The organism is Pseudomonas sp. FW305-3-2-15-E-TSA4 (assembly GCF_058787295.1).
Genome location: NZ_JBYSZP010000011.1, coordinates 113,292 through 225,847 on the forward strand (window position 1 = coordinate 113,292; position 112,556 = coordinate 225,847).

107 protein-coding genes and 1 pseudogene (2 of these 108 cut by a window edge) are annotated in these 112,556 nt (G+C 61.4%); 55 read left to right on the plus strand and 53 right to left on the minus strand.

The genetic code is table 11. The features are described 5' to 3' along the window. Positions 1 to 136: the 5' portion of a hybrid sensor histidine kinase/response regulator gene (locus tag AC3WMV_RS16720; RefSeq protein WP_103367252.1), read on the minus strand. It extends 2,219 nt beyond the left edge of the window; the window shows 136 of its 2,355 coding nt (coding positions 1-136); its start codon is at positions 134 to 136; its stop codon lies beyond the left edge, outside the window. 303 nt (positions 137 to 439) lie between these two features. On the opposite strand from AC3WMV_RS16720, the gene AC3WMV_RS16725 reads away from it, so the two are divergent. The 4 genes from AC3WMV_RS16725 to AC3WMV_RS16740 all read left to right on the plus strand — a co-directional run bounded on the left by AC3WMV_RS16725 (position 440) and on the right by AC3WMV_RS16740 (position 3,958). Further along, positions 440 to 1,237 carry a hydroxymethylpyrimidine/phosphomethylpyrimidine kinase gene (locus tag AC3WMV_RS16725; RefSeq protein WP_007960553.1) on the plus strand — a complete coding sequence of 266 codons (798 nt, stop codon included), beginning with the start codon at positions 440 to 442 and terminating at the stop codon, positions 1,235 to 1,237. A gap of 18 nt (positions 1,238 to 1,255) precedes the next feature. After that, positions 1,256 to 1,879, plus strand: a complete 624-nt coding sequence (thiE, locus tag AC3WMV_RS16730) for a thiamine phosphate synthase (RefSeq protein WP_007960555.1) — start codon at positions 1,256 to 1,258, stop codon at positions 1,877 to 1,879. Between the two features lie 15 nt (positions 1,880 to 1,894). Beyond that, positions 1,895 to 3,178: a glutamate-1-semialdehyde 2,1-aminomutase gene (hemL, locus tag AC3WMV_RS16735; RefSeq protein WP_103367251.1), complete on the plus strand. Its 1,284-nt coding sequence runs from the start codon at positions 1,895 to 1,897 to the stop codon at positions 3,176 to 3,178. Positions 3,179 to 3,403: 225 nt separating this feature from the next. Next, positions 3,404 to 3,958 carry a tetratricopeptide repeat protein gene (locus tag AC3WMV_RS16740; RefSeq protein ID WP_003228518.1) on the plus strand — a complete coding sequence of 185 codons (555 nt, stop codon included), beginning with the start codon at positions 3,404 to 3,406 and terminating at the stop codon, positions 3,956 to 3,958. Between the two features lie 123 nt (positions 3,959 to 4,081). Here the strand turns inward: AC3WMV_RS16740 and AC3WMV_RS16745 are convergent, their stop codons facing one another. Beyond that, positions 4,082 to 4,411 carry a DUF1820 family protein gene (locus AC3WMV_RS16745; protein WP_003185742.1) on the minus strand — a complete coding sequence of 110 codons (330 nt, stop codon included), beginning with the start codon at positions 4,409 to 4,411 and terminating at the stop codon, positions 4,082 to 4,084. 133 nt (positions 4,412 to 4,544) lie between these two features. On the opposite strand from AC3WMV_RS16745, the gene miaB reads away from it, so the two are divergent. The 5 genes from miaB (at position 4,545) to lnt (ending at position 9,960) form a co-directional block, all read left to right on the plus strand. After that, on the plus strand, positions 4,545 to 5,873 hold the full coding sequence (gene miaB, locus AC3WMV_RS16750) for a tRNA (N6-isopentenyl adenosine(37)-C2)-methylthiotransferase MiaB (protein ID WP_007960557.1): 1,329 nt from the start codon (positions 4,545 to 4,547) through the stop codon (positions 5,871 to 5,873). Positions 5,874 to 6,088: 215 nt separating this feature from the next. Next, positions 6,089 to 7,087 carry a PhoH family protein gene (locus AC3WMV_RS16755; protein ID WP_097089326.1) on the plus strand — a complete coding sequence of 333 codons (999 nt, stop codon included), beginning with the start codon at positions 6,089 to 6,091 and terminating at the stop codon, positions 7,085 to 7,087. Continuing rightward, on the plus strand, positions 7,080 to 7,574 hold the full coding sequence (gene ybeY, locus AC3WMV_RS16760; RefSeq protein WP_096795275.1) for an rRNA maturation RNase YbeY: 495 nt from the start codon (positions 7,080 to 7,082) through the stop codon (positions 7,572 to 7,574). The genes AC3WMV_RS16755 and ybeY overlap by 8 nt, the downstream gene beginning before the upstream one ends. 5 nt (positions 7,575 to 7,579) lie before the next feature. Next, positions 7,580 to 8,419: a CorC family transporter gene (locus AC3WMV_RS16765; protein ID WP_027612886.1), complete on the plus strand. Its 840-nt coding sequence runs from the start codon at positions 7,580 to 7,582 to the stop codon at positions 8,417 to 8,419. 17 nt (positions 8,420 to 8,436) lie between these two features. Next, on the plus strand, positions 8,437 to 9,960 hold the full coding sequence (gene lnt, locus AC3WMV_RS16770; RefSeq protein ID WP_096795276.1) for an apolipoprotein N-acyltransferase: 1,524 nt from the start codon (positions 8,437 to 8,439) through the stop codon (positions 9,958 to 9,960). A gap of 91 nt (positions 9,961 to 10,051) precedes the next feature. Here the strand turns inward: lnt and AC3WMV_RS16775 are convergent, their stop codons facing one another. Beyond that, positions 10,052 to 10,831 carry a YdcF family protein gene (locus tag AC3WMV_RS16775; protein WP_097089329.1) on the minus strand — a complete coding sequence of 260 codons (780 nt, stop codon included), beginning with the start codon at positions 10,829 to 10,831 and terminating at the stop codon, positions 10,052 to 10,054. 105 nt (positions 10,832 to 10,936) lie between these two features. Beyond that, complete coding sequence (locus AC3WMV_RS16780) at positions 10,937 to 11,260, minus strand: hypothetical protein (protein ID WP_103367250.1); 324 nt, start codon at positions 11,258 to 11,260, stop codon at positions 10,937 to 10,939. Between the two features lie 256 nt (positions 11,261 to 11,516). On the opposite strand from AC3WMV_RS16780, the gene leuS reads away from it, so the two are divergent. The 5 genes from leuS to AC3WMV_RS16805 all read left to right on the plus strand — a co-directional run bounded on the left by leuS (position 11,517) and on the right by AC3WMV_RS16805 (position 17,625). Beyond that, positions 11,517 to 14,123 (plus strand): leucine--tRNA ligase, encoded by a 2,607-nt coding sequence (gene leuS / locus AC3WMV_RS16785; RefSeq protein WP_103367249.1) that lies wholly within the window; start codon positions 11,517 to 11,519, stop codon positions 14,121 to 14,123. 88 nt (positions 14,124 to 14,211) lie between these two features. Next, positions 14,212 to 14,817 carry an LPS-assembly lipoprotein LptE gene (locus AC3WMV_RS16790; protein WP_007960576.1) on the plus strand — a complete coding sequence of 202 codons (606 nt, stop codon included), beginning with the start codon at positions 14,212 to 14,214 and terminating at the stop codon, positions 14,815 to 14,817. 39 nt (positions 14,818 to 14,856) lie between these two features. After that, on the plus strand, positions 14,857 to 15,894 hold the full coding sequence (gene holA / locus AC3WMV_RS16795; RefSeq protein WP_103367248.1) for a DNA polymerase III subunit delta: 1,038 nt from the start codon (positions 14,857 to 14,859) through the stop codon (positions 15,892 to 15,894). Between the two features lie 182 nt (positions 15,895 to 16,076). Next, complete coding sequence (gene arfA / locus AC3WMV_RS16800; RefSeq protein ID WP_027612891.1) at positions 16,077 to 16,241, plus strand: alternative ribosome rescue factor ArfA; 165 nt, start codon at positions 16,077 to 16,079, stop codon at positions 16,239 to 16,241. 61 nt (positions 16,242 to 16,302) lie between these two features. Beyond that, positions 16,303 to 17,625: a lytic murein transglycosylase gene (locus AC3WMV_RS16805; RefSeq protein ID WP_103367247.1), complete on the plus strand. Its 1,323-nt coding sequence runs from the start codon at positions 16,303 to 16,305 to the stop codon at positions 17,623 to 17,625. Between the two features lie 100 nt (positions 17,626 to 17,725). On the opposite strand, the gene AC3WMV_RS16810 is transcribed toward AC3WMV_RS16805, so the two are convergent. The 13 genes from AC3WMV_RS16810 to AC3WMV_RS16870 form a co-directional block, all read right to left on the minus strand. Continuing rightward, on the minus strand, positions 17,726 to 18,691 hold the full coding sequence (locus AC3WMV_RS16810; RefSeq protein ID WP_096796300.1) for a S66 peptidase family protein: 966 nt from the start codon (positions 18,689 to 18,691) through the stop codon (positions 17,726 to 17,728). A 129-nt stretch (positions 18,692 to 18,820) separates the two neighbouring features. Beyond that, positions 18,821 to 19,819 (minus strand): lipoyl synthase, encoded by a 999-nt coding sequence (lipA, locus tag AC3WMV_RS16815; protein ID WP_160768663.1) that lies wholly within the window; start codon positions 19,817 to 19,819, stop codon positions 18,821 to 18,823. Positions 19,820 to 19,844: 25 nt separating this feature from the next. Next, positions 19,845 to 20,492, minus strand: coding sequence for a lipoyl(octanoyl) transferase LipB (gene lipB, locus AC3WMV_RS16820; RefSeq protein ID WP_027612894.1), 648 nt, complete (start codon positions 20,490 to 20,492; stop codon positions 19,845 to 19,847). Then, a complete protein-coding gene (locus AC3WMV_RS16825) occupies positions 20,492 to 20,767 on the minus strand; it encodes a DUF493 domain-containing protein (protein WP_027612895.1) in 276 nt (91 codons plus the stop codon). Before AC3WMV_RS16825 ends, lipB begins: the two co-directional genes overlap by 1 nt. An 85-nt stretch (positions 20,768 to 20,852) precedes the next feature. Next, a complete protein-coding gene (locus tag AC3WMV_RS16830; protein WP_003228546.1) occupies positions 20,853 to 22,010 on the minus strand; it encodes a D-alanyl-D-alanine carboxypeptidase family protein in 1,158 nt (385 codons plus the stop codon). A gap of 187 nt (positions 22,011 to 22,197) precedes the next feature. Then, positions 22,198 to 23,208, minus strand: coding sequence for a septal ring lytic transglycosylase RlpA family protein (locus AC3WMV_RS16835; protein ID WP_103367246.1), 1,011 nt, complete (start codon positions 23,206 to 23,208; stop codon positions 22,198 to 22,200). Beyond that, a complete protein-coding gene (gene mltB / locus AC3WMV_RS16840; RefSeq protein WP_007960589.1) occupies positions 23,208 to 24,218 on the minus strand; it encodes a lytic murein transglycosylase B in 1,011 nt (336 codons plus the stop codon). The genes AC3WMV_RS16835 and mltB overlap by 1 nt, the downstream gene beginning before the upstream one ends. A 17-nt stretch (positions 24,219 to 24,235) precedes the next feature. After that, on the minus strand, positions 24,236 to 25,339 hold the full coding sequence (gene rodA, locus AC3WMV_RS16845; RefSeq protein ID WP_166497270.1) for a rod shape-determining protein RodA: 1,104 nt from the start codon (positions 25,337 to 25,339) through the stop codon (positions 24,236 to 24,238). 31 nt (positions 25,340 to 25,370) lie between these two features. Continuing rightward, complete coding sequence (gene mrdA / locus AC3WMV_RS16850; protein ID WP_027612897.1) at positions 25,371 to 27,266, minus strand: penicillin-binding protein 2; 1,896 nt, start codon at positions 27,264 to 27,266, stop codon at positions 25,371 to 25,373. Positions 27,267 to 27,276: 10 nt separating this feature from the next. Further along, positions 27,277 to 27,744 (minus strand): 23S rRNA (pseudouridine(1915)-N(3))-methyltransferase RlmH, encoded by a 468-nt coding sequence (gene rlmH, locus AC3WMV_RS16855; protein WP_003185785.1) that lies wholly within the window; start codon positions 27,742 to 27,744, stop codon positions 27,277 to 27,279. Positions 27,745 to 27,753: 9 nt separating this feature from the next. Then, entirely contained in the window at positions 27,754 to 28,248 is a 495-nt protein-coding gene (gene rsfS / locus AC3WMV_RS16860; RefSeq protein ID WP_007960601.1) for a ribosome silencing factor, read from the minus strand. A gap of 72 nt (positions 28,249 to 28,320) precedes the next feature. Then, entirely contained in the window at positions 28,321 to 29,043 is a 723-nt protein-coding gene (nadD, locus tag AC3WMV_RS16865) for a nicotinate-nucleotide adenylyltransferase (RefSeq protein WP_049827899.1), read from the minus strand. Continuing rightward, a complete protein-coding gene (locus AC3WMV_RS16870) occupies positions 29,012 to 30,283 on the minus strand; it encodes a glutamate-5-semialdehyde dehydrogenase (protein ID WP_103367245.1) in 1,272 nt (423 codons plus the stop codon). Before AC3WMV_RS16870 ends, nadD begins: the two co-directional genes overlap by 32 nt. Before the next feature lie 177 nt (positions 30,284 to 30,460). Between AC3WMV_RS16870 and AC3WMV_RS16875 the strand changes: the two genes are divergently transcribed. Both AC3WMV_RS16875 and AC3WMV_RS16880 read left to right on the plus strand, forming a co-directional pair. Beyond that, on the plus strand, positions 30,461 to 31,159 hold the full coding sequence (locus tag AC3WMV_RS16875) for a DNA-3-methyladenine glycosylase (RefSeq protein WP_103367244.1): 699 nt from the start codon (positions 30,461 to 30,463) through the stop codon (positions 31,157 to 31,159). Positions 31,160 to 31,349: 190 nt separating this feature from the next. Continuing rightward, the gene (locus AC3WMV_RS16880) at positions 31,350 to 32,666 is read left to right on the plus strand and encodes a bifunctional DedA family/phosphatase PAP2 family protein (RefSeq protein ID WP_103367243.1); all 1,317 of its coding nucleotides are present in this window, start codon (positions 31,350 to 31,352) and stop codon (positions 32,664 to 32,666) included. A gap of 3 nt (positions 32,667 to 32,669) precedes the next feature. On the opposite strand, the gene AC3WMV_RS16885 is transcribed toward AC3WMV_RS16880, so the two are convergent. From AC3WMV_RS16885 to AC3WMV_RS16895, 3 genes are read right to left on the minus strand one after another with little or no spacing between them, the layout of a single operon-like run. Then, on the minus strand, positions 32,670 to 33,260 hold the full coding sequence (locus AC3WMV_RS16885) for an LON peptidase substrate-binding domain-containing protein (RefSeq protein ID WP_096796306.1): 591 nt from the start codon (positions 33,258 to 33,260) through the stop codon (positions 32,670 to 32,672). Between the two features lie 10 nt (positions 33,261 to 33,270). Next, positions 33,271 to 33,987: an LrgB family protein gene (locus AC3WMV_RS16890; RefSeq protein ID WP_007960614.1), complete on the minus strand. Its 717-nt coding sequence runs from the start codon at positions 33,985 to 33,987 to the stop codon at positions 33,271 to 33,273. Next, positions 33,987 to 34,349 (minus strand): CidA/LrgA family protein, encoded by a 363-nt coding sequence (locus AC3WMV_RS16895; protein WP_095139173.1) that lies wholly within the window; start codon positions 34,347 to 34,349, stop codon positions 33,987 to 33,989. The genes AC3WMV_RS16890 and AC3WMV_RS16895 overlap by 1 nt, the downstream gene beginning before the upstream one ends. A 180-nt stretch (positions 34,350 to 34,529) precedes the next feature. On the opposite strand from AC3WMV_RS16895, the gene AC3WMV_RS16900 reads away from it, so the two are divergent. The 3 genes from AC3WMV_RS16900 to AC3WMV_RS16910 all read left to right on the plus strand — a co-directional run bounded on the left by AC3WMV_RS16900 (position 34,530) and on the right by AC3WMV_RS16910 (position 37,492). Then, positions 34,530 to 34,985 (plus strand): MaoC family dehydratase, encoded by a 456-nt coding sequence (locus AC3WMV_RS16900; protein WP_003228575.1) that lies wholly within the window; start codon positions 34,530 to 34,532, stop codon positions 34,983 to 34,985. Positions 34,986 to 35,095: 110 nt separating this feature from the next. Further along, positions 35,096 to 36,823, plus strand: coding sequence for a C13 family peptidase (locus AC3WMV_RS16905; RefSeq protein ID WP_096796308.1), 1,728 nt, complete (start codon positions 35,096 to 35,098; stop codon positions 36,821 to 36,823). Between the two features lie 27 nt (positions 36,824 to 36,850). Next, complete coding sequence (locus AC3WMV_RS16910) at positions 36,851 to 37,492, plus strand: oxidoreductase (protein ID WP_007968134.1); 642 nt, start codon at positions 36,851 to 36,853, stop codon at positions 37,490 to 37,492. Positions 37,493 to 37,610: 118 nt separating this feature from the next. Here the strand turns inward: AC3WMV_RS16910 and AC3WMV_RS16915 are convergent, their stop codons facing one another. The 4 genes from AC3WMV_RS16915 to AC3WMV_RS16930 all read right to left on the minus strand — a co-directional run bounded on the left by AC3WMV_RS16915 (position 37,611) and on the right by AC3WMV_RS16930 (position 41,946). Further along, the gene (locus AC3WMV_RS16915; protein ID WP_096796309.1) at positions 37,611 to 37,895 is read right to left on the minus strand and encodes a YceK/YidQ family lipoprotein; all 285 of its coding nucleotides are present in this window, start codon (positions 37,893 to 37,895) and stop codon (positions 37,611 to 37,613) included. Further along, positions 37,888 to 38,535 (minus strand): flavin prenyltransferase UbiX, encoded by a 648-nt coding sequence (gene ubiX, locus AC3WMV_RS16920; protein WP_007968137.1) that lies wholly within the window; start codon positions 38,533 to 38,535, stop codon positions 37,888 to 37,890. The genes AC3WMV_RS16915 and ubiX overlap by 8 nt, the downstream gene beginning before the upstream one ends. Further along, positions 38,532 to 39,881: a UDP-N-acetylmuramate:L-alanyl-gamma-D-glutamyl-meso-diaminopimelate ligase gene (gene mpl / locus AC3WMV_RS16925; protein WP_027612907.1), complete on the minus strand. Its 1,350-nt coding sequence runs from the start codon at positions 39,879 to 39,881 to the stop codon at positions 38,532 to 38,534. Before mpl ends, ubiX begins: the two co-directional genes overlap by 4 nt. A gap of 157 nt (positions 39,882 to 40,038) precedes the next feature. Next, positions 40,039 to 41,946 carry a sigma-54-dependent Fis family transcriptional regulator gene (locus AC3WMV_RS16930; protein WP_103367242.1) on the minus strand — a complete coding sequence of 636 codons (1,908 nt, stop codon included), beginning with the start codon at positions 41,944 to 41,946 and terminating at the stop codon, positions 40,039 to 40,041. Positions 41,947 to 42,411: 465 nt separating this feature from the next. Between AC3WMV_RS16930 and exaC the strand changes: the two genes are divergently transcribed. From exaC to AC3WMV_RS16985, 11 genes are all read left to right on the plus strand, one after another. Next, positions 42,412 to 43,932 carry an acetaldehyde dehydrogenase ExaC gene (gene exaC / locus AC3WMV_RS16935; protein ID WP_025108675.1) on the plus strand — a complete coding sequence of 507 codons (1,521 nt, stop codon included), beginning with the start codon at positions 42,412 to 42,414 and terminating at the stop codon, positions 43,930 to 43,932. Positions 43,933 to 44,238: 306 nt separating this feature from the next. Next, complete coding sequence (gene eat / locus AC3WMV_RS16940) at positions 44,239 to 45,609, plus strand: ethanolamine permease (RefSeq protein WP_103367241.1); 1,371 nt, start codon at positions 44,239 to 44,241, stop codon at positions 45,607 to 45,609. 191 nt (positions 45,610 to 45,800) lie between these two features. Then, a complete protein-coding gene (locus tag AC3WMV_RS16945) occupies positions 45,801 to 47,195 on the plus strand; it encodes an ethanolamine ammonia-lyase subunit EutB (protein ID WP_103367240.1) in 1,395 nt (464 codons plus the stop codon). Between the two features lie 5 nt (positions 47,196 to 47,200). After that, entirely contained in the window at positions 47,201 to 48,025 is an 825-nt protein-coding gene (gene eutC, locus AC3WMV_RS16950; protein ID WP_103367325.1) for an ethanolamine ammonia-lyase subunit EutC, read from the plus strand. A gap of 114 nt (positions 48,026 to 48,139) precedes the next feature. Further along, positions 48,140 to 48,601: a GNAT family N-acetyltransferase gene (locus AC3WMV_RS16955; protein WP_003228592.1), complete on the plus strand. Its 462-nt coding sequence runs from the start codon at positions 48,140 to 48,142 to the stop codon at positions 48,599 to 48,601. A 346-nt stretch (positions 48,602 to 48,947) separates the two neighbouring features. Continuing rightward, positions 48,948 to 49,598, plus strand: a complete 651-nt coding sequence (locus AC3WMV_RS16960) for a DedA family protein (protein ID WP_047602527.1) — start codon at positions 48,948 to 48,950, stop codon at positions 49,596 to 49,598. A gap of 4 nt (positions 49,599 to 49,602) precedes the next feature. Then, entirely contained in the window at positions 49,603 to 50,415 is an 813-nt protein-coding gene (locus AC3WMV_RS16965) for a M90 family metallopeptidase (RefSeq protein WP_103367239.1), read from the plus strand. A 112-nt stretch (positions 50,416 to 50,527) separates the two neighbouring features. After that, positions 50,528 to 51,055, plus strand: a complete 528-nt coding sequence (ppa, locus tag AC3WMV_RS16970; protein ID WP_008052339.1) for an inorganic diphosphatase — start codon at positions 50,528 to 50,530, stop codon at positions 51,053 to 51,055. A gap of 223 nt (positions 51,056 to 51,278) precedes the next feature. Next, positions 51,279 to 52,025, plus strand: a complete 747-nt coding sequence (locus AC3WMV_RS16975) for a S24 family peptidase (RefSeq protein WP_027612915.1) — start codon at positions 51,279 to 51,281, stop codon at positions 52,023 to 52,025. 518 nt (positions 52,026 to 52,543) lie between these two features. Further along, positions 52,544 to 53,104, plus strand: a complete 561-nt coding sequence (locus AC3WMV_RS16980; protein ID WP_103367238.1) for a hypothetical protein — start codon at positions 52,544 to 52,546, stop codon at positions 53,102 to 53,104. 15 nt (positions 53,105 to 53,119) lie between these two features. Then, entirely contained in the window at positions 53,120 to 53,554 is a 435-nt protein-coding gene (locus AC3WMV_RS16985; RefSeq protein ID WP_027612917.1) for a hypothetical protein, read from the plus strand. A gap of 23 nt (positions 53,555 to 53,577) precedes the next feature. Here the strand turns inward: AC3WMV_RS16985 and AC3WMV_RS16990 are convergent, their stop codons facing one another. Genes AC3WMV_RS16990 through AC3WMV_RS17015 form a run of 6 tightly spaced genes read right to left on the minus strand, consistent with a single transcriptional unit; the run spans position 53,578 to position 63,763 of the window. Beyond that, positions 53,578 to 54,390 (minus strand): YfaP family protein, encoded by an 813-nt coding sequence (locus tag AC3WMV_RS16990; protein ID WP_103367237.1) that lies wholly within the window; start codon positions 54,388 to 54,390, stop codon positions 53,578 to 53,580. Between the two features lie 3 nt (positions 54,391 to 54,393). After that, positions 54,394 to 56,013 carry a DUF2300 domain-containing protein gene (locus AC3WMV_RS16995; protein WP_103367236.1) on the minus strand — a complete coding sequence of 540 codons (1,620 nt, stop codon included), beginning with the start codon at positions 56,011 to 56,013 and terminating at the stop codon, positions 54,394 to 54,396. A gap of 1 nt (position 56,014) precedes the next feature. Further along, positions 56,015 to 60,589 carry an alpha-2-macroglobulin family protein gene (locus AC3WMV_RS17000; RefSeq protein WP_103367235.1) on the minus strand — a complete coding sequence of 1,525 codons (4,575 nt, stop codon included), beginning with the start codon at positions 60,587 to 60,589 and terminating at the stop codon, positions 56,015 to 56,017. After that, positions 60,586 to 61,251, minus strand: a complete 666-nt coding sequence (locus tag AC3WMV_RS17005) for a DUF1175 domain-containing protein (protein ID WP_178085217.1) — start codon at positions 61,249 to 61,251, stop codon at positions 60,586 to 60,588. Before AC3WMV_RS17005 ends, AC3WMV_RS17000 begins: the two co-directional genes overlap by 4 nt. Next, positions 61,221 to 62,933 carry a DUF2138 domain-containing protein gene (locus AC3WMV_RS17010; RefSeq protein WP_103367233.1) on the minus strand — a complete coding sequence of 571 codons (1,713 nt, stop codon included), beginning with the start codon at positions 62,931 to 62,933 and terminating at the stop codon, positions 61,221 to 61,223. The genes AC3WMV_RS17005 and AC3WMV_RS17010 overlap by 31 nt, the downstream gene beginning before the upstream one ends. Before the next feature lie 38 nt (positions 62,934 to 62,971). Further along, a complete protein-coding gene (locus AC3WMV_RS17015) occupies positions 62,972 to 63,763 on the minus strand; it encodes a YfaP family protein (RefSeq protein WP_103367232.1) in 792 nt (263 codons plus the stop codon). 277 nt (positions 63,764 to 64,040) lie between these two features. On the opposite strand from AC3WMV_RS17015, the gene AC3WMV_RS17020 reads away from it, so the two are divergent. From AC3WMV_RS17020 to AC3WMV_RS17040, 5 genes and pseudogenes are all read left to right on the plus strand, one after another. Next, on the plus strand, positions 64,041 to 65,186 hold the full coding sequence (locus AC3WMV_RS17020; RefSeq protein WP_027612924.1) for a Fic family protein: 1,146 nt from the start codon (positions 64,041 to 64,043) through the stop codon (positions 65,184 to 65,186). 88 nt (positions 65,187 to 65,274) lie between these two features. After that, complete coding sequence (locus tag AC3WMV_RS17025) at positions 65,275 to 65,517, plus strand: exodeoxyribonuclease VII small subunit (RefSeq protein WP_003228627.1); 243 nt, start codon at positions 65,275 to 65,277, stop codon at positions 65,515 to 65,517. After that, complete coding sequence (gene ispA / locus AC3WMV_RS17030) at positions 65,514 to 66,401, plus strand: (2E,6E)-farnesyl diphosphate synthase (RefSeq protein WP_007968168.1); 888 nt, start codon at positions 65,514 to 65,516, stop codon at positions 66,399 to 66,401. The genes AC3WMV_RS17025 and ispA overlap by 4 nt, the downstream gene beginning before the upstream one ends. A gap of 91 nt (positions 66,402 to 66,492) precedes the next feature. Next, positions 66,493 to 68,391 carry a 1-deoxy-D-xylulose-5-phosphate synthase gene (gene dxs, locus AC3WMV_RS17035; protein WP_103367231.1) on the plus strand — a complete coding sequence of 633 codons (1,899 nt, stop codon included), beginning with the start codon at positions 66,493 to 66,495 and terminating at the stop codon, positions 68,389 to 68,391. A gap of 139 nt (positions 68,392 to 68,530) precedes the next feature. Continuing rightward, positions 68,531 to 70,413 (plus strand): annotated as a pseudogene (locus tag AC3WMV_RS17040) (TonB-dependent receptor domain-containing protein). A 110-nt stretch (positions 70,414 to 70,523) separates the two neighbouring features. Here the strand turns inward: AC3WMV_RS17040 and AC3WMV_RS17045 are convergent. The 12 genes from AC3WMV_RS17045 to nrdR form a co-directional block, all read right to left on the minus strand. Further along, positions 70,524 to 71,324 (minus strand): cobalamin-binding protein, encoded by an 801-nt coding sequence (locus AC3WMV_RS17045; protein WP_103367230.1) that lies wholly within the window; start codon positions 71,322 to 71,324, stop codon positions 70,524 to 70,526. After that, positions 71,324 to 71,743 (minus strand): MFS transporter, encoded by a 420-nt coding sequence (locus AC3WMV_RS17050; protein ID WP_103367229.1) that lies wholly within the window; start codon positions 71,741 to 71,743, stop codon positions 71,324 to 71,326. The genes AC3WMV_RS17045 and AC3WMV_RS17050 overlap by 1 nt, the downstream gene beginning before the upstream one ends. Next, positions 71,740 to 72,357 (minus strand): GTP cyclohydrolase II, encoded by a 618-nt coding sequence (ribA, locus tag AC3WMV_RS17055; RefSeq protein WP_027612931.1) that lies wholly within the window; start codon positions 72,355 to 72,357, stop codon positions 71,740 to 71,742. The genes AC3WMV_RS17050 and ribA overlap by 4 nt, the downstream gene beginning before the upstream one ends. Before the next feature lie 150 nt (positions 72,358 to 72,507). Further along, entirely contained in the window at positions 72,508 to 73,245 is a 738-nt protein-coding gene (locus AC3WMV_RS17060; protein WP_103367228.1) for a substrate-binding periplasmic protein, read from the minus strand. 34 nt (positions 73,246 to 73,279) lie between these two features. Beyond that, entirely contained in the window at positions 73,280 to 73,783 is a 504-nt protein-coding gene (locus tag AC3WMV_RS17065; RefSeq protein ID WP_007910933.1) for a phosphatidylglycerophosphatase A family protein, read from the minus strand. Beyond that, positions 73,780 to 74,745, minus strand: a complete 966-nt coding sequence (gene thiL / locus AC3WMV_RS17070; protein WP_103367227.1) for a thiamine-phosphate kinase — start codon at positions 74,743 to 74,745, stop codon at positions 73,780 to 73,782. The genes AC3WMV_RS17065 and thiL overlap by 4 nt, the downstream gene beginning before the upstream one ends. 17 nt (positions 74,746 to 74,762) lie before the next feature. Next, a complete protein-coding gene (gene nusB, locus AC3WMV_RS17075; RefSeq protein ID WP_003228643.1) occupies positions 74,763 to 75,263 on the minus strand; it encodes a transcription antitermination factor NusB in 501 nt (166 codons plus the stop codon). Then, the gene (ribH, locus tag AC3WMV_RS17080) at positions 75,260 to 75,736 is read right to left on the minus strand and encodes a 6,7-dimethyl-8-ribityllumazine synthase (protein WP_003228649.1); all 477 of its coding nucleotides are present in this window, start codon (positions 75,734 to 75,736) and stop codon (positions 75,260 to 75,262) included. Before ribH ends, nusB begins: the two co-directional genes overlap by 4 nt. A gap of 236 nt (positions 75,737 to 75,972) precedes the next feature. After that, positions 75,973 to 77,064, minus strand: coding sequence for a bifunctional 3,4-dihydroxy-2-butanone-4-phosphate synthase/GTP cyclohydrolase II (gene ribBA, locus AC3WMV_RS17085; protein ID WP_103367226.1), 1,092 nt, complete (start codon positions 77,062 to 77,064; stop codon positions 75,973 to 75,975). Between the two features lie 16 nt (positions 77,065 to 77,080). Next, complete coding sequence (locus tag AC3WMV_RS17090) at positions 77,081 to 77,743, minus strand: riboflavin synthase (RefSeq protein ID WP_103367225.1); 663 nt, start codon at positions 77,741 to 77,743, stop codon at positions 77,081 to 77,083. Between the two features lie 47 nt (positions 77,744 to 77,790). Further along, a complete protein-coding gene (ribD, locus tag AC3WMV_RS17095) occupies positions 77,791 to 78,924 on the minus strand; it encodes a bifunctional diaminohydroxyphosphoribosylaminopyrimidine deaminase/5-amino-6-(5-phosphoribosylamino)uracil reductase RibD (RefSeq protein ID WP_103367224.1) in 1,134 nt (377 codons plus the stop codon). Then, positions 78,921 to 79,385: a transcriptional regulator NrdR gene (gene nrdR / locus AC3WMV_RS17100; protein WP_003228656.1), complete on the minus strand. Its 465-nt coding sequence runs from the start codon at positions 79,383 to 79,385 to the stop codon at positions 78,921 to 78,923. Before nrdR ends, ribD begins: the two co-directional genes overlap by 4 nt. A gap of 127 nt (positions 79,386 to 79,512) precedes the next feature. On the opposite strand from nrdR, the gene AC3WMV_RS17105 reads away from it, so the two are divergent. The 3 genes from AC3WMV_RS17105 to trxA all read left to right on the plus strand — a co-directional run bounded on the left by AC3WMV_RS17105 (position 79,513) and on the right by trxA (position 81,673). After that, on the plus strand, positions 79,513 to 79,977 hold the full coding sequence (locus AC3WMV_RS17105) for a YbaY family lipoprotein (protein WP_027612936.1): 465 nt from the start codon (positions 79,513 to 79,515) through the stop codon (positions 79,975 to 79,977). Continuing rightward, complete coding sequence (locus AC3WMV_RS17110) at positions 79,974 to 80,630, plus strand: class I SAM-dependent methyltransferase (protein ID WP_103367223.1); 657 nt, start codon at positions 79,974 to 79,976, stop codon at positions 80,628 to 80,630. Before AC3WMV_RS17105 ends, AC3WMV_RS17110 begins: the two co-directional genes overlap by 4 nt. A 170-nt stretch (positions 80,631 to 80,800) precedes the next feature. Then, complete coding sequence (gene trxA, locus AC3WMV_RS17115) at positions 80,801 to 81,673, plus strand: thioredoxin (protein ID WP_103367222.1); 873 nt, start codon at positions 80,801 to 80,803, stop codon at positions 81,671 to 81,673. Positions 81,674 to 81,677: 4 nt separating this feature from the next. Here trxA and AC3WMV_RS17120 read toward each other — a convergent pair whose 3' ends face one another. Continuing rightward, positions 81,678 to 82,037, minus strand: a complete 360-nt coding sequence (locus AC3WMV_RS17120; protein ID WP_096796333.1) for a hypothetical protein — start codon at positions 82,035 to 82,037, stop codon at positions 81,678 to 81,680. Positions 82,038 to 82,172: 135 nt separating this feature from the next. Between AC3WMV_RS17120 and AC3WMV_RS17125 the strand changes: the two genes are divergently transcribed. The 5 genes from AC3WMV_RS17125 (at position 82,173) to AC3WMV_RS17145 (ending at position 86,344) form a co-directional block, all read left to right on the plus strand. After that, on the plus strand, positions 82,173 to 82,775 hold the full coding sequence (locus AC3WMV_RS17125; RefSeq protein ID WP_027612940.1) for a DUF2796 domain-containing protein: 603 nt from the start codon (positions 82,173 to 82,175) through the stop codon (positions 82,773 to 82,775). A 138-nt stretch (positions 82,776 to 82,913) separates the two neighbouring features. Continuing rightward, positions 82,914 to 83,624, plus strand: coding sequence for an ABC transporter ATP-binding protein (locus tag AC3WMV_RS17130; RefSeq protein WP_003228669.1), 711 nt, complete (start codon positions 82,914 to 82,916; stop codon positions 83,622 to 83,624). Between the two features lies 1 nt (position 83,625). After that, positions 83,626 to 84,891: an ABC transporter permease gene (locus AC3WMV_RS17135; RefSeq protein WP_027612941.1), complete on the plus strand. Its 1,266-nt coding sequence runs from the start codon at positions 83,626 to 83,628 to the stop codon at positions 84,889 to 84,891. Positions 84,892 to 84,902: 11 nt separating this feature from the next. Then, positions 84,903 to 85,421, plus strand: a complete 519-nt coding sequence (locus tag AC3WMV_RS17140; protein WP_027612942.1) for a DUF3299 domain-containing protein — start codon at positions 84,903 to 84,905, stop codon at positions 85,419 to 85,421. A gap of 224 nt (positions 85,422 to 85,645) precedes the next feature. Further along, on the plus strand, positions 85,646 to 86,344 hold the full coding sequence (locus AC3WMV_RS17145) for an OmpW/AlkL family protein (protein WP_027612943.1): 699 nt from the start codon (positions 85,646 to 85,648) through the stop codon (positions 86,342 to 86,344). A gap of 183 nt (positions 86,345 to 86,527) precedes the next feature. Here the strand turns inward: AC3WMV_RS17145 and AC3WMV_RS17150 are convergent, their stop codons facing one another. After that, entirely contained in the window at positions 86,528 to 87,457 is a 930-nt protein-coding gene (locus AC3WMV_RS17150) for an NAD-dependent epimerase/dehydratase family protein (protein ID WP_097089387.1), read from the minus strand. Continuing rightward, on the minus strand, positions 87,450 to 88,334 hold the full coding sequence (locus AC3WMV_RS17155; RefSeq protein WP_027612945.1) for a sugar nucleotide-binding protein: 885 nt from the start codon (positions 88,332 to 88,334) through the stop codon (positions 87,450 to 87,452). The genes AC3WMV_RS17150 and AC3WMV_RS17155 overlap by 8 nt, the downstream gene beginning before the upstream one ends. 297 nt (positions 88,335 to 88,631) lie before the next feature. On the opposite strand from AC3WMV_RS17155, the gene AC3WMV_RS17160 reads away from it, so the two are divergent. Continuing rightward, positions 88,632 to 93,065 (plus strand): DEAD/DEAH box helicase, encoded by a 4,434-nt coding sequence (locus tag AC3WMV_RS17160; protein WP_103367221.1) that lies wholly within the window; start codon positions 88,632 to 88,634, stop codon positions 93,063 to 93,065. A gap of 126 nt (positions 93,066 to 93,191) precedes the next feature. On the opposite strand, the gene AC3WMV_RS17165 is transcribed toward AC3WMV_RS17160, so the two are convergent. Next, complete coding sequence (locus AC3WMV_RS17165) at positions 93,192 to 95,285, minus strand: mechanosensitive ion channel family protein (protein ID WP_103367220.1); 2,094 nt, start codon at positions 95,283 to 95,285, stop codon at positions 93,192 to 93,194. Between the two features lie 328 nt (positions 95,286 to 95,613). Between AC3WMV_RS17165 and AC3WMV_RS17170 the strand changes: the two genes are divergently transcribed. From AC3WMV_RS17170 to AC3WMV_RS17190, 5 genes are all read left to right on the plus strand, one after another. Continuing rightward, entirely contained in the window at positions 95,614 to 96,819 is a 1,206-nt protein-coding gene (locus AC3WMV_RS17170) for an MFS transporter (RefSeq protein ID WP_103367219.1), read from the plus strand. A 213-nt stretch (positions 96,820 to 97,032) separates the two neighbouring features. Next, positions 97,033 to 97,959: a DUF72 domain-containing protein gene (locus tag AC3WMV_RS17175; protein WP_103367218.1), complete on the plus strand. Its 927-nt coding sequence runs from the start codon at positions 97,033 to 97,035 to the stop codon at positions 97,957 to 97,959. Then, positions 97,956 to 98,753 carry an endonuclease/exonuclease/phosphatase family protein gene (locus AC3WMV_RS17180; protein ID WP_103367217.1) on the plus strand — a complete coding sequence of 266 codons (798 nt, stop codon included), beginning with the start codon at positions 97,956 to 97,958 and terminating at the stop codon, positions 98,751 to 98,753. Before AC3WMV_RS17175 ends, AC3WMV_RS17180 begins: the two co-directional genes overlap by 4 nt. Continuing rightward, positions 98,750 to 100,024 (plus strand): cardiolipin synthase ClsB, encoded by a 1,275-nt coding sequence (gene clsB / locus AC3WMV_RS17185; protein WP_103367216.1) that lies wholly within the window; start codon positions 98,750 to 98,752, stop codon positions 100,022 to 100,024. The genes AC3WMV_RS17180 and clsB overlap by 4 nt, the downstream gene beginning before the upstream one ends. Next, positions 100,021 to 100,995 carry a lysylphosphatidylglycerol synthase domain-containing protein gene (locus AC3WMV_RS17190; protein WP_027612952.1) on the plus strand — a complete coding sequence of 325 codons (975 nt, stop codon included), beginning with the start codon at positions 100,021 to 100,023 and terminating at the stop codon, positions 100,993 to 100,995. Before clsB ends, AC3WMV_RS17190 begins: the two co-directional genes overlap by 4 nt. Before the next feature lie 114 nt (positions 100,996 to 101,109). Here the strand turns inward: AC3WMV_RS17190 and AC3WMV_RS17195 are convergent, their stop codons facing one another. The 5 genes from AC3WMV_RS17195 to AC3WMV_RS17215 form a co-directional block, all read right to left on the minus strand. Then, positions 101,110 to 101,868, minus strand: coding sequence for an alpha/beta hydrolase family protein (locus AC3WMV_RS17195; RefSeq protein ID WP_027614239.1), 759 nt, complete (start codon positions 101,866 to 101,868; stop codon positions 101,110 to 101,112). Next, a complete protein-coding gene (locus AC3WMV_RS17200; protein ID WP_103367215.1) occupies positions 101,858 to 102,967 on the minus strand; it encodes a DUF3182 family protein in 1,110 nt (369 codons plus the stop codon). Before AC3WMV_RS17200 ends, AC3WMV_RS17195 begins: the two co-directional genes overlap by 11 nt. 181 nt (positions 102,968 to 103,148) lie before the next feature. Further along, the gene (locus AC3WMV_RS17205; protein WP_097089401.1) at positions 103,149 to 103,883 is read right to left on the minus strand and encodes an iron-containing redox enzyme family protein; all 735 of its coding nucleotides are present in this window, start codon (positions 103,881 to 103,883) and stop codon (positions 103,149 to 103,151) included. Between the two features lie 90 nt (positions 103,884 to 103,973). Further along, a complete protein-coding gene (locus AC3WMV_RS17210; protein ID WP_097089403.1) occupies positions 103,974 to 105,167 on the minus strand; it encodes an MFS transporter in 1,194 nt (397 codons plus the stop codon). Continuing rightward, positions 105,168 to 106,298, minus strand: a complete 1,131-nt coding sequence (locus AC3WMV_RS17215) for a HesA/MoeB/ThiF family protein (RefSeq protein WP_097089405.1) — start codon at positions 106,296 to 106,298, stop codon at positions 105,168 to 105,170. It lies immediately after the preceding gene. Between the two features lie 568 nt (positions 106,299 to 106,866). Between AC3WMV_RS17215 and AC3WMV_RS17220 the strand changes: the two genes are divergently transcribed. The 6 genes from AC3WMV_RS17220 (at position 106,867) to AC3WMV_RS17245 (ending at position 111,395) form a co-directional block, all read left to right on the plus strand. After that, positions 106,867 to 107,535 (plus strand): YjfI family protein, encoded by a 669-nt coding sequence (locus AC3WMV_RS17220; RefSeq protein ID WP_041074461.1) that lies wholly within the window; start codon positions 106,867 to 106,869, stop codon positions 107,533 to 107,535. Positions 107,536 to 107,552: 17 nt separating this feature from the next. After that, positions 107,553 to 108,251: a PspA/IM30 family protein gene (locus AC3WMV_RS17225; RefSeq protein WP_097089407.1), complete on the plus strand. Its 699-nt coding sequence runs from the start codon at positions 107,553 to 107,555 to the stop codon at positions 108,249 to 108,251. Positions 108,252 to 108,448: 197 nt separating this feature from the next. Beyond that, on the plus strand, positions 108,449 to 109,099 hold the full coding sequence (locus AC3WMV_RS17230) for a DUF2491 family protein (protein WP_103367214.1): 651 nt from the start codon (positions 108,449 to 108,451) through the stop codon (positions 109,097 to 109,099). A gap of 15 nt (positions 109,100 to 109,114) precedes the next feature. Further along, positions 109,115 to 109,540 carry a DUF350 domain-containing protein gene (locus tag AC3WMV_RS17235; protein WP_095139066.1) on the plus strand — a complete coding sequence of 142 codons (426 nt, stop codon included), beginning with the start codon at positions 109,115 to 109,117 and terminating at the stop codon, positions 109,538 to 109,540. A 17-nt stretch (positions 109,541 to 109,557) separates the two neighbouring features. Further along, a complete protein-coding gene (locus AC3WMV_RS17240) occupies positions 109,558 to 110,235 on the plus strand; it encodes a DUF1190 domain-containing protein (RefSeq protein ID WP_027614248.1) in 678 nt (225 codons plus the stop codon). A gap of 2 nt (positions 110,236 to 110,237) precedes the next feature. Then, complete coding sequence (locus AC3WMV_RS17245) at positions 110,238 to 111,395, plus strand: glutathionylspermidine synthase family protein (protein ID WP_096796347.1); 1,158 nt, start codon at positions 110,238 to 110,240, stop codon at positions 111,393 to 111,395. A 200-nt stretch (positions 111,396 to 111,595) separates the two neighbouring features. On the opposite strand, the gene AC3WMV_RS17250 is transcribed toward AC3WMV_RS17245, so the two are convergent. Together AC3WMV_RS17250 and AC3WMV_RS17255 are read right to left on the minus strand one after the other, a co-directional pair. Next, positions 111,596 to 112,114, minus strand: coding sequence for a single-stranded DNA-binding protein (locus AC3WMV_RS17250; protein ID WP_007966163.1), 519 nt, complete (start codon positions 112,112 to 112,114; stop codon positions 111,596 to 111,598). A gap of 9 nt (positions 112,115 to 112,123) precedes the next feature. After that, positions 112,124 to 112,556, minus strand: partial view of an MFS transporter gene (locus tag AC3WMV_RS17255; protein ID WP_103367213.1) — the 3' end only. 965 nt of this gene lie beyond the right edge of the window; 433 of the gene's 1,398 nt are visible here — the last part of the coding sequence; its start codon lies off the right edge, out of view; the stop codon is at positions 112,124 to 112,126.

The following is a 112,556-nucleotide window of genomic DNA, read 5'->3' on the forward strand; positions in this document are numbered from 1 at the left end:
CGATGTTCGCCTGACCGCTCGGGTCTTCGAACACTTGCAAGGAGCGGCCCAGGGGAAGGCTCTGGGTATTTTCGTCGAACTCGACGGCGCTTGCGAGGAGGGGCAAGCAGAACAGCAACATCAGCAAATAGCGCATTGAAGCCCCAGCGTGGCTCGTCCGGTTGTGTCAGGAAGCCCCCCATTCCCTTTGAGTAGACGTAAAACCGGTATTACCTGTTATTGGTTTGGATCCAGACTAGCATAGCCGTTGATGGCCATTGAGCACCATCGAAATTTTTCCTACAAAGGCTCTAGAACGGGCGTTTCAGAGCAAAGCAGCGAGCTAGAGCTGTTGAGTTGGTCAACTCGGTAAAGCAGCAGACATTGTGAATGCTTTTGTGATGACAAGCTCGATCGGGACTGAACCCCAAATTCAGCTTTGGTGGTAAGCTCGCGCACCATGAATATCTACAGCTCCCGCCCCGTTGTCCTCTGTCTCTCCGGCCACGACCCCAGTGGTGGCGCCGGCTTGCAGGCAGATATCGAAGCCCTGCTCGCGCAGGGTTGCCATGCGGCTCCGGCCGTCACCGCCCTGACCGTGCAAGACACCGTCAACGTCACAGACTTCCGCGTCCTCGACCGAGAGTGGGTACTGGCCCAGGCCAATGCCGTGCTCAACGACTCCGAAGTCGCTGCGGTCAAACTGGGCATGCTCGGCTCGCTGGAAATGGTCGACACCGTGGTCGAACTGCTCTCTGCGCACCCGCACTTGCCAGTGGTTTGCGACCCGGTGCTGCGTGCCGGCGGCGGCGGACGCCTGGGCAAGGACGAAGTCGGTTATGCGATGCGCGAGCGTCTGCTGCCGCTGTCGATCATTGCCACCCCCAACCTGCCCGAAGCGCGGATTCTCGCCGAACTGCCCGAAGGCACCGCGGATGAGTGCGCGGAAAAACTCCTGCCGTTCGTCAAAAACCTGCTGATCACCGGCGGCCATGGCGACGAAACTGAAATCCACAATCGCCTGTACAGCCGTGACGGCCTGCGTGAAACCTTCTATTGCCAGCGTTTGCCGGGCAGTTATCACGGTTCCGGCTGCACATTGGCCAGCGCCCTCGCCGGTCGGCTGGCCCAAGGTGAAAACCTCGCCAGCGCCGTGCGTACTGCACTGGATTACACCTGGCGCACCCTGCGCGATGCCGAACAACTGGGCAAAGGCCAGTTCGTGCCGCGTCGCCTGCCGCTGGATTTTTGCTCGTAACGTCGTGAGGTCTGCCTGATGAAACTACGTGGCCTGTACGCCATCACCGACAGCCAATTACTGGCGGGCAAGTTTCTGTCGTATGTGGAGGCGGCGCTGGAAGGCGGCGTCACCCTGCTGCAATACCGCGACAAAAGCAGCGACGAGGCCCGCCGTCTGCGCGAGGCCGAAGCGCTACGCGATCTGTGCGAACGTTACAAGACGCAGTTGATCATCAACGATGACGCCGAATTGGCCGCACGCCTCAACGTCGGCGTGCACCTGGGGCAGACCGACGGCCCGCTGTCGCCGACCCGCGCCCTGCTCGGCTCCAAAGCCATCATCGGTTCGACCTGCCACGCGCAGCTTGAATTGGCTGAACAGGCCGCCAAGGAAGGCGCGAGCTATGTCGCCTTCGGTCGCTTCTTCAATTCCAACACCAAACCCGGCGCGCCAAGCTGCAGCCTCGATCTGCTCGACGAGGCCAAACGCAAGCTGCATCTGCCGGTCTGCGCGATTGGCGGCATCACCCTCGACAACGCCGCGCCGCTGGTGGCCCACGGGGTCGACCTGCTGGCGGTGGTCCACGGCTTGTTCGGTGCCGAAAGCACCGCCGAAGTGACCCGCCGCGCCCGCGCCTTCAACGAACTTCTGAAAATCTGATTTGAGAGCCCGAACATGTCTCGTTCCGAAACCCTGTTTGCCAATGCCCAGAAACACATTCCCGGTGGCGTGAACTCGCCGGTTCGCGCCTTCAAGAGCGTGGGTGGCACGCCGCTGTTCTTCAAGCACGCCGAAGGCGCCTACGTCACTGACGAAGACGACAAGCGTTATGTGGATTACGTCGGTTCGTGGGGGCCGATGATCCTCGGCCACAGCCACCCGGACGTGCTCGACGCAGTGCGCAATCAACTGCAACACGGCCTGTCCTACGGCGCGCCGACCGCGATGGAAACCGAGATGGCCGACCTGGTCTGCTCGCTGGTACCGTCGATGGACATGGTGCGCATGGTCAGCTCCGGCACCGAAGCGACCATGAGCGCGATTCGTCTGGCCCGTGGTTACACCGGTCGTGACAGCATCATCAAGTTCGAAGGTTGCTACCACGGTCACTCCGACAGCCTGCTGGTCAAGGCCGGTTCCGGCGCGCTGACCCAGGGCGTGCCAAGCTCCGCCGGTGTGCCGGCCGCGTTCGCCAAACACACCCTGACCCTGCCGTTCAACGACATCGACGCCGTGGAAAAGATGCTCGCCGAAGTCGGTCAGGACGTCGCCTGCATCATCGTCGAGCCAGTCGCTGGCAACATGAACTGCGTGCCGCCGGCACCGGGTTTCCTCGAAGGCCTGCGTGCGCTGTGCGACAAGCATGGCGTGGTGCTGATTTTCGACGAAGTGATGACCGGTTTCCGCGTTGCCCTCGGCGGCGCCCAGGCGCACTACGACGTGACCCCGGATCTGACAACCTTCGGCAAGATCATCGGCGGCGGCATGCCGGTCGGCTGCTTCGGCGGCAAACGTGAAATCATGGAACGCATCGCGCCGCTGGGCCCGGTGTACCAGGCCGGCACCCTGTCGGGTAACCCGCTGGCGATGGCCGCCGGTCTGACCACCCTGCGCCTGATCAGCCGTCCGGGGTTCCACGCCGAACTGACCGACTACACCACGCGCCTGCTCGACGGCCTGCAACAACGCGCCGATGCCGCGGGCATTCCGTTCGTGACCACGCAAGCGGGTGGCATGTTCGGCCTGTACTTCAGCGGCGCCGACGACATCGTCACCTTTGAAGACGTGATGGCCAGCGACGCAGCACTGTTCGGTCGCTTCTTCCACCTGATGCTCGAAGGTGGCGTGTACCTGGCACCGAGTGCATTCGAAGCCGGTTTCACCTCGATCGCCCACGGCGAAGCCGAGCTGAAAATCACCCTGGACGCTGCCGAACGCGCCTTCGCTGCATTGAAGTAATCGCCGTACCGCTGACGTTGGCCATGGCCAGCGTCAGCTTTCACCTACACTCACGCCGTTTTTCCCACGCCTCTGCTAAAAATCCATCAGAAAGTGGCCGATATATTCCCCGCGCAGCAGAAAAACGAGTAAAGACTTTGTAAGGTTGGCCCTGCTTATTTCATAATGCGCGCTTATTGGATCCCTCGATGGGTCCGCGTGCCCTTCAGAGGTAAGTCGATTCCCATGAACCGCACCGGCCGCACCCTTGCCTTGGGCTGCCTGTTGCTCCTTCAGCCCCTGCTCGCGCATGCACAAGCAGGCGGCAACTCGTTGTTGATCCCGGCGATGGGTCGTTGCACCCTCAACACTCAGCCGCAAGACGTCACGCAGGCACTGGCCGCCTGCCAGAAAGCGGCGGACGAAGGGGATGCGCAAGCGCAATACGAGTTGGGTGAGTTCTACTACGACGGCAAGAATGCGCCACGCGATCTCAATCAAGCCCTGAGCTATTTCGAAAAGGCCTCGCTGCAAGGCCACGCTCAGGCGCAGTTCAAGCTTGGCACCATGTTCTTCCACGGCGAAGGCGTGCAGGCCAACAACATTCAGGCGTACATCGTGCTGAAGATGGCCGCGGTCAACGGCGCCGAAGATGCGCTGGACACCGCCGACGAAGTCTCCGAAAAAATGTCCCGCGAAGACCTCGAAACCGCGACTCAGGTGCTCGGGCAAATTTTCCGTAAATACCTGATGGAACTGCAGAGCGCAGATGGGCGTACGCCGTTTTCGCCACTTCCCTGATTTTTGCGCCGACCTTTCCGGCCCCTTCGCGAGCAAGCTCGCTCCCACATTTGATCTCCAGCGCTGCGAAGATCTTTTGTGGGAGCGAGCCTGCTCGCGAAGGGGGCGACGCGGTTCTGAGCCCTACTTCTCAGGCATCGGCATCGGAAACGGCATCACATTGCCGACCGCGCCACGGGCTTCGCTGATTTTCGGGGTGCCCAGACGTTCCACCTCGTCGATGCGCACGATCGAATGCATCGGCACAAAGCTGCGCACCACACCTTCGAACTGCGCCTTGAGCTTCTCTTCGCTCGGATCGACCACCACTTGCGTGCGCTCGCCAAAGACGAACTCTTCCACTTCCAGAAAACCCCACAGATCACTTTGATAGATCTGCTTGGCGTACATTTCGAACACCTGGCCCTGGTTGAGGAAAATCACCTTATAGATTGGAGCTTCGCGTTTGGTCATGGCGGGGGGATAACATCGGGGATAAAAATGAGGGCGCAAACTATAGCATAGCCGCCGGACGCACAGCGGTAGGAACCTGAGGGCTTGTTCCCTATAATGCGCGGTTCTTTGAATCAGGTGACGACCTTACTCCATGGCCAAGAAGCTTTACATCGAAACCCACGGTTGCCAGATGAACGAGTACGACAGCTCGCGCATGGTTGATCTGCTGGGCGAACATCAGGCCCTGGAAGTCACCGCCCGCGCCGAAGACGCCGACGTGATTCTGCTCAACACCTGCTCGATCCGCGAGCGTGCTCAGGATCGGGTGTACTCGCAGCTCGGCCGCTGGCGCGAACTGAAACTGGCCAACCCGGACATGGTGATCGCCGTCGGCGGTTGCGTGGCCAGCCAGGAAGGCGCGGCGATCCGTGATCGCGCCCCGTACGTCGACGTGGTCTTTGGCCCGCAGACTCTTCACCGCCTGCCGGAAATGATCGACGCCGCACGCAGCAGCAAGCTGCCGCAGGTCGACGTCTCGTTCCCGGAAATCGAAAAATTCGACCACCTGCCCGAGCCGCGCATCGACGGCCCGAGCGCCTACGTGTCGGTGATGGAAGGTTGCAGCAAGTACTGCACGTTCTGCGTGGTGCCCTACACCCGTGGCGAAGAAGTCAGCCGGCCGTTCGATGACGTGATTGCCGAGATCATTCACCTCGCCGAAAACGGCGTGCGTGAAGTCACCTTGCTCGGGCAGAACGTCAACGGCTATCGCGGCCTGACCCACGATGGGCGTCTGGCCGATCTGGCCGAGCTGATCCGCGTGGTCGCCGCTGTCGACGGCATCGACCGCATCCGCTACACCACTTCGCACCCGCTGGAGTTCTCCGACAGCCTGATCCAGGCCCACGCCGAAGTGCCGGAGCTGGTCAAACACCTGCACTTGCCGGTGCAGTCGGGTTCCGACCGGATCCTCGCGGCGATGAAGCGCAACCACACCGCGCTGGAGTACAAATCCAAGCTGCGTAAACTGCGCGCTGCCGTGCCGGGCATCTGCATCAGTTCGGACTTCATCGTCGGCTTCCCTGGCGAGACCGAGAAAGACTTCGAACAGACCATGAAGCTGATTGCCGACGTCGGTTTCGACTTCTCCTACTCGTTCGTCTATAGCCAGCGCCCGGGCACCCCGGCGGCCGATCTGGCCGACGACACCCCGGAAGAGCTGAAGAAAGAACGCCTGAACGCCTTGCAGCATCGTTTGAATCAGCAAGGGTTCGAGATCAGCCGACAAATGGTCGGTTCGATCCAGCGCATTCTGGTCACCGACTACTCGAAGAAAGACCCGGGCGAGCTGCAAGGGCGTACCGAGAATAATCGTATCGTCAACTTCCGCTGCGATAATCCGACCCTGATCGGCCAGTTCGCCGATGTGCACATCGATGCGGCGCAACCGCACTCGCTGCGCGGCTCGCTGATTCAATAACACCGCATATCCCTGTGGGAGCGAGCCTGCTCGCGAAAGCGGTCTGTCAGACACCTCAATGTTGAATGTGTCGCCGCCTTCGCGAGCAGGCTCGCTCCCACAGGTACAGCGCCAGGGGCATGAATCGGGCGAGTTCATATAAGAGCTTTCGCACCCACGCCACTGGCGTTATCCTTGATTTCATCTTAATTGCCCCAGGGCGGCTAAATACGACCTTGAACGCACCCATAGAACCACATCGTTTTATCCTCGAGCCCTTTGAGGCTCGCCGCTTCGCCAATCTGTGCGGGCAATTCGACGAGCATCTGCGCTTGATCGAACAGCGCCTGGCCATCGAGATCCGCAATCGCGGAAACCAGTTCGAGCTGATCGGCGACCCCAAGCACACCACGTCTGCGGAAAACCTGCTGCGCCGCCTGTACCGCGAAACCAAGGGTACCGAGCTGTCGCCAGACATGGTGCACCTGTTCCTCCAGGAATCGGCCGTGGTCGAACTGGACAACCACGCCCCCGCCGAAGCCTCCGTCGCCCTGCGCACCAAGAAAGGCATGATTCGCCCACGCGGCCTGAATCAGCTGCGCTATGTGAAGGAAATCCTCGGCAACGACATCAACTTCGGCATCGGTCCGGCCGGTACCGGCAAGACCTATCTGGCCGTGGCTTGCGCCGTTGATGCCCTGGAGCGCGAGCAGATCCGCCGCATCCTGCTGGTACGTCCGGCGGTTGAAGCCGGTGAAAAACTCGGTTTCCTGCCGGGTGATCTCGCCCAGAAGATCGACCCGTACCTGCGCCCGCTGTACGACGCCCTCTACGAAATGCTCGGCTTCGAATACGTGGCCAAGCTGATCGAGCGCCAGGTGATCGAAGTCGCGCCGCTGGCCTACATGCGCGGTCGTACGCTGAATAACAGCTTCATCATTCTCGACGAAAGCCAGAACACCACCGTCGAGCAGATGAAGATGTTTCTGACCCGGATCGGCTTTGGCTCCACCGCGGTCATCACCGGCGACATCACCCAGGTCGACCTGCCGCGCGGCACCAAGTCCGGGCTGCATCATGTGATCGAAGTACTCAAGGATGTCCCGGGCATCAGTTTCACCCACTTCCAGCCTAAAGACGTCGTGCGCCATCCATTGGTGCAGCGGATCGTCGAGGCCTACGAGCGCTTCGAGACCCGTGCCGAAGCCGCCAGGGAAACCTCGCGCGATGCTTGAGCTGGATCTGCAAATCGCTACCGAAGCGAACGCCCCGAGTGAAGCCGACTTCCGCAAATGGTGCGAACTGGCCCTGCGCCAGCGCAGCGCCGACTCGGAAATGACCATTCGTCTGGTTGACGAGGAAGAAGGTCGTGAGCTGAATCACACCTGGCGCCATAAGGATTACGCGACCAACGTCCTGTCGTTCCCGGCCGAAGTCCCGGACGAGTTTCTCGACATCCCGCTGCTCGGCGATCTGGTGATCTGCGTGGCCGTGGTCGAGCGCGAAGCTGCCGAACAAGGCAAGGAACTCCAGGCCCATTGGGCACATCTAGTCATTCACGGCTGCTTGCATCTGCTCGGTTACGACCATATAGATGACGACGAAGCCGAAGAAATGGAAGCACTGGAACGCGAGTTGCTTGCCGAACTGGGCTATCCCGATCCGTACGCGGACGACGAAGCCGAAACATCCCCTATCGTTACAACAAAGGATTCAGAGTAATCGCTATGAGCGAAGATCGATCGAGCAACGGGCAGAAGTCATGGCTGGGTAAACTGACCCAGGCTTTTGCCCACGAGCCGAAGAACCGTCAGGAGCTGCTTGAGCTGCTGCGTGATGCACATCAGAACAAACTGCTGGACAGCGAAGCGCTGGCCATCGTCGAAGGCGCCATTCAAGTGGCTGACCTGCAAGTACGCGACATCATGGTGCCGCGCTCGCAGATGATCAGCATCAAGGCGAACCAGACACCCCGTGAATTCCTCCCGGCCGTGGTCGACTCGGCCCACTCGCGCTATCCGGTCATCGGCGAAAGCCACGACGACGTGATGGGCGTGCTGCTGGCCAAGGATCTGCTGCCGCTGATCCTCAAGGAGAACGGTGACAGCTTCAACATCAAGGACCTGCTGCGCCCGGCCACCTTCGTGCCCGAGTCCAAGCGTCTGAACGTGTTGCTGCGTGAATTCCGCGCCAACCACAACCACATGGCCATCGTCATCGACGAATACGGCGGCGTCGCCGGCCTGGTGACGATTGAAGACGTGCTGGAACAGATCGTCGGCGACATCGAAGACGAGCACGACGTCGAAGAAGACAGCTACATCAAGCCGCTGCCCAGCGGTGACTTCCTGATCAAGGCCCTGACACCGATCGAGAACTTCAACGAGTTCTTCGACAGCGAATTCTCCGACGACGAGTTCGACACCGTCGGCGGTCTGGTGATGAGCGCGTTCGGGCACTTGCCAAAACGCAACGAAATCACTGAAATCGGCGCCTATCGTTTCCGCATCCTGAACGCCGACAGCCGTCGGATTCATTTGCTGCGACTGACCCCTATCGCCCGGTAAGAAATCTAAGGATTGAAATGCGCTGGACAACCCGCCCCGGCTGGCCCGGTAACCTGCTGGCCGTGGCGGCCGGTGCAATCACCACCTTCGCCCTCGCCCCGTTCAACATCTGGCCGCTGGCTTTGCTCGCGGTCGGCCTGTTCTACGCCGGCCTGCGCGAGCTGAAACCGCGTCAGGCACTGGGCCGTGGCTGGTGCTTCGGTTTCGGCCTGTTCGGCGCCGGTACCAGCTGGATTTACTACAGCATCCACCATTTCGGTGGCGCGTCGGTGCTGCTGGCCGGGTTCCTGATGCTGCTGTTCACCGCAGCGATCGCGTTTTTCTTCGCCCTGCCCGCCTGGGTCTGGGCGCGCTGGTTGCGCCGCAACGAGGCACCGTTGGCCGATGCGCTGGCGTTTGCCGCGCTGTGGGTCGGGCAGGAAGCGTTTCGTGGCTGGTTCCTCACTGGTTTTCCGTGGCTCTACTCCGGCTACAGCCAGCTCGACGGCCCATTGGCCGGGCTCGCGCCAGTGGGTGGCATGTGGCTGGTGTCGTTCGTTCTGGCGCTGACTGCGGCGCTGATCTATAACGCGCCGCGCTTGCTGCAAACCGGTCGTAAAGGCTTTATCGCGGCCGGTTTGCTGTTGCTGGTCGGGCCATGGGTGGCGGGTATTGCGCTCAAGGGCCACGCCTGGACCAGTCCGTCCGGCCCGGCACTGAGCGTCGCTGCGATTCAGGGCAACGTCGAACAAAGCATGAAATGGGATCCGGCGCAGCTCAACGCGCAACTGGCGCTGTATCGCGACCTGAGTTTTCGCTCGAAGCCGGTGGACCTGCTGATCTGGCCGGAAACCGCGGTACCGGTGCTCAAGGAGTCCGCCGAGGGCTACTTGAACATGATGGGCAACTTCGCCGCCGAGCGTAAATCGGCGCTGATCACCGGCGTGCCGATCCGCGAGACGGTCCGCCACGAAAAACGCTTCTTCAACGGCATCACCGTGGTCGGCGAGGGCGATGGCACCTACCTCAAGCAGAAACTGGTGCCGTTCGGTGAGTACGTACCGTTGCAGGATCTGCTGCGCGGGTTGATCGCGTTCTTTGACTTGCCGATGTCCGACTTCGCTCGCGGTCCGGCGGATCAGCCGCTGCTGCAGGCCAAGGGTTATCAAATCGCGCCATTCATCTGCTACGAAGTGGTGTACCCGGAATTCGCCGCTGGGCTGTCGGCACGCAGCGATCTGCTGCTGACGATCAGCAACGACACCTGGTTCGGCACCTCGATCGGCCCGCTGCAACACCTGCAAATGGCGCAAATGCGCGCACTTGAGGCAGGCCGCTGGATGATCCGTGCTACGAACAATGGCGTGACTGGGCTGATCAACCCGTTCGGGCAGATCACCGAGCAGATCCCGCAGTTCGAACAGGGCATTCTGTATGGCGAAGTGGTGCCGATGCACAACCTGACGCCGTACCTGCAATGGCGTTCGTGGCCGCTGATCATCGTCTGTGTGCTGCTGTTTGGCTGGGCGCTGATGGCGAGCCGGATGTCGAAAACCCTTTAAAAAGCTTCGCGAGCAAGCCCGCTCCCACATTTGGAATGCAATTCAAATGTGGGAGCGGGCTTGCTCGCGAATGGACATCAGCAGCACCCAATCAATCAGGGTTGGCATCACCCCGGTAAAACAACGAATACCCCACCTGCCCCACCGCCTCATTCAGCAACTGCCCGCTTTGCCAGATCGACTTGAACTCCGGCAGCCAGCCACCAAACGGGCGCGCATTATCGGTCCCGAGAAACCCGACGGGCGCCGGCACCACTTCGAATCCTGCCTGCTGGAAACACCACACGGCGCGCGGCATGTGCCAGGCCTGCGTGACCACCACGACGCGCTTGATGCCTTGTGGCAACAAGATGTCGGCGCTGAATTTGGCGTTTTCCCAGGTGGTACGGCTCTCGCCTTCCTGCCAGCGCGTGGTCACGCCGAAATCATCGCGCAACGAATCGGCCATCAGCTTCGCCTCGGTCGGCGGCGTGCCGTAATGCAAGCCACCGCTGGTCAGAATCGGCAGCCCGGAGGCCTTGGCCAGTCGCGCCGCATAGCGCTGACGCTCCAGCCCCACGCCGGTTGGCTGGTCCTCGCCCCAGGCCAGATCGCCGCGCTCGCGCCCGGAACCCAGCACCACGATGGCATCGGCGCGCTGCGCCAATATCGACCACGCGTCACGGGGCAGCGGCGGCTCACGCTCCAGCGCCTTGGCGCCCCACTGCACCACCACCGGCAGGCTCATCAGCCAGAAACCACCCAGGCCAAGGGCAAAACACAGGCCGGCCAGCCGTGGCCGGGAGCGGCGCAGCCACCAGGCGACCAGCAACAGCAGCAAAAGAATGCCAGGCGGCAATAGAAGTTGTTTGATGAAGTAACGCAAAGGCATCGGGGCATCTCCAGAGATGCCCGAAGCCTAAGAGTGTTAATGACACGTTACAACCGATAGGTAGGATCCTGTTGGAAAAGATCCGTTACTTGACCTGCCATGCGATTACTTGGCCTGCACAGAACGAACCTTGATGGTGTCTCTGCCGGGCGCCTTGTCCTTGAGCCAGATGACCTTGGCTGAATGTGCTGCATCGAGCTGTTTCACTGCCTGCGACAGGTATCCATGCGATTCACGCTCACTGCGATCCAGATAGGCCTTGACCAGTTTGAACTCGGCGGGGCTCAAGCCACGCAATTCCAGTTCCACGGGGCGCTCGTCGCGCAGCCGGCCAGCGGTTTTTGCAGCGTCGAGCGCCATGCCCAGACGATCCATCAACCGTTCGTACAACTCGGGTTTCGTCACGTTTTTTTGCCGTTGCTCCACCATCCCTCACCTCATTGAAGATAAGACTCACTCCCCAATAAGAGCTTAGCTTCGCTGCACAAACCGGCTGAACGCCGCGACCAACGGCCCTCGCCACGGTTTTCCGGGGCCAGACAGCTGTAATCAGGGTTTCCCTAGGCCAAGCGCGGTCATGTATGCTACGGCGCTTCCTGTCATTCCACTTCCAGCCTGTCCGGAGCATCCCCCGGAGGGCGCGTTGAAGAGGATTAGGCCACCCCTATCCAGTACAAAAGTAGCCATGCACGAACAATATCAGCCCCGTGAAATCGAAGCCGCCGCCCAGTCGTTCTGGGACGAGCAAAAGTCCTTTGAAGTCAGTGAACAGCCAGGCAAGGAAACCTACTACTGCCTGTCGATGTTCCCTTACCCCAGCGGCAAGCTACACATGGGGCACGTGCGCAACTACACCATCGGCGACGTGATCTCCCGCTACCAGCGCATGCAAGGCAAGAACGTTCTGCAACCGATGGGTTGGGACGCCTTCGGCATGCCGGCGGAAAACGCCGCGATGAAGAACAATGTGGCGCCCGCCAAGTGGACCTACGAAAACATCGCCTACATGAAGTCCCAGCTGCGCAGCCTGGGCCTGGCGGTGGACTGGTCCCGTGAAGTGACCACCTGCAAGCCGGATTACTACCGCTGGGAACAATGGCTGTTCACCCGCCTGTTCGAAAAAGGCGTGATCTACCGCAAGAACGGCACCGTGAACTGGGACCCGGTCGACCAGACCGTGCTGGCCAACGAACAGGTGATCGATGGTCGCGGCTGGCGCTCCGGCGCGCTGATCGAAAAGCGCGAAATCCCGATGTACTACTTCAAGATCACCGCTTACGCGGATGAGCTGCTGGAGAGCCTCGACGAACTGACTGGCTGGCCGGAACAGGTCAAGACCATGCAGCGCAACTGGATCGGCAAATCCCGCGGCATGGAAGTACAGTTCCCTTACAACGTCGACTCGATCGGCGAAGCAGGCACCCTCAAGGTCTTCACCACCCGTCCGGACACCCTGATGGGCGCGACCTACGTTGCCGTGGCAGCCGAGCACCCGCTGGCCACCCAGGCAGCGCAGAACAACCCAGAGCTGCAAGCCTTCATCGCCGAATGCAAGGGCGGCAGCGTGGCTGAAGCCGACGTCGCCACTCAAGAGAAAAAAGGCCTGCCGACCGGCCTGTTCGTCGAGCACCCGCTGACCGGTGAAAAACTTCCGGTCTGGGTCGCCAACTACGTGCTGATGCACTACGGCGACGGCGCCGTGATGGCAGTTCCGGCGCACGACGAGCGCGATTTCGAATTCGCCCACAAGTACAACCTGCCGGTCAAATCGGTGGTGCGCACCAGCTCCGGCGACACCAACCCGGCTCCGTGGCAAGACGCCTACGGCGAGCACGGCACGCTGATCAACTCCGGCGAGTTCGACGGCCTGGACTTCACCGGCGCGTTCGACGCCATGGAAGTCGCCCTGATCAAGAAAAACCTCGGTGCCTCGCGCACTCAGTTCCGCCTGCGCGACTGGGGCATCAGCCGTCAGCGCTACTGGGGTTGCCCGATCCCGATCATCCACTGCGCCACCTGCGGTGACGTGCCGGTGCCGGAAGACCAGTTGCCGGTGGTGCTGCCGGAAGACGTGGTGCCGGACGGCGCCGGTTCGCCGCTGGCGCGCATGCCGGAATTCTACGAGTGCAACTGCCCGAAATGCGGCCAGCCTGCCAAGCGTGAAACCGACACCATGGACACCTTCGTCGAGTCCTCCTGGTACTACGCCCGTTACGCCTCGCCGCACTTCGAAGGTGGCCTGGTGGAAAAATCCGCGGCCGACCACTGGTTGCCGGTGGATCAGTACATCGGCGGTATCGAACACGCCATTCTTCACCTGCTGTACGCGCGTTTCTTCCACAAGCTGATGCGTGACGAAGGTCTGGTCAGCTCCAACGAGCCGTTCAAGAACCTGCTGACCCAAGGTATGGTGATCGCCGAGACTTACTATCGCCGCGAAGCCAATGGTGCCTACACCTGGTTCAACCCGGCGGACGTGGAACTCGAGCGTGACAGCAAGGCCAAGGTCATCAGCGCCAAACTGAAATCCGACGGCCTGCCGGTGGAAATCGGTGGCACCGAGAAAATGGCCAAATCGAAGAACAACGGCGTCGACCCACAGTCGATGATCGATCAGTTCGGCGCCGACACCTGCCGCCTGTTCATGATGTTCGCTTCGCCGCCGGACATGAGCGCCGAATGGTCGGACTCCGGCGTTGAAGGCTCGCACCGTTTCCTCAAGCGCGTCTGGCGCCTGGCGCAGGCCCATGTGACCCAGGGCCTGCCGGGCAAGCTGGACATCGCCGGCCTGAACGACGAGCAGAAAGTTGTGCGCCGCGCCATCCACCTGGCCATCAAACAGGCCAGCCATGACGTCGGCCAGAACCACAAATTCAACACCGCCATCGCTCAGGTGATGACGCTGATGAACGTGCTGGAAAAAGCTGCGCAAGGCACCGAACAGGACCGCGCGCTGATTCACGAAGGTCTGGAAGCCGTGACGTTGCTGCTGGCTCCAATCACGCCGCACATCAGCCATGAGCTGTGGAATCAACTGGGCCACGCTGACCCGGTGATCGATGCCGGCTGGCCTACGGTCGATGAAAGCGCACTGGTGCAGGACAGCCTGCAACTGGTCATTCAAGTGAACGGCAAGCTGCGTGGCCAGATCGAAATGCCGGCCAGCGCCACCCGCGAAGAAGTTGAAGCGGCTGCGCGCGCAAACGAAAACGTGCTGCGTTTCGTCGACGGTCTGACCATTCGCAAAGTGATCGTTGTACCGGGGAAACTGGTCAACATCGTCGCCAGCTAAATTGGATTGGGCGTCAGGTTCGCCTGACGCACTGTAAAACCTTTCGGGCCGCAGGGTCGGCCCACATGGTTTCAAGGGGAGCAACACAATGATCAAACGCAATCTGCTGGTGATGGGCCTCGCCGTTCTGCTGAGCGCCTGCGGTTTCCAGCTGCGTGGCACCGGCACCAACGAACTGTCGATCAAGGAGCTCGATCTGAGCGCCCGTAACGCGTATGGCGAGACCGTCACCCAGCTGCGTCAGGTGCTCGAGTCCAGCGGCGTCAAGGTCTACAGCGGTGCACCGTACAAGCTGTATCTGGCTGACGAACAGGAAAACCAGCGCATCCTCAGCTACGCCGGCGCCGGTCGTACGGGTGAGTACCAAGTGACCACCGTGCTGAACTACGACATCGTAGGCGAACACAATCTGAACCTGCTGAGCGACAAGCTTGAAGTGCAGAAAGTGTTCATCCACGACGGCAACAACCTCGTCGGCTCCGATCAGGAAGCCAACGACGCCCGTCGCGAAACCCGTCGCGAACTGGTTCAGCGCATGATGCTGCGCCTGCAACAGCTGACGCCGGGTCAACTGCAGCAATTGCAGCAAGCGGCCAACGACCGTGCCCGGGCTGAAGCCGACGCGCTGAAGGCGGCACAGAAAGCTGAAGCGGAAACCCCGCGTCAGTCGCCGCTCGAACTGCCGCAGCAGTAAGACGTACGGGGCGCTCAGGCGCCCCGTTCGCCCTCTCTTATGAAGCTCGCTCCCGCTCAACTCGGCAAACACCTGCAAGGCGCGCTCGCGCCCGTCTATATCATCAGCGGCGATGACCCGCTGTTGTGCCAGGAAGCCGCCGACGCCATTCGCAGTGCTGCCCGCCAGCAAGGTTTCGACGAACGCCAGGTGTTCGCCGCCGACGCCAATTTCGATTGGGGGACCTTGTTGCAGGCCGGCGCCAGCATGTCGCTGTTCGCCGAAAAACGCCTACTGGAACTGCGCCTGCCTTCGGGCAAGCCCGGTGACAAGGGCGCTGCCGCGCTGATCGAATACTGCTCGCGCCCCGCTGAAGACACGGTGCTGCTGATCAGCTTGCCCAAGCTCGATGGCAGTGCGCAGAAGACCAAGTGGGGTAAGGCGCTGGTCGAAGGCCAGCAGACTCAATTCATCCAGATCTGGCCAGTGGATGCCAATCAGCTGCCGAGCTGGATTCGCCAGCGCCTGTCGCAGGCCGGCTTGTCGGCCAGCCAGGACGCGGTCGAACTGATCGCCGCACGCGTCGAGGGCAACCTGCTCGCCGCTGCGCAGGAAATCGAAAAGCTCAAGTTGATGGCCGAAGGTGGGCAGATCACCGTCGAAACCGTGCAGGCCGCGGTGGCCGACAGTGCGCGCTTCGACGTGTTTGGCCTGACCGACGCCGTACTCAACGGCGAACCGGCCCACGCCTTGCGCATGCTTGAAGGCCTGCGCGGTGAAGGCGTCGAGCCACCGGTGATTCTCTGGGCACTGGCGCGGGAGTTGCGCCTGCTGGCCAATATCTCGCTGCAGTACAGCCAGGGCACGCCGCTGGACAAGTGCTTCAGCCAGGCGAAACCGCCAGTCTGGGACAAGCGCAAACCGCTGATGAGCAAAGCCCTGCAACGCTACTCGGCGCAACGCTGGGCGCAGTTGTTGCTCGAAGCCCAGCGCATCGATGCGCAGATCAAGGGTCAGGCCACCGGTTCGCCGTGGATGAGCCTGAGCCGGTTGGCGCTGTTGATGTCCGGCCAGCGCCTGACTCTTCCCGCCGAATAATCTGTCATACCGTATAACGACCCTTCGCGAGCAGGCTCGCTCCCACATTGAAGTGCTTTCCAACTGTGGGAGCGAGCCTGCTCGCGAAAGCGTCAGAACATTCCTACATATCAGGGACTGGACAGACGTCCAACATCGGCAGATTATTTCCCCCGCAAAACCACTCACTCGAGAGAACCCTCATGAGCAAAAAGCCATCGAAACATGGCCCGAACAAGGCCAAATCCATCATCGCCCAACCCCTGTTCCGCAGTCGCCAGGAACGACCAACCAAGGGTAAAGGCAGCTACCGCCGCGAAGCCTTCCAGTCTAATAGCTGGGAGGCTTCTTACTTTCTGGCTGCCTGAAGCACAGCACCCCCTGGTCATGTTAAGGTCTGCACCTGATTCGTATCCCCTGGAACTGTGCATGCCCTTCAGTCTTTCCCGTCGTTGGCCCGTTCGCCAACTGATCGCTGCCTCCAGCTTCATTCTGCTTGTCGCCTGCGCGGAAAAACCTACCGCCGCCGATGCGCAACCCCTTCAAGCCGCCCCTGTCGCAACAGCCCCGGCAATCATCCCGCCGGTAGTGCCGTCCGCTGACCCACTTGATCTTCAGCCAACCCAGACCTTTGCCGAATGGCAGGCGGGTTTCCGCAAGGATGCCTTGGCAGCCGGGATCCGCGCCGATCTGTTCGACCGCGCGTTTGCCAATGTCAGCTTCGATGCCAGTGTGATCAAAGCCGACCGCAGCCAGCCGGAGTTCTCTCGTCCAGTATGGGAATACCTCGATGGCGCCCTGTCGCCGCTGCGAGTGCGCAAGGGGCAGGCGCTGATCAGTCAGTACGCCGACATCCTGCAAAACATCGAACAGCGTTATGGCGTGGATCGCCAGGCACTGGTGTCGGTATGGGGCATGGAAAGCAACTTCGGTCAGTTCCAGGGCACCAAATCGGTGATCAACTCGCTGGCGACCCTGGCCTACGAAGGCCGTCGCCCCGCATTTGCTCATGCACAACTGATCGCGGCGCTGCAGATCCTGCAACAGGGCGATATCACTCCGGAGAAAATGCTCGGCTCGTGGGCCGGGGCGATGGGCCAGACCCAGTTCATTCCGACCACCTACAACACCCACGCCGTGGATTTCGACGGTGACGGCCGCCGCGACATCTGGGGCAGCCCGGCCGATGCCCTGGCCTCCACCGCGCACTACCTGCAAAGCTCAGGCTGGCAGCGTGGTCAGCCGTGGGGCTTCGAAGTGCAACTGCCGAGCGGATTCAACTACACCCTGGCCGATGGCGCGATGCGCAAGACCGTTGCCGAATGGCGTCAACTGGGCGTGATCCTGCCTAATGGCGGTCAGGCCCCGGCCGGCTCGGAACAGCTGTCTGCCGCCCTGCTGCTGCCGGCCGGCTACCGTGGCCCGGCGTTCCTGATCCTCGATAACTTCCGGGCGATCCTCAAGTACAACAACTCGTCGTCCTATGCACTGGCAGTCAGCCTGTTGTCCGAGCGCTTCAATGGCGCAGGCCTGATCAATGGCACCTGGCCGAAAGACGACCTGCCATTGAGCCGTACCGAACGTATCGAATTGCAGAACCTGCTGAGTGCGCGTAACTACGATGCAGGCACCGCGGATGGGATTATCGGCGCGAATACCCGCAAGGCGATCCGCAGTGCCCAGCAGTCGTTTGGCTGGCCGGCGGACGGGTATCCGACGCATAAGCTGCTTGAGAGCCTGCGCGCCCAATAGAAACACTGCCGTATGGCGGGTATCGCTTTCGCGAGCAGGCTCGCTCCCACAGTTGACCGTATTCCAATGTGGGAGCGAGCCTGCTCGCGAAGACTGACTGTCAGGCAATAACCGTTTCAGTCTTGATCACCACATCCTGTTCCAGCATCAATTCCTTCTTCCCCGCATCCAGTCGCACCAGCGCCCCCATCGGCAGCGTCAGGTTCGGATCACAATGCCCGCTGCGCCACCCCGACAGCACCGGAATCCGTAACGGCTCGAACGTCTGCTTGAGCAAGCGGTTCAAAGCCTCGACATCGACCCCGGCGACATCCCCCACCAGCACACCGCGCAATCTGGCCAGCTTGCCGGCCAGACGCATCTGCGTGAGCAAACGGTCGATGCGATACAGCGGCTCGTTGACGTCCTCGATCAGCAGAATCACGCCCTCGACATCAATCTCATACGGTGTGCCCAGCGTTGCGGCGATCATCGCCAGATTGCCGCCGAGCAAACGCCCGTGCGCAATACCCGGTTCGACGGTGGTCAAGGGATAAGCCACCGGATGGCTCAACACACTCCCCGCCTTCAACTGACCGCGCAGCATGGCGAAGAATGAGGTGACGGTCGGCGGCTCCTTGTCGCCCAGCAGGTCGGCGTTGAGCAGCGGGCCGTGGAAGGTCACGAACCCGGCGTAGCGGCTGATCGCCAGATGCAGTGCGGTGATGTCGCTGTAGCCGACAAATGGCTTGGCGTGACGACTCAGCAGATCGTAATCGATCCGGTCCAGCAGGCGCGGCGTACCGTAGCCACCGCGCAGGCAAATGATCGCGTCGACTTCAGGGTCGGCGAACGCGGCATGCAGGTCGTTGAGGCGTACGTCATCGCTGCCGGCCAGATAGCCGTCCTTCTCGTAGACACCGGGGAACACTTTCAGCGCATACCCGCGGGCGCGCATCCACTGCACAGCCTTTTCCGTGTCCAGCGCACCGGGGCCAGCAGGGGCGATCACGCCGATCAGCCCTTCGGATGGCAGCGCCGGTACGGGTTTATGCGGAAAAAGGCTGTGGGTCGGTCGAACGGTCATCCATGGATCTCCCTGTGTGAAGTCTTGCAGACACAGTAGTCAGGTCCAGAGACAAACAAAAGAGTGCGCGGCAGACCCAAACAAAAATACCCGCCGAAGCGGGTATTTTTCGAGCCTATCCGCGCCGGATCAGGAACCGAGCAGCTCGGCCTTGACCAGTTTCGCCTGCTCGTCGGCGTGATACGACGAACGTACCAGCGGGCCGGAAGCAACGTTCTTGAAGCCCATCTTGTAGCCTTCTTCGGCGAACCAGGCGAAGGTGTCCGGGTGCACGAAACGCTGCACCGGCAAGTGGCTGCGCGACGGTTGCAGGTACTGGCCGAGGGTCAGCATGTCGATGTCGTGTTCGCGCATGCGCTTCATGACTTCGATGACTTCTTCGTCAGTCTCGCCCAGACCCAGCATCAGGCCGGACTTGGTCGGAATGTGCGGCATCATCTGCTTGAAGCGTTGCAGCAGGGTCAGCGACCACTGGTAGTCCGAACCCGGACGCGCAGCCTTGTACAGGCGCGGCACGGTTTCCAGGTTGTGGTTGAACACATCCGGCGGCTCGGCAGCGGTGATTTCCAGGGCGATGTCCATGCGGCCACGGTAGTCCGGGACCAGGGTTTCCAGCTGCACGTTCGGCGACAGCTTGCGGATCTCGCGGATGCAGTCGGCAAAGTGCTGGGCACCACCGTCACGCAGGTCGTCGCGGTCAACCGAGGTGATCACCACGTACTTGAGCTTGAGGTCGGCAATCGCGATCGCCAGGCTCTCCGGCTCGTTGACGTCCAGTGGTTTCGGACGACCGTGGCCAACGTCGCAGAACGGGCAACGACGGGTGCAGATGTCGCCCATGATCATGAAGGTCGCGGTGCCGCCGGAGAAGCACTCGCCCAGGTTCGGGCAGGAGGCTTCTTCGCAGACGCTGTGCAGCTTGTGCTTGCGCAGCAGACTCTTGATCCGGTCGACTTCCGGCGAAACCGGGATGCGCACGCGAATCCAGTCGGGTTTCTTCGGCAGTTCGGTGGTCGGAATGATCTTTACCGGGATGCGTGCAACCTTCTCGGCGCCGCGCAGCTTGACGCCGGCTTCAACCTTGGGACGCGGGGCCGGGCGCTCGGTCACGTCGAGCGTCGGGATCATGGTTTGCACTGCATCAGTAGTCATATCAGTCGATTCCGCCCGTCAGGGTCGTCTGCTCAGCATAGTCGAGGTGTTTGACGAGCTGCGCGCGCAGCCGGGCACTTACCTCGGCAAATTCAATCGATCCTGCGTGATCGCTCAGCTGGGTCATCGCCAGCCCGGCATAGCCGCAGGGATTAATCCGTCGAAACGGCTCCAGGTTCATATCCACGTTCAGGGCCAGGCCATGAAAGGAGCAACCGTGGCGAATCCGCAAACCCAGAGAAGCGATTTTCGCTCCGTCGACGTAGACGCCGGGAGCATCTGGCTTGGCGGCGGCGGTGACGCCGTAGCTGGCCAGCAGTTCGATCAGGCACTGTTCCATGCGCGTGACCAGATCACGTACGCCGAAACCCAGCTTGCGCACATCCAGCAACAGGTAAGCCACCAATTGGCCGGGGCCATGATAAGTCACCTGCCCGCCGCGATCGACCTGTACCACCGGGATATCGCCCGGCAGCAACAGGTGTTCGGCCTTGCCGGCCTGGCCCTGGGTGAACACCGGAGGGTGCTCGACCAGCCAGATTTCGTCGGCGGCATCGCTGCCGCGTTCGTTGGTGAAGCGTTGCATGGCATGCCAGACCGGCTCGTAAGCCATCTGGCCAAGTTCGCGAAAGCCCAGCGTGCCCGGCATCACAACACCATGTGCACGAAACCGGAAGCCCGCAGTTCGCTGTTGATGTTGTACAGCTGATCCTGGTCTGTCGCGACGATGTGCAGCTGGATGGTGGTGTACTTGCCGTTGCTGCTTTGACGCTCGTCGATGCGCTCATCATTGATGGTTGCGTGTTTCTTGACGATGTCGATGATTTTGTCTTTGTTGCCGACGCCCGTATCGCTGATCACCTTAATCGGATAATCAGTCTGCGGAAATTCGATCTTTGGCGCCTTTACTTCGGTATCGGTCATGGCGTAACGGCCTCTAGAGCGCAAGCCGTGGTAACGCACATGGCCCCGCACCGGATCGGGGCGGGGCCATGCAGGTCAACACAAATCAGTTGAACAAGCCGTAGAAGAATAGACGGATGCTATCCCACATGCGGCGGAAGATACCACCCTCCTCGACAGCGTCCAGAGCGATCAGGTCAGCGCTGTGCACTACCTTGTCGTCCAGTTTCACTTCGACTTTACCGATCACGTCGCCCTTGGCGATTGGCGCGGTCAGTTGCGGGTTCATGGTCATGCTGGCAGCGAGCTTTTTCAGCTGGCCTTTTGGCAGGGTCATGGTCAGGTCTTCAGCCAGGCCGGCCTTGACTTGACTGGTGGTGCCTTTCCACACCGGGGCCTGAGCCAGTTCGGTGCCCTTCTGGTAGAAGGTCTGGGTTTCGAAGAAACGGAAACCGTAGGTCAGCAGCTTCTGGGTTTCAGCGGCACGCGCCACTTCGCTGTTGGTGCCGAACACCACGGCGATCAGACGCTGGCCATCACGTACAGCCGAGGACACCATGCAGTAGCCGGCTTCGTCGGTGTGACCGGTTTTCAGACCGTCAACGGTCTTGTCGCGCCACAGCAGCAGGTTGCGGTTAGGCTGCTTGATGCCGTTCCAGAAGAACTCTTTCTGCGAGTAGATCGCGTAGTGAGCCGGGTCTTCGTGGATGATCGCACGGGCCAGGATCGCCATGTCGTGAGCCGACGAGTAGTGCTCAGGGTTCGGCAGACCGGTCGGGTTCATGAAGTGCGAGTTGGTCATGCCCAGATCGGCGACCGTCTTGTTCATCAGGTCGGCGAACGCGTCTTCGCTGCCGGCGATGTGCTCGGACAGCGCCACGCTGGCGTCGTTGCCGGACTGGATGATGATGCCGTGCAGCAGGTCGCTGACGGTCACTTGCGAGCCGACTTTGATGAACATCCGCGAGCCGCCGGTACGCCAGGCGTTTTCGCTGACGGTCACCGGGTCGTTCTCACCGATCTGGCCACGACGGATTTCCAGCGTAGCGATGTACGCGGTCATCAGTTTGGTCAGGCTGGCTGGCGGCAGACGCTGGTCACCGTTGTTCTCCACCAGCACGTTGCCGCTGCTGGCGTCCATGAGCACGTAGGCTTTTGCAGCCAGTTGAGGTGGCGACGGCATCATCTCGGCCGCGAAAGCGGCTGGCGAGAGGAGCAGCGGGACTAGCAGACACAGGCGTTTGGCAAAGGTGGTGATGTTCATCCGTCTCTCGAAATCGCTAATGGAAACTTGCCCGAAGGCAAAACTATTCAGACAGCCTTCTAACGGGCCATCGCGTGTTCAGTTGCTCACTCCAGTCACCCTTGCCGGGCTTTTGTTCTTCGACGAGCCAACAACCTGGTTCACCCCCCAAAACCGCAAGTGAACCGTCAATCAAGTGCTACGTTTCTTACTCGGTGACCACGCTCGGCGAGCCGAGATTGGCCAGGCGCACGCTGTTCTGCACCTGGGCGATCTCACCCGGCGACCCGATCGGCCCCAGGCGTACCCGGTGCAGGGTCTGCTGATTGCGCACGATCGAGCTGATGAACACCGGAGCGCTCACCATCCCGCTGAGCTTCGACCTCAGGAGTTCTGCAGCGTCCGGGTTGGCGAACGCGCCCACCTGCAGATACTGGCCAGACGCTGGTGCAGAAGCGTTTTTTTTTGCGCTGATCTGTACAGGGACAGTATCAGAGGCATGTTGCTGCGGCGGCGGGGTCCACTGCTCGATGGTACCGGCCGACGCCGTGATCACCGGGGCGCTACTTTGCGCGACTTGCGGCTCGTTGAGCATCAGCGGCGCCGGACGGCCCTTGGCGGCCCACCATTGCTGCGGATCGATGCCCTCGACCTTGACCCGCGCGGTGCCGATTTCGGCATAACCGAGCTTCTTCGCGGCCGCGTAGGACAAGTCGATGATCCGGTCCGAATAGAACGGCCCGCGATCGTTGACCCGCAGGATCACGCTCTTGTTGTTGTCCAGGTTGGTCACCCGAACGTAACTTGGCAGTGGCAGAGTCTTGTGAGCGGCACTCATGCCGTACAGGTCATACACTTCGCCGTTGGCGGTGTTCTGCCCGTGAAACTTGGTGCCGTACCAGGACGCCGTGCCCGAGGCGACGTAGGTCTTGGATTCCTGCAACGGGAAATAGGTCTTGCCCAGCACGGTGTACGGATTGGCCTTGTACGGGCCGGTGTGCAGGGTCGGCGTGGCGTCCGGGATCCGCGAAACATCGACATCCCACCACGGCGCGCCGTCTTTGTGCGCGCGGTTGATGTCCAGCCCCGGCTGCGCACGTACGGCGGTAGACGAGGTCTTCTGGGTTGGCGCGCGGCTGGTCGAACAGCTGGCGACCAGCACCGCCAACGCGGCGAATGCCACCAGCTTCAGGGGTTTATTGATAGGCAATGCCCGCATTACTTGACGCCCCGTGCTTTTACCAGCTCTTCAGACAGTTGATGTACGGCCATGGCGTACATCACGCTGCGGTTATAACGCGTGATCGCGTAGAAATTCTTCAGGCCCATCCAGTATTCAGGGCCGTTGTCGCCTTCGAGGCGAAATGCAGTAACCGGCATATCATCGCGCAGCGCATCATGACTTGACCAGCCCAGCGCCCGCAACTCTCCGACCGTTTTCGTCGGCTCGATGCCGGTGGTCAGGCCTTCATCGACCTGCTCGCCGCGCACATCGGCGCGACTGACCACCGGTTCCCCGGCGACCCAGCCATGCCGCTTGAAGTAACTGGCCACGCTGCCGATCGCATCGTCCGGATTGGTCCAGATATTGATGTGACCGTCACCGTCGAAATCCACCGCATAGGCGCGAAAACTGCTCGGCATGAATTGCGGCAGGCCCATCGCCCCGGCGTACGAGCCTTTGAGGGTCAATGGATCGACCTGTTCTTCACGGGCCAGCAGCAGGAACTCACGCAATTCCTTGCGGAAAAATTCGGCACGGGGAGGATAGTCGAAACCGAGCGTGGACAACGCATCAATCACCCGGTAATTGCCGGTATTACGTCCGAAAAAGGTCTCGACGCCGATGATCGACACGATGACTTGTGCCGGTACGCCGTATTCCTGCTCGGCACGGGCCAGTACGGCCTCGTGCTGGCGCCAGAAGTCCACACCACGGGCGATGCGCGCGTCGGTGATGAACATCGGGCGATATTCTTTCCACTGCTTGACCCGCTCGGCGGGTTTGGAGATGGCGTCGAGAATCGCCTGCTTGCGCTGCGCCTCGCGGAACACCGCCATCAGTTGCTCGCCGGCAAAACCGTAGTCGCGGGTCATTTCACCGACGAATTCGGCCACCTGCGGTGAGCCTTCGTAATCGCCGGCCAGCGCTTCCTGCGCGCTGCCAAGGATGCCGACCAGGCCGACCCACGGCGCGTAACGAGTCGCCCAGCTGCGCATGACTTGCATTGAACTCTTCACCTTATTCAAACCTGTGCGATCCACTTGCGATGCGTATGAATCGACATCAAAACCCCAAACGCTGACAGCAGTGTCACCAGCGAAGTTCCTCCGTAGCTAATGAAGGGCAACGGCACCCCCACCACCGGCAACAGGCCACTGACCATACCGATGTTGACGAAAACATAAACAAAAAACGTCATGGTCAGCGCGCCGGCGAGCAATTTGCCGAACAGCGTCTGCGCCTGGGCGGTAATCACCAGGCCGCGACCGATCAGCAACAGATAGATCAGCAGCAGCGCGCAGATGCCCACCAGACCGAACTCCTCGCCCAGTACGGCGATGATGAAGTCGGTGTGGCTTTCCGGCAAAAAGTCCAGGTGCGACTGGGTGCCCAGCAGCCAGCCCTTGCCGAACACGCCCCCGGAACCGATCGCGGCTTTCGACTGGATGATGTTCCAGCCGGTACCGAGCGGATCGCTTTCCGGGTCGAGGAACGTGAGGATCCGCTGCTTCTGGTAGTCGTGCATGATGAAGAACCACATGGCGATCGCCACCGGCACGGCGGCAGCCAGTACGCTGAGGATCCAGCGCCAGCGCAGGCCGCCCATGAACAGCACGAACGCACCGCCGGCCAGAATCAGCAGTGACGTACCAAGGTCAGGCTGGCGCACAATCAGAATGAACGGCACGCCGATCAGCATCAGGCTGATGCCGACGTGCTTGAGCTGCGGCGGCAGCGTGCGTTTGGACAGATACCAGGCAATCGTCGCCGGCATCAGAATCTTCATGAACTCCGAAGGCTGGAAGCGGATCACCCCGGGGATGTTGATCCAGCGCGTCGCGCCCATGGCGTTGTGGCCCATGATGTCCACCACCAACAGCAGCACCACGCCGATCACGTAACCGAGCGGTACCCAACGCGCCATGAACCGTGGTTCGAACTGGGCGATGACAATCATCGACACCAGGCCGATGCCGAACGACGTGGCTTGTTTGCCCAGCAGATCCCAGCTCTTGCCGCTGGCCGAATACAGCACGAACAGACTGCCCGCCGCGAGGATCAGCAGCAGGATCAACAGCGGGCCATCGATATGCAGACGTTGCAGCAGCGTCGCCCGGCGACGCATCACATCCTCGCTGGAGAGCATGCGATCAAAATTATTCATCACGGGCCGTAGCCTCCGCACTGATAGGACCGGCGTATTCGGCCTTCAATCGACCATCCTGATCCAGAAGCCAGGCATCCATGACCTGACGCACCACTGGCGCGGCGACCCCGGAGCCGGACTCACCGTTCTCGACCATCACCGAAACCACTATTTTCGGGTTGTCGGCCGGGGCGAAACCAACGAACAAGGCGTGGTCGCGGTGGCGTTCCTGAACCTTGGAGCGGTCGTATTTTTCACCTTGTTTGATCGCGACGACCTGAGCGGTACCGGACTTGCCGGCGATGCGGTATTGCGCACCGATTGCCGCCTTGCGCGCAGTACCCCGGGCGCCGTGCATCACCTGCTGCATGCCGTGGTTGACCTTGGTCCAGTCCGACGGATCGCGCAGGACGATGTCCGGCATCGGGTTCTCGTCTACCGGTTTGGCGCCCTCAATGGTCTTGGCCAGGTGCGGCCGGTTCCAGATGCCTTTGTTGGCGACCAGCGCCGTGGCCTGCGCCAGTTGCAACGGTGTGGACTGCATATAACCCTGGCCAATCCCCAGAATCAGGGTTTCACCCGGGAACCACGCCTGCTTGCGCGTCGCACGCTTCCACTCGCGGGACGGCATCAGGCCGGGGGATTCTTCGAACATGTCCAGCGAGACCTTCTGGCCGATGCCGAACTTATTCATGTAGGCCGACAACCGATCGATGCCCAGCTTGTGCGCCAGGTCATAGAAGTAGGTGTCGTTGGAACGCATGATCGCCGTGTCGAGATCGACGAAGCCGTCACCGGTGCGGTTCCAGTTGCGGTACTTATGATCGTAGTTGGGCAGCATGTAGTAACCGGGGTCGAACACCCGGCTCGACGCCGTCACTACGCCAGAATCGAGACCGGCAATCGCCACCGCCGGCTTGATCGTCGAACCCGGCGGGTACAGACCGCGCAGCACGCGGTTGAACAGCGGCCGGTCGATGGAATCGCGCAGTTCGGCATAGGCCTTGAAGCTGATGCCGGTGACGAACAGGTTCGGGTCGAAACTCGGCTGGCTGACCATCGCCAGCACTTCGCCAGTCTTCGGATCGAGCGCCACCACCGCGCCGCGACGCCCGCCCAGCGCGGCTTCGGCCGCTTCCTGCAGTTTGATGTCCAGGCTCAGGACGATGTCCTTGCCGGGAATCGGATCGGTACGCTTGAGCACGCGCAATACGCGGCCCCGGGCGTTGGTCTCGACTTCCTCGTAACCCACCTGGCCGTGCAGTTCCGGCTCGTAGAAACGCTCGATGCCGGTCTTGCCGATGTGGTGGGTGCCGCTGTAGTTGACCGGGTCGAGGGTCTTCAGCTCTTTCTCGTTGATGCGCCCCATGTAACCCACCGAGTGCGCAAAATGCGCGCCCTGCGGGTAGTGGCGCACCAGCTGCGCGACCACTTCCACCCCTGGCAGGCGGAACTGGTTAACCGCGATCCGGGCGATCTGCTCTTCGGTCAACTCAAACAGGATCGGCACCGGCTCGAATGGCCGACGCCCCTGACGCATGCGTTTCTCGAAGATCACCCGGTCCTCGGGCGTCAGTTGCAGCACTTCGACGATCACGTCGAGCACTTGCTGCCAGTCGCCGGAACGCTCGCGGGTCATGCTCAGGCTGAAGCTCGGGCGGTTGTCCGCCACCACCACGCCGTTGCGGTCGAAGATCAAGCCGCGGGTCGGTGGAATCGGCTGCACGTGGACGCGGTTGTTTTCCGAGAGTGTCGAGTGGTACTCGTACTGGATCACCTGCAAGTAGTACAGCCGCGCAATCAGTACGCAGATCAACAGCATGACCGCAATGGCCCCGAACACGACGCGGCTACGCACCAGGCGGGCGTCCTTTTCGTGGTCCTTGATGCGGATCGGCTGAGACATGAGGGCAGGACTACTTGTGGTAAGGGTGACCGGACAGCACGGTCCAGGCACGGTACAGCTGTTCGCCGATCAGGATCCGCACCAGCGGGTGCGGCAAGGTCAGCGGCGACAACGACCAGCGCTGATCGGCGCGGGCGCAGACTTCCGGCGCCAGCCCTTCGGGGCCACCGACCATGAAATTGACCGTGCGCGAATCCAGCCGCCAACGGTCGAGTTCGACCGCCAGTTGCTCGGTGCTCCAGGGCTTGCCGTGGACTTCCAGCGTGACGATCCGCTCGTTCGGCCCGACCTTGGCCAGCATGGCTTCGCCTTCCTGGCGGATGAAACGGGCCACGTCGGCGTTCTTGCCACGGGTATTGAGCGGAATTTCCACCAGTTCCAGCGCCAGTTCGGACGGAAGACGCTTGGCATATTCATGCCAGCCTTCTTCCACCCACTTGGGCATGCGTGAACCGACGGCGATCAGTCGCAGTCGCACAGCAATCCCTTACAGCTGGTCTTTGTTGAGCTTGGTGAAATGCTCGTGGGTGTTTTCCGGGCTGTGGTGCTTGGCGTCTGCCGCACGGCTTTGCTCGGCACCGGCCCACAGGCGTTCCAGGTCGTAGAACTGACGCGCCGAGGCAGTCATCATGTGCACGATCACCAGGTCGAGGTCGAGCAGCACCCAGTCGCTGTCGCCCTTGCCTTCTTCGCCCAGCGGCTTGGCGCCCTGCTTTTTGACTTCTTCACGGACCTTGTCCAGCATCGCGTTGATCTGGCGATTGGACGTACCGGTGGCGATGATCATGTAGTCGGTGATGCTCTGCTTGTCGCGCACATCGATGATCTGGATGTCTTGTGCCTTGACGTCTTCCAGGGCTGCCACGGCAACCTTGACCAGCTCGTCGCCCTTGAGCGGCTCGTTGGTGTTGGCGACTTCCGGCAGCGGTGCGCTCTTGAACGTGCCTTTGCGCTTAACTTTGCTTACGTCTTTGTCAGTCATATAAAACTCGTTTTGCTCGTATATTCGGCGGCTTGGCGATACGTGGATTCGTATCAGTGAAGCACGCCTTGTTCAGTTCGACGCACGGTAAAGACCGTGCGCATCGATGTAGGCCAGGACCGCGTCGGGCACCAGGAAACGTACCGACTTACCGCTGGCCAGCAGTTGACGGATCTGGGTGGCGGAAACCGCGAGCGGTGTCTGCCAGACGAATGCAATCTGTCCGCTCGGCCCTTTCAGGGCCAGCGGGTCGCTCACCGAACGCGCTGCCAGCAGGTTGCGCAAGGCATCCGGCGGTTCGCTGTCGGCGTCCGGGCGCTGTAGCACCAGGATGTGGCAATGCTGGAGCAACTCTTCCCAGCGGTGCCAAGTGGGCAGGCCGCAAAATGCGTCCCAGCCCAAAAGCAGAAAAACCTGGGTCTCGGCGGCCATTTCGGCACGCATCAACTCCAGGGTATCAATGGTGTAAGACGGCTTGTCCCGCTGCAATTCGCGGGCGTCCACCACCAGCGGCGGCACTCCGGCCACCGCGCACTCAACCATTGCCAACCGATCCTGCGCCGACACCTGCGGCGTATCGCGGTGCGGCGGCCGGGCGCTGGGCATCATGCGCAGCTCGTCGAGCAGCAGCGCTTCGGCGACTTCCAGCGCACCACGCAAATGGCCGATGTGCACCGGGTCGAACGTGCCGCCCAGTACGCCGATGCGCCGGGGTCGGAGTTCGCCGTCAGGCAGCGGCGCTGTCAAGTCGAGGTCGGTCAAGTCAGACCGTCGCCTGGCCGCGCAACTGGCCATCACCGACCACGATGTACTTCTCGCAGGTCAGTCCTTCGAGGCCCACCGGGCCGCGGGCGTGCAGCTTATCAGTAGAAATGCCGATCTCGGCACCCAATCCGTATTCGAATCCATCGGCGAAGCAGGTCGGGGTGTTGATCATCACCGACGCCGAGTCGACTTCCGCGACGAAACGCCGGGTGTCGGCGAGGTTTTCACTGACGATCGAGTCGGTGTGATGCGAGCCGTAATGGTTGATGTGTTCGATGGCCTGATCCAGTCCGTTGACCACACGGATCGACAGGATCGGCGCCAGATACTCGGTGCTCCAGTCGTCTTCGCTGGCCGCCACCGCGTCGATGATCGCGCGGGTGCGTTCGCAGCCACGCAGCTCGACGCCTTTCTCGCGGAACTGGGCAGCCATCGACGGCAGGAAATCCTTCGCAACACTTTGATCAACCAGCAAGGTCTCCATCGCGCCACAGATGCCATAACGGTAAGTCTTGGCATTGAAGGCGATGCGCTGGGCTTTGGCCAGATCGGCGTGCTCGCTGACAAATACGTGGCAGATACCGTCCAGGTGCTTGATCACCGGCACCCGGGCATCACGGCTGATACGTTCGATCAGGCCACGGCCACCGCGCGGCACGATCACGTCGACATACTCGGGCATGCTGATCATCGCGCCGACGGCGGCACGGTCGGTGGTTTCGACCACTTGCACCACGGCTGCCGGCAATTCGGCCTCGGCCAGACCGCGCTGAATGCACGCGGCAATCGCCCGGTTGGAATGAATCGCCTCGGAGCCACCGCGCAGGATGGTCGCGTTACCGGACTTCAGGCACAGGCTGGCGGCGTCAATGGTCACGTTGGGCCGGGATTCGTAGATGATCCCGATCACGCCCAGCGGCACGCGCATCTTGCCGACTTGAATCCCGGACGGGCGGAAGCTCATGTCACGGATCGCACCGACCGGATCGGGCAATGCTGCCACCTGACGCAGGCCGACGATCATGCCGTCGATGCGCGCCGGGGTCAGTTCCAGACGCTCCAGCAGGGCCGGCTCCAGACCGTTGGCGCGACCGGCGGCCAGATCCTGTTCATTGGCTGCGGCCAGCTCGGCGCGAGCAGCGTCCAGCGCATTGGCAGCAGCCTGCAAGGCGCGGTTTTTCTGCGCGGTGCTGGCACGGCCGATGACCCGGGAAGCTTCGCGGGCGGCGCGACCCAATCGGGTCATGTAGTCAAGAACGGACTCAGTCATGGTCTGCTGGGGTCTTGGCAAAGAGGAAAGCGGCAGATTATAGCTGTCGCGTCCCGGGACTAACAGCGGTGACAGGCGGATGGTCGAAATGGACTGCAATTTGCCGACGTTCAGCCGTAATTAAGCCTCGGATTGTTATCATCACGACCTCCTTCGCCTGGATAACCACCGTTTGCCATGTCCAACCTGACCGTTCGCGCCACCGCCGAGCGCCTGCCACTGGGCCTTCCGGACGCTTTTTTCGACCGTGACGCGCAAGTGCTGGCCCGCGATCTGCTCGGCAAAGTCATCCGCCACCGGGTCGGCGATCTGTGGCTCAGCGCCCGGATCATCGAAACCGAAGCCTATTACTGCGCGGAAAAAGGCAGTCATGCATCGCTCGGCTACACGGAAAAACGTAAGGCTTTGTTTCTGGATGGCGGGCACATCTATATGTATTACGCCCGCGGTGGCGATTCGCTGAACTTCAGCGCTCAGGGGCCCGGCAATGCGGTGCTGATCAAGTCCGCCTACCCGTGGGTCGATGAAATCAGTGGGCCGGCGAGTCTGGCGCAGATGCTGCTGAACAATCCCGATGCCCAAGGCCGGCCGCGTCCTTCGCAAAAGCTTTGCGCCGGGCAGACGCTGCTGTGCAAGGCGCTGGGGTTGAAGGTGCCGATGTGGGACGCCAAGCGTTTCGATCACGAGCTGATGCTGGTGGAAGACACCGGGCCGGCACCGACCCAGATTATCCAGACCACCCGCCTGGGCATCCCCCATGGCCGCGACGAACACCTGATGTACCGTTTCGTCGACGCCGCGTATGCCCAGTGGTGCACGCGGAACCCGCTGCGCCGGGGCCAGGTCGAAGGTCGCGATTATTTTTTGCTGTCCTGAAGTGACACAGGTTTTGAACCTAATGCGCCCTTGTGGGAGCGGGCTTGCTCGCGAAGAGGGCGTGTCAGATACGAGCTCGTTGATGACACACCGCATTCGCGAGCAAGCCCGCTCCCACAGGGGTACTGAGTGATTGCTGAAGTTTTGTACAGCCTTCGGGACTTATTGAAGATTTGATGGAGTTGTGTGTATGGGCCCATGGCTCGATAGCGTGACCGGGTGGCTCGCCGCCAATCCGCAGTGGCTGGCGGCTGCGGTATTTATCGTCGCTTGCGTGGAGTGCCTGGCAATTGCCGGGCTGATCGTGCCCGGCACGGTGCTGCTGTTTGCCGTGGCCGTACTCGCCGGCAGCGGCGCACTGTCGTTGAGTGAAACCCTGCTGCTGGGCTTTCTCGGCGGGATACTCGGCGATGTGATCTCGTACTTCCTCGGCCGTCACTTCCACCAGAACATTCGCCGCCTGCCGGGGCTGCGCCACCATCCGGAATGGATGGCCGGGGCCGAAACCTACTTCCAGCGTTACGGCATCGCCAGCCTGCTGGTCGGGCGCTTCATCGGCCCGTTGCGGCCGATGTTGCCGATGGTCGCCGGGATGTGCGACATGCCCTTCCCGCGTTTCGCCGCCGTCAGCCTGCTGGCCGCCGCCGGCTGGAGCGTCGCCTACCTGCTGCCGGGTTGGGCCACCGGCGCGGCGATCCGTCTGCCGCTGCCGGAAGGTTTCTGGCTGCAGGCCGGCATCGTTGCCGCCAGTATTGCGGTGATGGTCGGCATGAGCGTCAACAGCAGCTTGCGCCAGCATCGCCGGGCGACGATCTGGATCAGCAGCATGAGCCTGTTGATTCTGATCGGCCTGTTTATTGGCTATCCGTATCTGCACGCCCTCGACCAAGGCGTGATGACCCTGGTGCAGGAACATCGGCAGCCGATGCTCGATGAAATCGCGGTGACGTTCACCCTGATCGGTGAATTCCGCAACATGCTGATGTTCAGCGCCCTGCTCACCGGTCTGTTGCTGCTGTGCCGGCAATGGCGCCAGGCAATCTTTGCCGGTGGCGTGCTGCTGTGCACCGCGCTCCTCAATACCGTCACCAAACAGTTTTTCGCCCGGGTCCGCCCGGAAGTGCTGACCGATCCGCTGACCAGCTACAGCATGCCCAGCGGTCATGCCTCCGGTTCGTTCGCGCTGTTTCTGGTGCTGGCGGTTCTCGCCGGTCGCGGACAACCGCCGCGCATGCGCCTGACCTGGCTGCTGCTCGGCTGTATTCCAGCGCTGTCGATTGCTTTGTCACGGGTTTATCTGGGTGCGCACTGGCCGACGGATATTCTGGCCGGCGCAATGCTGGCGGCGTGCGTATGTGCGGCGGGCTTGTGGCTGAGTCAGCGCAAGGCGCCGCTCAACGCCATGCCGTTCAAGGTCTGGTGGCTGGTTCTGCCCGCGCTGCTGGTGCTGTTCAGCCTGTTCGTTCTGCGGCATCTGCCGGACACGATGTTGCGTTACGCCTACTGATACTCAGGCGAACAGCTCACCCTGCAACTCATCGAGCAGCGCCTGGATCGCATCCAGTCGCTGCTGCGGATCGTCGAGTTGCAGCAGGTCGATCTTGTCTTCTTCGGCGAACGGCAGCAGATACGCCAGCTGATTGGCCAGCGACTGCTGCCCCAGCGCTTCGGTGCCCATGTTCAACGCCTCGACCATCGGGTGCTCGGCCAAGGCCTTGAGCAGCGCCACCAGATCGGCGTCTTCGTCCTGCAGCGGTTGCTCCGGCTCATCGTCCAGCCACTCGACGTCGGCGAGGATCAACTGATCGCGCTGCACTTCGGAGCGCAACACCTGAAAACGCCGCCCACCCTGCACCCGGATCCCGAGCAGACCGTTGTCCTGTTGCTGGAAATCGGTGATCCGCGCTTCGCAGCCGACCAGGGCAAAGCCCTCTGGCGCAACGCCGACTTCGTGGCCATCGAGGATGCACACCACGCCGAAACCGCCGCCCTGTTTCATGCAGCGGCCGATCATGTCCAGGTAGCGCGCCTCGAAGATCTGCAAGTCGAGGTTGCAGCCGGGGAACAGCACTGTGTTGAGCGGAAAAAGCGGCAGACTCATAGACATTTCCTTACACCACCATCGACACCGCCAACGGCAGGAACACCGCCGTGGCCACGCCCATCAGACTCATCGCCAGCGCCGCGAAGGCGCCGCACTCATCGCTTTCCTGCAACGCCACCGAAGTGCCGACCGCGTGCGCGGTCATGCCCAGCGCCATGCCGCGCGCCTCTGGGCTGTGCACGCCGAGCCGGGTCAGCAGCGCCGGGCCGAAGATCGCGCCGATCACCCCAGTGATCAGCACGAACACCGCCGCCAGCGCCGCCACGCCACCGATCTGCTCGGCCACCAGCATGGCAATCGGCGAGGTCACCGACTTCGGCGCCATGGTCATCAGAATCATGTGCTCGGCACCGAACCACCAGCCGAGCAACACGCCCATGCCCGTGGCGACTACACCGCCTATCACCAGCGTAGTAAAAATCGGCCAGAACAATTGGCGGATGCGTTTGAGGTTGAGATACAGCGGCACCGCCAGCGCCACCGTCGCCGGGCCCAGCAGAATGCTGAGGATTTCGGTGCTCTTGCGGTACTCGGCGTAGGTCAGGCCGCAGCCGACCAGCACGCCGATCACCAGCAGCATGGAGACCAGCACCGGTTGCAGAAAGATCCAGCGGGTTTTCTCGAACGCCGCCAGCACCAGTTGATAGGCACCGAGGGTGATGCCGATGCCGAACAGCGGATGATGGATCACCGAAGCCCAGGCGCCTTGCCAATCGAAGAGCATCACGACTCCTCCGAGTGCGGCGCGTGACGCTTGACCAGGCGTTGCATCAGCACCCCGGCGAAAGCCATCGACAGGATCAACGACAGCACCAGCGCGCCGACAATCGCCCAGAAATCGGCGGCAATGTCGCTCGCATAAACCATCACGCCCACCGCCGGCGGCACCAGCAGCAACGGCAGATAGCGCAGCAGGCTGCCGGCCGCGAGGTTCAGCGGCTCGCCGACTTCACCGCGAATGATCAGGAACACCAGCAACAGCAGCAGACCGATGATCGGCCCCGGCAGCACCGGCAACAGCAAATGGTTGAGTGCCGTGCCGAGCAATTGGAACAGCACCAGCATGGTCAGGCCACGTAACAACATCAGACATCTCCCCCCGCAAGTCCTCGGCATTATAAGCACGGCAGCGCTATGGATCGGCATTCGCCAAAAGCATGGTCGGTTGACCGGAGCAAATCGCCATGTTGATCTACAGTGGTTCGCAGGGCGGTCAAATCCCCCACCTGAAAAACTATAAAACCGATGAACCCAAGGAGAGTCTCAATGCCCTATGTTCCCGTTGCAGAGCTCAAAGATTATGTCGGCAAGGAACTCGGACGTTCCGAATGGCTCACCATCGATCAGGAGCGCATCAACCTGTTCGCCGAAGCCACCGGGGATTATCAGTTCATCCATGTCGATCCGGTCAAAGCCGCGCAAACGCCTTTTGGCAGCACCATTGCCCACGGTTTCCTGTCGTTGTCGCTGATCCCGAAACTGATGGAAGACATCCTCGTGCTGCCGCAAGGCCTGAAGATGGTGGTCAATTACGGTCTGGACAGCGTGCGTTTCATCCAGCCGGTGAAGGTCAACTCAAAAGTGCGCCTGAAGGTCGATCTGGCCGAAGTGACCGAGAAAAAACCCGGTCAATGGCTGCTCAAGGCCACCGCGACGCTTGAGATAGAAGGCTCGGACAAACCGGCCTATATCGCCGAACCGCTGTCGCTCTGCTTCGTTTGAGTCACGAGATGCGAAACAGCGCACGCTGTTTCGCATCAGCGCTGTTTTCCCGGCTGTATAAGGTCACATAGCTGCGGCATACTCGGTCGCCTAATTGCCCGGATCCCGCTATGCGCCCACTCGCTTCTCTTGCACCCCTTGCCCTGACCCTGATGCTCACCGCGTGCGGCGACGGCGAATCGCTGTTGCCCCCGGATGCACGGCTGCCGGACGGCGGACGCTATCGCGGTGAACTGGTCAACGGCTTGCTGCAAGGCCAGGGCCGGGTCGACTACCCTAACGGCAGCTGGTACGCCGGGCAGTTCGACAAGGGCCAATGGCATGGCCAAGGCGAGTGGCACGGCAGCAACGGCGAGGTCTATCGCGGCCAGTTCCAGCAGGGCCTGTTCGATGGCCAGGGCAGCCTGACCACCAACGCCAGCAGTTACACCGGCGGTTTCAAGCAGGGCCGCCGCGACGGCGAAGGCACCCTCAAGGAAAACGCCATGACCTACCGTGGCGAGTTCAAGGCTGACCAGTATTCCGGGCTGGGTCGTCTGGAAATGGACGACGGCAGTTCCTATCAGGGCCAGTTCGCCCACGGCAAACCCAACGGCGAAGGCCAGCGCGGCGACTCCAGCGGCAATACGTTCAGCGGCCACTTCGTCAACGGCCAGCTCGAAGGCAATGGCACATTCAACAGTGCCGATGGCGACATCTATGTCGGCGGTTTCAAGAACAGCCAACTGCACGGCAAGGGTCGCTACGAGAACGCCGACGGCGACGTGTGGCTCGGCCAGTTCAAGGAAGGCGCGCTGACCGGCAAGGGCGAACTGATCGGCGCCGACGGCAGCCATTACATCGGCTTCTTCAACGACTGGCGCTTCAGCGGTCAGGGCCGCTTGAACCTGTCTGACGGCAGCTTCTACATCGGCGGGTTCGACGGCGACAGCTACGCCGGACGCGGCACCCTGGTACTGACCGACGGCACCGTGCTCAGCGGTACCTGGATCAACGGCCAGCGCGTACGTGACGCCGACGGCAAGCTGTTGCCCGACACCCTCGAACTCGGCCTGCTGGCCCAGGGCCGCCTACTCGATAACGCGCTGGCCGCCGTGCCCGCCTCGACGCCGGCAGTCGAGCTGTACACCCTGACCCTCGGTGGCGACGGCAAGCAAAGCGTGTTCCTGCGCGAGTCCGACTACGTCGCCAACATGCTCACGACGCGTTTCGGCGCTTTTGGCCAGATTCGTCTGGTCAACCACCGCGAGCATCTCGCCGACCGGCCGATGGCCACCCGCGAAAACCTGCGCCGCGCCGCGCAGACCCTCGCTGAACGCAGCGGCCCGGAAGACCTGGTGTTCATCTACCTGACCAGCCACGGCACCGCCGAACACGAGCTGGTGCTCGACCAGCCGCGCATGGAGCTGGCCGACCTGCCCGCCGACGAACTCGCCGCCGTGCTCGCGCCACTGAAAAATCGCGACAAGGTGATCGTGATTTCATCGTGCTATTCCGGTGGTTTCATCCCCGCGCTGAAAGATGAGCGCACACTGATCATGACCGCCTCGCGCGCCGACCGCGTGTCGTTCGGTTGCTCGGAAGAAGCCAACTTCACCTACTTCGGCGACGCCCTGTTCGCTCAGGCCCTGAACCAGACCGACGATCTGGAGCAGGCCTTCAAACTGGCCAAGGCCACCGTCGCCGAGCGCGAACTGGCGGATAACTTCGAAGCCTCTGAACCACAGATCTGGGCACCGAAAACCGTGCTGGCGCACTGGCAACTGCTGCGTAAACAGCAGGCAAGAAAAGCGTTGCAGAGTGCTGCATTGAACGACGGAGCAACAAACAGCAACTAAGCTGAACAGTATCAAGGGAGAAACACTATGTACTTGACGCCTCAGCACGTATTGCTTGCCGGAGCCACCGGACTGACCGGTGAACATCTGCTCGACCGTTTGCTCAACGAGCCGACGATCACCCGCGTGCTCGCCCCGTCCCGTCGTCCATTGGCGGAGCATCCGCACCTGGAAAACCCGGTGGGCGACCCACAAGCGTTTCTGCCGCAACTCAGTGGTCGCGTCGATATCGCCTATTGCTGCCTCGGCACCACCATCAAACAGGCGGGTTCCGAAGCCGCGTTCCGCGCGGTGGATCTGGACATGGTGGTGGCCTTCGCCAAACGTGCGCGGGAGATGGGCGCGCGGCACCTGATCGTGATCAGCGCGCTGGGCGCCGATCCGAAATCGTCGATTTTCTACAACCGGGTCAAAGGCGAGATGGAGCAGGCGTTGCGCGCGCAGGACTGGCCGCAACTGACCATCTGCCGGCCATCGCTGTTGCTGGGTGATCGTACCGAACCGCGCCTGGGCGAACAGCTGGCGGCGCCGTTTTCCAAACTGATTCCCGGCAAGTACCGCGGCATCGAAGCCTGCCAACTGGCCCGGGCGATGTGGCGCCTGGCGCTGGAAGAACAGGATGGGGTGCGGATCGTCGAGTCGGATGAGCTGCGAAAGCTCGGCAAGTAAACACCGTACTTTGTGGCGAGGGGATTTATCCCCGATCGGCTGCGCAGCAGTCGTCGTTTTTCAGATTTTGGGGGGCGCTGCGCACCCCATCGGGGATAAATCCCCTCGCCACACTCCCCTACAACCCACCAGTCGCCTGAAACCCCACGCCAATCACGGTCAGCAAAGACAACGGCAACAGCAGCGTATCAAGCAACGCACTCGCCGGCAGGTCCACTCCCGGATAACTCGGCGCCTCAGCCCCGAAGCGGTCCATCGCACAGCACCCGCCATTCATCGCGTACAAATCCAGGCGTGTCCCGGAATACACCACCGGCGCCCCCGGCTTGGCCGCATCCAGCGTGCGCGCGGTGGCGCAGCCGGCCAGTTGCAGCGCCAGCGCAATCATCAACAGCTTATTCATCGCTGCTCAGATGATGCTCGCCCCAACGCGGCAGCATGTCCTGAGGAATGCCCAGCAGATTGAGAATCCGCGCCACGACGAAATCGATCAGGTCGTCGATGGTCTGCGGCTGGTGATAGAAGCCCGGCGAGGCCGGCAGGATGGTCACGCCCATGTTCGACAACTTGAGCATGTGTTCCAGATGAATGCTCGAATACGGTGCCTCGCGTGGCACCAGAATCAACTGGCGACGTTCCTTCAAAGTGACGTCCGCCGCGCGCTCGATCAGGTTGTTGCACGCGCCCGTCGCAATCGCCGACAAGGTACCCGTGGAACACGGCACCACCACCATCGCCGCTGGTGCGCCGGAGCCCGAGGCTACCGGCGACATCCAGTCTTCCTTGCCGTACACGCGAATCTGCCCGGCGGCCGCCCCGGTGTATTCGGTAAGGAACGCCTGCATCATCTGCGGCTTGGGCGGCAGCGTGACATCGGTCTCGGTAGCCATCACCAGTTGCGCGGCCTTGGAGATCAGGAAGTGCACTTCGCGATCTTCCCGTACCAGGCAGTCGAGCAGGCGCAATCCATACTGCGCGCCAGACGCGCCGGTCATCGCCAGAGTGATGCGTTCCGGGCCGCCGCTCTGGGCAAAAGTGTTCATTGCAGCGCCTCGGCGAGTTTGCCGTGCAGGCCGCCGAAACCGCCGTTGCTCATGATCACCACGTGGGTGCCGGGCTGGGCCTGGCTCTTCACGCGTTCGATGATGCCTTCCAGCGAATCGCTGACAATCGACGGCACGCTGCACAGCGCGGCGGTGGCGCCCAGATCCCAGCCGAGGTTGGCCGGGGCATACCAGATCACTTGATCGGCATCGACCACGCTGTCCGGCAGACCGTCACGGTGCGCGCCAAGCTTCATCGAGTTGGAGCGCGGCTCGATGATCGCAATCAGTGGTGCGTCGCCGATGCGCTTGCGCAAACCATCAAGGGTGGTAGCAATGGCGGTCGGGTGATGGGCGAAGTCGTCGTAGATGGTGATGCCGCGCACTTCGGCGACTTTCTCCATCCGGCGTTTGACGTTCTTGAATGCGCTCAACCCGGCGATGCCCATCGCTGGCACCACACCGACATGCCGCGCCGCTGCCAGCGCAGCCAAGGCGTTGGCGACGTTGTGCTGACCGGTCAGCTCCCATTCGACAGTGCCCTGGGACACGCCTTCGAACATCACTTCGAACGCCGAGCCATCGTCTTTGAGCAACTTGACCTGCCACTGACCGCCGACGCCGGTGGTCTGCACCGGGGTCCAGCAGCCCATTTCGATCACGCGCTGCAAGGCCGGTTCGGTGGTGGGGTGGATCACCAGACCTTCGCTCGGAATAGTCCGCACCAAGTGGTGGAACTGCCGCTCGATCGCCGGCAAATCGGGGAAGATGTCGGCGTGATCGAACTCAAGGTTGTTGAGGATCGCGGTACGCGGACGGTAGTGGACGAACTTCGAACGCTTGTCGAAAAACGCGCTGTCGTACTCGTCGGCCTCGATCACGAAGAACGGCGTGCCGCCCAGACGCGCGGACACCGAGAAGTTCTGCGGCACGCCGCCGATCAGGAACCCCGGGCTCATCCCGGCATGTTCCAGCACCCAGGCGAGCATGCTGCTGGTGGTGGTCTTGCCGTGCGTGCCGGCAACCGCCAGCACCCAGCGCCCTTGCAGCACGTGATCGGCCAGCCATTGCGGGCCGGAGACGTACGGCAGGCCTTTGTTCAGCACATATTCCACCGCTGGGTTGCCGCGGGACATGGCGTTGCCGATCACCACCAGATCCGGTGCCGGATCGAGCTGGGCCGGGTCGTAGCCCTGGGTCAACTGAATGCCCTGGGCCTCAAGCTGCGTGCTCATCGGCGGATAGACGTTGGCGTCGGAGCCGGTCACGTGATGGCCCAGCTCTTTGGCCAGAACCGCCATCGAGCCCATGAAAGTCCCGCAGATACCCAGAATATGAATGTGCATAGTCGACCTCGTAAAACATGGCCGCAGGTTAGCGCAGGGAGGGGGAAATCGCACCTTGTGTTTCGCCTTTGCCGACGCCTTCGCGAGCAGGCTCGCTCCCACAAGATAGGCGCTAACCCTGTGGGAGCGAGCCTGCTCGCGAACGGTGCGGCGCGGTTTAACGGGTGATCGCGTGTTTACGCAGCTTTCTGTAGAGCGTATTACGGCTGACCCCGAGCTGCTGCGCGGTCTGGGTCATATGCCAGCGCGTTTGCTCCAGCACATCGAGCAACGCCAGACGTTCAGCGTCTTCCAGCGGATGCTCGGACTCAACCGACTTCAGCTCCAGCGTTGGCCGCCCCTGCCGAATCATCGCCGGCAAATCCTCCAGCCCGATTCGCCCTTCATCACACAATGCCGCCAATGTGCGCAGGACATTGCGCAACTGCCGAACGTTGCCCGGCCAGTTGAAGGTTAGTAACGCCTGACGCGCCGGTTCGTCGATCAAGATTGTTTCGCCGCCGGCCTCCTCGGCCAGCAGGAAATCCAGCAACTGCGATTTATCACTGCGTTCGCGCAACGCCGGTAGCGCAACTTCGAGGCCATTGAGCCGGTAATACAGATCTTCGCGGAAGCTGCCGTCCGCCACGCGCTCCAGCAGATTACGGTGCGTGGCGCTGATGATCCGCACGTTGACCGCTTCCGGCTCGCCGCCAATCGGCACCACCTGCCGGTCTTCCAGCACCCGCAACAACCGGGTTTGCAGCGCCAACGGCATGTCACCTATCTCATCGAGAAACAGCGTGCCGCCATCGGCCTGCTGCAGCTTGCCGCGCATGCCATCCTTGCGTGCGCCGGTGAAACTGCCGCCGCGATAACCGAACAGTTCGCTCTCGATCAGGCTTTCCGGGATCGCCGCACAATTGAGGGCGACGAAGGCTTTGCTGGCGCGCTGGCTGGCGTGATGCACAGCCTTGGCAAAGGCTTCCTTGCCCGAGCCGGTTTCGCCATTGATCAGCAGCGGCACGTCGCGTTCGAACACCCGCAGCGCCTTGCGGAAATCCGCTTGCAGCGCCGCGTCACCGAGGCAAATGCCCACCAGCGCTTGAGGCTTGGCCACGATCGGGGCCGGCAGGATCGGCGCCGGCTTGCGCGATTCGCCGCGCAACAAGGCAAACAGATGCCGCCCGTCGCGGGTGCGCAGCGGCCAACTGGCGCTGGCATTGGCGCTGGCCCGACCGAGCAACTCGTCCAGCGAACAATCGAAAAATGCTTCCACCGGTTTGCCGAGCAAACCACCGCGAATATGCCCGAGCAGGTTCAGCGCGCTCTGGTTGACCGCGCTGATCCGCCCTTCGCCGTCAAACGCCAGCAGCCCTTCGCTGAACAAACCGACGGATTCGGCCTGAAGATGGAAACGCAGCAGCCATTGGTTATCGAAGCAGCGCAGGAAATAGCAGCTCTCGATCATCTTCGCCGACAGATTGACCAGCGCCATGGTGTGGAACTGGCTCTGCCGAGAAACGTCGTGGCGCGCCGAGGACACGTCGAGCACCGCCAGCAGTTCGCCGTGCGGGTCGAACACCGGGCTCGCCGAGCAGGTCAGGCCGGTGTGGCGACCGCGAAAATGTTCGTCCTGATGGATGGTCAGTGCCTGGCGCTCGACCAGACAGGTGCCGATGCCGTTGGTGCCTTCGCAGGCTTCGCTCCAGTCGGCGCCGAGCCAGAGACCGGCGCGTTCGAAAATCTTGCGCTCGGCCGGCGCGGTGACGCAGTTGAGGATCACCCCGCGCGCGTCGGTCAGCAGCACCGCATGACCGGCGCCGGAGAGTTGTTGATGCAGGCTGCTCATTTCATTACCGGCGATCTGCAACACCTGTTGCAGGCGTTCGCGGCTTTCAAGCACGCGCCCGTGTTCGAGCACGGTGGGCGCCATGGTCAGGGCCGGATCGAGGTGATAGTCCTCAAGACAGCGCAGCCACGAGCGGGCAATCGACGGATCGGCACCGGGCCCGTGCAGGTGCGGCTTGCCCTGACTGACGGTGAGAACCTGCTGGGCATGGCGACTCAAATGGTTGTCGTGCATTTCTTATTATTCTCCCCGAGATCAGTGCCGCCTCTTTATTGGCTGGCACATACCTTGTGGTGAGGGGATTTATCCCCGATGGGTTGCGAAGCAGCCCCAATCAAACCAACGTGGCTTCTTAGATTCACCGCGTACACCGGATTTACGACTGCTGCGCAGCCGATCGGGGATAAATCCCCTCACCACAAGGGGTGCATCTGGGCGATTTGCAGCCAGCATCCTCCAGCCATCGGCGCATTGCAATGCTGGCAAGACCAGCCGGTCACAGGCTGTGCCAAAAGCGGTACAAACTGTCACCCCCTCTGTACCGAAACCATCACAGGCGCCGCCCGCCCGTCCGACAAAAAATACGCAAGGCCTTGATTTGCCTGCCCTGCACGGCAGTGGCCCGACCTTTGCTCTACGCTTATAGCAAGCGCACTTGCGCGTTTCTCTAATAAGTACAAAGCCAAGGAGAACAACATCATGCGTTACGCTCACCCCGGTACTGAAGGCGCCAAAGTCTCGTTCAAGAGCAAGTACGGTAACTACATCGGCGGCGAGTTCGTCGCGCCTGTCAAAGGTCAGTACTTCACCAACACCTCGCCAGTGAATGGCCAGCCGATTGCCGAATTCCCCCGCTCCACTGCCGAAGACATCGACAAGGCACTGGACGCCGCCCACGCCGCTGCCGATGCGTGGGGCGCGACCTCCGTGCAGGCGCGCTCGCTGATCCTGCTGAAAATCGCCGACCGCATCGAACAGAACCTCGAACTGCTGGCGATCACCGAAACCTGGGACAACGGCAAAGCCATCCGCGAGACCCTCAACGCCGACATCCCGCTGGCCGCCGACCATTTCCGCTACTTCGCCGGCTGCCTGCGCGCGCAGGAAGGAAGCGCTGCCGAAATCGACGGCAACACCGTGGCCTATCACATCCATGAACCGCTGGGTGTGGTCGGGCAGATCATCCCGTGGAACTTCCCGCTGCTGATGGCCGCGTGGAAACTCGCCCCGGCACTGGCCGCCGGCAACTGCGTGGTACTCAAGCCTGCCGAGCAAACCCCGCTGGGCATCTGCGTGCTGATGGAGCTGATCGGTGATCTGCTGCCACCGGGCGTGCTCAACGTGGTGCAAGGTTTCGGCAAAGAAGCCGGCGAAGCCCTGGCCACCAGCAAACGCATCGCCAAGATCGCCTTCACCGGCTCGACCCCGGTCGGCTCGCACATCATGAAATGCGCGGCCGAGAACATCATTCCATCGACCGTGGAACTGGGCGGCAAGTCGCCGAACATCTTCTTCGAAGACATCATGCAGGCCGAACCGACCTTCATCGAAAAAGCTGCCGAAGGCCTGGTGCTGGCGTTTTTCAACCAGGGCGAAGTCTGCACCTGCCCGTCCCGCGCACTGGTACAGGAATCGATCTACGACGAATTCATGCAAGTGGTGATGAAGAAAGTCCTGCAGATCAAACGCGGCGACCCGCTGGACACCGACACCATGGTTGGCGCGCAGGCGTCCGAGCAGCAATTCGACAAGATCCTTTCGTACCTGGAAATCGCCAAGGGTGAAGGCGCCGAGCTGCTGACCGGCGGCAAGGTGGAAAAACTCGAGGGCAATCTGGCAACCGGCTATTACATCCAGCCGACCCTGCTCAAGGGCACCAACAAAATGCGTGTGTTCCAGGAAGAAATCTTCGGCCCGGTGGTGAGCATCACCACCTTCAAGGACGAAGCCGAAGCCCTGGCGATCGCCAACGACACCGAGTTCGGCCTCGGCGCCGGCCTGTGGACCCGCGACATCAACCGCGCCTACCGCATGGGCCGCGCGATCAAGGCCGGTCGTGTGTGGACCAACTGCTACCACCTGTACCCGGCGCACGCCGCGTTCGGCGGGTACAAGAAGTCCGGCGTTGGCCGTGAAACCCACAAGATGATGCTCGATCACTATCAGCAGACCAAAAACCTGCTGGTGAGCTACGACATCAATCCGTTGGGCTTCTTCTAAAACCCGGGGGCGATACAGATATTTCTGTGTCGCCCTTTCGACCGCTTTCGCGAGCAGGCTCGCTCCCACAGGGGAGTCGTGTCGCACCACATACACAGGCTCGGCACAAATCCACTGTGGGAGCGAGCCTGCTCGCGATGGCGTCCTCAATGACACAACACAAGGCCTGGCCGCTCTGGCACGGCCCTTGCGTACCCGTCATTCAGGATTTGCACAAAAACTGCCGCTGCGTGAACAGCATCCATCCACCTCAACCACTGCACCCGAAAGTCCAACAGATCGAACAATAAAAAACAGAGAGGACTTATGACTTCCACCACACAGCTCAAACCCACACTCGGCACCCTGCACCTCTGGGGTATTGCCGTCGGCCTGGTGATTTCCGGCGAATACTTCGGCTGGAGTTACGGCTGGGGCACCGCGGGCACCCTCGGATTTCTGGTCACGGCGCTGATGGTCGCGACCATGTACACCTGCTTCATCTTCAGCTTCACCGAACTGACCACCGCGATTCCCCACGCGGGCGGACCGTTTGCCTACAGCCGCCGGGCGTTCGGCGAAAAAGGCGGGTTGATCGCCGGCATCGCCACGCTGATCGAATTCGTTTTTGCCCCACCGGCGATCGCCATGGCCATCGGCGCCTACCTCAACGTGCAGTACCCGGAGCTTGATCCGAAGGTGGCAGCGGTCGGCGCGTATTTCGTGTTCATGACCCTGAACATTCTCGGCGTCAGCATCGCCGCGACTTTTGAGCTGGTGGTCACCGTGCTGGCGGTCGCCGAGTTGCTGGTGTTCATGGGCGTGGTCGCACCGGGCTTCAGCTTCAGCAATTTCGTGCTCAACGGCTGGTCGGGGGCCAACGAGTTCAGCATGGGCTCGATCCCCGGAATCTTTGCGGCGATTCCGTTTGCGATCTGGTTTTTCCTTGCCATCGAAGGCGCCGCCATGGCCGCCGAAGAAGCCAAGGACCCGAAACGCACGATTCCCAAGGCTTATGTCAGCGGCATCCTGACCCTGGTATTCCTCGCCATCGGCGTAATGGTGATGGCCGGCGGCGTCGGCGACTGGCGTCAACTGTCGAACATCAATGACCCGCTGCCGCAGGCGATGAAAGCGGTGGTCGGCAACAACTCATCGTGGATGCATATGCTGGTGTGGATCGGCCTGTTCGGTCTGGTGGCAAGTTTCCACGGGATCATCCTCGGCTACTCGCGACAATTCTTCGCCCTCGCCCGCGCCGGTTATCTGCCGAAAAGCCTGGCCAAACTGTCGCGCTTCCAGACCCCGCATCGGGCGATTCTGGCTGGTGGTGTGATTGGTATCGCGGCGATTTACAGCGATGGACTGGTCAATCTGCAAGGCATGACCCTGACTGCTGCGATGATCACCATGTCGGTGTTCGGCGCGATCGTGATGTACATCATCAGCATGCTCAGCCTGTTCAAACTGCGCAAAACCGAACCGAACCTGGAACGCACCTTCCGCGCCCCGGGCTACCCGGTGGTGCCGGCGATTGCGCTGTTCCTGGCGGTGGTGTGCCTGGTGGCGATGGCGTGGTTCAACACGCTGATCGGCTGTGTGTTCCTGGGCTTTATGGCCGCCGGCTACCTGTATTTCCAGCTGACCGCCAAGCAACGCTCAGAAGCGCCGGCAGACGCTATGCTCGAAGGTATCTAGTTGCACCGGCATCGGGCCTGTCGCCCGGTGCCCGCTATATAGAAGTGCATGAAGATCCAATGTGGGAGCGGGCTTGCTCGCGAAGGCGTCGTCTCATCCAACAACGATGTCGTCTGACACGACGCTTTCGCGAGCAAGCCCGCTCCCACAGGGAGACCGAGTTACCCACAGAATCAGGAGGACACCGCCCCATGGCCGCATTTGCCCATTCCGTCGGCGCCCAGACCTACCGCTTCGACAGCCTCAAGGACGTCATGGCCAAGGCCAGCCCGGCGCGCTCCGGGGACTTCCTGGCAGGCGTTGCCGCGCTCAATGACGGCGAACGCGTAGCCGCACAAATGGCGCTGGCCGACATCCCGCTCACGCACTTCCTGCAAGAAGCGCTGATTCCCTACGAAGCCGATGAAGTCACCCGACTGATCATCGACACCCAAGACAAACAGGCCTTTGCCGTGGTCAGCCACCTCACCGTCGGTGGTTTCCGCGACTGGCTGCTCAGCGACGCGGCCGACGAAACCAGTCTGCGCAACCTCGCCCCCGGCCTGACCCCGGAAATGGTCGCCGCCGTGTCGAAGATCATGCGCGTGCAGGATCTGGTGCTGGTGGCGCAGAAGATCCGCGTAGTGACGAAGTTTCGCGGCACCCTCGGCCTGCGCGGGCGCTTGTCGACCCGTCTGCAACCGAATCATCCGACCGACGAGCCGTCCGGCATCGCCGCGAGCATTCTCGACGGCCTGCTGTACGGCAACGGTGACGCGATGATCGGGATCAACCCGGCCACCGACAGCATCGCCTCGATCTGCGCGATGCTGGAGATGCTCGACGCGATCATCCAGCGCTACGACATCCCGACCCAGGCGTGCGTACTGACCCACGTCACCACCTCGATCGAGGCGATCAACCGGGGGGTGCCGCTGGATCTGGTGTTCCAGTCGATTGCCGGCACCGAAGCGGCCAATGCCAGTTTCGGCATCAACCTCAATGTATTGCAGGAAGGCTATGACGCGGGGCTGAGCCTGAAGCGCGGCACCCTCGGGCAGAACCTGATGTATTTCGAAACCGGTCAGGGCAGCGCGCTGTCGGCCAACGCCCACCACGGTGTCGATCAACAGACCTGCGAGACAAGAGCCTACGCCGTGGCGCGACACTTCAAGCCGTTTTTGGTGAACACCGTCGTAGGATTTATCGGCCCGGAATACCTCTATAACGGCAAACAGATCATCCGCGCCGGCCTCGAAGACCACTTCTGCGGCAAGTTACTCGGCGTGCCGATGGGCTGCGACATCTGCTACACCAACCATGCCGAAGCCGATCAGGACGACATGGACACCCTGCTGACCCTGCTCGGTGTGGCCGGAATCAACTTCATCATGGGCATCCCCGGCTCCGACGACATCATGCTCAACTACCAGACCACCTCGTTTCACGACGCGCTCTACGCGCGCCAGACCCTGGGCCTGAAATCGGCGCCGGAGTTCGAGCAATGGCTGGCGAACATGGGCATCTTCACCCAGGCGGACGGCAAGGTTCGCTTTGGCAACAACCTGCCGCCGGCCTTCCGCCAGGCACTGGCGCAACTGGGATGAGTGTGATGGAAAAACCGCCTGTCGACCCGCAAAACCCGTGGCTGGAGCTGCGCCGCCTGACCCCGGCGCGCATCGCTCTGGGCCGCACCGGCACCAGCCTGCCGACCCGCGCCCAGCTGGATTTCCAGTTCGCCCACGCTCAGGCGCGAGATGCGGTGCATCTGCCGTTCGATCATGCCGGGCTCAGCGCGCAATTGAGCGAACGCGGACGTGACAGTTTGTTGTTGCACAGCGCGGCGACCGATCGCAACAGCTACCTGCAACGCCCGGATCTGGGGCGCAAGCTCAGCGAAGACTCGGCGCAGACCTTGCGTGATTACGCCTCGGCGCACCCCGGTGGGGTCGATTTGGCGATTGTGGTGGCGGACGGCCTGTCGGCACTGGCGGTGCATCGGCATACCCTGCCGTTTCTGACCCGCCTGGAGGAGCAGATGAGCGCCGACGGCTGGTCGCTTGCCCCGGTAGTGCTGGTGGAACAGGGCCGCGTCGCCATCGGTGACGAGATCGGTCAGTTGCTGGGTGCAAAAATGGTCGTCATGCTGATCGGAGAGCGTCCGGGCCTCAGCTCGCCCGACAGCCTCGGTTTATATTTCACCTACAATCCAAAAGTCGGACTGACCGATGCCTACCGCAATTGCATCTCCAACGTGCGGCTTGAGGGCTTGAGCTACGGCATGGCGGCGCATCGCCTGCTGTATCTGATGCGCGAAGCCTGCCGGCGGCAGCTGTCGGGGGTCAATCTGAAGGACGAAGCACAGGTGCAGACGCTGGAGTCGGACGCCGGTGCGGACATGAAGGGAAATTTCCTGCTTGATCCGCCCACAACCTGAACCGTTTCCGCATTGCGTTTCTGCGCTGCTTTGAGGCAGGATCGATGCACGGCCGCAGGGTTTCCCATCGCCGTCAGAGCAGTTGAAGACAGCCACTTGAAGACGAGACCTATCATGCGGATTATTCAAGCGACCCTCGAACACCTGGATTTGCTGACCCCGTTGTTCGTCAAATATCGCGAGTTCTACGGTTCCCTGCCCTACCCGGATTCCTCCCGCGCGTTTCTCGAAAAACGCCTGCGACGCAAGGAATCGGTGATTTATCTGGCCCTGGCCGATGATGACGACAAGAAATTGATGGGTTTCTGCCAGCTGTATCCGAGCTTTTCCTCGCTGTCGCTCAAGCGCGTGTGGATTCTCAACGACATCTACGTCGCCGAAGATGCCCGCCGCCAACTGGTGGCCGACAACCTGATCCGCACCGCGAAGAAAATGGCCAAGGAAACCCAGGCCGTGCGCATGCGCGTTTCCACCAGCAGCAACAACGAGGTGGCGCAGAAAACCTACGAATCCATTGGCTTCAAGGAAGACACCGAGTTCAAGAACTACGTGCTGCCGATCAGCGACGAGCTCTAGCACTCATCAAGGGCCTGTTGTGGCGAGGGAGCTTGCTCCCGCCGGGCTGCGAAGCGGCCCCACCTCAGTCATCTCAACAGGTCAGGCAAATCAAGGCTTGGGAGTGCTTCGCCCTCCAGCGGGAGCAAGCTCCCTCGCCACACCAACCTTGCCGCCACCATCAATGCCTGCCTGACATTTGTTCACACCCCGACATCCCTCGCTACAAAACCAACGCGCTTTTCACCTCTCAGACCGTATAATCCCGAGCTTTCCGGCTTGTAAGAAAAACTACACCCCGCTGTAGGCTTACACCCGAATCATCCGCACAGGCCTGCCGAGTCGGGCCGTCACCACAGGTGCCCCCATGGATTTCAACCCGCTCGACCTTATCCTGCATCTCGATGTGTACCTCGATTTGCTGGTCACCAACTACGGGCCGTGGATCTACGCGATTCTGTTCGCTGTCATCTTCTGTGAAACCGGTCTGGTGGTGATGCCGTTCCTGCCGGGTGATTCGCTGTTGTTCATCGCCGGTGCCGTGGCGGCGGGCGGTGGCATGGATCCGGTGCTGTTGGGCGGGCTGCTGATGCTCGCGGCGATCCTTGGCGATAGCACCAACTATGTGATTGGACGAACGGCGGGCGAAAAACTCTTCAGCAACCCGAATTCGAAAATCTTCCGTCGCGATTACCTGCAAAAAACCCACGATTTCTACGACAAGCACGGCGGCAAAACCGTGACCCTGGCGCGCTTCCTGCCGATCATCCGCACGTTTGCCCCGTTCGTCGCCGGCGTCGGGAAAATGCCCTACCCGCGTTTCTTCGCGTTCAGCGTGTTCGGCACCGTCTTGTGGGTCGGTGGTCTGGTAACTCTGGGTTACTTCTTCGGCAACGTGCCGTTCATCAAGAAGAACCTGTCGCTGCTGGTGGTTGGCATCATCCTGCTGTCGCTGGTGCCGATGATCATCGGCGTGGTGCGCAGCCGTTTCGGCGGCGCCAAAGCCGAAACCCACTGATCCGATGTGGTCACTGAGCGCCTGGCGTCGCCGGCGCATTCTGGCCAGGCACCCGATTGCCGACGACCTCTGGCAACGGGTGCGCCATCACCTGAGCTTTCTCGACGGCATCAGCGCCGCCGAAGACCAATGGTTGCGAGAAGCCAGCGTCCTGTTCCTCGAAGAAAAGCACCTGACCGCCCTGCCCGGTGTCGAACTGCATCAGGAACAACGCCTGCTGCTCGCCGCTCAGGCACAGCTGCCGTTGCTCAATCTGGACGAGTTGAACTGGTATCAGGGCTTCCACGAAATCGTCCTCTACCCCGATGACTTCCTCAGCCCGCAACGGCATCGCGATGCCAGCGGGGTCGAGCACGAGTGGGACGGCGAGCACAGCGGCGAAGCCTGGCAACAGGGGCCGATCATCCTCGCCTGGCCGGGCGTGATGGCCAGTGGTGGCTGGGAAGGCTACAACCTGGTGATCCACGAACTGGCGCATAAACTCGACATGCTCAACGGCGATGCCAACGGCCTGCCACCGCTGCACGCCGACATGCGCGTCAGCGACTGGGCCGAAGTCATGCAGCACGCCTACGACGACCTCAACCGCCAGCTCGACCGCAACCCCGACGCCGAAACCGCCATCGACCCATACGCCGCGGAAAACCCGGCGGAGTTCTTTGCGGTCACCAGCGAATACTTCTTCAGCGCTCCGGATCTGCTGCACGCGGCTTATCCACAGGTCTACTTGCAACTGCAGCTTTTCTACCGGCAGGATCCGTTGGGCAGGCTGCGGCAACTTCAGGCCACAGACCCGGTCTATCAGGCGCACGAGTAAGCGCTGCACGACTTCTGGTACGTGGCGTCGGCGTAGGAATATGCCTATAATCGCCGCCACTTTTTGGTCAATCCGGCCAAGTTTTTTTGGTCAACTACGGGGGCAACGCCCAATGAGCTACAGCAAGATTCCGGCTGGCAAAGACCTGCCGAACGACATCTACGTCGCGATCGAGATCCCGGCCAACCACGCGCCGATCAAATACGAAATCGACAAAGACAGCGATTGCCTGTTCGTTGACCGTTTCATGGCCACCCCAATGTTCTACCCGGCCAACTACGGTTACATCCCGAACACCCTGGCTGACGACGGTGATCCCCTCGACGTGCTGGTTGTGACCCCTTACCCGGTTGCTCCAGGCTCGGTGATCCGCGCGCGTCCAGTCGGCATCCTGAACATGACCGACGACGGCGGCGGCGATGCCAAAGTCATCGCAGTCCCACACGACAAGCTGTCCCAGCTGTACGTCGACGTGAAGGAATACACCGACCTGCCACCACTGCTGATCCAGCAGATCGAGCACTTCTTCGCGAACTACAAAGATCTCGAAAAAGGCAAGTGGGTCAAGATCGAAGGCTGGGCTGGCGCTGATGCCGCTCGCGACGCGATCACCAAGTCGGTAGCTGCCTACAAGGGCTAAGCGCCGGCTGGCTGCATGACGCTTGAAGAAAACCCCGGTTGATCCGGGGTTTTTTGTGCCTGAAAAACGCCGCTTTAAACAGTGTGTTTATTGCGGACTACAGAAAAGTTTCGAAGTGAGTGATTTCCCACAAGCACGTCTTACATCCAGTCGCAAAATACAGGCTTTTTTTGAACAGCCGGTTTATTCAAACCGCTCTGGCACGGCCGTAGACTCGGTGTTTATGAGAAAGAACACTAGCGGTCCAAGATTCAAGGCACTCCTGGAAGCAGCGAACATCACCACCACGGGATTCGCAAAGTTCTGGGGCACGGAAGCCCAAAACATTCATAACTGGTACACCCGGGGCGTCCCGGCGTATCGCATGGAGGAAGTCTCACGCCTGCTCTCGGTCAACAGCGAGTGGCTGAAAACCGGCGAAGGCAGCAAAGAGTCACCCCGCCTGCAAACGCCTGCCAGCAACGGCGACACCTTCGACGCGCAGTCCGTCAACGGCGTCTATTCCATCATCAACCCCAACGACATCGAACTGCCGTTTTTCAAGGAAACACCTCTCAGCGCCGGCGCCGACAAAACCCACGTCATCCTCGACCCCGAGCAGACCGTCCGCCTGCCCCGGGCCCATCTCGCCCAACTGGAAATCCGCCCAAGCGACGCCATTTGCGCGCACATGATCGGCAACAGCATGGCCGAGCGCATCGAAGACGGCTCCATCGTCGGCATCGACCGCGGCCTGACCCAGGTGGTCGACGGCGAAATCTACGCCATCGAACACGACGGCATGCTGCGCATCAAATACCTGCACCGCATGCCCGGCAACGCCCTGCGCCTGCGCAGCCACAACAGCGCCGAATACCCGGACGAAATCTTCCGCGCAGCACAAATCGATGAGCAGCGGATACACATTCTGGGCTGGGTATTCTGGTGGTCGACCCTGGGCAAACGCCGGCCGGTGGTACCGTTTCTCTGATCGGATACGGATCTTCAACCCTGCACCAAACCCTGTGGGAGCGAGCCTGCTCGCGAAGAGGCCCCGAAAATCAGTACAAATTACGAATTTTGCCCCCCGCAGTGGCTCTATTCCGCAGTTGAGGCTGGGAATCCCCAACAAAACTCAGTATCCTGCGCCCCACATTTGCGCATCGCCCCGCTCCCGCGGCTCAGATGACGCCTGACGCGGCAGACCAACGTCTGACCAAGTCCCACAGCCGGACGCAGATCCGGGTGTACGTTTTGAAGGCTGACGCGGTTTACCAAAAATAAACCAAGCCAGTCCCCGAGAAGCCGGCCACAAGCCGGCTTTTTAATGCCTGCCTGAAAGCAACGTTATCTTGACGAGCTCGACAGATTAACCGGGCAGCACCCGCCACTCAGGCATCGCAATAAGCCATTAGCACATCCGCCCTAATTGCCCCGCGCCCAACCTCACCACTAAATTTCCATTCTGTTTTTGTGCATTACAAAAGCGCCAAGGAATGGAGCAACACCATGTCGTCGTTTTTCAAACTCACTCAATCCGCTGTTCTGCTGACCGCACTCCTGACCGCTGCCACTTCAGCCTTGGCCGAGGAGCCGAAGCTCGTCGGTGACTGGTGGATCATTTACGGCAATGGCATACCCCAAAAGAACATCATGTATGTCGCCGACAGCACTTCAGTCGTGCCGTCGAAGCAGACCAAGGGGGCCAAGTTGGTCGCCGTGACGCTGGTGTATGAGGAACCCGGCAAACCGATGATCGATGCCTACAACCTCGAAGTTCAGTGTTCGACGAACAAGGTCCGAATGCTCAATGGCCAGTCGGTTGATCGCATCGCCTACATGATGCGCAACCTGAAAGTTAATGACCAATGGCAGCAGCCGAAAGAGTTCTGGGTGCAGCGCACCAGCGAGTTCGTTTGCTCACCGGCCAAAAAGGACATGATCGCGCTGGGCAAGATGGAGTACCTGCAGATGATTCAGGGTCTGCAGCAGATGTTCTTCAAACTGGCGCCGATTCAGGAGAAAGGCCAGATGATGGATAACCTCGACTCGATCCTGGGCAACAAGTAAGCGGCGGGAATAACGATGAACCCATGGACTAAAACGTTATTGGCGCTGCTGATAACGCCCGCCGTTTTGCTGATCAATGGCTGCCACTTGATTGCCCAGTCGCGCTGGGAAGGACGCGATGTTCAGGAAGCGCTCGATCTGTTCGGCAAACCTGACTCGATGAAAAAACAGACCGGGGCCAACGGCGAGAATCTGGCTGTGCTCACCTGGTACAAATCGTCCAGTTGGACCACCACGGAAGCGGCCGGTACTTCAATGAATCACACCGGTAACGGCATGGTTTACACCGAGTACTACGAGACGGTCGGCCACAGCTCGGATTGCAAGCTCGAAGCCACCGTCAACAAGGCGAAAAAGATCGTGCTGTTCAGAATCGAAGACGGAAAGATCATTCACGGCAAGTGCATCAACGTGCCGTTCGTGCCTGGTTACATTCCGCCCGGTTTCTAGTGCAACCCTGAGCAGGCTGCTGCTCAGGGATAGCTGAACGATTTCACCAACGTCAGTTCACCCACCGCCCGCATCGGTACCACAAACGTCTCCATTTTCTCGCTTGGCGTGCCTTCCTCGGTAATCACCGTCACCTGCGCCGTGGTCAGCGGCTGCACCGCCTCTTCCCCGCCTTCATCATCACCGCGATAACCACCGCCGAAGTAGTTCACATACACCAGATACTGGCCCTTGATCGGTGCCGGCATGGCGAAGATTTCCGGGCCGTAGCCGGTGGTGACGTCGACGTCGAGTGCGGCGCCATTGGGTGCGACGCGGTCGCCGTACCAGATGTGCGCGCCGTCGGGGGTGATCAAGTGCAGGTCGAGGTCGGTGCCGTCGCTGTCCCAAGAGAGCAGCACGCGCAGTTTGGCCGGGGTGGCGCCGCCGCTGGTGTTGAGGAATTGCGTGCGGTGGCGTTGCTGGCCGTCGGGGCTGCGCACTTCGACGCTGTTGCTGCCGTTGGGGAAGGAGAACGGGCGGTCGAAGCGGCCACTGTCGTCGATTTTCAGCGGCATGCTGACACCGTTGACGATCAGCCGGCCGGGATCCTTGCTCTTGGGGGTGGCTTTGATCTCGCCGCTGATGCGCGCGGTGTTGGCCTGGCCGACCGGGGTGTTGACCGAGGAGGCCGGGTAGTTGACGGTCTGGCGGAAGTTCTCGCCTTCGCCCTCGGGCGCGCCGGTGCGCCAGCCGCCGACCGGGGTGTCGAGTTTGACGCTGTCGGCGGCCATTGCCATCGGCCATGCATTGAACGCGCAGAGCAACAGCAAGACCTGTGGATAACGGAGTGTCATGGTCTATTCCAGCAAGAGGTGACGGGCGAGCCCTTCGATGTAGGTTTCATCCTGGCCATTGGGATGTGCTTCAAAGGCCAGGTGCAGATATTCGTGAGTCAGGTCGAGGCGATCCTGCAGAGTCAGCACGCCGCGCACGTAGATGCGCTGGCGCTCGCGATCGACAAACGGGCGGCCGAACGCCAGTTTGCACACGGCAAAGGTGCTGACTTCGTTGTAGCCGGTTTCGCTTTCCAGTGTCGGACGCCAGCCGCGACGCTGCTTTTGCAGCCAGTCTTGCGCGGTGGGCAACGCTTCGCAGGAGGCCACCGGGTTGTCCCAACGGCTGAGGCTGGCGCGCGGATAGGCGTGCAGCAGAATCGCGTCGTAGCGCTGGCCGGCGTTGGCCTGCTCGACGGCCTGTTGCCAGGCGAGTTTGTCCGGGCCGGGTTGATCGGAGTGATAGGTGACGGTGCTGCCGGCCAGCACCAGATCCGCGGTCCATGCGGCGATGTTGCGCGACTCGGCGGAGGCCGGACGCGGAGCGACGCGCTGACGGTTGCTGCTGTCGTCGATGCTCAGGCAATCGCCGTTGCGCGTGGCGTTTTGCAGCAGATAGGTGCGGATCGCCACGGCCAGTGCCTTGGCAGCTTCGGCGGGTTCAGGTTTGGCTTCGCGCTCAAGGACGCGGGCGACGTATTCTTCGCGATCAAGTCTGGCGACCAGTTTGTCGTCGAGCAGAAACAGCTCACCGGCGCTGTGGATATCCAGCGCGTTGCCGTTGGCGAATTCGACGCGGTAATCGCCCTGCAATGGGCCCGAAGTCACCACCCGATCACCGGCCAGAACCCGGGAAACGGGATAACGCGAAAACAGACCGACCTCAACGCAACGCCCTGCTTCCGCCGGCCACGAAGAAGGCAGCACCGTCGCCAGCGCCTGACCGTAATGGCGCAAAACCATCTGACTGGTACCACGCCCACTGGCCCAGATCGGCGAGCCGTCCGCTGTCCAACCGGCGAAACCGCCTTGCCGCGATTGCGGATCCTGATCGCCGAGCCAGCTCCAGGTTTTCACCCGCAAGCGCCCGCCCAGCTCACCGACGACATTGCCGTCCGCCGCATTCAGCACGACGTCAAGCAACACGCGGCGCATCTGCTCCTGCGCTGGCAGCACCGACAACACCTTCAGCAAGTCCGTCACGGAAACCCGGGTAGCCGGTTGCACGGTTGGTAAATCCAGCAACCACGACGGCGCCCGCCGCACCTGCCAATACGTGCGCCAATCGCCAGCAGCAATGCCCAATCGCGCCGGCTCAAAGTACAACCCGCAGGATTTGACCAACGCCTGATCACGCTCGATCCTGCCGCCCGCCGAGCAGCAATAAACCTCTTCCTTTGACTGCCCGCGACATTCATACGCCGGCTCGCGCGCGCCGGTATCCACCAGCCACGCGTAGACGAACAATTTCCAAAGACTGCCCAGCGGGGTATCCAGCGTCGACGGCAACGGCTCGCGGGCGATCAGTTGCGTGTGATTCAACGACAGCAACTCGCCCTTGTACGCCAGCCGCAGCGGCTCATCCTGCGCCGTCGCCAGCGCAGGCATCACACACATCAGCAGCCACAGCAGCGGCCGGTTCATGTCAGTTGACCGTGACCTGACCGAGGGCGGCTTTCGCTTCCTGGGCCTGATGCTGCGGCGCGTAGACCTGAGTGAAACGCACCGGCGGCAGGTTGAACTGGCCCTTCTGCGAGAAGCGCACCAGATGGCGCAGACGCAATTCGCCGCTCAGCGCATCCACCGGCACCGCATAAGCCAGTTGCCCCGGCTCGAAGCGTGCCTTTTCCAGCGCGGTCGGTTCGGTGCCGTCCTTGCCCTGCAACTTGATGCCCCATGTAGTGCGCTCGACATCGGCGCCTGGTGGCAACGGCACTTCGAGCATGCCGTAGCGCAATGGTTTCGGCGCCTTGCTGGTGAGGATCACTTCGTCCAGGTACAGGCTGTCGCTGGACAGCGGTTTGCTGCCGACCGGCTCCAGTTTGAAGGTGAACGCTTCGTCGCCCGGCACCAGCCGCGACAAACGGCGGGTGATAGTCACGGCCATTGGATCGACGGCCGGTTGCTGGGTCTGGAAGCTCAACGCAGCGCGCAGCGGACGCTCCTGAGTGCCGGACACCGACAACACGCTCGGCACCGGCGTCGCACCCTGCCAGGTCCAGAACATCTCACCGGTTGCGCCGTAGTTTTTCTTCCAGCCTTCACCCGGCAGCAGCGCGATGGTCGGCGAGGCCTGAGCGATGCTGCGTTGCAACCAGCTCAGCGCCAGGGCGCGTTCGAGGGTCGATTGCTGTGGCAACAGACGTTGCAACAGCGCCGTCGCCCGCGCCTGATCAAACGGTTGCAGCGACAGGTTCAGCGCTTCGGCAAACGGCTGCGAACTGACCGCCAGACGCTGTTGCGCCGCGCCAACCTGACGGTTGAATGCCTCCGGCAACGCGACTTTCGACTGCGTGGCCAGCGCCGCCGTCAACACCCGCGCCGCCGCCAGACCGAGCGCCGAATCCGGGTCACTCATCACCAGGCTGTCTTCGCCGTCGTCCATCAGGGTTTCGGCATTACCCTCACCGGCCTTGGCCAGATCGTCCATCAAACCGCTGAGCAGGGTATTCACCGGCAGGTGCATCTGCTTGGCGAACGACAGGATCAGCGCCCGCTGCAGCAGTGGCGTGTTCGGCGCTTGCTTGGCGTAGACCTCCAGCACTCGCTGCCAATGCTCCGGCGGCAAGGTCAGTTCCAGCACCTGACTGGCGTTCCAGTCGGCGTAGTAGGCGTAAGCGGTGAGGAACGCGTCCGGCTCGCCGTCGAAGCCCCACCAGGTGAAGCTCGCCGACGGCCCGGCCATTTGCACCAGACGCAGACGGCTGTTCTGCATGATCAGGCGCAGGCGATCGCGGATCTGCGGGTTAGACGCCAGCGACGGATAAGCGATGCTCAGCGGCAGCAAACGACTGGCAGTCTGCTCGACGCCGCCGTACGGGTAGCTCAGCAGATCATCGAGCGCGGAACGGAACAGCGCTTGCGGACTGTCATCCAGACGCAGGCGAATATCGGTGGCATCTGCTGGCAAACTCAACGGTGTGTCGCCGCTGGCCACGTCGAGGCTCTGGGTTTGCGTAACTTGCCAGCCGTCACCGGTCGCACTCAGGCGCACGGCGAGGGCGTCAGCGGTTTTGTCGTCCTGCACCAGTTCGGCAGTCCACTCACCCGAGGCCAGGGCGAACGCTGGCAGCGGCACGTAGTTGATGCCGTTGTTCAGGGTCACCGGCAGGCGTTGTTCGGCGCCAGCGTAATGGGTGACCAGTTCAGCCTTGACCGGTTTTTCGGCCTTGCTGAAGGCAAACACACCGAGTTGCGGCTGATCGCCCTTGCGGAATTTGCTCGGCCCGCTCCACTTCAGGTACAGCGGTTTTTCCGAACGGACGAACTGCTTCTTCTGCCCGACCTGGCCGTCGTCGGCGATAGCCCGGGCGGTGATGCGCCAGCGGGTCAGCGAGTCCGGCATCTTGAAGGTGAAACGGGTTTTGCCGTCGGCACCTGTGAGCAATTCCGGCTGCCACGCGGCGGTGTCGACGTCTTCGCGACGCGGACGCTCCAGCACTTTCACCCCACGTTCGCTGCGGTTGGCCTTGCCCGGCGCGCCGGGGCTGCCCGGCAACGCCACGTCGTAACTGATGAACGACAGGCTGGCGCTGGTGCGCACATTATTGCGACGCGGGTGGTAGAAGAACTGGTCGATGGTCGGCGCGACTTCCGGTTGCAGCGCGTAGACCATTTCATCGACAACACTCACCGTCAGATGCGCCGGAACTGCTTTACCGGCGAACTGCGTAGTCAGGTCGACGGTCACCGTGTCGCCCGGCAGATACACCTGTTTGTCGGTGCTGATCGCCACGTCGATTTGCGGGGCAATCACTTTGATCCCGGCGTTCTGGAAGCTGTACTGCCCGCCCTTGGTGTACAGCACCGAGAAGGTCAGGTTCGGCGCGAAGTTGTCCTTCACCGGAATGCGCGCGCGGTATTGGGTGTCGCTGAGTTTTTCCAGTTTCAGCCAGTCGCCGCCCTTGGCCAGCAGCGCGGTGGCTTCGACCTTGTCGCGCTCCAGCGACAGCAGGGCATCGCTGACCGGCTCCGGGAACGTGATCAGCGCCAGCGCTTCATCGCCGGCCTTGTACTCGGGCTTGTCGAGGACGATTTCCACAGTGCCCGGCACCGCTTTGACACCGTCGCCGGTGACCGAATGGCCGGTGGCGCCGAGGACGCGACCGTGTTGATCTTTCAGCGTCAGGTTGTAAGTACCTGGACGCTCGAAGGCCAGACTAAAGCCTTTGTCAGTCGCCGCGAGTTTGCCTTCGCCAGTGCTCTGGTCTTCCAGACGCACCCAGCTGTAGCTGCTTGGGGTCACGGCTTTGCTCTGCTCGCTGCCGCCCTCGTTGGCGTAGCTGAACGCGACTTTGTCTTTGACTGCGCTGAAACGTTGCGGCGCGCTCAGGCGGAAGCTCGCGGCGCCACGGTCGATGAGGATTTCCTTGGTGGTCTTGACCCGATACGCCGCGCCATCGCTGGCAAATACGGTGAGCATGTAGCGGCTCGGTTTGTCGGCGGCCGGCAGGTCGAGGGTCGCGTTGCCCTTGCTGTCGGTGGTCAGTTCGGTGCTGGTCAATTCCACCGGGAATTGCCCGAGGTATTGCAGCTCATTGTCGACCATCGACAGTTGCTGGGCACGCAGGCTCAGGCTCAGTTTGGCGTTGGTCACCGGTTTGCCGTCCGGGTACAGCAGCACCAGACTGCCCTTCACCGGCTCGCCGGTGCGGTAATCCTGCTTGGCCAGGTTCAGCGAAATTTCGAAGTGCGGCTTGATGTACTCGGCCACGCGGAAGGCGCTGCTGTAGGCCTGATCCTTGTAGTTGAAGCGGATCTCGTAACCACCGGCCACAGCGTTGTCCGGCAACTGGAACCGGCCCTGGGTGCCGGCCTTGGAATCGAGTTTCAGGTCGAGGCGTTGCAGCTCGGTGCCGGTGGCATCAAGCACACTGACGTTGACGTCAGCAGCGCCCGGCAGCACCGAATCCCGCGCATTCTTGAACTCGCGACCGACGATTTTCAGCGACACCCAATCCCCCGGGCGATACAGCGGTCGGTCGGTGAACGCATAGAGTTTGGTGTCGTAGATTTCGCTGTCGTAATAGAAGTTTTCCGAGACGAACACCCCGCCCTCTTCGTCCTCGCCAATGACGAACGAGCGCTCGGGGCTGACGTGTTTCAGGCGCAGCAAACCATCGGCATCAGTGGCACCGCTGCTCATCACGCCGAGGCCGTCAGTCCACAGCACATTGACCTTCGGCACCGAACTGCCTTCGTGTTTGCGTGCGGCCCAGACCAGCAATTCATCACCGGCAATCTTGCTCACTGCCACGGTGTTGGAAACGAAGACCATGGTGGTCGCGCGATACTTGCCGATCAGCGCTTCGACCAGGTACAGGCCCGGCTTCAGGTTGCCCAGCGGGATGTAGACGTTACCCGGTGCAACGCTGACGAACTCGCTGGAAGAACCGGCCAGATTGACTCCGGCCGGCGGCTGGATCGGCTTGGCCTGCCACAGCGGATAGCGGAACTGGCTGACCACCGGCAGGCCCGGAATCAGCGCGAATTGCGGCTGCGCGTCGTACGGCGTCGGCGCGGCGATGGCGTTGCCCATCTTCAGTTCCGGCACTTCCTCGGTGACCTGCTTGCGCGACTCGTAGGAGAACGCGCGCTGCATCACCCGCCGCGATTTGCGGTACCAGTTGTCCCACAGGTACGCGAGGGTGTTGGACAGGCCCTCGCCTTTGAACTGACCGTCGCTGACCACGCGGTGCAGGTTCTTCTGACGTTTGAGGAAATCCAGCGGCTTGTCGATGCGATACACGCGAATATCGGCGCCGCCATAGGGTTCCATACGAAAGCGGCGGTAGTCGCGGCCCGGCGCCTCGAGTCGGACCATTGCCTGCTCGTCGGCGGCGAAACTGCTGTCGGCCAGCAGGAAGAAGCTTTCACCAGAGACCGGCGTGTAGCCGCTCGGCTCCACCGAATCTTCAGCGTTGACGGTCGCCAATGGCAGCAACAGTGCCAGCAGCAGAGGAATTCGAGCGCAGAGTCGCAGCATGCGGGCACCGGTCATTGGGAGAGAAAGTTCAGTCGATAGACGCCGATGAAGTTGGGGTTGGCTGCGTCGGGTATCCATCGGGTGTCCTTCCATGTCATGAGTTGCTGCAGGCTTGCCGAACGCATGCCGTTGTCAGTGGGGGTGGTCGTGCCGGTGTGATAGGCGATGTAGCGGCCCATCCAGATCATCAGGTGCTGGTCGTCGCCCTGATCGAAAAACATCAGGTCGCCGGGGCGTGCCTGGGACACGTCGCGGCTGACCAGATGGCTGTTGAACTGAATCAGTTTGATCGCGTTGACGTACGGCCCGACCTTGCCGCCGCCCTGCTGCCATTGCTGGGCGAGCTTGCGCTGCTCATCGCTGAGCGTCAGCTCCGGCGGCAGGTAGCGATTGGACAGGCCATTGCTGCGCAGCCACTTGTCGTCGTGGACTTTCAGCGCTTCGTTGGCGGCGAAACGCACAAGGCCTGCGCAGTCCTGCTGATACCAGCGCGGGCTCGGGCCCTGGCTCAGTTGTTCCTGAGCGATGCGCACAAACCAGGCGCGGAACACCTGGGACTGCGCCGGATCGAGTGCCGGTGCTTCGACGGCGCGGGCGCCCGCGCTGAGCAGTAGCGCGAGCAGGCCGAGGCTGCGGATCAGTGTCGTCACAGCGCTTTCCACTCCAGCGGCAGCCATTGCCAGTGGCCGTCAGGCTCGCTGCCTTCCGGCAGGGTCAGGGCGTATTTGCCGTAGCCGCCGAGGGTGCGCAGTTTAGGGATCAGGTAGGTTTGCGCGGCGTTGTAGAACACCGGCTCCATGTCCTGCGGCAGGCTGTCGAGGGTTTCCTGCTGCATCAGTTGCGCCATCGAATCCGGACCGAAGTAGATCGGCATCAGCACATCTTTCGGCAGCACGTCGGCCATCGGCGGGAAGCGCTTGTCGAGAGTACCGAGAGCCTTGTCCACCAGTTTGTCGTCGAGGGAAAACAGCAGCGTCGAACCGTGACGGGCGAGGCTGACTTTCATGAACGCTTTACCGCTGATCGCATCCGGATTCTCGGCAGTCTTGGCGGCGTACGGGCCGAAACTGGAGCTGACCTGACGCTGCCAGACATGGCTCTGGCCTTCCTGTTTCTCGACCACCGGAAACGCGTGTTCGTCGACATTCGTCTCGTAGGCGCCCACCATCGAACCGAACAACGTGCCCAGGTCGCCATCGAGCTTGCCGCTTTCCTCGTCCTTCAGGCTGGCAACCAGCAACGGCGTGTACAACCGCGAATCGGCGTACCAGCACAGGCCCGCCGCGCCAGCCACGTGTTCGGTGAGTTTCTGCGCCACCGCTTCGTCGGCGCCGAGTTTCACCAGCAGCGGTTTCTGCGGTTCGGCCGCTACCGGCAAGGTCACGCAGGCACTGGCGCCCAGCGGCATGGCTTGCCACACCGGTTTGAAATCGAAGTCCGGCTGATTATCCAGTTCGTCCATGGCGAGGTAGCTGTGCCAGCCCTTGTCGTCCATGTCGAAACGCAGCCCGGCGAAGTTCGGGATGAAGCGCTGATAGCCCATCGCAAGGACGCTGGAATTGACCGACAGACGCTGTTTGATCTCCGGCGCCTTGGCCGGTAGACCGAAGGCCTCGGGGAACAGTTTGTCGCCGTTGAGCAGCGCTGCCAGCGCTTGCGGCGAGACGTGCCCGGACTCTTCCGATTCGCCACTGGCCGGGTCGTAATATTTGTTCGGGTTGGACAGCACCACCAGTTTGTCGCCGCGCGACGCGAACAGCAGCGATTTGCTGGCGTTGTAGCTGAGCTGGTACAGCGGCACTTCGTCGCTGCCGACCTTGAGGCTGCCGAAGACGCTGAGTTGCGAATCGTCCAGCGCCACTTTCGCCAGCGGTTCGAGCAGCTTCGCCAACCCGCCGCGATCCATTACCAGCAGAAAATCCTTGAGCCGGCCATCAGCGCCACGCCACAACGCCACATCGGCCGGTTGATCGAAAAGCTGTTCGATCAGGCTGTCCTGCAGCTTCAGGTCGTGTTCGTAGATGATCCGCCGCAGGCTGCCGATCAACCCCAGGCGGTCGGCGTGGGTTTCGTAATAGAAGACGAAATCCTCGGTGAGCGTGGCCTTGAGGAACGGCACCGTCAGCAGGTCCTTGGGCAACTGGCTCAAGGAGCGGGTTTCCAGCAGCGCATCCGGACGACTCAGGCCGAGTTTGTCACTGGCCAGTGCCGCCGCCGGCACCTTGGGCTTGTGCAGGAGCCAGCCAAGACCACCGGCCACCCCGGCAACCAGGACCAGGCCGATCAGCAGCGCCGGCCAGCGCCGGGAGGTTTGGCCGGCAGGTGTCGGGACGGCCGGAGAAGCAGCGTTATCACTCATGTTCACAAAACCCGAAGTTCATCCGTGGTGCGGGATGCTTAATAGTTGAAAGTCTTGACCAGCAGCAGATCACCGATCGCCCGCAGGGGCACGATGAATGTTTCGCGTTTTTCGTCGACCGTATTTTCGTTGAGCACCAGCGTGATTTGCGAGGTGATGACCTCGTTCTGATTGCTGGCCTCCTCGAAGTTATAGCCGCCGTCGCCGAAGTTGCCCCAATAGTTGACGTAAACCAGATAGGTGCCATGCAGCGGCGCGGTCATGGTGAACATTTCCGGGCCGGGGCCATCGACACCATCCGGGTCCAGACCGCCGCCGTTGGTCAACGCCGTGTGGGCGAAAAACGCATGCTGGCCGTCGGGCGTAATGATGTGCAGGTCGAGTTCGGCCTTGGGATCGTCCCAACCCAGCACCACACGGATTTTCGCCGGCGTGCGCAGGTTGTTCGCTTCGTAGAACTGCACACGCTTGAGCGACTGCCCCTCGGCGCTGCGCACTTCGACACTGTTGGAGCCGGCGCCGAACGCATACGGCCGGGCGAACCGCCCGTCATCGTCGGTATACAGATTCAATGGATTGCCGTTGACCGCCAGCGTGTGCGGCCCGCGCTGATTGCCGATGGCCTTGAGCTGGCCCTGAATCATCGTGCGATTGCGCTGAATGCCGCGATCGATCGGCGGCGTGGGATAGGCGACTTGCGGGTTTTCACTGCGGTCGAGCAGACCGTTGTAACGCCAGCCACCGGATGGCTCAGACAGCTCGGCAGTCGGCGCCGCCCACAGCGCAGGCGCCCAGGCCAAACCGATCAGCAGCCAAAGAAATGAACGCATGTAATGCCTCCTGCCATGCCTGAACGAAACCTTGCACCCGATCCTCGGTACTTCACAGCGGTGGAAACTGCGTTTCGTCTGAAAGACCCCGTGACTATGGGGTCGTAGAAGGCGCGAAGATTAGCGATTCGGCAGTTTTTTAACAATCGGATACATCTTGAAATGCGGTAGGAATCACGCCCTCGGGTGGACGATGAGCCGAATAGGCGTCATATTCGGCTCACGAAATGAGCCGAATAGCGTTTCTATTCGGCTCACGCACTCAGGAATGGCATTCATGGCAACTCACTGGATCTGGCAGCAGCCCGACTGGCCCGACTTCAACTGGCAGGCAGAGCGTCTCACTGCGCTGTTGCGCGAATGCGTTCAGGCGCAGGGACAATTGATGGGCATGGCGGGATCAGTGGGCAATTCATTGAGCGCTCAGACTGAACTGGACGCGTTGCTGCAAAACATCGTGACCTCCTCGGCCATCGAGGGGGAACAATTGAATGTTGAATCCGTGCGTTCTTCACTGGCACGACGCCTGGGGCTGGAATCGCCTGATGGCGACAACGTCAGCAAGCGCAGCGAAGGGCTCGCGCAACTGATGCTCGATGCCACTCAACGCTTTGCCGAACCGCTGACACTGCAACGATTGCTGGAATGGCATTCATGGCTGTTTCCAGAACAGGAGAGTGGTTTCCTTTCGCGTGCAATCAATGTCGGCGCATTACGCGGCGATGAGCCGATGCAGGTGGTTTCAGGGCGAATCGACCGTCCGACCGTGCACTTCGAGGCGCCACCGCGACAAGGCCTTGAGCGGCAACTCGACAGTTTTCTCAAGTGGTTCGACGCCAGTCGGCAACAGGCAGGCCTCGATCCATTCTTGCGAGCTGGCATCGCACATTTCTGGTTCGTCACCTTGCATCCGTTCGACGACGGCAATGGACGCCTGACTCGCACCCTTACCGATCTGGCACTGGCTCAGAGCGAAGCGCAGGCGATTCGTTTTTATGCGATGTCCGCCAGCATCCTCGATGATCGTGCGGGCTATTACCGGATTCTCGAATCCAGTCAGAAAGCCACGCTGGACATTACCGACTGGCTCACATGGTTCCTGCAAACCTTACTGCGCAGTCTGCAACAGGCCATTGCGCGGATTGAAAGTGTGTTGGGAAAATCACGCTTCTGGCAGGCGCACCGCGAATCCGGGCTGTCGGCGGAGCAGATCAAAGTGCTCAATCGTTTGCTCGACGGTGGTGAGCGTGGTTTCGAGCACGGTATCAGTGCAGCGCAATACCAGAGTGTGGCCAAGGTTTCCAAAGCCACGGCCACCCGACATCTGGCGGAACTGCTGGAAAAAGGCTGCCTGCAACGTCTTCCGGGCGGGGGGCGGAGCACTCGGTATCAGATTCAATATCCGGGTGACTCGACCGACTGACACCCTTGTCCGTCGGCCCACTCATTTGCCCATAAACCCCCTATCTGCTAGTGTCGCGCCGGTTTAACGTCAACCGGAAATCGCCGCCATGGCCCGCAAAAAAGCTGCACTGGATTTCGAACAGTCCCTCGCCGACCTGCAAACACTGGTCGAGCGTCTGGAGAACGGTGAATTGTCGCTGGAAGACTCGCTGACCGCTTTCGAGCAGGGCATCGGTCTGACCCGTGACTGCCAGGCAGCGCTGGCCCAGGCCGAGCAGAAGGTGCAAGTGCTGCTGGAGCGCGATGGCGAACTCGCCGAGGAACCCTTCGACGCGGAACAGCCAGAATGATTGCCGCGTATTCGGCGACCAGCCAGGCGCGGGTCAATGCGGCACTGGAAATCCTCTTCAAGGCTCCGCTGCCGGAACTGTCGCGCCTGTATGAGGCGATGCACTACAGCGTGATGATCGGCGGCAAACGCGTACGTCCGCTACTCGCCTACGCTGCGTGCGAAGCGCTGGGCGGCAAGGCTGAACAAGCCAACGGCGCGGCCTGCGCAGTTGAGCTGATCCACGCTTATTCGCTGGTGCACGACGATTTGCCGGCGATGGATGACGACGATCTGCGTCGCGGCCAGCCCACCACCCACAAGAAATTCGACGAAGCCTGCGCGATTCTCGCCGGTGACGGCTTGCAGAGCCTGGCCTTCAGCGCCCTGCTCGACCCGCGTCTGAGCAACCTCGACGCTGACATCCGTCTGCAACAGGTCACGGCGCTGGCGCACGCGGCCGGCCCGGCAGGCATGGTCGGCGGTCAGGCCATCGACCTCGGCTCGGTCGGCCTGAAGCTGGATCAGCAAGCGCTGGAGCAAATGCACCGGCACAAGACCGGCGCGTTGATCGAAGTCAGCGTCAAGCTCGGCGCCCTGGCCAGCGGCCGCGCCGAGCAGGATGAACTCAAGGCCCTGCAGACTTATGCACAGGCTATTGGTCTGGCCTTCCAGGTGCAGGACGACATTCTCGACGTCGAAAGCGATACCGAAACCCTCGGTAAACGCCAGGGCGCCGACATCGCTCGCGACAAACCGACCTACCCGGCCCTGCTGGGACTGGACGCGGCCAAGGTCTACGCTCTGGAACTGCGCGATCAGGCCCTGCACGCGCTGCGACCGTTTGACGCGGCAGCCGAGCCTTTGCGCGACCTGGCCCGGTATATCGTCGAGCGGCGCAACTGAACGCCAATCTGCCAAAAAAGACCAACGCGTGGGCAGGGGGCGATGCATCAGGTAAACTGCCGCATCTTTTATACCTATAACGATTCGCCTGATGCCCACGACGTTTCATGAGATTCCCCGCAAGCGCCCGACCACGCCCCTGCTCGACCGCGCGAACACGCCGGACGGCCTGCGCCGGTTAGGCGAAGCCGAGCTGGAAACCCTGGCCGATGAGTTGCGCCTGGAATTGCTCTACACGGTCGGCCAGACCGGTGGGCATTTCGGTGCCGGCCTGGGCGTCATCGAGCTGACCATCGCGTTGCATTACGTCTTCGACACCCCGGATGACCGGCTGGTGTGGGACGTCGGTCATCAGGCGTATCCGCACAAGATCCTCACCGGTCGTCGCCAGCGCATGGAAACCCTGCGCCAGAAGGACGGCATCGCCGCCTTCCCGCGTCGCGCCGAGAGCGAGTACGACACCTTTGGCGTCGGCCACTCCAGCACCTCGATCAGCGCAGCGCTGGGTATGGCGATTGCCGCCCGCCTGCAGAACAGCGATCGCAAGGCGATTGCGGTGATCGGCGACGGCGCGCTGACCGCCGGCATGGCCTTCGAGGCGCTGAATCACGCGCCGGAAGTCAACGCCAACATGCTGGTGATCCTCAACGACAACGACATGTCGATCTCGCGCAACGTCGGTGGCCTGTCCAATTATCTGGCGAAGATTCTTTCCAGCCGCACCTACGCGAGCATGCGCGAGGGCAGCAAGAAAGTCCTGTCGCGCCTGCCCGGCGCCTGGGAAATCGCCCGGCGCACCGAAGAATACGCCAAAGGCATGCTGGTCCCCGGCACCCTGTTCGAAGAGCTGGGCTGGAACTACATCGGCCCGATCGATGGCCACGACCTGCCGACCCTGATCGCCACCCTGCGCAACATGCGCGATCTGAAAGGCCCGCAGTTCCTGCACATCGTCACCAAGAAAGGCAAAGGCTTCGCCCCGGCGGAAGTCGACCCGATCGGTTACCACGCGATCACCAAGCTCGAACCGGTCGACGCCCCGGCTGCTGCGCCGAAAAAGGCTGGCGGGCCGAAGTATTCGGCGGTGTTCGGCGAATGGCTGTGCGACATGGCCGCGGCTGATCCGCGCCTGGTCGGGATTACCCCGGCGATGAAGGAAGGCTCGGACCTGGTGGCGTTCAGCGAACGTTTCCCGCTGCGCTACTTCGACGTGGCGATTGCCGAGCAACACGCCGTGACCCTCGCCGCCGGCATGGCCTGCGAAGGCGCAAAACCGGTGGTGGCGATCTACTCGACGTTCCTGCAACGCGGTTACGACCAGCTGGTGCATGACGTCGCGGTGCAGAACCTCGACGTGCTGTTCGCCATCGACCGCGCCGGTCTGGTGGGCGAAGACGGCCCGACCCACGCCGGCAGCTTCGATCTGTCGTTCCTGCGCTGCATTCCGGGCATGGTCATCATGACCCCGAGCGATGAAAACGAACTGCGCAAGATGCTCACCACCGGCCACCTGTACAACGGCCCGGCGGCGGTGCGTTACCCGCGCGGCACCGGCCCGAACGCGACCATCGACAAGGATCTCGAGCCGATCGAAATCGGCAAGGGCATCGTCCGCCGCCAGGGCAGCAAAGTCGCCCTGCTGGTGTTCGGCGTGCAACTGACCGAAGCGCTGAAAGTCGCCGAGAAGCTGGATGCGACCGTGGTCGACATGCGCTTCGTCAAGCCGCTGGATGAAGCGTTGGTACGCGAGATTGCCGGCAGCCACGAGTTGCTGGTGACCATCGAGGAGAACGCGATCATGGGCGGCGCCGGTGGCGCGGTCAGCGAATTCCTGGCGCGCGAGAACATTCTCAAGTCGATGCTGCATCTGGGCTTGCCGGACATCTACGTCGAGCACGCCAAACCCGCGCAGATGCTGGCCGAGTGCGGGCTGGACGAAGCGGGAATCGAAGCTTCGATTCGTGAGCGCCTGGCTTTACTCGACAAATAAACGCAATACCCTTGTGGGAGCGAGCCTGCTCGCGAATGCGGATTGTCAGTCAAAGTAATGCTGACTGATACACCGCATTCGCGAGCAGGCTCGCTCCCACATTTGATTTGTGTACACCTGAAACACCAGTGGAACGTCCATGAACCTCTCGCGCCTCGCCCTGCCCCTCCTCCTGCTGCCAGCCGCCAGCGCCCTCGCCGACACCTTCGAACGCGACGAAGCGCTGAAGCTGCCCGACACGCTGATCAGCGCCAACCGCCAGGTCGAAGCGCGCAACGACAGCAGCGCCGCTAACACCGTGTTCACCCGCGAAGACATCGACCGCCTGCAACCGGGCAGCGTCACCGATCTGCTGCAGCGGGTGCCGGGTGTGCAAGTGGCGCAGGCCGGTGGGCGCGGTAGCCTGCCGGGGATCTACATTCGCGGCACGCAATCGGCGCAGAGTCTGGTGCTGGTCGATGGCCAGCGCATTGGCAGTTCGACCTCCGGCGACAGCAATCTGCAGCACCTGAACATCGACCAGATCGAACGCGTGGAAGTGTTGCGCGGTTCGCGCTCGGTGATTTACGGCAGCGATGCGATTGGCGGGGTGATCCAGATCTTCACCCGCCGCGGCACCGAGCAAGGCCTGCAGCCGCGCTTGCACGTCGGCTTCGGCAGCAACCAGACCTGGGAACGCAGCCTCGGCCTGTCCGGTGGCGACGAGAAGACCCGCTTCAACCTGGGCGCCAGCCTCGATGACACCGCCGGTCTCGACCGCACTCACGAGTCCTACCCCAGCGACAGCGATCACGATGCCTACCGCAATCAATCCGTCAGCCTGAGTCTCAGCCATGCACTGACCGATGACATCGAAGTCGGCGCCAACCTGCTGGATAACCGTGGCAAAAGCGAGTTCGACAACCCGTTCGGCCGCTTCGATACGACTACTTTCGAGTCGGTGCAACAGCAGCCTTTCAGCGACTTCAACGTCAGCAGTGTCAGCAGCTACGTCGATGCCCGGGTCAACGAGATCTGGAAAACCCGCGTCGAATTCGGACACAGCGAGAACCGCGAGAAGACCCTCGACAAGCTCAGCGACGAGCGCACAGTGTTCAACACCTATCGCGACTCGGTGACCTGGCAGAACGACCTGACTCTGGATGCGCGCAACAGCCTGATTCTCGGCGGCGACTGGTACGAAGATCGGGTCAACAGCAGCACCGCGTTCAACGAAGACAGTCGCTGGAACCGCGCCGCGTTCATCCAGCATCGCTATCAGGCCGACAGCTTCTCCACCGAACTGGGTCTGCGCCACGACGACAACCAGCAGTTCGGCAGCCAGAACACCTGGAGCGGCACCTTCACCCTGCCGCTGAACCCGGACAACGACCTGTTGTTGAGCTACAGCGAAGGCTTTCGCGCGCCGACCTTCAACGACCTGTACTACCCGGACTTCAGCAACCCGGATCTGAAACCGGAAACCTCGAAAAGCTACGAGCTGCAATGGCGCAGTCAGTTGAGCGATAGCAGCCGACTGGAGACGTCGATTTACCGCACGGACCTGCAAGACGCGATCATCTTCGGCAGCAACTCACGCCCGGAGAACGTGGCCTCGGCGCGGATCAATGGCTTTGAAGCGGCGTTGAAGCAGGAACTGTTCGGCTGGCAAAGCAATCTCGGTGTGGCGATTATCGACCCGCGTGATCGTGATAGCGGGCACACGTTGGCGCGTCGTGCGCGGCGCACGATGAGTTGGGATCTGGATCGACAGTTGACCGGTTGGGCGTCGGCGCGAGCTGGCAATTGGTCAGCAGCAGTTACGACGATCTGAACAACACCCAGCCGTTGGGTGGCTACGGCACGCTTGGACTGCGCAGCAACTGGGCGCTGAATCGCGAGATCAAACTGGATCTGAAGGTCGAGAATCTGCTGGACAAGGATTACAGCCGTGCGCTGTACAGCTATGACGGCAGCCAGTATGGCTATCGCGAGGAAGGTCGGGCGTGGGTAGTTGGCGTCACCTGGACTCCCCAGCTTTGATTTGAATCTTCGCTGATTTGACTGGCTCCTTCGCGAGCAGGCTCGCTCCCACAATTTGGAATGCAATTCCCTGTGGGAGCGAGCCTGCTCGCGAAGAAGCCACCCCGGCTTCACCGGTCAGGCGCGATCAATTGGCAGAGTTTGGCGGTGGCATCGATCATTTGGCCGCTTGGGCGCTCAAGGCCTTTATCGGTAACCAACAGCAGTTTCCCCTGCTTCACTGCTGCCACCTGCGGCCAGTCTTTCCATGCATCGAGCTGGGCCTGCTCACCGGCCAGTATCACCTGCGGATCGCGCTGCAGCACTGCTTCGATACTCACCTGCGGCGCCGGCAAACTCAGGTCGGCAAACACATTGTGTGCGCCGCAGACTTCGAGCGCATCACTGATGATCTGCCCGCCACCGACGGTGTACAGCGGCTTGTCCCAGACTTGATAGAACACGGTCAGCGGCGTGTCCCGGCGATAGCGCTGACGCAGGTCATCGAGCTTCTGGCGCAGGTCCGCCGCCAGTTTCGTCCCACGCTCAGGTCGCCCCAGTTGCGCGGCAATCGTCTCGATCTGCGCAGACAGCTGTTCGAGATTGTGCGGCTCGGCGACGTAGGTCGGAATGTTCAGGCGTTTGAGCTGATCGCGTTGTGCCGGGCCGACACTGCCGGGCCACAGCAGCAGCAAATCCGGCTTGAGACTGAGCAGGCGCTCCATGTCGAGTTGGCCATAACGCCCCACCGAGGGAACATCGGCAATGGCAGCCGGACGCTCGCCGGCATCGAGCACGCCAACCAGCAGATCTGCCGAGCCCAGCTCAACAACGATTTCAGACAGAGAAGGCGCGAGACTGACCACTCGCAGACTCGCCAGCACCGGGCCGGCGCAGGCCAGCAGCAGAACCGCCAGCCACAGACGACGCATCAGCCGAGTTGACGCGGGATGCGATAGAGGTAGAACAGCACCGCCGTGGACAGCGCCAGCAGCATCAGCGGTACGGCTTCGAGGCCGACGAACACCGCCAGCGCACCGATCCATGCCGGCAGTGCGGCCGCGAGGAATGCACTGCGACGCTGGGCCGCCAAGGCAATCCAGGCCGCCGGTTCGTCGGGGGTATCAAGGGCTTTTTGCGTGGTGATCAGCGCGTGCTTGTAGCGGCCGAAAAACTTCAGACTGACAAACATCGAGGCCACGCCGGCAATGAACAACGGCATGGCCAGCACCGGCAGAATGCCTTCGCCCTGGCCGAACAGGCCATTGAGGACAAACAGCGGCAGCAGCGCCAGCGCCAGGTATTTCCACCAGTCGACCGCCAGGCGGCGTCGCACCTGACCGCGGGTCACGCGCGGTCGACCTCGCCCTGATGCTCGTTGCCCATCATGTGGTCGAGCTTGCTGGCCTTGGTCGCCAGGTACAGCTTGTTGTGCGGGTTGTGGCCGGTGTGCAGCGGCACGCGCTCGGCGACGACGATGCCCATGTCGGTCAGGGCTTTGACCTTGCGCGGGTTGTTGGTCATCAGACGCAGCGACTTCACGCCCAGATGCTCGAGCATCGGCAGGCACATGGCGTAGTCACGCTGATCGGCGGCAAAGCCCAGCCGCTCGTTGGCTTCAACAGTGTCAGCGCCGCCGTCCTGCAACTCGTAGGCGCGGATCTTGTTCAGCAGACCGATGCCACGACCTTCCTGACGCAGGTACAGCAGCACGCCACGGCCTTCACGGGCGATGGCCTTGAGCGCCGCTTCGAGTTGCGAGCCACAGTCGCAGCGCTGGCTGAACAGCGCATCACCGGTCAGGCACTCGGAGTGCAACCGGCCGAGAACCGGGGCACCGTCGGCGAAATCACCCAGGCTCAGCACAACGTGCTCGCGGCCGGTAGCCTCATCGAGAAAACCGTGCATGGTGAATTGCGCAAAAGGCGTTGGCAGCTTGGAAGCGGCGACAAAAACGACAGGCACCGGTGTGCTCCTGATCTAAAAATTCTGAAAATTCGCAGGCCGGCATTGTAACAGCAGGTTCCTGCAGACGCTTAGGCTGAATTATCGGGCATAACGATCAAAAAGTTTGATAACACCCGGCCATTGCAGATCCCTGTGGGAGCGGCCCTGTCAGTTCGGCTCGAACGGATACGGCTGCCTCCACTGTTCGAAAATTGGCTTCAGCTCGCCGCTCTTGATCAACTGCTCCATGCGCCGGTCGAACACTGTCATCAACATGCGCGCTTGCGGTGTGTTGGCGAAGCACAGGTACAGCGGCAGTTCGGCGATATGCGTCTTGCGAAACTGCGTCGGTTCCCTGGCCCGGCCAAGCACGTAATCGATTTCGGTCAAAGCATCGATGTAATAGTCGGCGCGGTTGTGGGTGAGCATCGAGAGGATCCCGGTACGTCGCACGACCTCGTTGAAGTTGCGCACGCCGGGCAAATAATTCTGATAGTCGTAACCACGAACCCAGGCCAGCCGATATTGACCGAGGGTTTCCGGGGTCGGTGCTGGATTACTCGCCAGGCCCAGGGCGTAGATGTGGTCGGTGTCGAAATTCCAGCGCGGATAGAGCAGGTCGCTGAATTCTTCATGATAAGAACCGACACAAGCATCGACCTCGCCACGCTGGGCCAGCCCAACTGAACGAGTGTACGGTTCGCTGCGAATATCGAGTTTCACTCCCGCCGGTTCGAACACCTTGCGCAGCACGTCCCAGCCCAGGCCATGACCGTCGGCGGCGGTGTAGTCTTCCCAGTCTTCGCTGGCCAGATGGATGACCGCGGGCGTCGGCGCAGCTTCCTGCGCACTGGCGACAGTGCCCAGCAAGGTAAACATCACAAGCGCCAACCAGCGTCGAGCCATCCCTAGTTTCCTCACTTAACCCTGACGATCCGGATCAGGCGAAAATCCACACCAGTCCCTGCATTGCCAGCCAGGCGAATACGCCAGCCAGCACGTCGTCGAGCATGATGCCGACGCCGCCGTGGACATGCCGGTCGATCCAGCGAATCGGCCACGGCTTGAGAATGTCGAAGAAACGGAACACCAGAAAACCCGCGAGCAACCAGTACCAGCCCTCCGGCACCAGCCACAGGGTGATCCACATCCCGACCATTTCGTCCCAGACGATGCCTTCATGGTCGTGGACCCGCAGATCGTCGGCGACCTTGCCGCACAGCCAGAAGCCGAACAGCATGGTGATTCCGAGCATCAGCCAGTAACCCCAGTCGGGCAACATCTGCCACAACGGGATAAAGGGTAGCGCAACTAACGAACCCCACGTGCCCGGCGCTTTTGGCAAGGTGCCGGAGCCAAAGCCGAACGCGAGGAAATGCCAGGGATTGCGCCAGACCGACGGCGGAACGAATTCGGCCGGAACCTGTTTCGGGTGATCTGTCACGGTGTCTCCTGAAAATGTTGATAACCCCGGATTTGCGGGGTGATGTCGTGTCCTTCGCGATCCAGCAGGACCACACCCTGGCCCTGCGCCACACGCCCGATCACATGGATCGGCCAGCCATCGGCCAGCAGTGCCGGCAACTCGACGGACGGTAGCGTGAAGGCCAGCACATAGTCATCGCCGCCGCTCAACGCCGCCCGTTCGGCACCGCGCTGACCGAGAAAAGCCACTAAAGCATCGGACAACGGTACGCGTTCACGTTCAACTTCGAGGCGAACCTGCGAGGCCAGGGCGATATGCCCACAGTCGGCGAGCAGGCCGTCGGAGATGTCGAGAGCCGCAGTGGCCTTGCCACGCAGCGCCTGACCAAGAGCCAGTTGCGGCTGGGGCGACCAGTAATGATCGAGCAACGGCTGGGCGATATCCGTTGCGGCTTCACGCTGGCCAAGCACCAGCGGCAAGGCACCGGCGGCATTGCCCAGCTCGCCGCCGACGCAGAGCAGATCGCCCGGTTGTGCGCCGCTGCGGGTCAAGGCCTGCCCGGCCGGCACCCGACCGAACACCGTGACCGTCAGGCTCAACGGCCCGCGCGTGGTGTCGCCGCCGACCAGCGCGATGCTGCAGCTCTGCGCCATGCGATTCAAACCGCGGGCATAGGCTTGCAGCCAATCGGCAGTCACCATCGGCACAGTCAGGGCAAGGGTAAAGGCAACGGGCGTGGCGCCCATGGCGGCCAGGTCGCTGACCGCAACGGCCAGCGAGCGCTGACCGAGCAGAAACGGATCGCAGGGATCGGCGAAGTGCACGCCGGCCACCAGCGTATCGGTGGAAATCGCCAGCTGTTCCCCGGGGGGAACCGCCAGCAAGGCGCAGTCGTCGCCGATCCCCAGAGCAACGCCCTCGCCGCCCTGCGCACAAGGCGCGGCGGCGAAGAAATTGCGGATCAGCTCAAACTCGCCCATGAGGTCTCAAGCGCGTATCAGCGCTTGAACGCCTTCACTTCAGCTTCACGCAGGCGCGGAGCCAGCTTGTCGAGTACGCCGTTGACGAACTTGTGGCCGTCGGTCGAACCGAAGACTTTCGCCAGCTCGATACCTTCGTTGATCACCACGCGGTACGGCACATCGACGCGCTTGAGCAGTTCCCAAGTGGACAGGCGCAGAACCGCCAGTTCAACCGGGTCCAGCTCTTCGATTTCGATGTCCAGGCACGGCTTGAGCGCGGTGTCGATTTCGGTGCGGCTCGCCGGAACCCCGTGGAGGATTTCGCGGAAATACGCGCCATCGACATCGGTGAAATCGTTATCAACGCGGAACTGCGCTTCGATCTCGTTCAGCGAAGCCTTGGCCATGTGCCACTGATACAGGGCCTGAGTCGCGAGCTGACGGGCTTCGCGACGCTTGACGCTTTTCGATGGCTTGCCGGCATCCGCAGGTTTCGGATCGCGCGGGTTGAAACGATCGCTATCGTCGCTAATCACTTGGCCTCCAACTGCGCCAGCAGGCTGACCATTTCCAGAGCGGACAGGGCAGCTTCAGCACCTTTGTTGCCGGCCTTGGTGCCGGAACGTTCGATGGCTTGCTCGATGGAATCAACGGTCAGGACGCCGAACGCGACCGGTACGCCGAACTCCATGGACACCTGGGCCAGACCCTTGGTGCACTCGCCTGCCACGTATTCGAAGTGTGGAGTGCCGCCACGAATGACCGCGCCGAGGGCGATGATGGCTGCGAACTCGCCTTTCTGGGCGACTTTCTGCGCAACCAGCGGGATTTCGAAGGCGCCAGGCGCGCGGATGATGGTGATGTCGCTTTCGCTCACGCCGTGGCGAACCAGGGCATCAACTGCACCGCTGACCAGGCTTTCAACCACGAAGCTGTTGAAACGGCCCACTACCAGAGCGTAGCGGCCTTTAGGGGCGATGAAGGTACCTTCGATGGTCTTCAGGGTCATTCGTCAGATCTCTTAAAGAGCCGGGACACGTTTCGTACGCATCCCTCAGTGATATTAGCCACAAATTCATGACCGGAAACACCGCATTGCTGTTCGACTACACCCCTGTGGCGAGGGGATTCATCCCCGATGGACTGCGCAGCAGTCCCAACCAAATAGGGCCGCTACGCAGCCCGTCGGGGATGAATCCCCTCACCACAAGGATCTACATCAACAATGCCGAATTCACCGGGTCATTATTCGGAGGGCACGTATTCTACAACTTCCAGATCGAAACCGGATATCGCATTAAATTTCATTGGCGCAGACATCAGGCGCATTTTGCGTACGCCGAGGTCACGCAGGATCTGCGAACCGGCGCCGACAATGCTGTAGGTGGTCGTTTTTTTCACCGCTGCCTGCTCACCGGTTTCGCGGATATGCGCCAGCAGCACGTCGCCGTCCAGCGGGTGGCCGAGCAACAGCACCACACCGCTGCCGGCCTCGGCCACCGCAGCCATCGCGGCGCGCAGGCTCCAGCGGCCCGGTTGCTTGACCATCAGCAGGTCGCGCAGCGGGTCCATGTTGTGCACGCGAACCAGGGTCGGCTCTTCGGCGCAAACGGTGCCCAGCGTCAGGGCCATGTGCACATCGCCTTCCACCGAATCACGATAGGTCACCAGGTTGAATTGGCCCAGTTCGCTGTCCAGCGGCTGCTCGGCAATCCGCTGAACGGTACGTTCGTGGATCATCCGGTAGTGAATCAGGTCGGCGATGGTGCCGATCTTGATGTTGTGTTCGGCGGCAAACGCTTCCAGCTCGGCGCGACGGGACATGGTGCCGTCGTCGTTCATCACTTCGCAGATCACGCCGCTTGGTTCGAAACCGGCCATACGCGCCAGGTCGCAGGCCGCTTCAGTATGACCAGCGCGCGCCAGGGTGCCGCCGGCCTGGGCCATCAGCGGGAAGATGTGGCCCGGGCTGACAATGTCTTCAGCCTTGGCGTCTTTTGCCGCAGCCGCTTGCACGGTGCGCGCACGGTCGGCGGCGGAGATACCGGTGGTGACGCCTTCGGCGGCTTCGATCGATACGGTGAACTTGGTGCCGAAACCGGAACCGTTGCGTGGCGCCATCAGTGGCAGCTTCAACAGCTCGCAACGCTCGCGGCTCATCGGCATGCAGATCAGGCCACGGGCGTGCTTGGCCATGAAGTTGATGTGCTCGGCCTTGCAGCATTCGGCGGCCATGATCAGGTCGCCTTCGTTCTCGCGGTCTTCGTCATCCATGAGGATGACCATCTTGCCTTGGCGGATGTCTTCAACCAGTTCTTCGATGCTATTGAGCGCCACAAGGCACCCCCTTCAGTCAGGATTTGAGATAGCCGTTGGCGGCCAGAAAGCTTTCAGTAATACCGCCAGCGCTTGGCTCAGCAGCCTTGTCGCCGAGGAGCAAACGCTCCAGATAACGCGCCAGCAAATCGACTTCCAGGTTCACCCGGCGGCCCGGCTTGTAGGAAGCCATGATGGTTTCGCTCAAGGTGTGCGGAATGATCGTCAGCATGAATTCGGCGCCATCGACCGCGTTCACGGTCAGGCTGGTGCCGTCGACGGTGATCGAGCCTTTATGGGCGATGTACTTGGCCAGTTCTTTCGGCGCGCGGATGCGAAATTCCACCGCACGAGCGTTGTCGCTGCGCGACACCACTTCGCCGACACCGTCGACGTGACCGCTGACCAGATGCCCGCCGAGACGGGTGGTCGGGGTCAGGGCTTTTTCCAGATTGACCGGGCTGCCGCTTTTCAGGTCATTCATGGCGGTGCAGTCGAGGGTTTCGCGGCTGACGTCGGCGGCAAAACCGTTGCCCGGCAGTTCAACCGCCGTCAGGCACACGCCGTTGACCGCGATGCTGTCGCCGAGTTTGACGTCGCTCAGGTCGAGCTTGCCGGTTTCGACATGCACCCGCACATCACCGCCCTTGGGGGTCAGTGCACGGATACTGCCGATGGATTCGATGATGCCGGTAAACATGGGGTTCTCCTTGAGAACGAAGCCAGCGCTAAGGCGATGGCCGGGAATTATACGCTCGCCGAAACGACTGGCGTCGCAGTGACTCGCCAGTCATCGCCAACCGCGCGGATTTCAGTGATTTTCAGCTCGGGAGCGTCCTTCATATAGGCCAGCGGCCAGTCCAGCAGCGGCCGCGCCGAGGAGCCGAGAAACTTGCCGGCGATGAAGATCACGAACTCATCGACCAGACCAAGCTGCGCGAACGCGCCGGCCAAGCGTGGGCCAGCCTCGACCAGCACTTCGTTGACGCCACGGTTGGCCAGTTCGATCAGCAGTTGATGCAGATCGACCTGACCGTCGTCACCCGGCACGATCAGGCATTCCGGGCCATTGGCGTATTGTTCTTCGACCGCCATGCAGGTGGCGACCAGCACCGGGCCGGCCTTGAAGAACGGCGCATCCAACGGCACCCGCAAGCGCCCGTCGATCAGCACCCGCAGCGGCGGACGGCTCATGGCCCGTGCGGTTTGTTCAGCATCCAGACCCAGTTCGTCGGCGCGCACGGTCAGGCGCGCGCCGTCGGCCAGTACGGTGTCGGCGCCGGTCAACACCACGGCCGCCTGCGCGCGCAAACGCTGCACGGCGGAACGCGCGGCCGGGCCGGTGATCCACTGGCTCTCGCCACTTTCCATCGCCGTGCGCCCGTCGAGACTCATCGCCAACTTGACCCGGACGAACGGCAAGCCGTGTTCCATGCGTTTGAGGAAACCTTGATTGAGCTGGCGCGCCTCGGTTTCCAGCACGCCGCTTTCGGTGGCGATCCCGGCATCGCTCAGACGCTGCAAGCCACGCCCGGCGACCTGTGGGTTCGGATCGCGCATCGCGGCGACCACCCGAGCAACCCCGGCAGTCACCAACGCATCGGCGCACGGCGGTGTGCGGCCATGGTGGCTGCACGGCTCAAGGGTCACGTAAGCCGTGGCGCCCCGGGCCAGTTCACCGGCAGCGCGCAGGGCGTGGACCTCGGCGTGGGGTTCGCCGGCGCGCTCGTGAAAGCCTTCGCCGACAATCTGCCCGTCACGCACGATCACGCAGCCAACCCGTGGATTGGGATGGGTGGTGTAGTGGCCCTCGCGCGCCAGTTCCAGCGCGCGCGCCATGAAGTGGGCGTCGAGGATCGCCTGCTCGGCGGCGCGGGTCATTCTTTCACCGGTTCGCGGGCGAGGCGGTCGATCTCTTCGCGGAACTCGTTGAGGTCCTGGAAGCGCCGGTATACCGAAGCGAAACGGATGTAGGCCACTTCATCGAGCTTTTGCAGCTCGGCCATCACCAGTTCGCCGACCACGAGGGATTTGACCTCGCGCTCGCCGGTGGCGCGCAGCTTGTGTTTGATGTGGACCAGAGAGGATTCAAGGCGCTCGACGCTCACCGGACGTTTCTCCAGCGCGCGTTGCATGCCGGCGCGGAGTTTTTCTTCGTCGAACGGTTGGCGGCTGCCGTCGGTTTTGATCAGGCGCGGCAACACCAGTTCGGCCGTCTCGAATGTCGTGAAACGTTCGCCGCAGGCCAGGCATTCACGCCGGCGGCGCACCTGTTCGCCCTCGGCGACCAGACGCGAGTCGATGACCTTGGTGTCGTTGGCACCGCAGAAGGGACAGTGCATGGTGGCTGGCAACAAAAAAAGGGAGGGCCATGGTAGCGCATCCCGGTGGCAAGACAAGCCATAGGGTTTGCGGTATACAGACTGCCATGATCGTTTGATCCACGGATTTCATTTTCTGGAGCTGCCAATGTCGCTACGACCGCTCGTTTTGCTCAGTCTTTTCGCCCTGCTGGTGGCCTGCGGCAGCGACAAGCCCAAGCCGCAACCGCCAACACCGGGGCCTGCACCACAACAGGCGCAGAAAAAAGCCCGCGAGGCCGCTGACCTCGGCCCGCTGCCGGCCTATCAACGGGAACTGAGTGGCACCCTGCAAGGCGTGCCGGCCGGGGCCGAAGTCGAACTGGCGCTGCTGGTGATCGATGAAAAGTCGCGCCCGCAACAACTGCTCGCCAGTTCCAGCCTGATCGGCAACAACCAGATCCTGCCGTTTCGCCTGCGCTTCAATCCGGAAGCCTTCCCGGCCGGCGCACGGGTTGAGCTGCGCGGGCGAGCCACGCAGTCGGGTCAGTTGATCCTGCACCTGCCGTCGCAAACCATCACCCAGCCGACCACTCAGGCGCTTGGCCAGCTGCAATTTGTCAAAGCACCATGACCGTACCGCTCGACCTGCAACAGGCGCTGGGTGAATTGCTCGGTGATGCGCGGCTCAAGGCCTGCGCATTGCCCGGCACCGATTTGCAGTTGTGGCTGATCGACGGCGAGAACATGGATCGTGAATTCAGCCCGGACGAAACCCGGCGCATCCTTCACGAGCCGCCCTATTGGAGTTTCTGCTGGGCCAGCGGCCTGGCGGTGGCGCGCTATCTGGCGGAGTTCCCCGAGTGGGTGCGCGGCAAGCGGGTGCTGGATTTCGGCGCCGGTTCCGGGATCGCCGCGATTGCTGCGGTGAAGGCCGGGGCGTTGGAGGTGGTTGCCTGTGATCTTGATCCGCTGGCAATTGCCGCGTGCCGGGCCAACGCTGAACTCAATGATGTGCAGATGAGTTATTCGACGGACTTCTTTGCCGAGGCCGATCGCTTCGATCTGATTCTGGTGGCGGACGTGCTCTACGACCGCGAGAACCTGCCGCTGCTCGATGCGTTTCTCAGCCGTGGCCGCGAGGCGCTGGTGGCGGATTCACGGGTCCGGGATTTTCGCCATCCGTTGTATGAGCGAATCGAAATGCTTGAGGCGATGACCTTGCCGGATCTGGCGGAGCCGGAAGAGTTCAGACATGTGAGTCTTTACCATGCCCGGCGTGACTAAAAGCTTCGCGAGCAGGCTCGCTCCCACAGGGGTAACGCATTCCAAATGTGGGAGCGAGCCTGCTCGCGAAAGCATTCTGGCAGGCAACACACCTCTCAAAGACTGACCGCTTCCGGCCACACCCCGCCAAGCCGTATAGTTGCCCCATCCACGCTTTTACGAGATCCCCCATGAGTCAGCAAACGCCGTACATCTTCGACGCCACGACTGCCGATTTCGACCAGTCGGTGATCGAAGCCTCCTTCAACAAACCGGTGCTGGTGGATTTCTGGGCCGAGTGGTGTGCGCCGTGCAAGGCGTTGATGCCGATGCTGCAAGGCATTGCCAAGAGCTATCAGGGCGAACTGCTGCTGGCCAAGGTCAACTGCGACATCGAACAGGACATCGTCGCCCGCTTCGGCATCCGCAGCCTGCCAACCGTGGTGCTGTTCAAGGACGGTCAACCGGTGGACGGTTTTGCCGGTGCGCAACCGGAATCCGCAGTGCGCGCGTTGCTTGAGCCGCATGTGCAAATGCCGCCGCCGGCCGCCGCCGATCCGTTCGAACAGGCGCAGGCGCTGTTCGATGAAGGGCGTTTCGCTGACGCGGAAGCGGCGCTGGTGGTCATGCTCACCGAAGACAACAGCAACGCCAAGGCGCTGATCCTCTACGCCCGCTGCCTGACCGAGCGCGGCGAACTGGACGAAGCGCAAACCGTGCTCGACGCGGTCAAGAGCGATGAGCACAAGGCTGCACTGGCCGGGGCCAAGGCGCAGATCAAGTTCCTGGGACTTGCCCGTGATCTGCCGGATGCTGCCGACCTCAAGGCGCGTCTGGCCAAAGATCCGCAAGACGACGAAGCGGTGTATCACCTGGCGATCCAGCAACTGGCGCGTCAGCAATACGAAGCGGCGCTGGAGGCCTTGCTCAAGCTGTTCATCCGTAACCGCAGCTACGGCGAAGGGTTGCCGCACAAGACCTTGCTGCAGGTGTTCGAACTGCTGGGCAACGATCATCCGCTGGTGACCGCTTACCGGCGCAAGGTCTTCGCTGCACTGTACTAACCGCTCACTCGACCCAGCTGTAGAGCGGCGTATCGCCGCCGCTCGCCACTTTCACCTGTGAACTGTGGCGCAAGCGCACCAGCAGGCGTTTGCCTGCGGCCGCGCTGCCGGTCAATCCCTCAAGCTGCTCCAGCAGATCCGGCCCGCTGAGCTGCCCGGCCTTGCGCAACAGATCCTGCGCGACCTGCCACAACGCATCGTCCTGGTTCAGTGGCTTCACTGCCGGCGTGCTCAATGCCGCTTCAGGCTGATCACCCTGCGGCTGCGCGCCAAGGGCTGCGCCGAGCTTCGCCCAATCACTGTCATCCAGCTCCACCGTCAAATCCACCGGCGTCGCGCCGACGGTTCCGCGTATCCGCAACATCTGCTTCGCTCCTGCACATTTCTGACCTGCATGCTCCCACGGGACTTGTGCAACGCCAAGCGCACGGGCAAACTCTGCGAACTTTCGTTATAAGATTACATAACAAACTCTTCACTTTACTTTCCGGAGACCGCCATGCGTCGTCTGCTGCTCGCTTTGCCGTTTGCCCTGTTGCCGCTGGCCATCGCCCATGCCGCCGATGAGCACGATCATGACCATGAGCACGGCAGCCTCGGCGCCCACGAACATGGCGTCGGCCGCTTGAACGCCGCACTCGACGGCCAGACCCTGGAGCTGGAACTGGAAAGCCCGGCGATGAACCTGGTGGGCTTCGAACACGCCGCCGCCAGCGACGCCGACAAAGCCAAAGTCGTGGCCGCGCGCACCAAACTGGAAAACCCGCTGGCGCTGTTCAGCCTGCCAGCCGCCGCCGGTTGCAAGGTCACCAGCCAGGAACTGGAAAGCCCGCTGTTCGGCGACAAACCGGCTGCCGACGAGCATGACGATGATGACCACGACGAAGATGCCAAGGGTGGTGAAGCGCATCACCACGATCACAGCGAAATCCACGCACACTACCAATTCAGTTGCGCTGCACCAGGTGCCTTGAAGACGCTGGATCTGGCGAACGTCTTCAATACCTTCCCGGCCACTCAGAAAATTCAGGTACAACTGATCGGCCCGAGCGGCCAGCAGGGTACGGAAGTGACGGCCAAGGCGGCTGCCCTGAAATTCTGATCACACCGACAATCCCCTGTGGGAGCGGGCTTGCTCGCGAATGCGGTGTGTCAGTCAACATGGATTTGGCTGATCCACCGCGTTCGCGAGCAAGCCCGCTCCCACAGGGTTATGTGTTCACTCCATGAAACTGGTGCCATGACCCAAGCACTCATCGAACTGTCCGACCTGGGCTTCAACTGGCCCGGTCACCCGCCGCTGCTGGACATCCCGGCGTTTCGCCTGGAACCGGGCGAAACCCTGTTCCTCAAAGGCCCCAGCGGCAGTGGCAAGACCACCCTGCTCGGCCTGCTCGGTGGCGTGCAGAAACCCGGGCGCGGCAGCATTCGCCTGCTCGGCCAGGAACTGACCGAACTCGGTGCCGGCGCCCGCGACCGCTTTCGCGTCGATCACACCGGCTACATCTTCCAGCAGTTCAACCTGCTGCCGTTTCTTTCGGTACGCGAGAACGTCGAGTTGCCGTGCCACTTCTCCAGATTGCGTGCCGAGCGGGCGAAACAGCGTCACGGCAGCGTCGATCAGGCCGCCGCCACCCTGCTCGCCCACTTGGGCCTGAAAGATGAAAGCATCCTCGGTCGTCGCGCCGATTCGCTGTCGATCGGTCAGCAGCAACGGGTCGCCGCCGCTCGTGCCTTGATCGGCCAACCGGAACTGGTGATCGCCGACGAACCGACCTCGGCGCTGGATTACGACGCCCGGGAAAACTTTATCCGTCTGCTGTTCGCCGAATGCCGCGAAGCCGGCTCGAGCCTGTTGTTCGTCAGCCACGACCAGAGCCTGGCGCCGCTGTTCGACCGTCACCTGTCCCTGGCCGAGCTCAATCGCGCCGCCACGTCTGCCGAGGTCTGAGATGTATCTGTTTCGTCTGGCCATGGCCAGCCTGGCCAACCGCCGCTTTACCGCCCTGCTCACCGCGTTCGCGATCGCCCTGTCGGTGTGCCTGTTGCTCGCCGTCGAGCGCGTGCGCACCGAGGCCAAGGCCAGTTTCGCCAGCACCATCAGCGGCACAGACCTGATCGTCGGCGCCCGTTCAGGTTCGGTGAACCTGCTGCTGTATTCGGTGTTCCGCATCGGCAACGCGACCAACAACATCCGCTGGGACAGCTTCGAACACTTCGCCAGCAACCCGAAGGTGAAGTGGGCGATCCCGATGTCCCTCGGCGACTCCCATCGCGGCTACCGGGTGATGGGCACCACCGAAGCCTATTTCGAGCATTACCAGTACGGGCGCCAGCAGCATCTGCAACTGGCTGACGGCCGGGCGTTTGCCACCGATCCGTTCGAAGTGGTGCTCGGCGCCGAAGTCGCCGAAGCGCTGCATTACAAGCTCGGCGACCAACTGGTGCTGGCCCACGGCGTAGCGGCGATCAGTCTGGTCAAGCACGACGACAAACCGTTCACCGTGGTCGGCATTCTCAAGCGCACCGGCACGCCGGTAGATCGCACGTTGCACATCAGCCTCGGCGGCATGGAAGCGATTCACATCGACTGGCACAACGGGGTGCCGGCCCGGGGTAACGGCCGGATCACCGCAGATCAGGCACGCAACATGGACCTGACGCCGCAGGCGATCACCGCGTTCATGCTTGGCCTCAACAGCAAGATTTCCACCTTCGCCCTGCAACGCGAGATCAACGAATACCGCGGTGAGCCGATGTTGGCGATCCTGCCGGGCGTGGCCTTGCAGGAGTTGTGGAGCCTGATGAGTACTGCGGAAAAAGCCTTGTTCGTGGTCTCGCTGTTCGTGGTGCTGACCGGGTTGATCGGCATGCTCACGGCGATTCTCACCAGCCTTAACGAGCGTCGCCGCGAGATGGCGATTCTGCGTTCGGTCGGTGCGCGGCCGTGGCACATCGCGAGCCTGCTGGTGCTGGAAGCCTTTGCCCTGGCGCTGACCGGCGTAATCGCCGGACTGGCATTGCTGTACATCGGCATCGCCGCCGCGCAGGGCTATGTGCAGGCCAATTACGGTTTGTATCTGCCGCTGGCATGGCCGAGCGAGTATGAATGGACGCTGCTCGGTGGCATTCTGGCGGCCGCGCTGCTGATGGGCAGCGTGCCGGCCTGGCGCGCGTATCGCCAATCCTTGGCCGATGGCCTGTCGATCCGTTTATGAGGATGTTCACCATGCCCCGCGCCGTGCTTGCGCTGCTGTTGCTGGTCGCCCTGCCTGTGTCGGCAGCGGCGCCGAAAGACCTGACCTGGTCGGAGATGATCCCGCCAGACGCCGCGCCGGAAGTGCCGAACATGACGCCGTTGCACGACATGTCGAAGATGAGTGATGCGCTCTCGGCCGAGTCGGCGCCAGCCGCCAAGCAGGACATGCCCAACGCGCCGGTGGTGCAGAGTCTAGACGGGCAGAACATCCGCCTGCCGGGCTACATCGTACCGCTGGAAGTCAATGAAGAAGGACGTACCACCGACTTCCTGCTGGTGCCGTACTTCGGCGCCTGCATCCACGTGCCGCCACCGCCGTCTAACCAGATCGTGCATGTGAAAAGCGAGCTGGGCGTGAAGCTCGACGAGCTGTATCAGCCGTACTGGGTCGAGGGACCGTTGCAGGTCAAGGCGTCCACCAGCGAACTGGCCGATGCCGGGTATCAGATGGCGGCGGACAAGATTTATGTGTATGAGCTGCCGGAGTGAATCCCGGTAGTTTTTGTATTGTTTGATCCGTCCTCTTCGCGAGCAAGCCCGCTCCCACAGGTGACCGAGTTCCAAAGTGGGAGCGGGCTTGCTCGCGAAGGGACCGGCCAAGGTTCCACAAAAAACCGGGGCATCACTGTTTCATTGAGCTGAGTCAAAAGACCGTATCAGTTGGCTTCATACCATAGGACATCAGAAGCTTTTAACGTCCTTTTGGAGCCCCCATGAACAAGTCCTTGCTCAGCGCCTCGCTGTTTGCCCTCGCGCTCGCAGCCCCGCTCGCCCACGCCCACGAAGCCGGCGACATCATCGTTCGCGCCGGTGCGATCACCGTCAACCCGAAGGCCGACAGCTCCAATGTCAAGGTCGATCAGGGTCCGTTGAGCGGCACCAACCTGGGCGGCAAGGCGACCATGAGCAGCGACACCCAACTGGGTCTGAACTTCGCCTACATGCTGACCAACAACATCGGTATCGAGTTGCTGGCGGCCTCGCCGTTCGAGCATGACGTAAAAATCAAAGGCACCGCGCTGCCAGCCGCCAACGGCAAACTCGGCACCCTGAAACACCTGCCGCCCACCCTCAGCGTCGTGTACTACCCGCTGGATGCGAAATCGCCGTTCCAGCCCTACATCGGCGGCGGCATCAACTACACCTGGATCTACGACGAGCACGTCGGCAGCGAAGCCCAGTCCAACGGCTTCAGCAACTTCAAGGCGAAAAACTCCTGGGGCCTGGCCTGGCAGGTCGGCGCTGACTACATGCTGACCGACAACATCATGCTCAACGCCCAGGTGCGCTACATCGACATCGACACCCGCGCGACTGTCGAGAATAACGCCGTGGCACCGGGCACCCGTGCCAAGGTCAATGTTGATGTCGATCCGTTTGTGTACATGGTGGGTCTGGGCTACAAGTTCTAAGGCAGATTCAACCAGGAACGTTCACGTGGTGGTGGATGAGGCTTTGGGTGAGCAGGCTTAGAACTGACGACGATCACTTCGTGATCGATCGGGGATAAATCCCCTCGCCACAGGATTAGCGACAAATTCCGGCCGTGAAAAAGGCGCCTGTAACAAGGCGCCTTTTTCATGTCTGCGATAAACCTACTTGCCGAGCAACCGCGCCAGCCCCACGCGCATCGGCGTCGGCTCTGGCAGCTTGAAGCGTTGCAGCAAACGCGCGTTGTTCGCCCTCGAGTGACGGATGTCGCCGGAGCGCGCCGGGCCGTAGCTGACCGGGGGCAGTTCGCCGACCACTTCCTGCAGCGCTTGCAGCATCTGCTTGAGGTTCATTGCCTGATTCCAGCCGACGTTCATCGCCCCCACTTCCACTTCAGGCTTGTCGATCGCTTGCACCAGCACGTCGACCAGATCCTCGACATAGAGGAAATCGCGGGTCTGCTCGCCATCGCCGAACACGGTGATCGGCAGGCCTTTCTGTGCCCGCTCACTGAAGATGCTGATGACCCCGGAGTACGGCGAAGAGGGATCCTGGCGCGGGCCGAAGATGTTGAAGAAGCGGAAAATTACCGGCTCCAGACCATGCTGGCGACGGTAGAAATCGAAGTAGTGCTCGCCGGCCAGTTTGTCCGAGGCATACGGGGTCAGCGGGGCTTTTGGCGTCTCTTCGTCAATCGACTCGCCTTCACCGTTGTTACCGTACACTGCTGCGCTCGAGGCGTAGAGCACGCGCTTGACCCCGGCCTGACGCATGGCTTCGCAGACATTCAGGGTGCCGATGAAATTGCTCTGGTGGGTCTTCACCGGATCGTCCACCGACGCCTGCACCGAGGCCACCGCCGCCAGATGCGCTACCGCGCTGCAGCCTTGCATGACCTGCGCGACCAGCGCGGCATCGGCGACGTCACCGACGATCAATTCGACCTGCGGGTTGTCCAGCGGCAGGTTGCTGCGTTTGCCGGTCGACAGATCATCGAGAATCCGCACCGAGTGGCCGGTGGCGAGCAACGCGTCAGTCAGGTGCGAGCCGATGAAACCGGCGCCGCCAGTGATTAAAACAGGGCCTTCAGCCATGACGATAAAACCTATCCAGTAAAGCCGGGAGTGCGGCGCGCCAGGCGCGGGGCTTGATCCCGAAAGTGTGCAGAATTTTCTTGCAGGCGAGTACCGCGTGTTGCGGTTCCTCGGCGGCGTCCGGCCGCGCGGCATGGGCCTGAGCGGTCGGCGCTTCGATTGCCAACTGATGCAGGCTGCGCGCTTCGGTCAGAATCGCCTGCCCGAGCGCCAGCGGCGTGGTCGCTTCGTGGCCGGCGTAATGGTAAGTGCCCCACAGCGGCGCCGCGCAATCGAGCTGCTTGAGCACCGAAATGATCACCCGTGCCGCGTCATCCACCGGGGTCGGATTGCCCCGGCGGTCATCGGCCATGAGCAATTCGTCCGGTTGTTCGGCGCGGGCGAGGAAGCGCCCGAGGGTGCCTTCAGGGCTGTCATCGAGCAGCCAGCCGAAGCGCAGCAACACGTGTTGCGGGCAAGTGGCGCGAACACTTTGCTCGATGCGCCACAGCGCCTGACCGCGCAGGCCCAACGGCACCGGCTCGTCTTTTTCGCTGTAGGCGGTCGCCCGCGAACCGTCGAACACCCGATAGCTGGAAGGCTGCACGAGGATGATGTTGTGGTGCTGGCACAGCTCGGCCAGCCGCTCGATGGCGCGTTCTTGCCCGGCCAAACGGCTTTCGCTGACGGTCTCGGCCTGGAACCAGTCGAAATAGTAGGCGAGGTTGATCAACGCATCCGGACGGGTATCGTCGAGCAGTTGCGTCAGGCTCGCGGCATCCCAGCCGTCTTCTGGCGGGCGGGGGGCGAGGAAACCGATGTCTTCTTCCGCACCGAGGCGAATCAGCGCCTGCCCAAGGGCATTTCCGCCGCCCAGTAACATAAGGCGCATTCGCATAGAGTCAGCAGGCCCAGTCTGATTGGAACGATGGCTTTAGCGACGGTACTTGTGACACCCGTCGTCGATAATTGCCGGAATCGTTGCATTTTGCGGGTTTAGTGCGCAACCGTCACCCGTAAAGTGTAGATCCCTGGCATTTGTGGCGTTGCAGCAGGCCTCTTCGCGAGCAAGCCCACTCCCACAGGGGAATGTGGTCAACTGTGGGAGCGGGCTTGCTCGCGAAGAGGCCCGGCCAAACGCTGAAGATCCCAGCGGTACTTGCATCTTGCCGCCCCCACCCGCATAACTTGAGCCATGAATCTGCCCATCCTCAAGGACGCCGCCCTGGCAGGCTTTCACCCCGCCGTCAGCGCCTGGTTCAGCAGCACCTTCCCGACGGTCACCGCCGCCCAGGCCCGCGCATGGCCGTTGATCCGCCAGCGCCGCTCGACACTGATCGCCGCGCCCACCGGCTCCGGCAAAACCCTCACCGCCTTCCTCGCGGTGCTCGACGATCTCGTCCACCGGGGTCTGGAAAACCCCGACGGCCTGCCCGACGAAACCCTGGTGGTCTACGTTTCGCCGCTCAAGGCGTTGTCCAACGACATCCGCATCAACCTGCAGAACCCGCTGGCGGGAATCACCGAGCAGTTGCGCCAGACGGGCCTGCCCGAACTGCAGATCACCACGGCGGTGCGCACCGGCGACACCCCGCAAAAAGACCGCGTCGCCATGCGCAAAAGTGCGCCGCACATCTTGGTGACCACTCCGGAATCGCTGTACGTGCTGCTCGGCTCCGAGTCCGGGCGCAAAATGCTCGGCAGCACGCGCACGGTGATCATCGACGAGATTCACGCCATCGCTGCCGGCAAACGTGGCAGTCATCTGGCGCTGAGCCTCGAACGCCTGCAGGCGCTGTGTGCCGAACCCTTGACCCGCATCGGCTTGTCCGCCACGCAAAAGCCGATCGATGCCGTGGCACGGTTTCTGGTCGGCACCGATCGCCCCTGCGAGATCATCGACATCGGCCACGCCCGGCCACGGGATCTGGGCATCGAGGTGCCGCCGGTGCCGTTGTCGGCAGTGATGGCTAACGACGTCTGGGAGCTGGTTTATGACCGGCTCGCCGAACTGGCCCGCGAACACCGCACCACGCTGATTTTCGTCAATACCCGGCGCCTCGCCGAACGCCTGAGCCGACACCTCAGCGAACGTCTGGGCAAACACGCCGTCGCCGCGCACCACGGCAGTCTGGCCAAGGAATTCCGCCTCGACGCCGAACAGCGGCTCAAGCGTGGCGAACTGCAAGTGCTGATCGCCACGGCTTCGCTGGAGTTGGGCATTGATATCGGCGAAGTCGATCTGGTCTGCCAAATATCCTCGCCGCGTTCGATTGCCGGGTTTCTGCAAAGGGTCGGGCGCTCCGGGCACCAAGTCGGCGGCACACCCAAGGGCCGCTTGTTCGCCACCACCCGCGACGACCTGATCGAGTGCGCCGCCCTGCTCGACTGCGTGCGCCGTGGCGAACTCGACACCCTGCACATCCCCCAAGCGCCGCTGGATGTGCTGGCGCAGCAGATCATCGCCGAAGTCAGTTGCAAGGAATGGGCGGAAGACGCGCTGCTGGCGCTGTTTCGCCAAGCATCGCCGTATCGCGATCTCGACGAAAAACACTATCAGGCGCTGCTGACGATGCTCGCCGAAGGCTACAACGGTCGTCAGGGCATCCGCAGCGCCTACCTGCACCGCGATGCGGTCAGCCGCACCCTGCGTGGCCGCCGTGGCGCGCAACTGACCGCCGTGACCAGCGGCGGCACCATCCCCGACAACGCCGACTACAGCGTGCTGCTGGAACCGCAGGGCCTGAGCATCGGCAGTGTCAACGAAGACTTTGCCGTGGAAAGCATCGCGGGTGATGTGTTCCAGCTCGGCAACACCTCTTACCGCATCCTGCGGGTTGAAACCGGCAAGGTGCGGGTCGAGGATGCTCAGGGCCAGCCGCCGACCATTCCGTTCTGGCTCGGCGAAGCCCCGGGGCGCAGCGATGAATTGTCTGCGGCGGTGGCGCGGCTGCAAGCGACTCTCGACCTGTTGCTCGGCGCCAGCCCCGGCGATCTGCAACCGACGCTCGTTTGGCTGACCGCAACCCTCGGTCTGAACCGCGCCAGCGCCGAACAACTGGTGGACTATCTCGCCCGCGCTCGCCTGACCCTCGGCGCCCTGCCCTCGCAGGACACGCTGTTGATGGAACGGTTTTTCGACGAGTCCGGCGGCACCCAGTTGATCATCCATTCACCGTTCGGCAGCCGCATCAACCGCGCCTGGGGCCTCGCCCTGCGCAAGCGTTTCTGCCGCACCTTCAACTTCGAATTGCAGGCTGCCGCCAGCGAAGACGCGATCGTCCTGTCGCTGTCCACCAGCCACAGTTTCGAACTGGATGATGTCTGGCGGTACCTGCACAGCAACAGCGCCGAGCACATCCTGATTCAGGCAATTCTCGACGCGCCATTGTTCGGTGTGCGCTGGCGCTGGAATGCCGGGGTGGCGTTGGCGCTGCCGCGTTTTACCGGCGGGCGCAAAGTCGCGCCGCAGTTGCAGCGGATGAAAAGCGAAGACCTGATTGCCAGCGTGTTCCCCGATCAGATTGCCTGCCTGGAAAACCTCGCCGGCGAGCGGGAAGTCCCTGAACATCCGCTGGTGGAACAAACCCTCGACGACTGCCTGCACGAGGCCATGGACAGCGACGGCTGGCTCAACCTGCTGCGGCGCATGGAGCGCGGCGAGGTGCGATTGATCAGCCGCGATCTGCCGGCACCGTCACCGCTGGCGGCAGAAATTCTCAGCGCGCGGCCGTACAGCTTTCTCGACGATGCGCCGCTGGAAGAACGCCGCACCCAAGCGGTGATCAACCGGCGCTGGAGCGATCCGCAGTCCACTGATGATCTCGGTGCGCTGGACGCAGACGCCATTAACGCGGTACGTGAAGAAGCGTGGCCGACGCCGGCCAACGTCGATGAAATGCACGAGGCGCTGATGAGCCTTGCCTGCATCAGCGACCTTGAAGTTCAGGCTGGCGAACACTGGCGCGAATGGCTTGACGCGCTGACTGCGAGCGGTCGCGCCTGCCGCTTGGCCGTTCCGCGAGTAACGGCAAAAGAAAAGCTTCGCGAGCAGGCTCGCTCCCACATTCAACCGCGTTCCGCCAGTTGGAACACTGTCAACTGTGGGAGCGAGCCTGCTCGCGAAGACGGCCTCACAGTCACTACACATCCACAGCCTGGCTCGTTGTGGCTGGCGCGAGAACGCCTGACCTGCCTGTTGGCGCTTTATCCACAGGCCACGCTGCAACCGCAGCAAGAGGCCTTGCCCGGTTTCAACGAACCTTGGACGTTAGAGGAAGCGCTGGTCGAAGTGCTCCGCGCGCGACTGGGCGCATTTGGCCCGCTGCCGTTAGCCGCCATTGCCGAACCACTCGCGTTGCCGATACCGCAGGTCAATCAGGCCCTCGCGCAACTGGAGCGCGAAGGCTACGTGCTGCGCGGTAAATTCACCCCGGGCGCGACGGTTGAGGAATGGTGCGAACGGCATCTGCTGGCGCGCATTCATCGCTACACGGTCAAGCGTTTGCGCCGGGAAATCGAGCCGGTGGCGTTGCAGGATTTCATGCGTTTTCTGTTCGACTGGCAGCATCTGTCCTCCGCTACGCGCGCTCAGGGCAGCGCGGTGTTGCCGGCGATTGTCGGCCAGTTTGAAGGTTACCCGGCAGCGGCTTCGGCGTGGGACAGCGACATTCTCCCGGCACGCCTGAAGGACTATTCGCCGAGCTGGCTGGATGACCTGTGTCGCAACGGCAAACTGGTGTGGACGCGGCTCAGTGCCCGACAGAAAGTCAGCGGCACGGCGTTGCGCAGTACGCCGATTGTGCTGTTGCCGCGCAGTCAGGTCGGGTTGTGGAGTGCGCTGGCCGAGCAAACGCCGGTCAGCGAACTGTCAGCGAAAACGCAAAAGGTCTACGAGACGCTGAGTCAGCACGGCGCGTTGTTTTTCGATGAGTTGATCCACGAGGCGCACCTGCTGCGCACCGAGCTGGAAATCGCCTTGCAGGAACTGGTCGGTGCCGGCCTGGTGAACGCCGACAGCTTCGCCGGTTTGCGCGCCCTGATCACCCCGGCGAGCAAGCGCCAGCAACGCAGCAGTCGACGCGGGCGCGGGGCGTTTGTCGGTGGCATGGACGATGCCGGGCGCTGGGCGTTGTTGCGGCGCGGGCCGCTCATGGAGAACAGCCAGAGCGCTTCGCCGGAAACCCTCGAACATGTCGCCATGACCTTGCTGCGCCGCTACGGCGTGGTGTTCTGGCGTCTGCTGGAGCGCGAGGCGGATTGGCTGCCGAGCTGGCGCGAATTGCTGCGCACATTTCATCGGCTGGAGGCCCGTGGCGAGATTCGCGGCGGGCGGTTTGTCAGTGGGCTGGCGGGGGAACAGTTTGCCTTGCCGGAGGCGATTCCTTTGCTGCGGGAGGTTCGGCGGCGGGAGCATGACGGCAGCTTGATCGCGGTGTGCGGGGTGGATCCATTGAACCTGGCGGGGACATTGTTGCCGGGGGCAAAAGTGCCGGCGTTGGCGAGTAATCGGCTGGTATATCGCGATGGGGTGCCGGTTGCTGCCGAGATTGCTGGCAAGCAGGTTTTCTGGGCTGAGCTGGATCAGATCACCATGGAACAGGTGCGCAGCAAGCTGATCCGGCATTGATGTCGACAGTTCCGGCCCTTTCGCGAGCAAGCCCGCTCCCACCGGGGATCTGCGGCGTTCACAAATCCAATGTGGGAGCGGGCTTGCCCGCGAAGAGGCCGGCAATCCCAGCACAAAATCCGGCGGTCAGGTACTCGACTTCTGCGGCACCTCGCTTGCCACCAACTCCCCCTCACCCTGCCGCTTGGGCAACAAAACCTGCTGTGGATAAGTCTGCGCGAAATGCACGTCGGGACTGTTATCCACAAGCTTTTTCAAACGCTGGTTGAACGCCCGGCTCACTGCATACTGCCCGCCCGACACGGTACGGAATTGTGCGGTCAGCACCACGCCGTTCAAGTCCATCCGGTCCACCCCGAACACATCCAGCGGCCCCTGCAGGTTGTACTTGAGGAACGGGTCTTCACGGATCGAATCACCAGTCTCGCGGATCAGCTCGATGGCCTTGTCGACATCGGTGTCGTAAGTGAACTGCACCGAGAAAAATGCATAGGCGAACTGCCGTGATTGGTTGGTCACTGCCTTGATCTGGCCGAACGGCACCGAATGCACAAACCCCTTGCCGTCACGCAGGCGCAGGGTGCGGATGGTCAGGCCCTCGACCGTACCGGCATGCCCGGAATCAAGCACCACCCAGTCGCCGATCGACAGGGTGTCTTCGATGATGATGAACAGCCCGGTAATCACGTCCTGCACCAGTTGCTGCGAACCGAAACCGATCGCCAGACCGACCACCCCCGCACCGGCCAACAGTGGCGCAACGTTGATCCCGAGGTTGGCCATGGTGGTGATCGCGCAGATCACCACCAGGATGATTTTGATCGCATTGCGCAGCAGCGGCAGGATGGTTTTCACCCGGGTGCTGGGCTGGCGCGACGAGCGTTTGCTGACCGGTGGTTTCAACGCTTCCTGAATCGCCGTGTCGAGCACCACCCACAGCAGCCAGGTGACGAGGAAGATCAGGCCGATGCTGCTCAACGCGTTGCTGATCGCGCGGCCGATCGTGCTGCTCTGGGCGAAATCAAGCAGTGAGACGCCCCAGATCCGCCCGAGAATATCGATGAAGGCAATCGCAATAACGATCCGCAGCAACGCGTGCAACAGGCTGAGAAAGCGTTCCTTGTAGGCGCTGCTGCGCTGGATCGCTTCGGCCTTTCGCGACTTGAACAGGTGCTGGAGGATGGTGCTGAGGAACACCGTGCCGATCAGCAGCACGGTGGTGAACAGCGCACAGCGCAGGGCCTTTTGATTGTCCTCACCGATGCCGATCAGATTCACCGCCGAAACCAGCACCATCAGCACGATGGGCCAGTACCAGAGCCCGGAAAAAATCCGCAGCGACTCCTGCAGTGAGGGCTGTTTCAGACGTTGCGCCAGTGGCCGATTACGGATCAGGTGCGCCACCGGCCGACGCAGGCGAATCACCAACAGACCGAAGATGATCGAGGCTATCAACCCAGTGAACACCGCGACGCTGCTGGTGATGTTGCCACCCAACTGACGGGCGATCTGTGGGCTGGTCAACGCATCACTGAGGGCGGCGAGAAAGCCAATCAGGAACAGCGGCTTCGGGCAGTAGTCGCGGATGATCCGCGCGGCCGGCCGTTTGTGGCCGACGTTGAACATCACCACCACGCACAACAGCATCGAGGTGGAGAAAATCCCGCTGCTGGTGGCATACGCCAGACACAACGCCAGCGCCCGACCCACCGAGGCTTGCAGAAAGTGGCTGACGTACAGCGTCAACGGCAGGCAGATCAGCGCCGGCACGGTGTACGGCAGCAGGTAACCCGCCAGATCCTGACTGCGTTGGCGGGTACGCAGCCAACGGCCCTGACTCAGCCGCTTGGCCAGCAGGCTGCCGAGCACCGTAAGCAACGCGAAGGCGCCAAGCCACACGCCGGACAGCATCAGGAAATCTCCGGCGACGCTCCAGCCGGATCGGTTCGACGGCTGGTTGACCAGTTTGTCGACTTCGTCCGCCGCACGGTCGGCACGCAGACGCCAGGCGTCGACCAGATGCTCGTTGAGATCGAGTTTGTCCTGCACGTCGTCGATGCTCGAACTGATTGCGCCGAGCAGACCGCCCTGCACAATCGGCTCGGGTTTGGCCGGTTCTTCAGCAGCGGCCGGAACACCCGGCAACGTGGCGGCTTCGAGTTCGCTGGCGCCGAGAAACAGCAGCGCTCCCAGCAAAATGGCGATCCTGAACTTGATCAAAACTCCGATCCCTCTTGGCTGAACCTGTAAGGAACTGATCGGTGAATGGCGGACAAGTTCGGTTTTTGGGTCAATGACCTTCCCCCTGTGGTGAGGGGATTCATCCCCGATCGGCTGCGCAGCAGTCGTAGACATCTGCTTTCACACCCTTTGGAACCGTTTGGGGTTGCTTCGCAACCCATCGGGGATAAATCCCCTCACCACAGAATTCACAGCACTCCGTGGATATTTGCGCCAGCAGCAAATATCAAATGCCCAACCCTGTATTTTTCCGCACAACCCAAACTCCGACACTGCGCTCCATTCAAACCTCTACCGGAGTGCTGTCATGCCCATTGCCTTGCTCGCGCTGACTCTCAGCGCATTCGCCATCGGGACGACCGAGTTCGTCATCGTTGGCCTGTTGCCCACCATCGGCGCCGATCTCGGCGTCAGCCTGCCGTCCGCCGGGCTGCTGGTCAGTCTGTATGCGTTGGGCGTTGCCATTGGCGCGCCGGTGCTGACCGCCCTCACCGGCAAAGTCCCGCGCAAATTGTTGCTGCTGTCGCTGATGGTGTTGTTCACCCTCGGCAACCTGCTGGCCTGGCTGGCGCCGGGTTATGAATCGCTGGTGCTGGCGCGGATCGTCACGGGTCTGGCCCACGGGGTGTTCTTCTCCATCGGCTCGACCATTGCCACCAGTCTGGTGCCCAAGGAAAAAGCCGCCAGTGCGATTGCGATCATGTTCACCGGACTCACCGTGGCCCTTGTGACCGGCGTGCCGCTGGGCACCTTCATTGGTCAGCATTTCGGCTGGCGCGAAACCTTCCTCGCCGTCTCGGCGTTGGGTGTGATCGCCTTCATTGGCAGCCTGCTGTATGTGCCGAACAACATCGCCCACAGCAAACCGGCGTCCTTGCTGCAGCAACTGCAAGTGCTGAAACAACCGCGTCTGCTGCTGGTGTACGCCATGACCGCGATCGGTTACGGCGGCTCGTTCATCGCCTTCACCTTCCTCGCGCCGATCCTGCAGGACCTCTCCGGCTTCAGCGCCAGCACCGTCAGCCTGGTGTTGCTGGTGTACGGCGTGTCGGTGGCGGTCGGCAATATCTGGGGCGGCAAACTGGCAGACAAACGCGGGCCGATCAGCGCCCTGAAAATCATCTTCGCCCTGCTCGCGGCCGTGTTGTTCGTGCTGACCTTCACCGCCGCCCATCCATGGCTGGCGCTGGCCACGGTGCTGGTGTGGGGCGCGGTGGCGTTTGGCAACGTGCCGGGGTTGCAGGTGTATGTGGTGCGTCAGGCTGAACATCACACACCGCGGGCAGTGGACGTGGCATCCGGGCTGAACATTGCTGCGTTCAACCTCGGGATTGCCGGTGGGGCGTGGGGCGGCGGATTGATCGTCGAACATCTGGGCCTGATTCATACGGCGTGGATCGGTGGTCTGGTGGTGCTGGTGGCGCTGGCACTCACCGCATGGAGCGGTCGACTGGATCGGCTCGGTCCGGCCTATGCCGAACCGGCTCAAGGCCGAGTATTCACGGGCCACTGAGTAACCCTGTGGGAGGGGGCTTGCTCCCGAAGTCGGTGTATCAGTCGCCATTGATGTTGACTGAACGACCGCCTTCGGGAGCAAGCCCCCTCCCACATTAGCTTTGTGTTGCTCTCAGGGATGTACCGTCCGTAACGCCACCGAAACTTTCCCGAACCGCCCGCAGTCATCAACAGACACAGGCTGTACGAGGACTGACAACGGGAGGGCGGCATGGCAACGATTCACATCGGTATTTCCGGCTGGCGCTACGCTCCGTGGCGCGGGGATTTCTACCCGAAAGGACTGACGCAGAAGCGCGAATTACAGTTCGCTTCGCGGGCGGTCAACAGCATCGAAATCAATGGATCGTTCTACGCCCTGCAACGGCCCGAACGTTATGCCCAGTGGTACAGCGAAACGCCGGACGACTTCGTGTTCAGCGTCAAGGCGCCGCGCTTCATCACCCACGTCCGGCGCCTGCGCGAGATCGAAAAGCCGCTGGCGAACTTCTTCGCCTCCGGGGTGCTGGAGCTCAAGGAAAAACTCGGGCCGATCCTCTGGCAGTTTCCACCGAACTTCAAATTCGATCCTGAGCGCTTCGAACACTTCCTCTCATTGTTGCCCCACGATACTGCAGCGGCCGCCGCCCTCGCCCGCCAACACGATTCACATCTTCACGGCCACGCCAGCCTCAAAGCCTGGCGCAAAAAACCGCTGCGCCATGCCGTGGAAGTGCGCAATGACACGTTCATCGACCCCGACTTCGTGCGCTTGTTGAAACGCTACAACACCGCCCTGGTGATCGCCGACACCGCCGGCAAATGGCCGTACCGCGAAGACCTCACCAGCGATTTCGTCTACCTGCGCCTGCACGGTGCCGAAGAGCTTTACGCCAGCGGTTACACCGACGCCGCGCTGAACAAATGGGCTGAACGCATCGACGCCTGGCATCACGGCCGGCAACCCGGCGATGCGCATCTGATCGCGCCGCGCCTCAAGCCGCGGGCGCGCAAATCCCGCGAAGTGTTCTGTTATTTCGACAACGACATCAAAGTCCGCGCGCCCTACGACGCGCGCAGCTTGCTCCACCGATTCGCGCTGGATAAAACGCTCGCCACCACCCCCGGCGAACCGGTTGCCGAAGGGGTGCTGGCATGAGTATTCCAGAGCCGGTCGGGTTCACCGACGAGCAGACCAGCGTTGAAGTGTCGGTGCGTCGTTTCACCGTGCTGACGGTCAACACACACAAGGGTTTCACTGCACTCAATCGACGTTTCATCCTCCCGGAGTTGCGCGAAGCGGTGCGCAGCGTGGCCGCCGACGTGGTGTTTTTGCAGGAAGTCCACGGCACCCACGAGCATCATCCCAAGCGCTACAGCAACTGGCCGACGATGCCGCAATACGAGTTCCTCGCCGACAGCCTGTGGCCGCAGTTCGCCTACGGGCGCAACGCGGTGTATCCGGAGGGCGATCACGGCAATGCGTTGCTGTCGAAATTCCAGATCATCCGCCACGACAACCTCGACGTGTCGATCAGCGGTCACGAGAACCGCGGGCTGCTGCATTGCGTGCTGCGCCTGCCCGGCGATGGCGTCGAAGTGCATGCGATCTGCGTGCATCTGGGTCTGCGCGAAAGCCATCGCAATGCGCAATTGAAACTGCTCGGCGAGCGTCTGGCGGAGCTGCCGGATAACGCGCCGGTGATCGTCGCCGGTGACTTCAATGACTGGCGCCAGCGCGCCGATGCGCTGCTCCAACCCTGCGGTCTGCGCGAGGTGTTCGCCGAACATCACGGCAAACCGGCGCGCAGCTTTCCGGCGCGGCTGCCGACGCTGCGGCTCGATCGTATTTATGTACGCAACCTCAAGGCCAGCCAACCGAAAGTCCTGGCCAACCGGCCCTGGTCACACCTTTCCGACCACGTCCCGTTATCGGTGGAGATCGAACTATGAGCAGCGCACCGCTGGAGAAATCCGCCGTGGAACCGATCAGCATCAACCCGCCAGTGCGCGAGCCAGGGCATGTCGATGTCGAATACGGCTGGCAGGGCAATAACCGCGTCGAGTTGCTGGAAAACGGCGAGGAATATTTCCCCCGGGTGTTCGACGCCATGCGTGCGGCGAAGAGTGAAATTCTGCTGGAGACCTTCATCGTTTTCGAAGACAAGGTCGGCGCAGAGTTGCAGCAGATCCTGATCGGCGCCGCCCGGCGTGGCGTGCGCACCACTGTCAGCCTCGACGGTTTTGGTTGCGGCGAGTTGACCACCGGTTATCTCGCGGCACTGAGCGAAGCGGGCGTGCATCTGCAGATGTTTGACCCGGCGCCCAAGCACCTGGGCATTCGCACCAACTGGTTCCGCCGCCTGCACCGCAAGATTGTGGTGGTCGACGGACTGATCGCGTTCATTGGCGGGATCAACTTTTCCGGCGATCACCTGGCCGATTTCGGCCCCGAGGCGAAACAGGATTATGCGGTGCAGATTCAAGGGCCAGCGGTCGCTGACATCCATCATTTCGCCCTGCTGCAAAGTGGTCGTCCGGGACGCGCACGGTTCTGGTGGCAGCGACGGCGTCAGCGCCGGGCGGACATGGCTTTCAACGATCACGACGGTCAGGTACGTCTGGTGTTTCGCGACAACGATCAGCATCACACCGACATCGAAGATGTGTACTTGCACGCATTGCGCCGGGCCAAACGCCGGGTGGTGATCGCCAACGCCTATTTCTTCCCCGGCTACCGCCTGCTGCGCGAGATCCGCAATGCCGCGCGCCGTGGCGTCGAGGTGCGGCTGATTCTGCAAGGTCAACCGGACATGCTGGTGGCGAAACTGGCGGCACGCATGACCTACGACTACCTGCTCAAGGCCGGCGTGCAGATCCACGAATATTGCCAGCGCCCGCTGCACGGCAAAGTCGCGTTGGTGGATGAGGAATGGAGCACCGTCGGCTCGAGCAATCTCGACCCGCTGAGCCTGTCGCTGAACCTGGAAGCCAACGTGCTGATCCGCGATCGCGCGTTCAATCAGCATTTGTTTCAGCGCCTCGAAGACCTGAGCCAGAACCACTGCAAGGCGATGGACGCCAGCATGTCCCCGCGAGGACGGATCTGGCACATGACCGTAGGGTTTCTGGTGTTTCACTTCCTGCGGCATTTCCCGTCAATGGCCGGTTGGTTGCCGGCGCACAAACCGCGGCTCAAGCCGTTTCGGGGGCGCACCTCATGAGCCATTCCCACGCACAGTCTGCGCCCGCCACTCACTCTCGCTGGAGTCGCTGGAAACGCCCACTGACGTTGCTGTTCTTCCTCGCGCTGATCGTGTTGCTGACGATGTTCGCCACCCGTATCGAATGGGCGGAAGTCCTGCAAACCCTGGCCGACTTCAAGGTGCGCACGCTGATCATTGCCGCCAGCCTGACCCTGCTGAGCTTTCTCACCTACGCCAGTTTCGACCTGATCGGCCGCACCTACATTCGTCAGGACCTGACCTGGAAACAGATCCTCCCGGTGGGGATCATCAGCTATGCGTTCAACCTCAATCTCAGTGCCTGGGTCGGCGGAATCGCCATGCGCTATCGGCTGTATTCGCGCCTGGGGGTGAGCAAAAGCAACATCGCCAAGATTCTCGGTCTGAGCCTGGCCACCAACTGGTTCGGTTATATGACGATTGCCGGCGTAGTGTTCAGCAGCGGCCTGGTGAGCATGCCGCCGGGATGGAAAATCAGCAGCGCCGCGTTGCAGGGCATCGGCGTGCTGTTGCTGCTGTTGAGTGCCGGTTACCTCGCCGCGTGCCAGTTCTCCAAGCGCCGCGAGTGGTCGATTCGCGGGGTGGAAATCAACCTGCCATCACTGCGCATGGCCGTCCTGCAATTGCTGCTCGGTGCATTGAACTGGTCGCTGATGGCGGCGGTGATTTTCACTCTGCTGCCGAGCAAACTGGATTATCCGTTGGTGCTTGGAGTGCTGTTGATCAGTGCGATTGCCGGAGTCATCACGCACATTCCGGCGGGGCTTGGAGTGTTGGAAGCGGTGTTTGTCGCGCTGCTGCAGCACGAAGCTTCGCGGGGCAGTCTGGTGGCGGGGTTGCTGGCGTATCGGGCGATTTATTTTCTGTTGCCGTTGTTGATTACGGTGGTGATGTATTTGCTGGTGGAAGCCAAGGCCAAGGCGTTGCGGATCGAGAAGAAACCGTCCTGATTTTGTGGCTATGGCTGATGGCCCCTTCGCGAGCAAGCCCGCTCCCACAGGTAGAACGCATTTCAAATGTGGGAGCGGGCTTGCTCGCGAAGGCGTCCGAAGAGCCACAACAAATCATGTGGACTGGATGATGCTCAACCGCTCACCCACCACCATCTCGGTAATCCAGTCCACCAGAATCGAAGTATAGGCCTGCTGCGAAACCGGCTCGCTCAAGGCATGGTCGGCGCCGTCGATGATCCGGTGCGTCAGCGAATGCGTCTGCTGACAGGCGGCGCGGTAACTCATGATCGTTGCGTGGGGCACGTAATCGTCAGTTTCCGATTCCACCAGCAACACATCCCCGGTGAACTGTGAACAGGCGTGCAGCGCACGGTTGCTGTCTGCACGGACCAACGTCGCCCGATAGTCGCGCAGGTCGGCCTTGTCCAGTTCACGCTTGGGCGTGTGCCATTGCTCGTCGCGATACAGCGCCGGTACCCGCAGCGCCAGCCAGCGCACCGGACGCAACGAGGTGAGGATCGAAGCCAGGTAACCGCCATAACTGGTGCCAACCACCGCAATCGCCGAGGTGTCGAGCGCCGGATGCGCCAGCAGGCGGTCGTAGGCTGCGAGCAGGTCACGCAGATTGTCTTCGCGCGTGACCCGGGTCAGCGGAATGCCCGTGCCACCGGTGTGGCCGCGCAGGTCGAAGGTCAGGCATACACAACCGAGACCGGCGATGCCCTTGGCGCGTTCAAGATCACGCTCCTGGCTACCGCCCCAACCGTGCACAAACAACACGCCGGGGACTTTCGATTTTGGACTGAGAAACGTCCCGCTCATCTGTTCATCATCAATGTCGATCTGAATGCTTTCGCTTCTAGCCGTCATAAGATTTGACCGTTACGTATTTGAGAAGGAAGTCGCTGTTCTCCGCTGGCCCGCGATAGATTTCGATGGCGTCCGCCGGCAGGCTTTGATCGCTATAGGTTTCTACGGTCGACACGCGGATCGCGGGCATCTGCGGATCATTGACGAAGCTTTGCAACGCGGCCAATTCAGCGCTGCTGGCACCGCCCATGCGCCAGGATTGTTCGAGCACCCCGCTGCGGGGTTTGCCATTGCTGTCCAGGCCTTGGGCAATGTCGTAGTTGCGCCGGGAGGCGTAGAAATCTGGATAAGCCTCATCCGCCGCCCGGTCGAAAATCTGCGCCTGCTTGATGGCCAGTCGCACGTCATCCGGCAAGTCCAGCGCCAGCAGATCTTCGTAGCCGCCCTGCACTACCAACAGATTCGAACCACCATAGACGTCTTCGCCATGGGCATCCTTGGTCAAGTATTGATCACCGCAGTAGCTAAGCACTTTGTCGCCGATGAATGACTGGCCAACGCTGTGGGTTAAGACCTTGCTCAAGTCCTGTTCGAGCACCACGCCATCGCGAAACAACGCTTCCGCTTCTGCACGGGACAGTACTTCATCGAACGCGTCGAGGCTGTTGATAACTTCCTGACCGCGACCGGCGCAGGCGTGAATCGGCTTCAGGCGGATCGGTCCGCTGTACAGCAGATGCTCGGCAGCGGGTCGCGCATCTTCCACGGCAAACACCGTCAAGCCGTCGAGCACCACATCGCGAACGCGCTCGGAGAATTGCGGCGCCCAGCCTTGTGGCGCGTGAGCCAGATGACTGCGCAAGCCGTGGCTGATGGCTTTGGTGCAAATGAAATCGTGTTCGACGTACCCGCCCCACAAATCGCCGGGACCCCTGATCCCCAGATTACGCGCGCTGGCCGGGCCAACAATGGTCTGGGTCGGCAGCCAATACAAATCGCGACCGCGATGCTTCTGCGGGTCAAAGCTTCCGCCGAAGCTGAGCCCCAGAATCTGCGCCAGCCAGCGGGCAAGTGCCTTGTTGGTCTGCACTTCATGTTGCGGCGCCCCGGCCCGAACCGAATGGGCGACGACCACTTTCCTGCTCGACATCGGGGTCATGCGTCCCCCTTCAAGCCAATTGATGAATGTAATGAGAGAAGTGCAGAGATCAGGCCAATCGCCTGGCGCCGGGAATGCCCAATGATTCAATCGCTTGGAACAAGCATGGTGGCATCGGGCCTGTTTCAAACTGCACGACTGCCAGCGAATCCGCGGCAATTTGCACGAAACGGGACGCCGACTACTGCTGACTGACTTCCTTCCAGATGGCATCGAACATGACACAACGTTTGAGCATAGCCTGACGCCCGGTTTGAATCGCAAGCCGCTTGGCTTCAGGCGTCTGGTTAGTCAGGCGTTGCAGAATTCCCAGCATGGTTATCGCGTGGTCCTCATCCTCTTCGATATGCAGGCGAAAGAACTCCAGGCCTTCCTCACTGACATTCAGTCCCTCCAGTGCCAGCAGAATCGGTTTGTAAATCAGCGGCACAATGGCTTCGGCTCCCAGGCAGAGCGCTGCGAGGCCCTCTACAGGATTTTCACTTCGGCAAAGCTGCATGATGCATTGGGTGAAATCCACGGTCTGAGGTAAAGGCAATTCAGCCAAGGGATGGGTGCCCAGGATCCGTAGCGACCTTTGAAACAGCTCGGCATGTGTGAGCTTGTTGTCACCATCAATGCCCATTTCCTCCTGCATGTTTTCCATCAGCAATTTGATGTCGTCAAGGGATTCGAGGCGATTGATGATCGCACACAGAAAGCGGGTAAAGTTTCGCGAGTAGTAATGATGCTGGATCAGAAAGTAACGCATCCCCTGCAGAGAAACATGACCGTCTTGCATTGCCAGCAACAGTTCATGATTAACCAATCCATCTAACGCATCAGCGTCCAGCCATTCGTCCCATAATGTGCCTCCGGTTATGAATTTAATGACCTTCACCCTATCGCCGCCATTCAACTCTTTGTTTTCATCCAACTTTAAATTCCTTTTAATTCTTTATCAGCCATCCAACTGATCGAAACTTTCCAGTTATTCCGAAACCCCGAAAAACTTACAAAACCGTATTCATTGTGCGTCGCTGTAAATGACCGGGCGCTCAAACCTGGCCAGAAAGTAAGCACATAGAGAGGCGAAAATGATGCACAGACCGCCTGACGCAAGAATCACAGCGCTGCTCGAGAAATGCAGTAACAGCCATCCACTCAGCAGGCTCGCGGGAGGAATCGCGAGGTAGGCAATGAGCCGTGTAACTCCCACCGTTCGCCCCAGAATGGTTTGCGGAACCACTTGCTGGCGATAGGTGAAAAAAGCGATGACCACCACGGATTGGCAACCGGTAGAAAGCGCCCATAGTGCCGAAAGTGACCACGGATCGTTGGCCATCGCCCCCATCAGCGTGAACACCCCGGCCAGCAAACAGCTTCGACGGATAAGAATGCCGGCCGGATATCTCTTCACCAGAAACGCCCCCATAGCTGATCCGGCGACGGCACCTGCACCAATGAGCCCGTAGTAATAGCCGACATCACTCAATGGCACGGCCAGTAGCGTGGTGTAGACATAAACAAGGCTGGCACCGATCAAGGCAAAACCGAAATTGCAGAAAAAGAACAGCATGACAAACGAACACAGTTCTCGCTGCTGGATGACATACAGCAGTCCGGCTTTGATTTCCGTGAATACCCGCGTGGTGGCAGGCGCAGGCTTACCCTGCTCTTTCAGCAAGAAGCAAAGCGGCAGGGATAGCGCAAATCCGACAATGCTGCCAATCAGCAACTGCTCCTTGGTACTGAAGGACAGCAAGGCTGCAACGCTGATTGGTGCAACGATGCGAATGATGTTGTCACTGGCATTGACGATCGCATTGAACCGATGAAGTTTGGGGCCTTCAATCAGCGCTGGCGCGATACTCTGGAAAACCGGGTGGTGAGTGGCACCGACGCTTGCCAGCAGAAAGCTCAGCAATAACAGGGTGATACTCAAGCTGCTCCCGGACAGCGTACTCACAGCAGCATATATAAGGCAGCCGGTGACGATGTTGATCAGATCACCGCCGATCAGAAAACGCCGTTTGCTGTAGCGATCACTCCACACACCGGCGAAGGGCGTGACCAGTATGTAGGGCGCCATCGCGGCGAAAAAAGCCAGCGACGTCCAGACTGGGGAGCCGGTCTGCTCATAAACATAAAGCGGGATCAGAAACGCGATGGCCCATGAACAGATGGACGTGATGGCATAGGAAGCCAGGAGTTTGAACATCTAGACAGTCTCCGCCTGCCGCGACCGTTGCCCGTTCGCGAGATGTCCACACACCGTGCAGTCCGGATTCTGCTGCCAGACTTCAGCAACGCTGACGTTCAGGTCGTCGAATGTGAATTCCTTGAGCTTGTTGGTCAATTGTGGCGGTTGGCAGCCGGTGATGATCTTGACTGTTTCGCTGACCATCATCCCGGCGGTGACAGCCACCAAAGTCACAAGAGCCGGGCCGGGATGCTCATAAGTGATGTCGTGCTGTTTGGCCATGGTCGAAACGCTGTTCACCAGGCTGCTCTTGTTACGCGCCGACGTCAGCCAGCAAGCACCGCAGCCCGAGGAGCCAGGCACCACCGAATAAAACACCGAGCGCCGTACATCAAGCCCGCCTGAAATGAAGGGTACGCCCTGTTCAACACAGGCCTCATTCAGCCAGTCGGCCATGTAGTTCGCGGGTTTATCGGCGACACAAATCACAATATCGTGGCCGCGTACGATGCCGGCGACGTCTTGCGCCGACTGCAGGCGGGTTTCGTGAGCAGTAATGTCGAGGTGACTGTTGAATTCAAGCAACCTGCGCCTGGCCGTTGCAACCTTCGGCATGCCGACGTCGGCTTCCTTGTAAAGGATCTGCCGGTTCAAATTGCTCAACTCGATCGTGTCAAAATCGAGGATCGTCAGATGGTGGACACCCAGCGCTACCAGGTCGAACAGAATATGGGTGCCCAGACCGCCGCAGCCCAGGACACAGACCTTGGCCATGCGCAGTCTTTCCTGGGGGGTGAACTTGTTCTCGCCCACAGCCGCCATCGACCCGAAAAAGTCGATGTTGCGGGAAAATCTGATGCGATCATGATCCGAAAGAGAAGTAGTCTCAAAGGCATCCGGACTCTCGACCAGCCGGTATTTTATCAGATCTTGCGCGACGCTTCGGATTTCGTCCTGATCCACCGCGGGATAACGGCCTGCCACCTGGGTAATCAACTCCTCATAGGGTGTACGGCCATCAAGTGCCTTGGCGAACTCCCAGACAGCACCGTGGGGGTCGGGGATTTTTGCGTATTGACCGTTAAAGCGCAAAACGACCTGACCATCAAGTTTGAACGGAATAATCGTCGGTTTAAGACAAAGCTTCATATTCGAGCCTCAATCGCTATTAAAACAACTTGATAAAGAACCAGGGCCATTAAGGCCCCGGTTCTTACTGATCAGATCAGCCGATCTGAGAATCGCCAGCGGAAGATGCTTTTTCGAAAGTCATAATGATTTCCTCAAAAGTTGAAGGGCCGGTGGTGAAGCTGTTTCCACCGGGGTGAAGATGTGCACACCCCAAAACTAGAATAAGTTTTCAGTGGTTGCGAACTCACCTTGTTTCTTAATATTACTCACGTAAAATACACTTCCTACGCTTTTACGAAGTGCCGCCATTACTTCTTACGGAAACATAGAAAAACAATGTAGGAATTATCTTCAATACTTAAACAATAAAAAATCACTGCGAGAAACTTGAGAACAAATTCGCCTTCCAGACCATAAACATCAGTGTTTCATCAGAAACACACTCCCACCCGGGACAACGCTTGCGACCACCACCTCATCAAAAATTTCGACAGGTCAAAAAGATCTCACGCGTGAGCCATTGATGGCACTTTGAATTGGCTGTAGTGTGGCTCACGCGTGAGATGTTCATAACGGAGTCATTGCCATGAAAAGTCGCTCCCCCACCGTTGCATCAGAGAGCCCAAAGGGAGAGCGCTCGAAACCGTCCGCGAAAAAACCGTCGAGCTTCTACATGAAGCAGATGCGCGCGGGCCTGGCTGCCGCCGGTTATGTGAAACACGAAACTTGGGTACTTCCGGAAAACCGAAGCTTGCTCAAGCAGATGGAGCAACAGCTACGCCAACCGATTCTGGCTGGCTCATTCATGTCGGAGAATTACATGAGCGCAGGCAACAACTGGAACATCGATAGCCTCTTCAACGCCCTCAAGGCACTGGACGAGGTGGCTTCGCACGAGATCACGCTGTCTCTGATCCAGAGCTCCGAACCTAGCATCAAGCTGGAAATGAACGAATTCGGCGGTCTGCCGATTCACATCGCCGTGGCCGGTCAGCAGATCATCGTCGACACCGTGCTCGTGGACATCGATTCGATCACTGACGTGCGCGCCTTCAACGACGCCGTGCTGCGCAGCCGGGAAATGTTCCCGCTGTCGTCGATCGGCATCGAGTCGATGCCCAATGGTCAGACCGTTTACAACATGTTTGGCGCCCTCAGCGCCGACTCGAGCCTGACAAACGTCGTCACCGAGGTGAAAACCCTGGTCGACAACGTGCAGCGCGCGAGCGAAGCCTTCGAACACTTCTTCAAGTAATCAACAGGGAATATCCAATGACTCAGTCCATCTGGAGCAAGTTGTTCACCGCGCTGCGCGGCGGCGCCAATGAAGTCGGCGAAGCGATCGTCGACCAACAGGCCCTGCGTATCCTCGACCAGGAAATCCGCGACGCCGACACCGCGCTGTCGAATGCCCGTCGTGAGCTGGTCACTATCATGGCCAAGCACAAACTGGCCGCTGACCGCGTGAGCGAGTACGACGCCAAGATCAAGGATCTGGAAGCCAAGGCGGTTTCCGCGCTGAACGCCGGCCGCGAAGACTTGGCCATGGAAGTGGCCGAAGCGATTTCGACCCTGACCAACGACCTGACCGCCGAGAAAGCCCAGAGCGACGAATTCGGCACCTACGCCGAAAACATGCGCAAGGACATCACCAAGGCCGAGTCGCGGATCAAAAGCCTGCGCCAGCAGGTGGACATGGCCAAGGCCCGTGAAAGCGTGCAAAAGGCGCAGGTCAGCGCGTCCATCGCCAGCGGCGGTGCCAACGGCAAGCTAGAAACCGCCGTCGGCACGCTGAACCGTCTGCAGGCCAAGCAGCAGCAACGCGCTGCCGAGCTGAGTGCCGCCGATGAACTGGCTGACGCTTCGACCGGCAATGACCTGGAACGCAAACTGCGCGACGCCGGCATCACGCCGAACGAAGGCAGCGCCAATGCGATCCTCGAGCGTCTGAAGCAGAAGTCCGCGCAGTAAGCGTTTGCACAAAAACCTGTGGGAGCGGGCTTGCTCGCGAAAGCGATTTGTCAGTCATTACTTTAGCTGCCTGACACACCGCCTTCGCGAGCAAGCCCGCTCCCACATGGTTTACGGCGTGTCGTTCGTCGCCCGGCCCGGTACACTGGCGGCGTTTTTTACGACGAACACCTCCACCCGCCTCAAGGAATGTACCCATGGGATGGTTCAAAGACTTGCTGGGCACCAGCAACTGGCAGACCGCTGCGCCAACGCCAAACGTTGCCAGTGGCCCACTCGGGATGGCACAAGGCAAAGGCGTGCGATTCGATTCGACTCTGGCCTTGCTGCTCGATGGCAGCACCTCGGTGCAGGTTCCAGCGGCAGAGGCAATCTGGAGCGCCGGCTGGATCGACCTCGGCCAATCCAACAAGCTGCATCGCTACTACCTCAATAACGAAGACTTCTGGCTGCAAATCCACGTCACCGGTGACGACCAGATCGAGTCGGTCACCCTGTTCAACTACCTCAGCTACGTGACCGTCAACAGTGACGCCGAGCTGCAGCGCCTCGCCGGCCCCGAAAGCCCGATCGGCCTGCCGATCTATACCCACGACGGCGTCCAGTACAGCCGCGAATGGGGCACCGAACAAGGCCAGACCGAACTCGTTCCGATGACCGAACACGTGGTCAACCCGGACGAGAGCTACACCATCGAACACCACTCCATGCTTTACGCGCGCGAGACCGGCCTGACCGATCGCCGCGAACTGCTGCTGTTCTCCGTCGAACAGGACGAGGAAGGCACCGTCAGCCTGAGTACCTCGCTGGGCATTTCGCTGTACACGACTGATTTGAGCACCATTTAAATAAGGAAGTTTTCCATGCTGGAAGTGCTGGCCGTTTCCCTGAACAAGACCGCACTGGTCGGTTTCGTCGTCTACCTGATCGGCGCCGTGCTGCTGTTCATGCTGTTTCAGTTCGTCTACACCCGCATCACGCCACACAAGGAGTTCGAGCTGATTCGCTCCGGCAACATCGCTGCCGCCATCGCTCTGGCGGGCGCGATCATCGGCTTCGCGATTCCGGCCAGCAACGTGATCGCGTTTTCGGTCAACGTTCTCGATTTCGTGCTGTGGGCGGTAATTGCTGCGGTGGTGCAACTGCTGGCCTTCCTCGCCACAAGCCTGGTGCTCAAGGGCACGTCGCAGCGTATCGCCAACGGTGAAATCGCCTCGGGAATCTACGTGGCCGCGGTGGCTATCAGCGTCGGCATGCTCAACGCCGCGTGCATGACCCCGTCCAACTGATCGGCAGGAAGCCTTCGATGAAACGCAGCAAGTACGTTCAACTGTCCCTCGCCGCTTCGGTGGCGCTGGCGATTTCCGGCGAGGTTACCGCGCAGGAGCAGCAACGCTTCCAATCTGTCGAGGAGTGCGTCGGCGCCGAAGTGGCCGCCGACGTCTGCTCCACCGCCTACGTCGCGGCATTGACCGAACACCGACGTATTGCGCCGGCCTACGATGACAAGGCCAAGTGCGACGCAGACTTTGCCGCCGACTGGTGCCAGAAAAACTCCGATGGCCGCTTCGTGCCGAAGCTCGGCGGTTTCAAGGTGCCGCAGAACGGCGAGGCGCCACAGGACCTGAATGCGCTTGCCAATGCGCAGATGCCTGCCGGTGAAGCCGCCGCCGCGCAGAACGTACAAAGTACTTCTCACTCGTCCGGCGGCGGCAACGGTTGGCTGACGGGCTGGCTGATCGGCAATGCGATGAGCAACAACGCCAATCGCACGGTCTATCGCGATCGCGATACGCGCCAGACCTACAACACTTCGACGCAGTACCGCAGAATCGAATCGGCACCGGCTACCCGCACCGACACCCGCTACGACAGCACCCGGAGCAAACCGGTCAACGTCGCTTCGTCGACGTCCCGCGGCGGCTTCGGCAGCCAGTCTTCCGCGCGCAGCGGTTGGGGCGGCTGGGGCAGTTCGAGCAGCTGATCATGAAAAAGATCCACTGCGCCGAGCGCCCCGACTGGAAACAGACGGCCGAAAGCCTCGGCTTTCTGTTCCACACCATCGACGACGAGCCGTACTGGGACGAAAGCGCCTACTACCAGTTCACGCTCGCGCAGATCGAAAATGATCTGGAGGACCCGACCACCGAACTGCACGAGATGTGCATGGACCTGGTCGACCGCGTGGTGCACAGCGAAGAGCTGCTGGATCGCCTGAGCATCCCGGCGCCGTACTACGACATGATCCGCACGTCCTGGCTGGAAGGTCATCCGCATCTGTACGGGCGTATGGACTTTTCCTACAGCGGCAACGGCCCGGCCAAGCTGCTGGAACTCAACTACGACACGCCGACCAGTCTCTATGAGGCGGCGGCATTTCAGTGGGGCTGGCTGGAGCAGTGCATCGAGCGCGGGATGCTGCCGCGCCATGCCGACCAGTTCAACAGCATCGATACCAAGCTGCACCAGGCGTTTGCCGAGTTGCAGCTCAAGCGGCCGTTCTACTTTGCGTCGATGAAAGACTCGGTCGAAGACAAGGGGACCACCGACTACTTGCGCCTGATCGCGGAAAAGGTCGGCATCGAATCCCGGCACATCGACATCGAAGACATCGGCCTGACCGCCGAGGGTCGCTTCGTCGACCTTGAGGATCGCTGGATCCCGCACCTGTTCAAACTGCACGCCTGGGAATTCATCTTCCACGAGCCGTTCGGTGCGGCGATTGCCGAGTGCGATACACAGTTTTTCGAACCGGCATGGAAAGCGATCCTGTCGAACAAAGGCGCACTCCCACTGCTATGGGAACTGCACAAGGGCCACCCGAACCTGCTGGCGGCGCACCTTGATCCGAATCCGGCCAGTGCGGTGCCCAAGGGTTGGGTGCGCAAACCGTACTTTTCCCGGGAAGGCGCCAATATCGAACTGCACACGGCAGAAGGTCTGATCGTCAAAGAAGACGGGCCCTACACCGATGCGCCGTTCATCCTGCAGGAATTTGCGCCATTGCCGAAGTTCGACGACAGCTACACCCTGGTCGGCTCGTGGGTGATTGGTGATCAGGCCGCGGGGATCGGCGTGCGCGAAGACAACAGTCTGATCACCAAGGATTCAAGCCGGTTTCTGCCGCACCTGATCCTCGACTGAAACACACATCCGCATTTGTGGGAGCGGGCTTGCTCGCGAAAGCGGACTGCCATTCAACAAATGCTTTGACTGACCCGACGCCTTCGCGAGCAAGCCCGCTCCCACAGGAGATCAGTGGTAATCGCGGACCTTGCGCCACAAAAAAGGCCCGTCGTGTTGAACGACGGGCCTTTTTTATTCAGCGTGGATGCAGCAGCGAATCAGAACGGGATATCGTCATCGAAGCTGTCGAAATCCGGAGCCGGTTGCGGTGCAGCCTGCTGTGGAGCCGGGGCTGGACGCTGTTGCGGAGCCGACTGCTGCGGACGCGGAGCCTGTTGGCGTGGCGCCTGCTGCTGGTAGTTGTTGCCACCGCCTTGTTGGTCGCCCTGTTGTGGACGGCCGCCGAGCAGTTGCATGGTGCCTTGCATGTCGACCACGATTTCTGTGGTGTAACGCTTGATACCGTCTTTTTCCCACTCGCGGGTCTGCAGCTTGCCTTCGATGTACACCTGCGAACCTTTACGCAGGTACTCGCCGGCGATTTCCGCAACCTTGCCGAACATCGAAACACGGTGCCATTCGGTCTTCTCGACCTTTTGACCGGTTTGCTTGTCGGTCCACTGTTCGCTGGTTGCCAGACTCAGGTTGGTCACGGCGTTACCGTTAGGCAGGTAGCGAACTTCGGGATCCTGGCCGCAAGTGCCGACCAATATGACTTTGTTAACCCCACGGGCCATAACGTTCTCCTAGGCTTCGCAAGCAGCCCCGGCCGGGTTGTTCACCAGGCGTTCGAGGGTGTCGCGATCCACTAATTCTTTGTCCAGTTTGATGTAAACAGCTGCTTCATCAGCAACTATCACTGCATCTGTTACCCCTACGAGGGCCTTGAGGCGCTCGACCAGACCCGCTTCGCGGATCGCCTCGGGCGACAACGGCAAGCGCAGGCTCGTCACGTAGGGAGGTTCGCGCATGGTAACAGCAAAGGCCAGCCAGATGGCAGCCAGACCCGCACATCCAAGGAACACAACCGACAGACCGCCATGCTGAAACAGCCAGCCGCCAAGTATCCCGCCGAGCGCCGAACCGAGGAACTGGCTGGTGGAATACACGCCCATGGCCGTGCCCTTCCCGCCTGCCGGTGAAACCTTGCTGATCAGCGACGGCAACGAAGCTTCCAGC

What these genes read in the sequence shown, in the direction of transcription:
- AC3WMV_RS16725 (WP_007960553.1), top strand. Translation starts at nt 440, where the DNA reads ATGAATATCTACAGCTCCCGCCCCGTTGTCCTCTGTCTCTCCGGCCAC.
- thiE (WP_007960555.1), top strand. Translation starts at nt 1,256, where the DNA reads ATGAAACTACGTGGCCTGTACGCCATCACCGACAGCCAATTACTGGCG.
- hemL (WP_103367251.1), top strand. Translation starts at nt 1,895, where the DNA reads ATGTCTCGTTCCGAAACCCTGTTTGCCAATGCCCAGAAACACATTCCC.
- AC3WMV_RS16740 (WP_003228518.1), top strand. Translation starts at nt 3,404, where the DNA reads ATGAACCGCACCGGCCGCACCCTTGCCTTGGGCTGCCTGTTGCTCCTT.
- AC3WMV_RS16745 (WP_003185742.1), bottom strand. Translation starts at nt 4,411, where the DNA reads ATGACCAAACGCGAAGCTCCAATCTATAAGGTGATTTTCCTCAACCAG.
- miaB (WP_007960557.1), top strand. Translation starts at nt 4,545, where the DNA reads ATGGCCAAGAAGCTTTACATCGAAACCCACGGTTGCCAGATGAACGAG.
- ybeY (WP_096795275.1), top strand. Translation starts at nt 7,080, where the DNA reads ATGCTTGAGCTGGATCTGCAAATCGCTACCGAAGCGAACGCCCCGAGT.
- AC3WMV_RS16765 (WP_027612886.1), top strand. Translation starts at nt 7,580, where the DNA reads ATGAGCGAAGATCGATCGAGCAACGGGCAGAAGTCATGGCTGGGTAAA.
- lnt (WP_096795276.1), top strand. Translation starts at nt 8,437, where the DNA reads ATGCGCTGGACAACCCGCCCCGGCTGGCCCGGTAACCTGCTGGCCGTG.
- AC3WMV_RS16775 (WP_097089329.1), bottom strand. Translation starts at nt 10,831, where the DNA reads ATGCCTTTGCGTTACTTCATCAAACAACTTCTATTGCCGCCTGGCATT.
- AC3WMV_RS16780 (WP_103367250.1), bottom strand. Translation starts at nt 11,260, where the DNA reads ATGGTGGAGCAACGGCAAAAAAACGTGACGAAACCCGAGTTGTACGAA.
- leuS (WP_103367249.1), top strand. Translation starts at nt 11,517, where the DNA reads ATGCACGAACAATATCAGCCCCGTGAAATCGAAGCCGCCGCCCAGTCG.
- AC3WMV_RS16790 (WP_007960576.1), top strand. Translation starts at nt 14,212, where the DNA reads ATGATCAAACGCAATCTGCTGGTGATGGGCCTCGCCGTTCTGCTGAGC.
- holA (WP_103367248.1), top strand. Translation starts at nt 14,857, where the DNA reads ATGAAGCTCGCTCCCGCTCAACTCGGCAAACACCTGCAAGGCGCGCTC.
- arfA (WP_027612891.1), top strand. Translation starts at nt 16,077, where the DNA reads ATGAGCAAAAAGCCATCGAAACATGGCCCGAACAAGGCCAAATCCATC.
- AC3WMV_RS16805 (WP_103367247.1), top strand. Translation starts at nt 16,303, where the DNA reads ATGCCCTTCAGTCTTTCCCGTCGTTGGCCCGTTCGCCAACTGATCGCT.
- AC3WMV_RS16810 (WP_096796300.1), bottom strand. Translation starts at nt 18,691, where the DNA reads ATGACCGTTCGACCGACCCACAGCCTTTTTCCGCATAAACCCGTACCG.
- lipA (WP_160768663.1), bottom strand. Translation starts at nt 19,819, where the DNA reads ATGATCCCGACGCTCGACGTGACCGAGCGCCCGGCCCCGCGTCCCAAG.
- lipB (WP_027612894.1), bottom strand. Translation starts at nt 20,492, where the DNA reads ATGCCGGGCACGCTGGGCTTTCGCGAACTTGGCCAGATGGCTTACGAG.
- AC3WMV_RS16825 (WP_027612895.1), bottom strand. Translation starts at nt 20,767, where the DNA reads ATGACCGATACCGAAGTAAAGGCGCCAAAGATCGAATTTCCGCAGACT.
- AC3WMV_RS16830 (WP_003228546.1), bottom strand. Translation starts at nt 22,010, where the DNA reads ATGAACATCACCACCTTTGCCAAACGCCTGTGTCTGCTAGTCCCGCTG.
- AC3WMV_RS16835 (WP_103367246.1), bottom strand. Translation starts at nt 23,208, where the DNA reads ATGCGGGCATTGCCTATCAATAAACCCCTGAAGCTGGTGGCATTCGCC.
- mltB (WP_007960589.1), bottom strand. Translation starts at nt 24,218, where the DNA reads ATGCAAGTCATGCGCAGCTGGGCGACTCGTTACGCGCCGTGGGTCGGC.
- rodA (WP_166497270.1), bottom strand. Translation starts at nt 25,339, where the DNA reads ATGCGTCGCCGGGCGACGCTGCTGCAACGTCTGCATATCGATGGCCCG.
- mrdA (WP_027612897.1), bottom strand. Translation starts at nt 27,266, where the DNA reads ATGTCTCAGCCGATCCGCATCAAGGACCACGAAAAGGACGCCCGCCTG.
- rsfS (WP_007960601.1), bottom strand. Translation starts at nt 28,248, where the DNA reads ATGACTGACAAAGACGTAAGCAAAGTTAAGCGCAAAGGCACGTTCAAG.
- nadD (WP_049827899.1), bottom strand. Translation starts at nt 29,043, where the DNA reads ATGGCCAGTTGCGCGGCCAGGCGACGGTCTGACTTGACCGACCTCGAC.
- AC3WMV_RS16870 (WP_103367245.1), bottom strand. Translation starts at nt 30,283, where the DNA reads ATGACTGAGTCCGTTCTTGACTACATGACCCGATTGGGTCGCGCCGCC.
- AC3WMV_RS16875 (WP_103367244.1), top strand. Translation starts at nt 30,461, where the DNA reads ATGTCCAACCTGACCGTTCGCGCCACCGCCGAGCGCCTGCCACTGGGC.
- AC3WMV_RS16880 (WP_103367243.1), top strand. Translation starts at nt 31,350, where the DNA reads ATGGGCCCATGGCTCGATAGCGTGACCGGGTGGCTCGCCGCCAATCCG.
- AC3WMV_RS16885 (WP_096796306.1), bottom strand. Translation starts at nt 33,260, where the DNA reads ATGAGTCTGCCGCTTTTTCCGCTCAACACAGTGCTGTTCCCCGGCTGC.
- AC3WMV_RS16890 (WP_007960614.1), bottom strand. Translation starts at nt 33,987, where the DNA reads ATGCTCTTCGATTGGCAAGGCGCCTGGGCTTCGGTGATCCATCATCCG.
- AC3WMV_RS16895 (WP_095139173.1), bottom strand. Translation starts at nt 34,349, where the DNA reads ATGTTGTTACGTGGCCTGACCATGCTGGTGCTGTTCCAATTGCTCGGC.
- AC3WMV_RS16900 (WP_003228575.1), top strand. Translation starts at nt 34,530, where the DNA reads ATGCCCTATGTTCCCGTTGCAGAGCTCAAAGATTATGTCGGCAAGGAA.
- AC3WMV_RS16905 (WP_096796308.1), top strand. Translation starts at nt 35,096, where the DNA reads ATGCGCCCACTCGCTTCTCTTGCACCCCTTGCCCTGACCCTGATGCTC.
- AC3WMV_RS16910 (WP_007968134.1), top strand. Translation starts at nt 36,851, where the DNA reads ATGTACTTGACGCCTCAGCACGTATTGCTTGCCGGAGCCACCGGACTG.
- AC3WMV_RS16915 (WP_096796309.1), bottom strand. Translation starts at nt 37,895, where the DNA reads ATGAATAAGCTGTTGATGATTGCGCTGGCGCTGCAACTGGCCGGCTGC.
- ubiX (WP_007968137.1), bottom strand. Translation starts at nt 38,535, where the DNA reads ATGAACACTTTTGCCCAGAGCGGCGGCCCGGAACGCATCACTCTGGCG.
- mpl (WP_027612907.1), bottom strand. Translation starts at nt 39,881, where the DNA reads ATGCACATTCATATTCTGGGTATCTGCGGGACTTTCATGGGCTCGATG.
- AC3WMV_RS16930 (WP_103367242.1), bottom strand. Translation starts at nt 41,946, where the DNA reads ATGCACGACAACCATTTGAGTCGCCATGCCCAGCAGGTTCTCACCGTC.
- exaC (WP_025108675.1), top strand. Translation starts at nt 42,412, where the DNA reads ATGCGTTACGCTCACCCCGGTACTGAAGGCGCCAAAGTCTCGTTCAAG.
- eat (WP_103367241.1), top strand. Translation starts at nt 44,239, where the DNA reads ATGACTTCCACCACACAGCTCAAACCCACACTCGGCACCCTGCACCTC.
- AC3WMV_RS16945 (WP_103367240.1), top strand. Translation starts at nt 45,801, where the DNA reads ATGGCCGCATTTGCCCATTCCGTCGGCGCCCAGACCTACCGCTTCGAC.
- eutC (WP_103367325.1), top strand. Translation starts at nt 47,201, where the DNA reads ATGGAAAAACCGCCTGTCGACCCGCAAAACCCGTGGCTGGAGCTGCGC.
- AC3WMV_RS16955 (WP_003228592.1), top strand. Translation starts at nt 48,140, where the DNA reads ATGCGGATTATTCAAGCGACCCTCGAACACCTGGATTTGCTGACCCCG.
- AC3WMV_RS16960 (WP_047602527.1), top strand. Translation starts at nt 48,948, where the DNA reads ATGGATTTCAACCCGCTCGACCTTATCCTGCATCTCGATGTGTACCTC.
- AC3WMV_RS16965 (WP_103367239.1), top strand. Translation starts at nt 49,603, where the DNA reads ATGTGGTCACTGAGCGCCTGGCGTCGCCGGCGCATTCTGGCCAGGCAC.
- ppa (WP_008052339.1), top strand. Translation starts at nt 50,528, where the DNA reads ATGAGCTACAGCAAGATTCCGGCTGGCAAAGACCTGCCGAACGACATC.
- AC3WMV_RS16975 (WP_027612915.1), top strand. Translation starts at nt 51,279, where the DNA reads ATGAGAAAGAACACTAGCGGTCCAAGATTCAAGGCACTCCTGGAAGCA.
- AC3WMV_RS16980 (WP_103367238.1), top strand. Translation starts at nt 52,544, where the DNA reads ATGTCGTCGTTTTTCAAACTCACTCAATCCGCTGTTCTGCTGACCGCA.
- AC3WMV_RS16985 (WP_027612917.1), top strand. Translation starts at nt 53,120, where the DNA reads ATGAACCCATGGACTAAAACGTTATTGGCGCTGCTGATAACGCCCGCC.
- AC3WMV_RS16990 (WP_103367237.1), bottom strand. Translation starts at nt 54,390, where the DNA reads ATGACACTCCGTTATCCACAGGTCTTGCTGTTGCTCTGCGCGTTCAAT.
- AC3WMV_RS16995 (WP_103367236.1), bottom strand. Translation starts at nt 56,013, where the DNA reads ATGAACCGGCCGCTGCTGTGGCTGCTGATGTGTGTGATGCCTGCGCTG.
- AC3WMV_RS17000 (WP_103367235.1), bottom strand. Translation starts at nt 60,589, where the DNA reads ATGACCGGTGCCCGCATGCTGCGACTCTGCGCTCGAATTCCTCTGCTG.
- AC3WMV_RS17005 (WP_178085217.1), bottom strand. Translation starts at nt 61,251, where the DNA reads ATGGCTGCCGCTGGAGTGGAAAGCGCTGTGACGACACTGATCCGCAGC.
- AC3WMV_RS17010 (WP_103367233.1), bottom strand. Translation starts at nt 62,933, where the DNA reads ATGAGTGATAACGCTGCTTCTCCGGCCGTCCCGACACCTGCCGGCCAA.
- AC3WMV_RS17015 (WP_103367232.1), bottom strand. Translation starts at nt 63,763, where the DNA reads ATGCGTTCATTTCTTTGGCTGCTGATCGGTTTGGCCTGGGCGCCTGCG.
- AC3WMV_RS17020 (WP_027612924.1), top strand. Translation starts at nt 64,041, where the DNA reads ATGGCAACTCACTGGATCTGGCAGCAGCCCGACTGGCCCGACTTCAAC.
- AC3WMV_RS17025 (WP_003228627.1), top strand. Translation starts at nt 65,275, where the DNA reads ATGGCCCGCAAAAAAGCTGCACTGGATTTCGAACAGTCCCTCGCCGAC.
- ispA (WP_007968168.1), top strand. Translation starts at nt 65,514, where the DNA reads ATGATTGCCGCGTATTCGGCGACCAGCCAGGCGCGGGTCAATGCGGCA.
- dxs (WP_103367231.1), top strand. Translation starts at nt 66,493, where the DNA reads ATGCCCACGACGTTTCATGAGATTCCCCGCAAGCGCCCGACCACGCCC.
- AC3WMV_RS17045 (WP_103367230.1), bottom strand. Translation starts at nt 71,324, where the DNA reads ATGCGTCGTCTGTGGCTGGCGGTTCTGCTGCTGGCCTGCGCCGGCCCG.
- AC3WMV_RS17060 (WP_103367228.1), bottom strand. Translation starts at nt 73,245, where the DNA reads ATGGCTCGACGCTGGTTGGCGCTTGTGATGTTTACCTTGCTGGGCACT.
- thiL (WP_103367227.1), bottom strand. Translation starts at nt 74,745, where the DNA reads ATGGGCGAGTTTGAGCTGATCCGCAATTTCTTCGCCGCCGCGCCTTGT.
- ribH (WP_003228649.1), bottom strand. Translation starts at nt 75,736, where the DNA reads ATGACCCTGAAGACCATCGAAGGTACCTTCATCGCCCCTAAAGGCCGC.
- AC3WMV_RS17090 (WP_103367225.1), bottom strand. Translation starts at nt 77,743, where the DNA reads ATGTTTACCGGCATCATCGAATCCATCGGCAGTATCCGTGCACTGACC.
- ribD (WP_103367224.1), bottom strand. Translation starts at nt 78,924, where the DNA reads ATGACCCGCGCCGCCGAGCAGGCGATCCTCGACGCCCACTTCATGGCG.
- nrdR (WP_003228656.1), bottom strand. Translation starts at nt 79,385, where the DNA reads ATGCACTGTCCCTTCTGCGGTGCCAACGACACCAAGGTCATCGACTCG.
- AC3WMV_RS17105 (WP_027612936.1), top strand. Translation starts at nt 79,513, where the DNA reads ATGTCGCTACGACCGCTCGTTTTGCTCAGTCTTTTCGCCCTGCTGGTG.
- AC3WMV_RS17110 (WP_103367223.1), top strand. Translation starts at nt 79,974, where the DNA reads ATGACCGTACCGCTCGACCTGCAACAGGCGCTGGGTGAATTGCTCGGT.
- trxA (WP_103367222.1), top strand. Translation starts at nt 80,801, where the DNA reads ATGAGTCAGCAAACGCCGTACATCTTCGACGCCACGACTGCCGATTTC.
- AC3WMV_RS17120 (WP_096796333.1), bottom strand. Translation starts at nt 82,037, where the DNA reads ATGTTGCGGATACGCGGAACCGTCGGCGCGACGCCGGTGGATTTGACG.
- AC3WMV_RS17125 (WP_027612940.1), top strand. Translation starts at nt 82,173, where the DNA reads ATGCGTCGTCTGCTGCTCGCTTTGCCGTTTGCCCTGTTGCCGCTGGCC.
- AC3WMV_RS17130 (WP_003228669.1), top strand. Translation starts at nt 82,914, where the DNA reads ATGACCCAAGCACTCATCGAACTGTCCGACCTGGGCTTCAACTGGCCC.
- AC3WMV_RS17135 (WP_027612941.1), top strand. Translation starts at nt 83,626, where the DNA reads ATGTATCTGTTTCGTCTGGCCATGGCCAGCCTGGCCAACCGCCGCTTT.
- AC3WMV_RS17140 (WP_027612942.1), top strand. Translation starts at nt 84,903, where the DNA reads ATGCCCCGCGCCGTGCTTGCGCTGCTGTTGCTGGTCGCCCTGCCTGTG.
- AC3WMV_RS17145 (WP_027612943.1), top strand. Translation starts at nt 85,646, where the DNA reads ATGAACAAGTCCTTGCTCAGCGCCTCGCTGTTTGCCCTCGCGCTCGCA.
- AC3WMV_RS17150 (WP_097089387.1), bottom strand. Translation starts at nt 87,457, where the DNA reads ATGGCTGAAGGCCCTGTTTTAATCACTGGCGGCGCCGGTTTCATCGGC.
- AC3WMV_RS17155 (WP_027612945.1), bottom strand. Translation starts at nt 88,334, where the DNA reads ATGCGAATGCGCCTTATGTTACTGGGCGGCGGAAATGCCCTTGGGCAG.
- AC3WMV_RS17160 (WP_103367221.1), top strand. Translation starts at nt 88,632, where the DNA reads ATGAATCTGCCCATCCTCAAGGACGCCGCCCTGGCAGGCTTTCACCCC.
- AC3WMV_RS17170 (WP_103367219.1), top strand. Translation starts at nt 95,614, where the DNA reads ATGCCCATTGCCTTGCTCGCGCTGACTCTCAGCGCATTCGCCATCGGG.
- AC3WMV_RS17175 (WP_103367218.1), top strand. Translation starts at nt 97,033, where the DNA reads ATGGCAACGATTCACATCGGTATTTCCGGCTGGCGCTACGCTCCGTGG.
- AC3WMV_RS17180 (WP_103367217.1), top strand. Translation starts at nt 97,956, where the DNA reads ATGAGTATTCCAGAGCCGGTCGGGTTCACCGACGAGCAGACCAGCGTT.
- clsB (WP_103367216.1), top strand. Translation starts at nt 98,750, where the DNA reads ATGAGCAGCGCACCGCTGGAGAAATCCGCCGTGGAACCGATCAGCATC.
- AC3WMV_RS17190 (WP_027612952.1), top strand. Translation starts at nt 100,021, where the DNA reads ATGAGCCATTCCCACGCACAGTCTGCGCCCGCCACTCACTCTCGCTGG.
- AC3WMV_RS17195 (WP_027614239.1), bottom strand. Translation starts at nt 101,868, where the DNA reads ATGACGGCTAGAAGCGAAAGCATTCAGATCGACATTGATGATGAACAG.
- AC3WMV_RS17200 (WP_103367215.1), bottom strand. Translation starts at nt 102,967, where the DNA reads ATGACCCCGATGTCGAGCAGGAAAGTGGTCGTCGCCCATTCGGTTCGG.
- AC3WMV_RS17210 (WP_097089403.1), bottom strand. Translation starts at nt 105,167, where the DNA reads ATGTTCAAACTCCTGGCTTCCTATGCCATCACGTCCATCTGTTCATGG.
- AC3WMV_RS17215 (WP_097089405.1), bottom strand. Translation starts at nt 106,298, where the DNA reads ATGAAGCTTTGTCTTAAACCGACGATTATTCCGTTCAAACTTGATGGT.
- AC3WMV_RS17220 (WP_041074461.1), top strand. Translation starts at nt 106,867, where the DNA reads ATGAAAAGTCGCTCCCCCACCGTTGCATCAGAGAGCCCAAAGGGAGAG.
- AC3WMV_RS17225 (WP_097089407.1), top strand. Translation starts at nt 107,553, where the DNA reads ATGACTCAGTCCATCTGGAGCAAGTTGTTCACCGCGCTGCGCGGCGGC.
- AC3WMV_RS17230 (WP_103367214.1), top strand. Translation starts at nt 108,449, where the DNA reads ATGGGATGGTTCAAAGACTTGCTGGGCACCAGCAACTGGCAGACCGCT.
- AC3WMV_RS17235 (WP_095139066.1), top strand. Translation starts at nt 109,115, where the DNA reads ATGCTGGAAGTGCTGGCCGTTTCCCTGAACAAGACCGCACTGGTCGGT.
- AC3WMV_RS17240 (WP_027614248.1), top strand. Translation starts at nt 109,558, where the DNA reads ATGAAACGCAGCAAGTACGTTCAACTGTCCCTCGCCGCTTCGGTGGCG.
- AC3WMV_RS17245 (WP_096796347.1), top strand. Translation starts at nt 110,238, where the DNA reads ATGAAAAAGATCCACTGCGCCGAGCGCCCCGACTGGAAACAGACGGCC.
- AC3WMV_RS17250 (WP_007966163.1), bottom strand. Translation starts at nt 112,114, where the DNA reads ATGGCCCGTGGGGTTAACAAAGTCATATTGGTCGGCACTTGCGGCCAG.